Below are 115,343 nucleotides of genomic sequence, written 5' to 3'. Positions count from 1 at the left end.
TGTCATGGGCATGGGGCCGAATCGCATGAACAAGTACATGATCCGCAAGGCGACGAAGGGCTTTGCAGACTATCTTTTTGCGCACTGCACGGAGGAAGAGCGGGCGCGCGGTGTCGTGATCGCCTACGATTCGCGCCATCACTCGCAGGAGTTTGCGCGCGAGGCGGCGAGGGTGCTGACCTCGGCGGGCATCCCAGTCAAGATCTTCGCGGAGCTCGAGCCGACGCCGGTGCTGTCGTTTGCCGTGCGCCATCTCGGGGCCATCGCGGGCCTCGTGCTGACGGCGAGCCACAACCCGAAGGAGTACAACGGCTACAAGGTCTACGACCGCCACGGCGACCAGATCGTGCCGCGCATCGCGAACCGGTTGATTCAGTGCGTTAAAGCGGTGACGGATATCCCGGGCATTGAGGCGGCGGGCGATCCGAGTCTCGTGCAGGAGCTCGGCGAGGATGTCGTCAATGCGTTCGTCGAGGCCGTCTACCGAGAATCGGTCTGCAAGGGGGATGTGGGGCCGCTGCGCATCGTCTACACGCCGTTGCATGGTGCGGGCATGAAGCCCGTGCGCAAGGTGCTCGCACGCGCGGGCTTTGCCGATGTCCATGTTGTCCATGAGCAGGAAATGCCAGACGGGGATTTTTCGACGGTGAAGTCACCGAATCCGGAGGAGAAGAGCGCGCTGACGCTTGGCCTGCAGCTCGCGTCGGAAATCGGGGCGGACATCGTCATCGGCACGGATCCGGACAGCGACCGCATCGGCGTCGGCGTGCGTCAGGGGAACGAGTACGTCCTGCTGACGGGCAATCAACTTGGCGCCCTGCTCGCGGACTTCCTGCTCGAGGCGCACAAGGCGGAGCTGACGCCTGCGACGACGGTCATGAAGACGGTCGTGACGGGCGAACTCGGCGCGGCCATTGCGCGCGCCAGGGGCTGCCAGGTCGTCGAGACGCTGACGGGCTTCAAGTACATCGGCGACAAGATCACTGAGTATGAGCAGGATCCGGATCATGACTTCTTCTTCGGCTATGAGGAGAGCTACGGCTGCCTCGTCGGCACCTACGCGCAGGACAAGGATGCCGTTGGCGCGGCCCTGCTCGTCGCCGAGATGGCCGCCTGCTGCAAGAAGCAGGGCAAGACGCTCTGCGACCGCCTGCACGAGCTCTACGCAGAGTACGGCTACTACTACGACGCGCAGGCCTCGTACAAGCTCCAGGGCATCGCGGGCAAGGAGAAGATTCAGGCCATCATGGATACCCTGCGCGAGCAGAAGGCCGCCTTCATTCCCGAGCCCACAGAGGTACTCGATTTCGCCAAGGGCATCGCAGACCTGCCGCGGACGAACCTGCTCAAGTACCGCGTTGAGGACGACTCCTGGATTGCCATCCGCCCGTCCGGCACTGAGCCGAAGCTCAAGATGTACTGCTCGCTTGTCGAGAAAGACGAGGCGGCGGCAAAAAAGAAGTTTGCCGTTATCCGGAAGAATTTTGAGCATGTGTTTGATTTGTGACAATTACAAGTACAAGGGAATATCGTGTTTTAGAAGGTGAGGGAAATTTATTATGCAGAGGATTCGCAAGGCAGTTATACCGGCAGCTGGTTTTGGCACGCGATTTTTACCGGCGACGAAAGCGACGCCGAAGGAGATGCTGCCGATCGTGGACAAGCCGACGATTCAGTACATTGTGGAGGAGGCTCTGGCGAGCGGGATTGAGGAGATCCTGATCATCAGCGGCCATGCGAAGCGGGCCATCGAGGATCACTTCGATTCGGCACCGGCGCTGGAGATGGAGCTCGAGAAGAAGGGGAAAACCGAGCTCCTGAAGATGGTGCGCGAGACGGGGGCCATCGATATCCATTACATCCGTCAGCAGCATATGCGGGGCCTCGGCGATGCCGTTCTCTGTGCGCGCGCGTTCGTGCAGGATGAGCCGTTTGCCGTACTGCTCGGCGATGATGTCGTCTACAACGGCGAGGGCCGACCGGCGCTGAAGCAGCTCATCGATGTCTACAATGCGACAGGTTCATCCGTCCTTGGCTGCCAAACGGTGTCGGAGGACAAGGTGTCTTCATATGGCATCGTCAAGGGAGAGCCGACGGATGATGCGCGCACGATGCGCGTGCTCGACATGGTGGAGAAGCCGTCCCTCGAGGACGCTCCGAGCCGCATGGCTGTCCTGGGCCGCTACATCATCACACCGGCGATCTTTGACATCCTCGCGCATACGCTGCCGGGCAAGGGCAATGAAGTCCAGCTGACGGATGCGCTGCAGGTACTCGCACATCGTCAGCCGGTCTACGCCTATGATTTTGAGGGAATCCGCTATGACCTCGGCGACAAGCTGGGTTTCCTCAAAGCGACGGTGGAGTTTGCGCTACGTCGCCCGGATCTTGGCGGCAAGTTTGCGGCGTATCTGAAGGAGCTCGTACCACAGCTTTGATGTGTACTTTTGTCGACGCAATAACTATTGCAAGCTCGGCCAGCTCGAGTATCGCGGTCTGCGCTTCGAGACAGGAGAATATCATCTTCGGCGGGCGCCTGGCAGAGTACAAGTACTACGGGACGATCTCATCAAGAGCGCCCTGGAGCGCGTAAGGGTAGAGCTGAAGAAGTAAGAGGAGTGTGGCCGGAAAAGACAGATGGTATCAGCCAAGCCGCCCTGTAGCTGTTATAGTTGCAGGGCGGCTTTTTGGTAGGAGGTACAATCAGTAATAATATAGAATAATAAAAAATACTTGACATTTAAGCTCTATTCGTATATTATAAGACCATAGACATAAGACATCTGATGTCTGATGTATTAGAAGCTAGATGATAATGCGTATGAGGAGGATGTTATCATGAAAGTAGCTGTTGTGTATACGAGTACGACCCCTGAGCTGATTGCCGATCTTGAAAGGGAATTGAGAAGTGTAATGCCTGCTGACGTGACGATCGCTAACTATCAGGACCCCTCCATCTTGGCGGAAGTTCGTGAGCATGGTTATGTAACAGCTCCGCCAGCTGCTCGTTTGATCAGCATGTACATGAAAGCTGTTTCGGAAGGTGCAGATGCGATTCTGAATGTATGTTCATCTGTTGGTGAAGTTGCAGATGCAGCACAGGATATTGCGAAATATACAGGTATTCCTATTGTTCGAATTGATGAAGAAATGTGCCGCGAAGCTGTCCGTCTGGGAACACGCATCGGCGTCATGGCTACGCTGCAGACTACGTTGGAGCCGACAAAAAATACCGTACGGCGTGTCGCTCGTGAAATGAATAAACACGTCACATTAGTCGATGCTTTGGTTGAGGGCGGTTTCGGCTTGAATCCAGAAGAATTTAAGCAGTTGATGACAAAATATGCTGGAGAGATTCATGATCAGGTCGATGTGATTTTGTTTGCTCAGGGCTCTATGGCTTATTGCGAGGAATACATTCATGACAAATATCAGAAACCGGTGCTCTCGAGTGTACGATTCGGTGTTCGTGCTTTGCGTAAGGCTTTAGTCGCTAAAGGGCTGCTTCCGGAATAAACTAGGATACATTGAAAGAAAGAGGCGAAAAACATGTTGGGGAAGCTCGGTAAATTTGTTGCTTTCATGAACAAGTACTTCACATTATGGATTGTACTGGGTGCTGTAGCTGCATACTTTGATCCGGCGCCATTTAAGCCACTTTCCAAGTATGTGTCATACTGCATCATGGCGGTTATGCTGAGTATGGGACTGACGGTATCCGTCAAGGATTTCCAGCTGGTATTTTCCAGACCGAAAGATGTAGGCTGGGGAATCGTACTCCGTTACCTGATCATGCCGTTTGTCGCTCTGGCACTGACCAAGATCCTGGGCCTTCCACCCGTCTTGGCTGTCGGTATGATTTTGGTCGGATGCTGCCCGAGCGGCGTAGCCAGTAATGTCATGACATTCCTGGCTAAGGGCGATGTTGCTCTTTCGGTAACTGTATCTTCTGTCAATACACTGTTAGCTCCGTTGATTACGCCGTTTATGTTCACGCTTCTGGCTGGCTCAATCATCGAGATTGATACTTGGGGAATCCTGAAGGATATTTTGAAGATTGTCTTGATTCCAGTTGGCTTGGGCATTGCCATCCGCTATTTCTTCTCAACATTCGTGGATAAAATCACCCCGATTATCCCGATTGTATCGCTGATCGCTATTTTTGTTACGACGAGCTCCGGCTTTGCACTCAGCGCTGATTCGTTTGCAAGTGTTGCCTGGATTGCGTTTGTCGCAGTTATTCTGCACAACCTTACGGGATTAAGTGTAGGATATCTAGCTGCACGTGCTGTGGGAATGCCGAATTACAAGGCAAAAGCCATTTCCTTTGAAATTGGTATGGAAAACGGCGGACTTGCCATGGCTTTAGCTATTGCGCATTTGGCTCCACTGGCGTTTATCCCTGCAGCAATATTCAATTTGGTTCACAATATCACAGGACCAGCTGTAGCCACGTTTTGGCGTAGCCGTCTCGAAAAACAGCAGGCCGAAGCAGCGATGGTCGACCATACCAGCCTGAAAAAGGGCTAAAAACGTATTGTACATGTGCTCTTATGATTGAGAAGGGATTTTAATGGAAAACATGACTCTGGATTTTGCTAAATCCATCGCCGAATTTGCAGAAACTTTGGTGAAGAATGAATACGGTGACAATCCATTCAGTGTAGCTGTCGTCGATAAAGATGGTTTTACGATTCTTTATCAGAAAAAAGATGGTGCCAAACTATTGACAATTGCACTCACACCGGCTAAAGCCTACACGGCTGCCCGCATGGGACAATCTACAGCTGATTTTTTAGCACGATTGCAGCGTGAACATCTCGAGATTTGCTATTTCGCAGATGAGAAGTTTGTCGCTATGCCTGGTGGTGTACCAATCAAAAATCCAGCCGGTAAGTTGATCGGCGCGGTTGGTATTGGAGGGCTGAAAGAGGATGGCGATGTTGCCATGAAGGTCGCTGCACATGCTGAGGCGTTGATGGAGCAATAAAAGTTGGAGAAATTGGACTCTCCAGATTGTCCTATGGTTCTTAATAGTGGTATACTGTAGGAATCAGAGGAGGGTCCGATTTATGCATGATAACGCAATCAAGAAACTGAACAGTAAGCCCTTAGTTGAACAGATTATCGATACGTTCACAGAAGCCATTATCAAAGGAGAATTCAAACCAGGCGATAAAATTCCTAGTGAAATGGAGCTTTGTGAAAGACTACAGGTTGGGCGCAGCTCACTTCGTGAGGCAATAAAGATTTTGGTCGCCTATGGAGTCTTATCCATCCATCGGGGCGATGGAACGTATATACAGGATTCTTTTAGCGAAAAAATGCTATACCCGGTCATTTACGGGATCATCTTGCAAAATGATTCTTCGAAAAGCCTCTTAGATATGCGTCAGGTCATTGATGCAGGGAGTATACAGCTTTCGATGGATAAATGGAATGATGAAATGCTGCAGGAAATTGAAGACGGGCTAGCGCATCTTCGTAAAGTTGCGACAGGAAATCATGTTACACCAGAAGCTATTTTTGCGGCAGATATAGAATTCCATGATATTATCGTCAAATCTACGCACAATGAGATCTTGATTTCTTTATGTAAATATATGGATCGGATCACGGAGGTATCACGTATTCAAACAACGAAAAAAATCATTGAGATGCATTGCATTGATGAATTGATTCGTAAACACGAGGAACTCGTCGATGTCATTCGCCGTAAAGACCAAGCGAATATCGGTACTGTTGTTAGAAGTCATTATCAGTTCTGGAAAGATCAGCTGTAACAATCATCTGATTATCTTCCAGGCTGAGGAACTGGAGGATAAAAATGGATAAAGTTTTGATTTCAGTAGCTCCGGTCAGTGGAATAAACCACCAGATTATTCCAGAAGAAATTGCAGAAGATGTGATTGCCTGTTGGAAAGCTGGTGCAGCTATGGTACATCTGCACGTTCGTGATGGGCAGGGGAATCTGACTACGGATACTACTCTTTTTCAGAAAACCGTGGATTTAATCCGTCAGAATACCGATATGATTATTGAAGCATCAACGGGCGGTGTATCGAAACTGAATATTCAGGAACGGTGTGTACCGTTGTACTTAGATTCAGTAGAGGCTTGTTCTTTGAATGTTGGATCTACAAATCTTGGGCGCCAAGTTTATTGTAACCCACTTGATGATGTGGACTATTGCATTCGAGAAATATTAAAGAACAAGAAGACACCTGAAGTTGAAACGTTTGAAGTTGGCCATACCTACACAATGGAACGTTTTATGAAAAAATATGACTTTGTTGAACCCGTTCTTTTCAGTATTGTGTTAGGGCATGAAGGAGAAGCACCTGCCACCCCGCAGGCACTGGCGACCATGATCCAGATGATACCATCGAATGCACTGTGGGGCATCACACATGCAAACCGTCGCGATTTTTCAATCATTGCCGCAGCTGCTGGCATGGGCGCAAAAACGATCCGTATCGGTTTCGAAGACAGTGACTATCTGGATCCAGATACGAGAGTCTCGAGTAATCTTCCATTGGTCAAAAAGACGGTAGAACTCTTGCATGCCATGGATAAAATGCCGATGACACCGGAAGAGGGACGGGCGTATTTTCAGATAGTGAAGTGATGGATATGGAAAAATGCGAAGTGAGTCCCAGCTACGATATTTCTTTTCTCGATACATTTCCGTCTTTGAACTTTCCTGATTTACAAGAACGTTTAGCCGCAGTAAGCATGCACGATAACCATAAGATTGTCGTATTGGATGACGATCCAACTGGTGTACAGACTCTGCATGATGTGTCGGTTTTTACGGACTGGTCGGAGTCTGCTATCGAAGAAGGCTTTCGCGAGAAACAGAAGCTATTTTATATTCTGACGAATTCACGCAGCTTTTCTGCAATAAAAACCAAACAGGTTCATCAGGAAATCGCTGAGCGAATCCTGAAGGTAGCGCAACGTTTGCAGAAAGATTTTTTGATCATCAGCCGCAGTGATTCTACATTGCGGGGGCATTATCCGCTAGAGACACAGACTTTACGCGAAACATTGGAAGCTCATTCGACGAAACATGTGGACGGTGAAATTCTTTGTCCTTATTTCAAAGAAGGCGGCCGGTTCACTTTTGGTGATGTACACTATGTTTGTTATGGCCGGAAATTAGTGCCAGTTGGACAAACTGAATTTGCTGAGGACCAGACGTTCGGGTATCATGCTTCGAATCTGCGTGACTATGTTGAAGAAAAGACACAAGGCGCGTATAAGCGGGAAACCGTCATGTCTATCTCCATTGCAGAACTGCGGCAGGGCAATGTGGAAGCGATTGCCGCACGTTTATGCCAAGTTCATGATTTTGGCAAAGTAATTGTCAATGCCGTTACGCAAGACGATGTTCGCGTTTTCGTTCTGGCACTTTATGAAGCTCTGTCGCGTGGCAAGTATTTCCTGTTCCGCACGGCGGCTGCTTTCGTAAAGGAGATGGGGGCAATAGAAGACCGCCCTTTGCTCACACATGCAGAAATATTTCAGGAAAAAAGCATGGCAACACAGCAAAGCGGAGGAGTGATCGTGGTCGGATCTCATACGGAGAAGACCACAGCACAATTAAAAGCCTTACAAGGCTTGCCGGGACTTGAATTTCTGGAATTGGATTCGGATCTAGTACTGAAACCGAAGCTGTTTTCCCAGGAAGTAAACCGTATCCTGGAAAGGGAAGAAGCAATTATTCGAGCGGGAAAGACGGCGGTCATCTATACCAAACGCAAAGTTTTGACCTTGCCTGATGACACGAAGGAGTCCGCTCTAGCTCGTTCGGTGAAGATTTCTGATGCGGTACAGTCACTCGTAGGAAGATTATCGATTACACCTTCTTATGTGATTGCTAAAGGCGGAATTACGTCCAGCGATGTTGCTACAAAAGCCCTTCATGTGCACAAGGCTACGGTAATTGGTCAAATTTGTCCAGGTGTTCCAGTCTGGCGTACAGGTCGTGAGAGTAAATTCCCGCAGATTCCCTATATCATTTTTCCTGGGAATGTAGGTGATACAGATACATTACGTCAAGCTGTCCTGACCCTGCAGTCCGCAAGTTGATTCGCTCGATGGAGATCTATCACCAGAAGTTTGGCATGGTCTATCAGAGCCGCTACATTTCCGATGGCTATACGATAGGGGCAATGGCACTGTGGCGGCTCAGGACTGCGGATAAGCCGAGCGAGGTAGATCGACTGTGACCAGACTGAACGGAACCTTTCCTAATATATAGGCGCAATATATAAGTGCAAAAAGCCTCCCTGCAGATCGATGCTGCAGGGAGGCTTTTTATGGGGAGAGGGTCAGTGAATCATGTGGCGCTGCTGCTGGAGCTCTTTGACGAGCTCGCTGAGCTGGTCGGTGAAGCGGTCCATGGAGCGCTGGAAGCTGGTCAGCAGGTAGAGCGTCACGACGATGGGGAAGCCGACGCTGGAGATTGCGGTCAGCAGGTTCTGTTCCATGCGGGTCACCTTCTTTGGGGGGCGATTGCCGGGGGTGTAGCAAAGTGGGGCGATTGAGCCATGAGGCAAGGCTATGGCAGCCGGAGGAGGGGAGAGCGGCTGCTGTCAGCTGGGGGGATTGGGTCAGGCGAGCTCTTCTACGTCGACCTTGCGGATGCTGGCTCCCTTGTAGGCGACGGGGAAGGAGCCGCCAATCAGGAAGGCTTTCTTGGCGACGACGTTTTCGGCCCAGGTCTGGACGGCGGTGGCCGAGATGTCATCTTTCGGGTCGGTCAGGGAGAGCGTCTTCGTCTTGGCGTTGTCGAGCAGGAATTCGATTTCAAGCGTGCGTTTCATGGTGGTGACTCCTTTCGATGCGTGAGCGATGGTTCATCCGTTCATCCGGCCAGGGTCACGGCTGCTGCCGCGGCGGCCGGTGCAGGGGCGAGTGCGAGTCAGCTGTTCAGGCCGTGACAAGCGTTGCGTTCTCGGCGCGCTGGATGTCGCCGACGTCGTGCGACTGCAGGGCGGCGAGGCCCTGGCCGACGGCGAGCAGGTCCTCGTCGCTGATCTCCGGGTTGATGGAGCTGAACGTGCGCGTCGCGTACTTGACGGCACCGGCATCCGTCGTGCCGTTCTCCACCTTGATCTTGAGGGAAGTCGTGATGTTCGTGCGCTGCGTAGCCATGATAGTTCTCCTTTCAGGTGAGAGGGTGGGGGCCTCAGCAGGCAGCCGCGAGGCCGGGCGGCTGCCCGAGGCTCAGGAGCGTTTTCCCTTGCCTTGATTTTATTGTACGGGATTGACATGTCAAAAGCAAGGGGTATTTACAAGAAAGTTTTGACACTTAAATTGACACGTCATTGACGATTTCCTTCCTATTATATGATAGCGGGCACATACCGCCACATCGATGGTGCGGGCTCATCCTCTTCGAAAATGAGATCGCCCTCCGGCGTGATGTGGGCGCGCAGGAACTGGTCGATGGCGCTGGCGATGGCGTGGCCGAAGACGGCGGCGTGGCTGACGAGCAGCTGGAAGTCCTCCTCCGTGTCGAGGATGGCGGGCATGGCCGTGCGCCGTAGCACCGTGAAGTCGGGATTGACCTCGACGCCGCGGTTCGGGAAGCTCTTGTCGATGCGGCTGACGGCGCGCCAGAGCGTCTGTTGCACCGTCGTCGCGAGCGCGTGGCCCCACGAGTGCGTGCTGAACGCGTACGTCTCGCAGCCGCGGCCGCCGCCGGCATTGGCGTGGATCGAGACGAAGACATCGGCGGGCCAGCTGTTGGCGAGGCCCGTGACATTCGGGTAGCCCGGCGCCTCGCCGCGCAGGTTGTGGCTCTGCACGACCTTCGTCTCGTAGCCGCAGCGCTCGAGCGCGATGCGCGCATTCTCCGCGACGCGCGCGTTGATTGCCGCCTCTGTCACGCCGTGCTCGCAGTTGACCGCGCCGGGGTCCGGACGACCGCCGAGCGCGTGGCCTGGGTTGATGAAAATTCGCATGATAGACTCCTTTCTAGAGAGATGGTGGGGGATAGGGATAAAGAAAGGATGGACCTTGCACAAATTCCATCCCATCCCATCAACTATCGAATCTATGAATGCTAAAGTACCATGAGGCCGTCCGGCATCGGCCAGACCTCGTAGTGGTCCTCCCTGCGCCGCGCGGGCACATAGAGGATGTACGTCCGCGGCGTCTTGCCCTCGTCGAGGTCGAAGTCGCCGAACGCCTCCACGAGCGCCTCGTGCCAGTCCGCAAAATCCGCGAAATGGCCCGCGATGTGCGGCAGGCCATCCTCGAAGATCGCGATCGGCACGAGCTTCAGCGCCACGCCGTCCATCTTGTCTGTCGTATCGCGAGAATCCCGGGAATTTTCCGATACCTTCTTTGCCAGAGCAATCCGGACCGGGATCACCTTGCGCGGCGGCGGTGCCTCTGCCCGGGCGGCCGACTCTTTCGCCTTTGCCTCGAAGACGGCGACCTCGCCCTGCGCGTAGATGGCCTCCGACTCCGCGATGACCTTTGTCGCGCGCTCCGTGTCGATGAGGCGGTAGTGCGGTTTGCGCGCCGTGCGCTTGATGGCGAGGAAGCCCGCCTTGCAGAGCTCCTGCCGCGCCGCGATGAACGTCCCGTGCGAGATGCCGCCTGCCTTCGCGCGCAGCACCTGCTCGCGGATCACGCCGCCGCCGAGCGCCTCAATTCCCCGATACAGCTTCTGGGCATGATTCGTAAGCAACATGGTTTACCTCCTTCTGCGCTGGTGTTCCTGAGAGAAAATCCTGATAAGACTTCGTGCCCGCCAGCATCTCAGCCGGCGTCACGAGCATGTGCGGCCGCACATTGCTGACGAGGTAGTACTTGACCGTCCGCGTGCCCGGGTCATGCTCGTAGAGCAGATAGCCCGCGCTGCGGAGCTCCTCGCGCGAGCGCATGAACGCCGACCGCGAGATCCGCAGCGCCCCGGCAATTTCGTTGGCCTGGATCTTCAGGGGAAATTGCCAGAACGCGGCGTTTGCCCGGTAGAACAAGTAGTGCCAGAGCGCCTGCGCACAGGCCGAGACCGGCCGCACCGGCTGCATCTGGTGAAAGAAACGGAACTCCGTGATGAAGCCCGTCATCGCCTCTTTGGCCATCGAATCCCTCCTTCGAGTCCATGAAATGCTCCTCGCACAGACAAAAGAGCTTGCCGCCCCTCCGCAGACCGGCCTCAAGAACATAGAGCCGCCGATCTGCTACAGAGAGACAAGCAAGCTCATACGTCTTGATTGTGGTCGTGCAAAGGTGTGTTCCGCGTTTCCACGCGTTTTGTCGTGCTATGCTCCTAGTATACCGAGAGAGTGTGATTCTGTCAAGAGAAGATTGCCCACGAGACGTAGACAGGCGAAGTGTCAAACATGTGTCAACCCTTGCCAGACATGGTGCGACAGCCATTCGAGAAAAATTTTTGACACATGCGAAAAGACAGGGGGAATGGGCAGAATCGTGAGGAATCAAGAAGGAACAAGAAGGAAAGATGCCGCTGCCGAAGGACGGAAAGATGCGGGGCATGCGAGCGACGGGACCACGCGACAGTCACCATCGATTGCCAGGAGGGACGCCGTACTACGTTACTTTTCTTTCTCTTTGCTTGAGCTACGTCTTAGGAGCGCCCGGAAGCCAGCCGCGCCAACGCCTGACGGCTATCCACAGTGCCTGAGCAGAACACAGAGCGGACACAGAACGCGCACAACCTGACACATAAAGCGGAGCACTCCCTATATTTATCCACAGCCACATGGTAGATATCCACATGTTGTCCACAGGATATCCACAAGAGCCGACCTTTTTTATGGCGTCGGTTGTCATGCATCAGCGTTTGGCGTATAATAATTATATTATGTTTTAGAGTTACGATTAAATGAGATGGATTGTGTCTGTGGGGAGAAGTGAGAATGGGGATTTTATCGCAAAGTAGTTGGTATGGGGAAAATTCCAGCACAGGTCAGCATCAGCGAGAACTGCTGATTAGTGTCATCGTTCCCATCTACAAGGTGGAAGCGTATTTGGACCGATGTGTTCAATCCATCGTGGATCAAACCTATGCGAATCTTGAAATCCTGCTAGTGGATGATGGATCGCCGGACCGTTGCCCCGAAATTTGTGACGCATGGTCCCAGCGTGACCCAAGGATTCGCGTCATCCATAAGAAGAATGGCGGACTTTCAGATGCGCGGAATGTTGGCATTGACGCGGCAAAGGGAGACTGGCTGGCTTTTGTTGACAGCGATGATTATATCATGCCGCAGATGTATCAAAGGCTCTTGTCGGCTTGTCTTGAACATCAAGCGGACGTAGCGGTATCCTCGTATTTTCTTGATTATGGAACCCGAAAAGAATCACTGAAGTCGACGATGCTACACCATCCGCATGTATTTTCCCGTGACGATTTGATGACCTATTTTTTTCGGGTTCATCCAGTGGAACTGGTCGTGGCCTGGAATAAACTGTATCGGCGAAACCTGTTTTTTGATTGTCAGAAAATCCGTTATCCTGTAGGTCGCCTGCATGAAGATGAATTCACATCGTACAAGCTCTTTCATGCAGCAAATCGAATTGTATGGTTGCCGGATGAATTATACGCGTATGTCCAGCGCGACGGGAGCATCATGGCAAATTATAGCGTCCGCAATTTAAGAGATATAATCGCCTGCGCCAAGGATTCCTTTTCGTGGTCAGCAAACGTTGCTCCACAGTGGCGTAAAGCCGTAGAATGTGATGCATTCCGCATCTATCTAGGGACGGTTCAGGTCTGTCATCAAAAGCTGGAACGACAGGATTATGAGGAGCTTCTTCATGAGTGGGAGTCATTCTTACAGGCGCACATCCATGCGTACTTCAGGAACCCATATGTAACCACTAAGGATCGTATGAAGTATATCCTGTATCGGCTCCATTTTTTCTTTTTTATTCAGGCGTTCCGCCAGAAGTGTTTTCCACAGCAATGATGCGATAATACAGATATATCCGAATTCATGATGCATAGGAGTGGTTTAGATTATGATGTCTCGGGACGAAGTGGCTTCTGCCGCTTGGCGTGGGATGGTTTGGCGGTTCTTGGAGCGATGTTCGTCTCAGGTTGTCAGCTTTGTGGTATCGGTCATATTGGCAAGGCTGCTTCTGCCGGAAGAGTACGGCATTATCGCCATGACGATGATCTTTATCGCCTTGTCGGAGGTTTTTATCACCAGCGGATTGGGCTCTGCACTGATCCAGAAATCGAGTTACGATGAAGAGTCGTTCTCGACCATGTTCTGGGCCAGTGTCGTCTTCTCGCTTCTCTTGTACGGCCTTCTCTTCCTCTTGGCCCCGTACATCGCCTTTTTGATGCACACCCCTGAGCTCGTGCCCGTCTTGCGCGTCTTGGGCTTGCGCCTGCCGATTTCAGCCATGAATTCCATCCAACAGGCCTATGTCTCACAGCAGATGATTTTCAAGAAGTTCTTCTTCTCGACGCTGAGCGGCACGATATCATCCGGTGTTGTCGGCCTGGTGATGGCCTATTCCGGCTATGGTGTATGGGCCTTGGTCGGTCAGAACATTGTCATGGTTATCGTGAATACCGCAGCACTTCATTTCCTGATCCCCTGGCGGCCGACGCTCTTCTTCAGCAAGCGCGTGTTCCAATCCCTGTATGGATTCAGCTGGCGGATCATGTTGACAAGCTTTATTGGGACTTTTTTTGAGCAATTACGTAGCTTCTTGATTGGCCGGTATTACAAGACTGCTGATTTAGCTTTTGCTAATCGAGGAGAGCAGTTTCCTTTAGTCTTGGCAGGAAATATTTCAACAACAGTTCAGAGTGTGTTGTTTCCGGCTTTTTCTCATTTACAGCAGGATAAACATGCAGTACGTGAAGCTGTGCGAAAATCTTTGATGATAGGAAGTTTTCTGGTAGTTGGTATAATGGCGATTTTAGCTGGTTTAGCAGAAAATCTTATCATAGTTTTGTTAACAGATAAATGGATTTCTGCAGTTCCATATCTTCAATGGTCATGTCTTGGTCAATGCTTTGCTATTTTAGGAATGATTAATCTACAAACGATATCAGCACTAGGCCGTGCAGATATTTCCCTAAAGTTGGAATTCATCAAGAAACCATTCTGGTTCTTGATTTTGATGATTGGTGTCATGATTAGTCCTTTAGCTATTATTGCAGGAAATGCTTTGTATGGAATTATTGCGTTTTGTATTAATGCTTTTCCTAATAAAAGGTTATTGAATTATGGTGTTAAACAACAGGTTTTAGATGTTATTTATCCTTTCCTTTTAGCTGGAACTATATTCGTTTTGTTGCATTTTCTTCAGAATATGATACCATGCAGTTGGATTTCTTTGCTTTTGGAAGGCTTAATCAGTTTTGCCCTCTATTTAGGCTTAGCGAAGTTATTTCATATACAGGGTGCAGAATATTTACAGAGAACTGTATTGGCAAAACTAAAATCAAGATAATTGAAATTGATATCTTAATTGATAGGGGAGCGATGTTATAGTGATCAGCCTGATTACGACCGTGTACAACACGCCGATAGACGACTTGAAGCGATGTTTTCTTAGCATCCAGAATCAGACCTACCGTGACTTTGAAGTCATTGTCGTCGATGACGGGAGTGCCCGGGAAGTTGCTTCGTTCTTGGATGATATTTCTGCTGAGTCCAAAGAGCGTTTTTCCGTGTACCATATCGCTAATCATGGTGTTTCTTATGCGCGTAATCTCGGCATGGATCATGCGCAAGGTGATTATATCGCGTTCTGCGATGCAGATGATGAGCTCACCGCTAACTTCCTGGAGAGTAGCCTGGAATATGTAAAAACATATAATCTAGATATGATTTCGGGGGGGGTAGTCAAGTATCGAGATCATGAGGAAATCTGTGCTTGCAAACCGCCTGAGCATGCGATCTGGCTCTATACCGATACGCTGCCACTCTTGGATTACGCCTTGTCTGGCTACGCGCAGGCAGACCACCGAGAATTCGGGAATATCCTGATGGCGCGCGTCTATCCGAAACTCTATCGGGCAGAGATTGCCAAGCGCGTCCGCTTTCTTGAGGATATCCGCATGAGCGAGGACAACCTTTATTCCTTTGCCGTATTCTCAATCTGCAGCCGCGTAGGACTTACGAATGAGTGTTGGTATATCTACCACCAGAATGAGTATTCTCTGACGCATAACAATGACGGCATCTTGAGCCATCGCCAGGCTGAACAGCATGACTTCGCCATGCAAGTATTGAAGGAGAAACAGACAGCCGCTTCAGCGTTGGAGAATGCCTACAACGTGAGATTATTCCATATCTTCCTCAACTACCTCAGCACAATGCTTGACTCCCTGTCCAATCTCCCTGCTTTGTTCCATATGCGCCAGACACCGTGGGGCAGAGCAATCCAGCAAGCAGATTTCAGCCACTATCTTTGCGTCAGTAGCAGTGATAGAACGTATAGCCGCATCGTGAAAAGGCCGATTCTCTTCATGGGTTATTATCTCTATCGGTATTCACGCCATTGTCTCGGTACCTATAAACGCAAAGTTAAAAAGCACTTCAATAAGTAAATTGACGAATGATGGAGATGAGAACAGCAGATGCTTCACCTAGCAAAACAAACTGTAAAAAAGATATTGATGTATTTCTTTTCTAAATTCCCTGTGCAGAAAAAGGTCGTGTTTATAAATTTTAATGGCCGTGGATTTGGATGTAACCCCAAATATATTGCTCTCGAATTGATAAAACAGAATGAAGATGTTGAACTTGTATGGTTAGTTAAAGATATACATTCACCTATGCCAAATGAGATTCATAAGACACGCTGGATAAGTTTACGCGCCTTATATGACTTAGCAACAGCTAAGGTAATTATAACGAATGTAAAGAATAGCTTGCCGTTTTACAAGCGTAGTATGCAATATTTTATCCAGACATGGCACGGATCAAATGCCTATAAATCAGTTGAGGCAGAGACGGAAGAAACTCTTTCTAAAGAATATGTAGAAGCAAGTAAGTATAATTCATCAATTACAGATTTGTTTATCTCAGATGGGCCCAAAACCTCTGAATGGTATAGAAAATCTTTTTGGTGTACTTGTGATATTCTAGAGTCAGGAATGCCAAGAAATGATATTTTTCAAAATGGTACATCCAATCAAAAAGCAGAAATTCGTGCTAAGTTCCATTTAAGCTTAAAAGATAAAATCGTTTTATATGCACCTACATTCCGTGATGATGGGAGTATGGATGGATATAATATTGATTTCCATGGTGTTTTGCAAGCCTTAAAAAAATGTTTTAGAGGTGATTGGTATCTTTTATTGCGCTTACATCCGAATGTAATGACGCATGTAGAAATACCAAGTAACTTAGCAAATCAGATAAAAGATGCGTCTTCATATCCTGATGCACAAGAACTTCTTTTTGCAGCAGATGTTCTGATTACTGATTATTCTAGTGTATGCAATGATTTTCTTATGATGGATAAACCGGTATTCTTGTATACTTCTGATTTAGAAAAATATAATTCAAGTGATCGTAAGCTGAAAAAAACCTACTCTGATTTACCAATGAAAAAGAATAAAACAAACGAAGAATTAATAAATTCGATTGATTCTTTTCGTTATGATGCTTATAAAAATGCAATTGCTATATACAAGAAAGAATATTTTGGAATTGTTGACGGCCATGCTTCTGAGCGTGTGGTAAATAGAATTATTTCTATATTGAATAAATGATGTATTGACATAGTTTACATGATATGCTGGAGGAGATAAAATGAAACGTGTAATTACTTATGGAACCTTTGATTTATTGCATTATGGCCATATTAATTTACTCAGGAATGCTAAAGCGTTAGGAGATTATTTAATTGTAGCCTTATCTACTGATGAATTTAATTGGAATCAAAAGCATAAAAAAACATATTTTTCATATAAGCAGAGAAAACAGTTGTTAGAAGCAATCCGATATGTTGATTTAGTCATCCCTGAAGAGAATTGGGAACAAAAGAAAACCGATGCACATAAATATCAAATTGATATCTTTACAATCGGTGATGATTGGAAAGGAAAGTTTGACTTCTTAAAAAAAGAGGGTGTGGATGTTGTTTATCTTCCACGTACACCAGAAATCAGTTCTTCGCAGATAAAAGCTGATTTGAGCAAAAAAAGTATTTCTGGTAAAACATGCCTTTCTCATTCAGATATTGATACAAATCCTACTGACTAAATTATTGATTATGATTTACAAAAAGTAAATGTACTGTATTCGAAAGACAGTACATTTATAATGTTTAAGTCGCTTGCTCATTGTCCCAGGTTAACATCTGCAAGGCCTTGAGCAATGCGCCTGAATTTATGCTACTTTAGATTTTTGACACCAAAGTGGTGAAAAATACACCTTTGAGTGCCTGCTGTTTCAGCGCATGATACAGATTCTTACTACATCCACATAACATGATTTTCATGTGTGTATGCCCAGCATTCGTTCAACATGTGTCCAATGCTAGTATTTGTGTAAGTCTTGTAACATAAACATTTTGAACCTGAGATTATGAAACATTAAATTCTTTTTATCTGATAATCAAAATTCTTTCGCTTTGAATGTCGGTCTCTACGTGGCTGGTAGTGTCAAGATTCTTTCGCAAATTCATTTCATCCGCCAGTAAATATCGGCATCAAATGTATGGATTTTCCTCGTCAGCTGGCTGCTCAATTTTCATCTTGAATAGATGGTCCATGTCCATATAGCGCTTCGAGTCCCATTCTGAGGCGGCAACATGGCGAAGTCTGGCACAGACGAGCATCAGCGCACTGTTGCCGTCAGGAAATAGATCCTCGTTAAGTTGTATAATGTTACCAGACATGGTCTATTGCCTCCTTACGAATTTGGTGTGGTAACTTAATTGTACTAGCAGCAATAGACTATGTCTGTTTTTTATGAAATTGAATTTGCGAAATATATTTTACCTTATCAGGCACGGGTCAAGCAGTGGATCCGTAAAGTGCCAGGAACGGTTGCATTAGTCCATCTGATAGAAAGTAAACGGTAAATATGGTTCCTCCCTTACAAATGTCTTGCGGGGGGGGGACTTTTTTGCTATGATAGGAAGAGTTATTCAAGTTAAGATTGGAGGACTCTTCCTTGCTTTTTTCATCGACGGTATTTTTGTTTCTATTTTTGCCGCTCGTGGTACTGATCTACTACAATCCGTTCGTCAAGTCACGGCGATTCCGCAATTACTTTCTGCTTCTGGCCAGCTTGGGCTTCTACGCCTGGGGTGAGCCAGTGGCTGATGGTCCTGTCCATTGTTGTGGGCTGGTACATCGGCCTGCGTATCGAGAGGGCGGATACGGCTGCAGACAAGCGACGTGCACTGACGATTGGCGTTGTGTTCCATGTCGGTCTGCTCTTTGTATTCAAGTACTTGACCTTCGTGGCTTCCCAGCTCGGTCTCTTGCTGCATCATGACTTCTCGGTCATCTCCATCACTTTGCCAATCGGCATTTCGTTTTTCACCTTTCAGCTCTTATCGTATCTTTTCGATATCTACTACGGCAAGGCGCGGGCACAGCGCAGTGTGCTGGCGGTGGGACTCTACATCGCGCTATTTCCGCAGCTCATCGCGGGGCCAATCGTGCGGTATGATCTCATCGCGGAGCAGATTGCGCATCGCCGTGAGAACATGACAGACTTTGCGGCTGGCATGATGCGCTTCATCTATGGATTGGGCAAGAAGGTCCTGATCGCGAATTATGTCGCACAGGTGGCCGATGATATCTTCGATTCAGGGGTGCCGCTCTCGACGGCGACAGCCTGGCTCGGTGTGCTGGCCTATACCCTGCAGATTTACTTTGATTTCTCGGGTTACAGCGATATGGCCATCGGTCTGGGGCGGATGTTCGGCTTCCGCTTTGCAGAGAACTTTAATTATCCGTATATCTCGCGCAGTGCGACGGAATTCTGGCGACGTTGGCATATCTCGCTCGGTTCCTGGTTCCGCGATTATGTCTATATCCCATTGGGCGGCAACCGTGTCTCGAAACTGCGCTGGGTCGGCAATCTCTTTGTCGTCTGGGCGCTCACTGGCATCTGGCATGGTGCGAACTGGACGTTCCTTTGCTGGGGTCTGTTCTATTTTGTCCTGCTACTCGTGGAAAAGCTGACGCACTTCCCCGAAGAGCTCGGCCCCTTGGCGCATGTCTATGCGCTACTGGCAATAATGTGCGGCTGGACACTCTTTCGCGCGAAGGACCTGGCCTCGGCTGGCCAGTATCTCGCCGCGATGTTTGGTCAGGCTCCTGCGGGGCTCATCGATGCGACGTTCTGGATTTATCTGACGGGCAGCGTCTCGGTCCTTGTGCTCGGGTGTTTGCTGTCCGCGCCATTATGGCCAGCCGTGCAGCAACGTTTTGCGCAGGGAAGTATCTTCCAATACGGAGAGCCAATCTGGGCTGCTGGCGTGTTCCTGCTGGCGACGCTCGTCTGCATCAGTGCGAGCTATAATCCGTTCATCTACTTTAATTTTTAAGGAGGCAGGGACATGAACGCTGAAAAATGGAGACAGAAGGTCATGCTTACCTGCTTTGCGGTGCTGATCCTTGCGATGGGGACGGTGTTCATCCGCTTGGGCACAGCTCAGTTGCTCATCAAGCGCTTGCATCAGGACAACGTGGTCACGCGGCTGGTCTTCCAGGATGCCCCAGATATACGCTTGCGCGATCAGGCAAAGCCGGAGAAGAAAATCGATTGGGTAAAGGCATATCCTTTTGCAGAAGAGGGACACCAGTCTGTATTTTCGCGTGCGTTGGCCAAGTCACGCGTATTGGAGTCGCACGTGACGAAGGGGGCTGAGACGAAGGTTGAGGATTGGACGACAAAGCGTTTTTGGCAGTATCCTGCGCTTGTGGAGGGTGGTCGTCACTATGAGAATGCAATCGGCTGGCAGGTCGTGAATCCCTCGCAACAGATAGCGAAGCTGGACGATGGAAGCCTGACCTTTGCTTATCCGCGCTCTGCACAACAGGAGCGCATTGATGCGGTGGTGAAGCTGGCTGACTTTGCGACAGAGCAGGGAGTGCACTTACTCTTTGTCCAGGCACCATTCAAGGTCGATGCATACGGCGATGATGATGTGAATGGCAAGCTGGACTTTTCAAATCAGAATGCGGATGAATTGCTCAGTGGGCTGCGCCAGAATGGCATTGAGGTGATGGACCTGCGGGAGAACTTCCATGAAGTTGCGCCAACATCGGAAGCATATCATCGCTTCTTCTATCGAACTGATCATCACTGGCGTCCACAGGCGGCACTGCTTGCCACGGATCTTCTGGCCCAACGCCTGGAATCAGAAGGCATTCCGATGACGCGGGCGGCCTATGCACCTGAACGGTATCGGGTGGAAACGCATCCCGCCTTTTTCCTCGGTAGCCAGGGAAAGAAAGTGACACTGGTCAAAACAGAGCCAGATGACTTCGATGTCGTCACGCCAAACTTCCCTGTAAAGCTGCATGTAGAAATGCCTTCTCTCGATGTTAATGCGACGGGCGGTTTCGACTTATTGCTCGACCCGCGTCAGATTGAGCGTCAGGATTATTACAATCTGAATCCATATGCGTTCTATGGGCATGGAGATTTGCCGTTGCTTCGCATCGAGAACCAGAATCAGCCCGATAGTGGAAAGCGAATCCTGATTCTCCGCGATTCCTATTGCGATACACTTATCCCATATCTTGCCCTCGGCTGCCGCCAGATTACAGCCCTCGACCTGCGTCATTTCACCGGCAGCGTCGAGACATTTATCCGAGAAGAGAAGCCCGATATCATCGTGGTTATGTATACAGCAGCCTATTCAGGGAAGATTGATTGGGTGGGGCACAAGGATAAGTTTGACTTCCGTTGAAGCATCCTTGATCTATTGATTTTCACTTTATACCACTAACATACCGACGTATATTGTTTTGCCTGAGGAGGTAACTTGTTGAAGTGAGGAGACAGAATCAACTTTTCATTATAGGAAATGGCTTCGATCGTGCACATGGACTACCAACAGGGTATGAAGATTTTTATCGATATTTGACTAGAAAAGATGCATCTCCGGATGAACGGTCGTTACTTTATGATATTCGTGAGCATATTGGCGATGCATTCGACGAAAAGGGTAAGTTTCTATGGAATGAATTTGAGACACTTTTAGGAAAAGCTGATTTCCAACAAGATATAATGTCCTCTGATGAGTATGCTTATGATTGCAGCAATGAGGATACCGATAAAGATCCGGACTATTATTCTTATCAAAATATAGTGCCATTACAAGCCTTAAATAATTCGGAGAACATGTTGCTAGAGATATTTCACAGATGGATCAATACAATAGATGTTTATCAAGCAAAACCTATGTTATCTTTTCAACAATATATAAATCAGGGATATAGCCGTTTTTTCACTTTCAATTACACTGAAACATTAGAGAAATTATATGGCTGTTACAACGTGGAGCATATCCATGGAATAGCAGGTGATGGTACAGTATTAGTCGGTCATGGTGAGGATTTAAAACCAGAAGATGAAGAGCATGATATGTCAGAGTGCCCTTTTGTTAGTACTGGCACAATGGATGATATTGAAAAATATCTTAATCTTTTAAATGTGCCGAACAAGCTATACAATGCGTGGCGAAAAGATGTTACGGGAAATATAGCAAAACATCAGAAGTATTTTGAGTCACTGAACAACATAAATGTGATTTATTCATTTGGATTTTCATATAATAAAATAGACTCTCCATATATAGGAGAAATTATACGACATCTTGATTATAGTCGCAATGTTAGATGGCTATTAAACTCATTTGATAGAAGTAAATTTAACGATTATAGTAAATGCATACGGTCTTTTGGATTCAAAGGAAAAATCGGTGAATTTTGCTGTAAAGCCAATGCTTAGTTGCGTAGCTTGTAGGCATTGCAGATCCGCAGGATTTGACCGATTAGGTACTACTGATTATCAGATTTAAAAGGGGCGAATTGTCAAGCTAAGTGCAACACCTTTGAGAAATAGACCTCATATGGTGTTTTGTAGCCAAGGCACTTCCTGGGGCGCAGGTTCAACTCATGGTACTTTCGTTGGATGTAATCCTCTGGCATATCCGTGATGTCTTTGCCTTTCGGGAAGAACTCCCGTAAAAGGCCCATGCCTTTCCTTGCTTGCCCACCACAGTATCCGCTTCCCAGTGGCCACGGACGGAACGGTTCGCTGCACTCTAGGAGCTGTTGCACTTAGATTGTAAATCCATCAGTTAATCTTCTAGTAGTCTTTGCTCCAGTTCTATCTGGCAGAGATGGTCCATATGAAGATACTGTTTTGTACCCCATTCAGATGCAGCAACGTACTGCAATCTAGCGCAGACTAGCATCAATGCGCTGTCCCTCCAATTGCTCGGGTACGGCGCTTAATCGCGCGATTTACATGTTTGTTCAGATTGTTGGTGAGGATCCGTGTCTAGGCCGGACCGATATTTATTGTCTCCTTTTGATTTTGTGTGGCAACTTAATTCTACTAGTGGCAATAGAACATGTCTATATTTTTAGGAATTTGCGAAATATATTATACGTCATCTTTGAAGAGTAGTGAAGTTCTTGCCATCTATGCGATGATCTGCTATAATATACTTGTCTTAGACGATTAGGCCTAAGAGAACGAGATGTTTGTCAAGCGTTGTTTGACCGGTGTAGTAAGATCATGAAGCTTCATGCTCTCACTACACCTCAGAACTAGCAATACTGCTAGCACAGCAACGCACATCGAAAGATTCATTGTGATTACCATGGTGATATCAACGGTGTACATTTGGCTCACCTCTAGGATTATCATAGCATAATTCGGGATAGTTCTTTGGCAATTGCACTTTATGCACCAGAGGATAGTATACCCATCGGTTATAAGGATATTGCCACCTTGACCGATGGGTTTTATTATTTGTAAGGAGGGATGGTGTGTGGACAGAACACTGAATGATTTCCGGGGGAAGAGCGATGGTAAGGCATATGCACACTTTGGAAAGCGATGTACGCTGAAAGATGATTGGGTATGGGATTATGTAACTAATCCAAAGAATATTGCATCGCATAAGTTTTTCCCATTTATTTCATTTGAAAAGGATTACACAAAATATAGTAATCGAGAAAAGAGCCTTAAAGAAAAAACTCGTCTACTGTGTTATGCAACACATTTGGATCGATGTATCTACCAGTATTATTCCTTTTTTTTGAATGATTTATACAACAGACGCGTTAATTTGGATGGAATCAGTAATGTAGCTGTGGCATATCGAACGGATCTTCACAAGAATAATATCCATTTTGCAAAGTCAGCATTTGATTTTATAAAGAGCCATGATTCGTGTTGTATCATGGTAGGCGATTTTAAATCCTTTTTTGATTCTTTAGATCATAGGTATCTGAAAAATCGATTATGTGACGTATTAGGCGTGGACAAACTCCCTGATGATTGGTATGCTGTTTATAAGAGTATTACAAAATACGCAGAAAGTCGTATCGAAGATGTTGCTGCGTTCATTGGAAAATCGGGCTCATATGCAGGATATGAAGATATAAATAAGTTATCTCGATTAATGAGCATAAATGATTTTCATAAATTTAAGAAGTGCTCATTTCCGAACTTACGCAAAAGTGATGATGATAAGAATGCTCTTCATCCAGCAGTCGAAAAGAACAAGAAGGGTTATGGTATTCCTCAAGGATCCTCTATTAGTGCTGTTTTTGCCAATGTTTATATGCTGGAATTTGATAAAAATATACATGATTATATTCAAAAATATGATGGGTTTTATATGAGATATTGTGATGATTTTATTATCATTTTTCCCGAAACTGGAAAGGATTATTTTCTACAGAGATATACGGAAATTATGAAGTATATCGAAGGGGTTCAAAGCTTGATATTAGAAGTAAATAAAACGCAGGTTTATGAATATCGAAATCAATCTATTATGAATTGTAATCTCTATATCACTGATGAGGAAGGAGCTCAAATAAAGAAGCGGATTGATTACTTAGGATTCTCTTTTGATGGCAAGAAGATTTCGATACGTGATAAGACTCTATCAAAATATTATTATCGTATGTACCGAAAGGTAAAAGCTGCTCGATATTGGTCTATTAAGAAAAAACGTATTCAAACCAAGAGTTTGTACAATCTATATTCTGCTCATAGAAACAAGGATATATTGTCGCCGAAAGGATGTAGGGGAGATCAAAAGAATAAACATATAAGAGATAAAGGTAATTTTTTGACGTATGTAAGGCGTTCCGAAAAAGAGTTCGGTAAAAAAGAATCAATAAATCAAGGAACTTATCATCATATGACAAAGATTAAACGTGCTATCGATACCTGGAAGAATGACTAGACTTGAATCTAGTGTAGGATCTTTCTTATACATTTGGGAAGGATGTGCAGAAATACATCGCCCGGACAATCAAGACGGAACTCTTCAATGGTCTGAAGGCTATCATCCTCACGTTGCCGCATCGCTCGGATGAGGTGATCCGCTTGAATCCAGACCTGATTGGACGTACGACATTTATTGACATGCCTTGAATGTCGTGAACTCCATCAAGCATGTCGAGAAAATCATCAAGGCACAGGTCCCCAGTCTCGATACGATCGAATGGAAGGACAGCTGCCTGTTGACGCAAGAACCACCCTGCAGTGCAGTAGCTGCAGGGCGGTTCTTGGTATGGGGGACGATGTTTTGTGCTATGCGGTGAAGGGTATCCATGTTATAATGAGGGAGAATATCTGTGATTCAGGGGGAGGAGCGTATGAATCAGGAATGGACTTTGCATGTCGAGCGGATTGGGAAGATCGCGAAGGCGGATATCCGGATTGCACCACTGATTTTCTTCATTGGTGATAACAACAGCGGTAAATCCTATATGATGACAATCTTATGGGGGCTCTTGTTCTTGGGGAAGAACCTTTTCCCTGCTCGCCCTTCGGACAGCCGGGCGTATAAGCGCTGTGAGGACTGGTTGCGTGAGCATGTCGACAGGGAGAGTATGCTCGACGATGCTGTTGTCGCGCTTTATCTCGATTGGTTCAATGAGCTGCTGATCCAGCGGAAGAAGGATTTCTTGCACCATCTGTTCAACCATGTAATGGAATCTGGCAAGATGGAGGTCCGGGACTATCGGCAGAAGAAGCCGTTGAAGCTGCACTTCCGCGAGGGCAAGCGATATGCGTTCCATGCGGGGCGTGACATCAGTTTCCCGCAGAGTGAGACGTATACGCGCGAGGAACTGATGCGGATGAATACGTACATCTGCTGGAATCTGCTGATGGGGGACATCGCGGCGCCTCTTTACACGCCGGTGATGCGGGGGCGCCGGAATGGCGAGCCTGTGTATCTGCCGGCATCCAGGACGGGTTTCATGCTCACCTACAAGCAGCTCTTGGAACAGTCCATCCAGGCGAACTTCAGCCAGACGGCAGTGGGGGACAGAGGAGCACTGACTCTGCCGTATGTTGACTTCCTGCAGCTCATTACGAAGTTTGAGTCCCCTCGGGCGAATGCATTAGCAGATCATTTGATGCCGTTTTTGGAGACGTACATGACGGATGGTTCTTTCAAGATCAAGCGCACGATTCTCCCGGATTTCCAGTATACGCCTAAGGATGTGGGGGCGGATATGCCGCTCTACATCACGTCGTCGGTCATCACGGAGCTGGCGCCGCTGGCGCTGCTGCTTCAGTCCGGCATCAACTTCAAGACGATCATCATCGAGGAGCCTGAGGCACATCTCCATCCTGCACTGCAGAAGCGGATGGCGCAGTTCATTGTCCGCTTGGTGAACAACAGAAAATCGGTTTGGGTCACGACGCACAGCGATACGATCTTGCAGCATGTCAACAATATGCTGAAGCTAGCAAAGCGTCCCCCTGCCGAGCGCAAGCAGCTCATGGAGCGGTTTGACTATGACTCTGTGGACCTGCTGCAGGATCGTCAGGTCAGGATGTATCAGTTCTCAAGAGAATCGAAGGAATTGAGGGATCCTGTGGAGCAGGGCAGGACGTTTGTCCAGGAATTGAAGCCGCAGAAGTACGGCTTTGAAGTCCCGAGCTTTAACGATGCTTTAGAGCGCATCCTTGATGAAGTTTACGCGTTCCAGGGGGAGGATGACTGATGCATGATGCCAGACTGAATTTTGTGCTGCAGGAATTCATCGCTCCGGAGTATATAGAGGCTGAGTGCTCGGACTACCTGTTGACCGAGAATCAGGATTCCGGTTATACGGAACTGACACTACATGTCAAAGGTGAAAATATATGTATCGCCCAGTACGATAAGAAGAATCGTTGCGGTTTCTGGAATCGCGGCCAGCGGAAGGGATTGAGCAAATGTGTGGATCACGCTATTTTGCAGCGTGTGGGCGATAGTTGGATCCTGCATATGATTGAAATGAAGGGACGTATGGACAATCGGAAGTGGTTTGACGTTCGGTTGAAGAACCGAGCGAGCTATCTGGATATGCGGGTGCTATGTGCGGCCTTGGGGATTCGCATCAAGGCGGTGTATGCCTATACGACATATGCGGAAAATCGATTCAGTACGACGGAGCATCGCACGAATCCACGTATGATGGCAGCTCCCTTGGGAAAACGATACATCGATCCGGTCAAGGAATGGACTCAGGGGAAGATGCATGTGACTGTTGGGTTGAACGAGGAACTTGTGATCCTGCATCAAGCTGTCCAGATGAAGCGTCAGAACGGCGTGCTGAGAGGTGAACTTGCTATACCGGATTGACTGACACCCCTTCCAATCCTGCGGACCACCTTCCACTGAGGGACGGAAACCACATCCACCGCTCCGCGCGACCTTCTCCAGGGGAGAAGGTTTTGGGGGATTGACAGGGGGCGGGGAGTCTGGTATACTATTATCTGTTAACGATGCATGATGTGTCGTTTTGCCGGAGTGGCGGAATTGGCAGACGCAGCAGACTCAAAATCTGCCGTTGGCAACAACGTACCGGTTCAAGTCCGGTCTTCGGCACCACTTGCTATGTGAGGCTTCGCGGGGTTCTGCGGGGCCTTTTTTGGTGCCTGCCCGGCGGCGGGGATGGCGATGATGTGGAGGGACTGGGATGGAGAAGCAAGGTTGCTGGAATGATATGGGGCGGCGCGGCTGCATGGAGGCGGTGGCGGATCTCTTGCATGTGGAGCTGCGGGAGGTGTTTGCTGTCGAGGGCGTGGCGGAGTCGCTGTTCTTCCTGGCGGAGGACGGGCTCTACGCGATGGCGGTGCAGGCGGACCTGATCGGCACGCTGTCGGCGGAGGAGCTGGAGGCGGCCCGGGCGGCGGCTGTGCTCGACAAGGGATGCCTGGCGGACCTCCTGAGCGGGGCGGCGCGGATCCGCATGGAGCCTTTCGTGCCGGTGGAGCCGGATTTTTACTACTACATGGCGGACGACAATACGGTGCGCGGGTGCAACTGGCACGGCACGTTTGCGGACTTTGCGCATGCGGCGGCGGGCAACTGCTTCCGGACGGAGGCGGAGGTGCTGCGCTATCTGCCGCAGCTTATGGAACAGCTCAAGGCGCACTACCGGGCGGAGCGCGGCCTGGCGGCGCCGGAGGAGGCGGGGCCGGCGGATGAGCTCAGCCTCTTTGATGAGCCGCCGCATGACTGATGGCCGCTCCGTGGACACGAGGAAAGGAAAAGACCGCATCCGGCAGGGAACTGCTCGGATGCGGTCTTTTTGGCGTGCTTGTGGTCTTATTCGTCGTCGCCGGAGTTGTCGTGGTCGGCGCCGGAGTAGGAGCCGGTGTAGTCGGCGGGATAGATCGTGATGTCGTAGTGGTTGTTGTTCCACTCGTGGGAGAGGTGGTGCTTGAAGGGAGTGAGGGCCTCGAGGAGGATGCGGTAGGCCGTCGTGCCGGCGTAGATGCCGGAGTCGGAGATGTCGACTTTGTAGCCGTTCTCGTGGGAGTAGGTGCCGTGAGCGTGGTAACCGTATTCAGCGCCGCCCGTGAGGACGAAGGAGACGCCGGCTGACTGGGCGAGGGTGTTGAGCGTGTCGAGGAAGGCGACGGTCGAGCTCTTGAAGTGCTCGGTGTCGGTCACGTCGTTTGCATCCCACGGCGTGTCCATGCCGTAGACGCTGCTCCACTTGTGGAGGTTGCTCTTGCCGAAGTCGGTGCGGACGGCGTAGGCGTCAGCCGTGGAGCTGCTGCCCGGCGCGGGCTGCGAGGGGATGATGGACGGCAGGTCAATCGCGGGCGTGATGGGCGAAGTCGGCGTCACGGGCGAGAGCGGGGAGATCTTGGCTTCGACCTCGGCATTCTTGCTGTAGCCTGGCTCGGCGGGCAGATGGCGCTGCATGGCGGCCGGTGCGGTCATGGCGGCGTCGTGCTTGACCATGGCGGAGGCGCTGTCCGTCATGGCAGCCTCAGCACGATGCGAAGAGACGTGTGCGGTGACGGCTGGCGCGGCTGAGACGGCAGTGGTGCTGGCTGCGGCGCACGCGAGGAGCGCGGCGGCAAACAGGGTTCTCACGGTTCTTGTTTTACGACTCAATAAAAAGACCTCCTAGGCACTGGACACATATCACGATTTTGCGATTCTGACGACAAATCGAACGATTTGCCAATAGAATACGCTTACTAAAGCTCTTAATAGTTCTTTATTATACTACTTTTGTCGCAATCCGTAAAGGCGGGGGGCTTGACAGAGAACTTCCCGCCGCGCGTGCGGGCAAAAAAAGAAGCGGCTGACAAATGGGGGAGTCAGCCGCTGTGGCAGTTGAGGAAGTGAAAGGATATCAACTGCCACACCAAAGGGATCGGATAGTCTATCACCACTATCCACTTAATAGCACTTCGCCGCTCCGTCGCGGAATTCCTGCTGATTTCCGGATAAAATTCCGCAGATTGGTCCGTTTTCCAAATAGTGTACTTTGGTACGGCGGGGGGCGCGATGTGGTATAATGGGGTGATACGGTATTGAAGGAGGAAACAGGGGATGGCAGTATTTTGGGAACAGCTGCTCGCGCTCGTGGCGGTGGTCTTCATCGCGTTCGGCACGGTCTACGGCTACCGCAGCTGGCGCAAGAACAAAATGCGCTGAAACCTCTGCCCAGAAGCAGGTGCACTTGCTTTTGGCGGGGCAATCATGATAGAATTCTCATGTATTTTAAAATTTCTATGATAGTTGTGAGTGGGGGAATCCTGATGAAGAAGACTTTGCTGGCCGGTATGATGGCGGCTGCGGCATCGGTCATGGTGCCGGGACTGGCCGGGGCGGAAGCTGTGACGGCGGATGTGCCGACGGGGAGCGTCTATTACGACTATGTCGACAAGCTCAGCGGCATGGGCTACATCGATGCGCTGCCGGACGGCGCGCGCCCGTACAGCCGCATGCAGATGGCGAAGTGGGTGCTGCAGGCGGAGAAAAACGCCAAGGACAAGCCGATGCCTGCCTATCTCGCAGACGAGCTCGCCTCGATGCGTCAGGCCTTTGGCGCGGAGATCGAGGTGCTCGAGGGCAGGAGCGACCAGGAGGACGTCGCGCTGCGCGAGGCGTCGCTGCGGCTCGCGAGCTACAACAGCGACCAGTCGTCGTACAGACAGCGTCGCAACGGCAGTAGCGCTCAGCCACATGCGCATTGGCAGCCGTTTGGCCAGGGCACGAATGGCTACGACTATGCGGACGGCTTCAATGCCGTCGCCAAGGCGGAGGTCTCGGGCAACATCGGTCACAAGACGGCTGTCTCGCTGACGCCGCGTCTGAGCTGGAACGACGATGACGATGCGGAGCTCAAACTCGAAGAGGGCTATGTCAAGACGAAGACGGGCATTGTCGAGTACCTCGCGGGCCGTCAGGCGTTGAGCTACGGCCAGGGCAAGACGGGCAAGCTCGTGCTCGACAACACGATGAAGCCGATGACGATGGTCCAGGCGCATCTCGAGGACGACATGCCGGTGCGCGGCTTCTTCCGCTTCCTCGGCAAGCAGAACTACCATGTCTTCTACGGCCAGCTTGAGGGCGACCGTCGCGACCGCGCTGTAGATCACAAGGACTTCGACCATGCGGGTCTCTTGGGCGTGCGCGCCGACTTCACGCCGTCGGATGCCTTCACGTTCGGCCTGATGCGCGTCTCGATGCTCGGCGGTGAGCGCAACGGCCTCTCGAAGTCGGACTGGCGCCACTGGGTGACGGGGCGCAATGACGAGGCGGGCCAGGATCGCTGGAATGATATTGCGGGCGGCGACTTCCGCGTGCGCCTGCCGGGCGTCCAGTTCTACGGCGAGGTCTACGGCGAGGACGCGGGCGGCCTGCAGCCGACGGAGCGCGGCTACCGCTTCGGCACGTACCTGCCGCAGCTGACGCGCGATGGCTCGTGGGACATGACGCTCGAGTACGCCTCGACAAACCCAGCCTGGTACGTCCACCAGAAGTACCAGAATGGCTGGACGTACAGCGACGACATCATCGGCGACTCGATGGGCAACAACGCCAAGAAGTACTACCTCGGCGTCAACCACTACCTGCCGGGCGAGAACCAGATCGGCGCGTACTTCATGCGCACGCAGATGGACCGTGGTGCGATGAACCACCCGAACGTCTATGAGGCAGCTCTGACAGGCCGCCTCAAGCTGCAGGACCACTTCTTCCTCGACGGCTCGCTTGGCCTCGCGAAGATCGAGCATGCCGACTACACGGCGCGCAACGACAAGGACGTCTTTGCGACGGCCATGGCCCGCTGGCAGTATTGATGCAGAGAAAAGTCAAGGAAATCCCCTCGGATTCCCTTGGCTTTTTTCTTTGCGCCGGGGCGCGGGCGGTGCTATAATGAAGCTATGGGAGCGCCATGCTCTTGTAACAGTGTAAACCGCGTTTCAAAAAGGGATTGACAAGCCTTTTCCTTTATTGTAGACTAGTAACAATATATTTGAGGAAGGTCCTCAGGAGATTCAAGAAAGAAGGGGTTACGTTGGCATTCTATTTCAAGGAACCATCACACACGTTTGGAGAGTATCTTCTCGTCCCAGGTTATTCGTCGGATAAGTGTATCCCGAATAACGTCTCTCTCAAGACGCCGCTGGTGAAGTTCAAGAAAGGTGAAGAACCGAAGATCTCGATGAACATCCCGATGACGTCTGCCATCATGCAGGCGGTCTCGAACGACAAGATGGCAATCGCACTCGCGAAAGAGGGCGGTGTCTCGTTCATCTACGGCTCGCAGAGCATTGAAGCAGAAGCTGCCATGGTATCCCACGTCAAGAACTACAAATCCGGTTTTGTCAGCAGTGACTCCAACATCAAGCCGACGACGACGCTCGGCGAGATCCTGGATCTCCTGCAGAAGACGGGCCATTCGACGATGGCTGTCACGGAAGACGGCACGCCGACGGGCAAGCTCCTCGGCATCGTGACGAGCCGCGACTACCGCATCTCGCGCATGAGCCTCGACACGAAGGCGGAGACGTTCATGACGCCGTTCGAGAAGCTCGTCTACGCGGATGCGGACACGACGTCTTTGACGAAGGCGAACGACCTCATCTGGGAGAACAAGCTCAACATGCTGCCGCTCGTCGACAAGAACCAGCGCCTGCGCTACATGGTCTTCCGCAAGGACTACACGGACAACAAGGAGCACGAGCTCGAGCTCATCGACGAGAACAAGCGCTACATCGTCGGCGCCGGCATCAACACGCGCGACTACGCGGAGCGCGTCCCGGCACTCCTGAAGGCTGGTGCGGATGTGCTCTGCATCGACTCCTCGGAAGGCTTCTCGGAGTGGCAGCGCATCACGCTCAAGTACATCCACGAGCACTTCGGCAGCGATGTCAAGGTCGGCGCGGGCAATGTCGTCGATGCTGAGGGCTTCCGCTTCCTCGCTGAGGCGGGTGCGGACTTCATCAAGGTCGGCATCGGCGGCGGCTCCATCTGCATCACGCGCGAGACGAAGGGCATCGGCCGCGGCCAGGCCACGGCGCTCATCGATGTCTGCGCCGAGCGCGACCGCTACTACGAGGAGACGGGCGTCTACATCCCGGTCTGCTCCGACGGCGGTATCGTCCACGATTACCACATGACGCTGGCCCTCGCGATGGGCGCCGACTTCCTGATGCTCGGCCGCTACTTCTCGCGCTTCGACGAGAGCCCGACGGACAAGGTCAAGGTCAACGGCACGTACTACAAGGAGTATTGGGGCGAAGGCTCGAACCGCGCCCGCAACTGGCAGCGCTACGATCTCGGCGGCGCGCGCAAGCTCTCCTTCGAGGAAGGCGTTGACTCCTACGTCCCGTACGCCGGCCCGCTCAAGGACAACGTCAACATCACGCTGGCCAAGATCCGCTCGACGATGTGCAACTGCGGCGCACTGACGCTGCCGGAGCTGCGCGAGAAGGCGAAGATCACGCTCGTCTCGGCCACGAGCATTGTCGAGGGCGGCTCGCACGATGTCATCCTCAAGGACAAATTCGGCCGCAACTGACGGCTTCCTGTCATACGGCAGCCTGGAACTCGCTTCCGGGCTGTTTTTTTGTGGGGGAAGGCGAAAAAGCAGGAAGTGGCGGAGAAATTACCAGAAATTTACATGAAGTGGCAGGAAAATACAGGTGCTTGGACGAAAGAATCTATATTGATTTTGATTTGTTATAAGTCTGCGATGAGAAGACGAGAAATAGATGGTGTCCTGTACGGGAAGGCTATGAGGCGCTTGTATCAGACATGGTCAGAGGGGGAGATTGCGCATGACGCTGCAATTCAGTGAGAAGGAAGTGAAGGGGGAGATCGCGCGGTTGTCGGAGGAATACGACGTCGTGCGGCTCGTCGATCCGGAGGAGTGCCATTCCTTTGCGATCGGGGCGGACTGCTCTTATGAATACGGCCCGAGTTGCTACTCGGTCTGGCGTAGCACGAACCGCTGCCGCAATTGCACGAGCCTGCGCGCGCTCAAGACGGGCATGGAGCTGCACAAGACGGAGATCAAGGACGGCGATCTCTACTTCATCACGTCGCGCCCCATCGAGATCTTGCTCGCGGACGGCACGACGTTTTCCTGTGTCATGGAGCTGATTCGCATAGAGAGGGGCCGGGGCATGAAGAAGGACGGGCATCACGCGATGCTGCAGAAGGGATTTGACCGGAAGGTGTTTGAGGAGACGCTGCGCATGGCCATGCAGAACCTGCCGACGGGTGTCGTCTGGTTTGATATGAGCGGGCACTGCATCTATGCGAACAGCGAGGCGTTCCGCCTCTTCGATGTCCCGGACAGCCTGGCAAAGCTCGAGGTCATCCTCAAGGACTGGTTCCAGGAGGATGCGCTCGCGAGCCCGGAGGCTACGGTCTGGCTGCAGCAGTACGGGGAGAAGGAGAGCCCGCGGTCGCTGCAGATCTGCCGCTACCCGCTCAACGACGGCACGGGCAAGGATGTCGGCATGTACTTCCTCATCAGCGACTGCACGCAGGACCAGAAGAACCTCGATTTGGAGCACTTCGGCACGATGCACGACGCCCTGACGGGCATCTACAACAAGTACGGCTTCTACCGGCAGGCGCGCCACGTCATGGACGACAACCCGCATGTGGAATACCTCATGGTCTGCCTGAACTTCGGGGACTTCAAGCTATTGAACGGGCTCTACGGCATGACGAAGGGCAATGAGCTCCTGGTGCGCGTCGGCGGCATGCTGCGCCGGCGCTACGGCCAGAACCGGCGGACGGCCTACGGGCGCCTCCGCGCGGACCGCTTCGCCATGATGATCCCGGCGGAGGACTTCGTGCCGGAGAAATACCTCAAGACGGTCGAGACGGTCATGCACGAGCTTACCTCGATCCACTTCGACCTGCAGATCGCAATCGGCATCTGCCGCGTCACGGACCGGCGCATGCCGATCTCGGTGCTCTGCGACCGCGCGTTTTTGGCGGCGAGCGTCTTGAAGACGCAGGAGAGCAACGGCTTTGTCTGGTACTCGGATCACATGATGTCCGACAAGATACGCGACCGCGCGGTGCTGAGCCGCTTCTCGGATGCGCTGGGCCGCGGGGAGATCCAGCTCTACCTGCAGGCGCAGGTAGGGGCGGGGGACCGGCACGTGATCGGCGCAGAGGCGCTCTCGCGCTGGGTCTGCGAGGACGGCCGCGTGATCCCGCCCGCGGTATTCATCCCAATCCTCGAGGAGCACGGCAAGATCTGGCAGCTCGACTACCACATCTGGGAGATGGCCTGCCGCCTGCTGAAGTCGTGGAAGGATGACCCGGTCTTCGGCAGCTACAGGATCTCGGTCAACATCTCGGTCAAGGACATCTACTACCTCGACCTCTACGAGGTCTTCACGCATCTCGTCGAGGAGTACAAGATCGACCCAGAGCATCTCGAGCTCGAGATCACGGAGACGGTCTTCATGGACAAGCCGAAGGAGGCCATCGCTCTCATCCAGCGGCTCAAGGAGTACGGCTTCACGATCGCCATCGATGATTTCGGCAGCGGCTACTCGAGCCTGAGCTTCCTCAAGGACATCCAGGCGGACATCCTGAAGATCGACATGGAGTTCTTGCGCAAGACGGAGCATCAGGAGCGCAGCCGCATCATCCTGCGCTCGATCGTGGCGCTCGCGCGCGAGCTCGGCATGCCGACGGTCGTCGAGGGGGTCGAGACGAGCCAGCAGGTCCGCGATCTCACGCAGATCGGCTGCGACATCTTTCAGGGGTTCTACTACTCGCGGCCCGTCCCGGTCGCGGACTTTGAGGAGCGCTTCCCGGACGGCCTGGCCCGCCCGTGGAGCGAGCCGGTGCAGGCAGAGACGTAAGAGGCTGGAGCCTGCCGCATCCTGGCGGGCTTCAGTCTTTTTTCACGGAAGGCGTGTATATATATAGAAAGCATTTGATTTTTGAGGAGTGGTGACGATGCGGGTTTTGCTGGCAGAGGACGACAAGCGCCTGGGCAAGCTCATCCAGTACATGCTGGAGCAGAATGACATACAGGTCGAATGGGTGACGAACGGCAGTGATATCTACGAGTATGCGATGTACACGGACTACGACATCCTGATCCTCGACTGGATGATGCCGGGGGAGACGGGCGTGGAGGCGTGCAGCCGCCTGCGCAAGGACGGCTATGAGAAGGCCATCCTGATGCTGACGGCGCGCGACTCGGTCGAGGACCGCGTGACGGGGCTCGACGCGGGCGCGGACGACTACCTCGTCAAGCCGTTCGAGTTCGCGGAGCTCATGGCGCGCCTGCGCGCGCTCGGCCGCCGCAGCACGCAGAAGATCCAGCAGGATATCGTCGAGGTCGGCGAGTTCACGCTGAACCGCACGGCGAAGGTCCTCAAGAAGAAGGACAAGGTCATCCAGCTCTCGCCGCGCGAGTTCCAGATCTTCGACTTGCTCGCGCAGAACATCGGCATCGTCGTGCCGCGCGACATCATCCTCGACCGCATCTGGGGCCTCGAGTCGGACGTCAGCTCGAACAACATCGACTCCTACATGAAGATCCTGCGCAAGAAGCTTGACCTCGGCGACGGCGGCACGGTCATCAAGACGGTCCGCGGTGTCGGCTACAAGCTGGAGGCCAAGAGCTGATGGCGCAGAACATCTTTGGCAGCAGCCGCCGCAAGCTCACGCTGCTCTACTCGATCGTCATGATCATCTTCCTCGTCGTGCTGATCTTCGCGATGCACAAGACGATGGAGTGGTCGATCACGTCGGAGCAGGCGCGCGAGCTCATGGACACGGCGAGCAATGTGGCGGAGGCGCAGGAGTACTTCAACCAGCACCCGGAGATCGTGCTCGACGATACGATCGCCTACAAGAGCACGAATGACCGCCTGTTCTTCTATGTCTTCGACAACGAGGGGCGCCTCTTGAACTTCGCGCGCGCCTCGTTCCGCATCGAGCCCTTCATCCTCGACACGATCGCGCAGGAGAAGGTGGAGCCGGGCGGCGTGACGGTCTTCTCGAAGCCCGGCTCGGAGAACACGCGCAAGGCCCGCATCATGCTGACGGCCCAGCAGGTCCGCGACGATGAGGGCCATGCGACGCAGACGGTCTACGTCGGCAAGGATGTCACGGCGATGTACAACGGCATGGAGAAGGCGACGTACGCGCTGGCCTTCCTCGGCGCCATCGCGCTGGTCATCGCGACGATCGTCGGCCACATCCTCTCGGGCAAGGCGATGATCCCGTTGCGGCAGGCCTACGAGAAGCAGCGCCAGTTCGCGGCGGACGCCTCGCATGAGCTCCGGACGCCGCTCTCCGTCGTCATGGCCTCGGCGGAGCTCCTGCAGAACGACCCGTCGATTAAGTCGCCTTTCCTGCGGCAGGTCATCGACGATGTGCGCGACGAGGTCAAGAAGATGACGAAGCTCGTCAGCGACCTGCTCGTCGTCGCGCGCAGCGACAACAAGGCGCTGAAGCTCAAGCCGCAGAAGTTCAATCTCTCGGCGCTCATCGAGCAGACGGCGCGCCTCATGCAGCCGCTCGCCGAGCAGAAGAAGATCGACCTGCAGGCGGAGAACCTGCCGAAGGTCGAGATCCAGGCCGACGAGCAGAAGATTCGCCAGCTCGTGCTGATCCTCGTCGACAACGCCGTCAAGTACACGCCGGACGGCGGCCGCGTCTCCGTGCGCTACGAGAGCACGGAGAAGGGCAGGGTGCGCTTTGCCGTCAGCGACACGGGCATCGGCATCGCGAAGGAGGACCAGGCGAAGGTCTTTGACCGCTTTTACCGCGTCGACAAGGCGCGCTCGCGCGAGATGGGCGGCAACGGCCTCGGCCTCGCCATCGCGCAGGAGATCGTCCACCTGCACAAGGGCCGCATCTGGATCCAGAGCGAGCTCGGTCAGGGCACGACCTTCTTTGTCGAGCTGCGCACGAAGTTTAAATGAGTCTGAGCCTGCCGGATTATCGCGTCCGGCGGGCTTTTTTGCTGGAAATTGGCAGGAGAATAGGAGAAAAAATCATGGAGATGGAGAAAGCGAGACGGGAAGAGCGCATGGAGCGCCACGGCCTGCTGATCGTGCACACGGGGGATGGCAAGGGCAAGACGACGGCGGCCATGGGGCTCGCTGTGCGCGCCTGGGGCGACGGCCTGCGCGTGCTCATCCTGCAGTTCATCAAGGGCGGCTGGCAGACGGGCGAGCGCCATGCCATCGAGGTCCTCGCGCGTGCCGAGGGCCGCATTGAGCTCCGGCCGCTCGGCCTCGGCTTCACGAGAAAGGGCGAGAAGCCGAAGGAGGAGCACCGGCGGGCGGCGGAGGCGGCCCTGAAGATGGCCGCGGACGAGCTGCAGAGCGGCCGCTGGGACATGGTCATCCTCGACGAGGTCAATTACGCCGTCAGATTCGGCCTGATCACGGAGGAGGAGCTCGGCGCGCTGCTCGAACGACGCCCGCCAGAAGTGCACCTCGTCTGCACGGGGCGCGCGGCCTGCCCGCTGCTGATGGAGCGGGCCGACCTCATCACGGAGATGTGCAGCCTGCGCCATCCGTTCGCCGCGGGGATAAAAGCGCAAAAAGGCATTGAATTTTGATTCGTAATGTTGTAAACTAGGTATCACATGAATCTTTGCATCGGATTGTCTGCTGTGTGTAGACAGATTGCAGGCAGGCGATACAGAATAGATAGGAGAGTTGCTTTATGAGAAGTGATATTGTCAAAAAAGGCGCCACGCGCTGTGCGCACCGTTCCTTATTCCATGCCATGGGCTATGGTCCGGAGGACCTCCAGAAGCCGCTGATCGGCATCTGCAATTCCTTCAACGAGATCATCCCGGGCCACATCCACCTGCGCGAGATCGCACAGGCGGCCAAGCTCGGCGTCGCGGCAGCCGGCGGCACGCCAATCGAGTTCCCGGCCATCGGCGTCTGCGACGGCATCGCCATGGGCCACACGGGCATGAAGTACTCGCTCGCGAGCCGCGAGCTCATCGCGGACTCCATCGAGGCCGTCGCGATGGCCTCGGGCTTCGACGGCCTCGTCCTGATCCCGAACTGCGACAAGGTCGTCCCGGGCATGCTGATGGCAGCAGCCCGCCTCAACATCCCGGCCGTCGTCGTCTCGGGCGGCCCGATGCTGCCGGGCCGCTTCCACGGCCACGATGTCAGCGTCAGCCAGGCCTTCGAGGCAGCCGGCAAGTTCGCCGCCGGCCAGATGGACGCCGCTGAGATGGCAGACCTCGAGTCGAAGTGCTGCCCGGGCTGCGGCTCCTGCGCCGGCCTCTTCACGGCCAACACGATGAACTCCCTGACGGAAGTCCTCGGCATGGGCCTGCCGGGCAACGGCACGATCCCGGCTGCCTACACGGGCGCACGCCGCCTGCTCGCCAAGCGCGCCGGTGAAGCCGTCCTGGACCTCATCAAGAAGGACATCAAGCCGCGCGACATCATGACGCGCGAGGCCTTCGAGAACGCCATCACGGTCGACATGGGCATCGGCGGCTCCTCGAACACGGTCCTTCACCTGACGGCCATCGCGCACGAGGCCGGCATCGAGCTGCCGGCACCGCTCTTCGACGAGATCTCGCGCCGCACGCCGTACATCACGAAGCTCAGCCCGGCCGGCAAGCACCACATGACGGACCTCAACGAGGCCGGTGGCATCCCGGCTGTCATGCATGAGCTCGCCAAGAAGAACCTCATCCACCTCGACGCGCTGACGATCACGGGCACGGTCGGCGACCGCATCAAGAACGCCGAAGTCCTCGACCGCACGGTCATCCACAGCGTCGACGACCCGTACCGCAAGGAGGGCGGCATCGCCATCCTCAAGGGCAACCTCGCACCGGACTACGCCGTCGTCAAGGCATCGGCCGTCGCACCGGACATGCTGACGTACACGGGCAAGGCGAAGTGCTACAACTCCGAGACGGAGGCCTGCGACGCCATCATGGCCGGCGACATCCACGACGGCGACGTCGTCGTCATCCGCTATGAAGGCCCGAAGGGCGGCCCGGGCATGCAGGAGATGCTCAACCCGACGGCTGTCATCACGGGCCGCGGCCTCAAGGTCGGCCTGATCACCGACGGCCGCTTCAGCGGTGCCAGCCAGGGCGCCTGCGTCGGCCACATCTCGCCGGAGGCCATGGAAGGCGGCCCGATCGCCCTCATCGAGGACGGCGACGAGATCACGATCGACATCCCGAACCGCAGCCTCACCCTCGCCGTCAGCGACGAAGAGCTCGCCAAGCGCAAGGCAAACTGGAAGAAGCCCGAGCCGAAGATCAAGACGGGCTATCTCTCCCGCTATGCCAAGCTCACGACGTCCGCCAGCACGGGCGCTGTGCTCAAGTAATCCCATAAGCGACTCTACAGGAGAAGCAGCCGAGGCTGCTTCTCTTTTTGTCGTGGGGGAGATACCTTGTATTTTTGTTCGGGATTCGCTATAATGAATGAGTTATAAGAAATCAATGAGACTCCGCTTCCTGCGGGTTTTCTTCCAATTCCGAGGTGTTAGAACCATTGCATATCGTATTGATTGAACCAGAGATCCCGGGCAACACGGGAAACATCGCGCGGCTCTGCGCCGGCACGGGCATCGAGCTCCATCTCGTGCGGCCGCTCGGCTTCTCGACGGATGACAAGCACCTGAAGCGCGCCGGCCTCGACTACTGGCCGCTCGTCAAGGTCCACTACCACGACAGCTTCGAGGAAGTCCAGGAGCGCTACGCCGGCCACAACTTCTACTTTTTGTCGACGAAGGCACCGCGCTCCTATACGGAAGTCTCGTACACGATGGACGACATGCTCGTCTTCGGCAAGGAATCGGCCGGCATCCCCGAGCCCATCCTCAAGGCGAACTGGGATCACTGCGTGCGCATCCCGATGATCGCCGAGGCACGCTCGCTGAACCTCTCCAACTCCGTCGCCGTCGTGGCTTACGAGGCCATGCGGCAGATGGACTTCCAGAACCTCGCAGAAGCCGGCCCCGGCCTCCGCATGGACCACCGCTGACGCGCCGCGCGTCAAGACGACGAGAAGACCATAGTGAAGACCATAGTACAGATGGGAATGATGACTGATGATTGACAAAAGCTTTGTCCAGAAATGCCAGGCCTTCATCGAGCCGAACCGCTTCCGCCTCGATGAGCCGATGAAACTCCACACGACCTTCAAGATCGGCGGACCCGCCGACTGCCTGATCTTCCCCGCCTCCATGGAGGAGACCGAGAAGGTCCTCGCCCTCGTCAACGAGTACAAGCTGCCGCTGACCATCCTCGGCAACGGCTCCAACGTCCTCGTGCAGGACAAGGGCATCCGCGGCGTCGTCGTGAAATTCGCGCGCCCGATGGCCAAGATCCGCCATGAGGGCACGCGCATCATCGCCGGCGCCGGCGCCCTCCTCAAAGACGTCTCCGAAGCCGCCGCGCAAAGCAGCTTGACCGGCCTCGAATTCGCCTGCGGCATCCCCGGCAGCATCGGCGGCGCCATCTTCATGAACGCCGGCGCCTACGACGGCGAGATGAAGAACGTCGCCGACACCGTGCGCACCGTCGACCGCGAGGGGAGGATCCACACCTACAGCCGCGACGAACTCGACCTCGGCTACCGCCACAGCCGCTTCCAGGACAACGGCGAGGCCATCGTCGAAGTCGAGCTCTGCCTCGAGCCCGGCGACAGCAAAGCCATCCGCGCCAAGATGGACGACTTCACCCAGCGCCGCGAGAGCAAACAGCCCCTCGAGATGCCGAGCGCCGGCAGCACCTTCAAGCGCCCCAAAGGCTACTTCGCCGGCACCCTGATCCAGGAGACCGGCCTCAAAGGCCTCCAGGTCGGCGGCGCCCAGGTCTCCACCAAACACGCCGGCTTCGTCGTCAACGCCACCGGCAACGCCACCGCCGCCGACGTCCGCGGCCTCATCCACGAAGTCCAGCAGCGCGTCTACCAGAAACACGGCGTCATGCTCCACCCCGAAGTCCGCATCATCGGCGACGCATGATCCCTAAAAATCGAATCGAGCAAGGAAATAAACAATACAAAAAGACTGCCACAACAAAGTGACAGTCTTTTTTCGTCATAGAAGAAAAATCGTGCAAACTAGAGGGGCGCAGCGAAGCGACACCGCGCACATCTCGCCTGCACTTTAAACCGGACCAAGTCCATACGACAAAACGGGCAGGGCGCAGCGAAGCGACCGCCCGCAGCAGGGCCTGGCTAAGTCCCAAAACGCGAGCAACACCGGGCCGGGGCGCAGCTGTTTCGCCTGCAGGAGCGCAGTGACCGCCCGCAGGGCTGAGCCCCAATCCGCCGCGCCTAGACACAGCGATGTAAGAACGCCGCGGCAGGCGGCGAACCCCCTAGACACATACTCTGCCGCATGGGGCTCATTCAACGGAGCGACGAAGCCGAAACAGCTGCGCCCCGGCCACGCCACGATGTAAACCCAAACTCTTCCCACGCTCACTCACCCGAGGATCGTATCGAGCGCCATCATCAGCGTGAACCCGACCGAAAACGCGACCACCCCGATATTCGAGTGATGGCCCGCACTCATCTCCGGGATGAGCTCCTCCACGACGACGTAGAGCATCGCGCCCGCCGCGAACGCCAGCAGGTACGGCAGCACCGGCACGACGACGCTCGCCGCGACGATCGTCAGCGCCCCGCCGATCGGCTCCACGACGCCCGACAGCGTGCCGAGCACGAACGCCTTCGCGCGCCCCTCGCCGTTCGCCGCGAGCGGCAGCGAGATGATCGCCCCCTCCGGAAAGTTCTGGATCGCGATGCCGAGCGACAGTGCGAGCGCCGCGCCGAGCGACAGGTCCGCGCCGCCCGTGAGCCAGCCCGCGAGCACAACGCCGACCGCCATGCCTTCCGGGATGTTGTGCAGCGTCACCGCGAGCACGAGCTTGAGGTTCTTCGAGAGCGCGCTCTTCGGGCCCTCGGCCTCCTCGCTGTTCAGGTGGAGGTGCGGGATGATGTGGTCGAGCAGCAGCAAGAAGAGCGTGCCCGCCCAGAAGCCCGCGACGGCCGGCAGCGAGGCGTAGGCGCCGAGCGCGCTGCTCTCTTCCATCGAGGGGATCAGGAGACTCCAGACCGAAGCCGCGACCATGATGCCCGCCGCAAAGCCCGTGAACGCCTTCTGGATGCGGTGGTCGAGTTCCCCGCGCAGCAAAAAGACACAGGCCGCGCCGAGCGTCGTGCCAAGGAACGGGATGGCAAGTCCCTGCAGGATCTCAATCGGCATGAGAATCCCTCCTTTTCTTTCGTTTCTTTCTATTATACAGGAAAGATGCCCAAAAGGAAATGGTGGCCCGCGGCTGTCCGACATTGAGAAAGAAAACGGATCTGTGCTATAATAATGTATACGTATGGTTTGGAGCGGAGTGTGTTGGTATGGCAAACAGCAGAGAGAAGAAGACGCGCAATGTCTTCACCGAGAAGGCGGCACTCGAACAGGAGGTTACCGCTTTGCAGGCGAAGCTAGAGGAGCAGGCGGCAAAGCTCGCCGACTGCCGCCGGGAGATCGAGGACGCGATCGTCGCGCGCATCAAGCAGCGGGACGAGCTCGACGCCCTGCGCGAGGAGAACCGGCAGCTGCGCCGCCGGCTTGCATTGTATGAGCTTCCCGCACAGGATGAACCGCCTGCCGATGCGGCAGGCGTCTCAGTAGAAGATTCCCCAGCCGAACCGGCCCGGACGCGGGAGGAACAGGAATTCTTTGATTCTTTCCGCATCTACGTCGTCGGCGGCACGGAGAAGTGGCAGAAGAAGGCCGCAGAAGTCTTCCCGACGATGCACTTCCTCGGCAGCGAGAAGAACTTCGATCGCTCCGCGCTCGCGCAGGCCGACTACGTCATCATCAACACGAATGCCGTCTCGCACGCCTGCACCGAGAAGGCCAAGAATGCCGCGCCGAAGTCGGCATCCATCATCATGACCTCCAACAACAACCTCCATCTCCTGCAGCGAAAGCTGCTCGAGACGATACAGTGACAGAGAATAAATACGACAGAACGAAAGGAAGCATTTATTTTTATGGAAGTAAACGACAGAATCCACGGCTTTTTCCTGAAACATAAAGAGTACATCCCCGAAGTGGACTCGACGGCCTACACGTTCGAGCACGAGAAGAGCGGCGCGCGCCTGTTCTTCCTCGCCAACGATGACGACAATAAGGTCTTTTCCATCTCATTCCGCACGCCGCCTGTCGACGACACGGGCGTCGCGCACATCGTCGAGCACTCGACGCTCTGCGGCTCGCGCAAGTACCCGCTCAAGGAGCCGTTTGTCGAGCTCGTCAAGGGCTCCCTCAATACCTTCCTCAACGCGATGACGTACCCCGACAAGACGATGTACCCGGTGGCCAGCCGCAACGACAAGGATTTCCAGAACCTCATGGACGTCTACCTCGACGCCGTCTTCTACCCGAACATGCGCGAGAACCCGCAGGTGCTCATGCAGGAGGGCTGGCACTATGAGATCGAGAAGAAGGAAGACCCGCTCGCGTACAGCGGCGTCGTCTACAATGAGATGAAGGGCGCGCTGTCCTCGCCGGATGACCTGCTCGAGAGCCGCATCATGCACGCGCTCTACCCGGAGACGACGTACGGCCACGAGTCGGGCGGCGACCCGGAGGCCATCCCGGACCTCACGCAGGAGAAGTTCATCGCCTTCCACGCGAAGTACTACCACCCGTCGAACAGCTACATCTACCTCTACGGCGCAATGGACATCGAGGAGAAACTGCGCTACCTCGACGAGGAATACCTCTCGTATTTCGACCGCATCCCCGTGCCGTCGAAGATCGACCTGCAGCCGGCGTTCTCGCACCTCAAGCGTGAGACGGTGCCGTATCCCGTCAGCGAAGAGGAGGGGACCGATGAGAAGACGTTCCTCGCGCTGAGCTGGACGACGGGCCAGTCGCTCGACCACAAGGCGATGATGGGCCTCGAGATCCTCGAGCACGCGCTCCTGCGCACGCCGGCCGCACCGCTGCGCAAGGCGCTCATCGACGCGAAGCTCGGCCGCGACGTCGACTCCATCTTCGAGACGGATATGCTGCAGCCGTTCTTCAGCATCATCGTCAACAACGCGGAGCCGGAGCGCCTCGACAAGTTCTACCACCTGACGATGACGAAGCTCCAGCAGCTCGCCGAAAACGGCATCGACCGCGAGCTGCTCGAGGCGTCCATCAACCTCATGGAGTTCCGCCTGCGCGAAGCCGACTTCGGCTCGGCGCCGAAGGGGCTCATCTACGGCATCCGCATCATGAAGAGCTGGCTCTACGGCGGCGCTCCCGAGACGTACCTGCGCTATGAGGACCTGCTGCAAGAGATGAAGGACGGGCTCTCGGGGCGCTACTTCGAGTCGCTCGTCGAGACGTACTTCCTCGCGAACCCGCACCGCAGCCTGCTCGCGATGGTGCCGGACACGCAGATGGCCGCGCGCCGCGAGAAGGAGCAGCAGGAGAAGCTCGCCGAGAAGAAGGCGGCGATGAGCGACGCGGAGATCGAGGCGACCATCGCGGCGACGCAGGCGCTCAAGCTGCGCCAGCAGAGCCCGGAGACGGAGGAGGCCCTGCGCACGATCCCGGTGCTGAAGCTCTCGGACATCCGCAAGGAGTCGTACCCGCTGCCGCTCGAGGTCCGCGATCTTGGCGGCACGAAGGTGCTCTTCAGCGATGTCCACACGAACGGCATCGCCTATCTGAATCTCTACTTCGACGCGAGCGCCGTGACGGAGGAGGAGCTGCCGTACCTCTACCTCTTGAGTGAGCTCCTCGGCATGGTCGATACGGAGAAGCACACGTACGCGGAGCTCGCGAACCTGCGCAACCTGCACACGGGCGGCATCGCGTCGGATGTCGTCGTCTACACGCGAAACGGCGAGCCAGACTCGTTGCTGCCGAAGCTGCGCGTCCGCGCGAAGGCGCTCGTCAAGAGATTGCCGGAGCTTATGGCGCTCCTGCAGGAGATCCTGACCGAGAGCCGCTTTACGGACGAGAAGCGCATCCGCGAGCTCATCGAGCAGGAGGAGACCTCCATCGAGCTCAATCTGCAGCGCGCCGCCAACCAGATCATCGTCTCGCGCCTCGCTGCCTACCTTTCGCGCGCGGGCCGCTACGCCGACGAGGGCGGCCTGCCGTTCTACCCGTTCCTCAAGGCGTTTGAGGCGGACTTTGCGGGAAGTCTCGCCAAGATGCAGCAGGTGTTCAAGACGCTGCTGCCGAAGCTCTTCAACCGCAACGGCCTCATCGTCAGCGTCACGCTCAGGGAAGAGGAGTATCCTGCATTTGAAGAGGCGTTTGGAGCCCTGCAGCAGAGCTTCTCGCAGGAAGTGTTCCCGGCGGCTTCGTTTGACTGGAAGGTCGAGCCGGAGAACGAGGGCCTGACGTCCTCGAGCCGCGTGCAGTACGTCGGTAAGGGCGCGAACTTCCTGCGCCTCGGCTACCGCTACACGGGCAGCATGGCCGTTTTAGAGACGCTTTTGCGCTACGACTACTTCTGGACGAAGATCCGCGTGCAGGGCGGTGCCTACGGCGCCTTCACGGGCTTCAACCGCAACGGCTTCATGTACTTCGGCTCCTACCGCGACCCGAACCTCCGCGAGACGCTCGCCGTCTTTGACGGCACGGCCGACTATGCGGCGCACTTTACGGCATCGGAGCGCGAGATGGACAAGTTCATCATCGGCACGATGAGCGGCGTCGACACGCCGCTGACGCCGATGATGAAGGGCGATGCGGCCGCGACGTGCTACCTGCGCGGCATCACGGAGGCGGACCGCCAGCAGCGCCGCGCGGAGATCCTCGCGACGCGCCAGGAGGACATCCGCGCGCTCGCACCGCTCATCGCGGACTGCATGAAGGAGAACGTCCTCTGCGTCTTCGGCAACGACGAGAAGATCGCCGCAGCGAAGGACGCCTTCGGCTCCATCAAGCCGGCGCTCTGAGATGCGACATTTGTCCTCTGGAGAAGGCGTTGACTTTCCTCTGTGGACATGGGATAATGAAGGAGATATCATAATATGAGTCGATGTCCTGCTGCCGCGGGCGGCATAGCAGGACAGGAGTATGGGAGGCTTTCTGGATGAAGAAGACAATTTTCAAAGGTGCAGGTGTCGCCATCATCACGCCGTTCACGGAGGATGGTGTCAACTTCGAAGAACTCAGCCGCATCATCGAGGACCAGATCAAGGGCGGTACGGATGCCATCGTCATCACGGGCACGAGCGGTGAGTCGGCCACGATGACGGACGAGGAGCACAGAGCGGCCATCAAGTGCGCCGTCGACACGGTCAAGGGCCGCATCCCGGTCATCGCCGGCACGGGCTCGAACGAGACGTCTTACGCCATCGAACTCTCGAAGTACGCGGAAAGCGTCGGCGCGGATGCCGTCCTCGTCGTCACGCCGTACTACAACAAGTGCACGCAGAAGGGCCTGATCGCGCACTACAAGGCCATCGCGGAGAGCATCAACATCCCAATCGTCCTCTACGATGTGCCGTCGCGCACGGGTGTCGGCATCCAGATCCCGACGTACGTCGAGCTCGCCAAGATCCCGAACATCGTCGCAGTCAAGGAGGCCAACGGCGACCTCTCGAAGATCCTGCGCCTGCGCGCTGCCTGCGGCGACAGCCTCGATGTCTACTCGGGCAACGACGACCAGATCGTCCCGATCCTCTCGCTCGGCGGCAAGGGCGTCATCTCCGTCCTCTCGAATGTCGCGCCGAAGGAGACGCACGACATGTGCCAGCTCTACTTCGACGGCAAGGCCGAGGAAGCCGGCAAGATGCAGATTGCCTATGCTGACCTCATCGACGCGCTCTTCTGCGAGGTCAACCCGATCCCTGTCAAGGTCGCGATGCGCAAGCTCGGCTATGCAGCCGGTCCGCTGCGCATGCCGCTCTCCGAGATGGAGCCGGAGCACGAGAAGCAGCTTGAGACGGCCCTGCGCAACCACGGCCTGATCAAGTGAGCTGCGGATAGCCGCTGATTTTAGAAGAAAAGCCTTCAAGAACCCGAAACGATGCAGTCGAGGTCTTGAAGGCTTTCTGTATTTCTATATTTCTGTATGTATCTGCATGAAGCAGAGAAAGAGAGAGCATATGCACGGTGTATTTGACATAGTCGGGCCGGTCATGATCGGCCCGTCGAGCTCGCACACGGCGGGTGCGGTGCGGCTCGGCCTCATGGCCCGCAAGGTCCTCGGCGAGCCGGCCGTACGCGCGGACATCAACCTGCACGGGTCGTTCGCGCAGACGTACCGCGGCCACGGCACGGACAAGGCGCTGATCGCGGGCATCCTGGGCTTTGCGCCCGATGACGAGCGCATCCGCGAGGCGCTGGCCATCGCCGAGGAGCAGGGGCTCGTCTTCTCGTTCCAGAAGGTCAATCTGGAGCAGGCGCATCCTAACACGGCGGTCATCCACCTGACGGGGGCTTCGGGGCGCACGGTGCGCGTGCGCGGCGCGTCTGTGGGCGGCGGCAACATCCGCATCACGAACATCGACGGCTACGAGGTCGAGCTCACGGGCATCTACCCGGCGCTCATCACGATCCACCACGACAAGCCCGGCATCATCACGAAGGTCACGCAGATCCTCGCGCGCTACGAGTACAACATCGCTTTCATGCGCGTCTCGCGCCAGAGCCGCGGCGAGATGGCCATGATGATCCTCGAGCTCGACGAGCCACTCTCCGGCGATGTCGTCGCGGAGTGCTGCGCGGTCTACGAGGTCGAGACGGCCTTTGCCATTCCGGCCATCTAGCGAAAGGAGTACGAGATGATACAGGTGAATTTCAATACGGTCGCGGAGCTCGTGGCGCTTGCCGAAGCGCAGCATGTGCCGGTCCACGAGATCGTGCTCGCGCGCGAGATGCACGACAGGGAGCGCTCGCGCGGCGAGGTCCTGCAGGCGATGCTGAAGAACTGGCAGGTCATGCAGGAGTCGATCGTGCGCGGCATCCAGAATACGGAGCGGTCGCTCTCGGGCATGACGGGCGGCGACGCGAAGAAGCTCTACGCGTACCGCACGAGCGGGTACATGGGGGAGGCGGCCATCGAGGCGGCGGCCTGTGCGGTGGGCATCAGTGAGGTCAACGCTGTCATGGGGCGCATTGTCGCGTGTCCGACGGCCGGCTCGTGCGGCATCGTGCCGGCGGCGCTCTACGCGGCCAAGAAGCAGCGCCATCTTGCGGATGCGGATGTGGTGCTGGCGCTACTGACGGCGGCGGGGATCGGCATGGTCGTCGACCAGAATGCCTCGATCGCGGGCGCAGCGGGCGGCTGCCAGGCGGAGTGCGGCACGGCGGCCGGCATGGCGGCGGCAGCGCTCGTCGAGCTCGCGGGCGGCACGCCGGCGATGATCGGCAATGGCACGGCGCTCGCCATCAAGAATCTCATGGGGCTCGTCTGCGATCCCGTCGCCGGCCTCGTCGAGGTGCCGTGTGTCAAGCGCAACGGCTTTGCGACGGTGGTGGCCATGACGGCGGCTGATATGACGATGGCGGGCATCCGGTCGGTCATCCCTGTCGATGAGGTCATTGCCGCGATGAACGAGGTCGGCCATCTCCTGCCGAAGTCGCTGCGCGAGACGAGCGAAGCGGGCCTCGCCGTCACGCCGACGGCCAAGGCCATCGAGAAGCGCGTCTATCCCGACTGAGGGGCAGGAGAGGGGTTAGCCGGGCCGCAGGAGAAGGGTTAGCCTGGCGAGGCGGAGAGGGCTGCCCATAAGCGGAGCTTTGGCCGCCTGCGTCAAGAACGCAGGTTTTGCCAACCAGATCCCTTGCCGGGAAGTGTCGTTCAAGCGAAGCGCGTTTCGCTTCCCGGCAAGGATGCATTTCAGGGCAAAACATGCGTTTAGCAGTCGGCCACGCGCAGCGTTGGGCAGCCCTCTCCGCCCGCTGCGAACTTCGCCCTGATGGCGGGTCTGTGCTTTTTTCCTTGCGTATCTTTGCCAGGCAGTGTAAAATGAGAATAACAATGCGAGATGATTCGCAAAATATAGTGCAAGGAGAGATTATTATATGAAGAAAATCATCCAGATGCTGCTCATCGCCTGCATGGTCGTGCTCGGCACGCAGGTTGCTTTTGCAAATGCCGACAAGGTCACGGTTCAGGAGGGCGCGGACCTTACGGCCATCCACCGTCTGGCCATCGGCTCGCCGCTCTACATGCAGGTCGACCCGAAATCCCCGAATAAGGACATGCTCACGCAGATCGTCTATGAGTCGAGCCGCGTGGCGCGCTGCTACGTCATCTCGTATGACACGGTCGCGCAGAACATCAAGGCGGACCAGAACATCGACATCAAGGCGCTCGACCGCCGCACGGCTGCCAAGGACTTCAAGCAGTATGTCGCGAATTACGCGGATGCCTACGTCATCCTGACAGTCGCCAATGACAGCCGCACGACGTTCTTCTTCGACGTCTACAAGGCCGGCACGAACGAGCTCCTCTACACCTATCAGATCCAGGCCAACCGCAGCGAAGGCGACACGGTTGCCACTTACACGAACATGGCAGAGCAGTTCTACAAGCATTTCGAGCGCTCCGCTGTCGAGCAGCAGAAAGAAAGCAGCAAAAAGAAATGATGCATAAAAAAGACAAGGCACAATGCCTTGTCTTTTTTGATTGGCCGACGGGTTGTCGGTGGGATGGGCTCAGTGCGCGAGGTAGAGCGGCTTGATCTTGGCGTCTTCGGCCATCGTCTTGTCGATGTAGCCGCAGCTGACCATCGCGTCGAGCACGATGAACTGGCGTTTCTTGGCCATCATGAAGTCGACGTAGGGGGAGTAGAGCGAGGGGGCGTTCGGCAGGCCGGCGAGCATGGCCGATTCGGGCAGGGCGAGATCGCGCGGCCGCTTGCCGAAGTAGCCCTCGGAGGCGGCGCCGATGCCGTAGTAGTTCGAGCCGTAGTAGATGGTGTTGAGGTACATCTCGAGGATCTCGTCCTTCGAGTAGTTCCACTCCATGTCGAGCGCCAGCACGAACTCCTCGGCCTTGCGGCCGAAGGACTGCTCGTGCGAGAGGAAGAGATTCTTGACGAGTTGCTGCGTGATGGTGCTCGCACCCTCCTCGATCTCGCCGGACTGCAGGTTGACGAGCGTGGCGCGCGCGATGCCCTCGAAGTCGAAGCCGTGGTGGCTGTAGAAGCGCCGGTCCTCGACGGCGACGATGGCCTGCTGCAGGGAGTCGGGCGTGTCCTGCAGCTTGACGTAGTGCGGGTCGCGCACATTGACGCGGCTCTCGACGGCGCGCCGCAGGAAGATGACGCGGCTCAGCCGGTCGGAAAAGCCCGGATGGTGCACCTCGTCCGTCATCTCGTTGGCGGGCACGCTCTGCGTCGGCCGCGGCAGGAAGCCGCCTGCGCTCTGCCACGTCTTTGCGGAGAAGACGGCCAGGCCGCCCGATACGAAGAAGGCGGCGAGGAACAGGATCAAGAGGAAAAAAAGAAAGCGGATCAGCCGTTTCGGTGACCGCCGTCGTCTTGTTGCCATGAAATAAACACTCCTTTGTCCTCATTATAACACGCACGGTTTATTTCGTCAGCAACCGCATCGCCAAATGCGATGAGAGGGATCGTAAAAAAATCTGTAAAATTGTAAAGAAAAGGCTTGCAATATTATACAGCATAGATGTATAATTATAAACATCAATTCAAGGGGCCGAGCCCCGGAGGAGGAACTAGTATGAAAGTCAGTGTCCTGGGAGCAACGGGATACGCGGGAGCGGAGCTCCTGCGCATCCTCTACAATCATCCGCAGGCAGAAGTCGTGCATGTCACATCCGAGAGCCGCACGGGCGAGAAGATCGCGGATCTCTACCCGCACCTGCGAGGCTGCTACGACATGGTGCTCGAGAGCATGAAGGACATCGAGACCATCGGCAAGGACAGCGATTTCGTCTTCATCGGCCTGCCGCACGGCCATGCGATGAAGGTCGGCCGCGCGCTCCGGGACCTGCCGGTGCGCATCATCGATCTCGGCGCTGACTACCGCTTCCGCGATACGAGTGTCTACGAGGCGTGGTACCACGTGCCGCACACGGATCCTGAAGCCGAGCGCGTCTACGGCCTCGCGGAGCTCTACCGCGACGAGATCCGCGATGCCAAGATCATCGGCAACGCCGGCTGCTTCACGACGGCCAGCATCCTCGCGCTCGCGCCGCTCGCGCGCGCGCATCTCATCGATGTCAATACGATCATCGTCGATGCGAAGTCAGGCGTCTCGGGCGCGGGCCGCTCGCCGAAGCAGGCCAACCACTTCCCGGAGCTCTACGACAATTTCCGCGCCTACAATGTCGCGCATCACCGCCACACGCCGGAGATCGAGCAGGCCATCACGGACCTCTCGGGGGAGGCGACGGTCATCAACTTCACGCCGCACCTCGTGCCGATGTCGCGCGGCATCCTCGCGACGTGCTACGCGACGCTCAAGGAGGGCGTGACGCCGGAGCTCGTCGACGCCGCCTTCGAGAAGGCCTACAGCAAGGAGTTCTTCATCCGGCTGCTCGGCCGCGGCGGCTATCCGTCGACGAAGGAGGTCCGCGGCTCGAACTTCTGCGACATCGCCTGGCACATCGACGAGCGCACGCACCGCGTAATCGTGCTCTCTGCCATCGACAACCTCGTCAAGGGCGCGGCTGGCCAGGCCGTCCAGAACTTCAACATCGCCTGCGGCTTCGACGAGAAGACGGGCCTTGACTTCGTGCCGATGTACCCCTGAGCACCGCGAGGCGCATACGAAATCGAAACCATTTACATTTAGGAGGAATCCCATATGATCAACGCATTCCACAATGAGGCGGGCGTCACGTTCCCGCAGGGCTTCAAGGCCGCCGGCGTCAAGGCCGGCATCAAGAAGAGCGGCAACCTCGATGTCGCCGTCATCTACACGGAGAAGGAAGCCGCTGTCGCCGGCACCTTCACGCAGAACGCGGTAGCGGCAGCGCCGGTCTTTGCCTCGAAGGCCGTTGTCGCCACGGGCACGGCGCACGCCATCGTCGCCAATGCCGGCTGCGCCAATGCCTGCACGGGCGAGCAGGGCGAAAAAGACGCCGCGGCCACCCAGAAGATCGCAGCCGAGGCGCTCGGCTGCACGCCAAAGGATGTCATCGTCGCTTCGACGGGCGTCATCGGCGTGCCGTTGCCGATGGACAAGCTGGAAGCGGGCGTCAAGGACGCCGTCAGCAAGCTGGCGGCGGACGGCAGCAGCGCGGCGAGCCAGGCCATCATGACGACGGACACGCATCCGAAGACGGCGGCGCTCGAGATTGAGCTCGGCGGCAAGAAGGTGCACTTCGGCGTCATCGCCAAGGGCTCGGGCATGATCCAGCCGAACATGGCCACGATGCTCTGCTTCATCACGACGGATGCCGCCATCGACAGCAAGCTCCTGCAGAAGGCGCTCTCCAAGGTCGTCGCGACGTCCTTCAACATGATCTCGATCGACGGCGACATGAGCACGAACGACATGGCCATCGTCATGGCCAACGGCGCGGCCGGCAATGCGCCGATCGCGGAGGGAAGCGAGGACTACGCCAAGTTCGTCGAGGCGCTCGACAAGCTCTGCAAGGAACTCGCCAAGGAGATCGCCGATGACGGCGAGGGCGCGACGAAGTTCCTGACGGTCCACGTCACGGGCACGAAGACGTTCGCCGACGCCAAGACAATCGCCATGAGCGTTGCCAAGAGCCCGCTCGTCAAGACGGCCTTCTTCGGCGCTGATCCGAACTGGGGCCGCGTCATCTGCGCCGTCGGCTATGCCGGCGTGCCGATGAACCCCGAAGACGTCGTCGTCAAGTTCGGCGATATCCCCGTCTACGCACACGGTGTCGGCGCAGAATACGACGCTGAGGCGCTCGCCAAGGTCATGGAGCAGCACGACATCACCATCTCCATCGACATGGGCCAGGGCGAGGAAGAGGCGACCGTCTGGACCTGCGACTTCTCCTACGAGTACGTCAAGATCAACGGCGAGTATCACACCTGATAGACTGGCGCAAGAGATAGGGGAAGGATAGTATGACATTCACAGCCAAGGATAAGGCAGCCATCCTCGTCGAGGCGCTGCCCTACATCCAGGAATTTTACGGCAAGACCATCGTCATCAAGTACGGCGGCAATGCGATGATCAATGAGGACCTCAAAGAGAAGGTCATGCAGGATGTCGCGCTGATGAAGTACGTCGGCATCCGCCCGGTCATCGTGCACGGCGGCGGCCCGGAGATCACGGGCTTCCTCAAGAAGGTCGGCAAGAAGTCATCATTCGTCGCCGGCCTGCGCGTGACGGACGCGGAGACGGTCGAGATCGCGGAGATGGTCCTCGACGGCAAGGTCAACTCCGAGATCGTCAACCTGCTCAATCACCGCGGCGTGCGCGCCGTTGGCCTCTCGGGCAAGGATGCGAATCTCATCTGCGCCCAGAAGAAGCTCGCGACGGTCTACGAGGGCGATGAAAAGAAGAAGGTCGACATCGGCTACGTCGGCGCCGTCCAGAAGGTCAACGTGGCCCTCATCGAGGACCTCCTCGACCAGGACTACGTGCCCGTCATCGCGCCGATCGGCGTCGGCGCGAACGGCGAGAGCTACAACATCAATGCCGACTACGTCGCGGCGGAGATCGCCGGGGCGCTGCACGCGGAGAAGCTGCTCTTACTGACGGACGTCGAGGGCATCTACAAGGACTTTTCCGACAAGTCCTCGTTCCTCTCGACGCTTCACATGCAGGAAGCGCGCGACTACATCAAGTCGGGCGTCATCCAGGGCGGCATGATCCCGAAGGTGGAGGCCTGCCTGACCTCCCTCGAGAAGGGCACGGGCAAGACGCACATCATCGACGGAAGGCTCGACCACTCGATCATCCTCGAGATCTTCACCTCGCAGGGCATCGGCACGCAGGTCGTGCGCTGACAATCACGATAAAAGAGAAGGATGCGATTTCATGCAGGAAACGGATAAAGATATATTTGCAAAAGATGCACAGGACTACCTGCCGGTCTTCAACCGCTACAAGATCGTGCTCGACCACGGCGAGGGCGCTTATCTCTGGGACATCAACGGCAAGAAGTACCTCGACTTTTTAGGCGGCATCGCCGTGAACGTGCTCGGCCACGACTACGGGCCGCTCGTCACGGCCATCTCCGAGCAGGCGAAGAAGCTCATCCACTGCTCGAACCTCTACTACACGCAGCCGCAGGCCGACGCCGCGGCGAAGCTCGTCGCGCTCTCGGGACTCGACAAGGCGTTCTTCGGCAACTCGGGCGCCGAGGCCAACGAGGGCGCCATCAAGATCGCGCGCAAGTACGCGCACCAGATCGACCCCGAGAAATCCCAGATCATCACGGCCTGGGACAGCTTCCACGGCCGCACGATCGCGACGCTGACGGCGACGGGCCAGCCGAAGTACCACGAGGGCTTCGGCCCGCTGCCCGACGGCTTCGACTACGTCCACTACAACGACATCGAGGAGCTCGAGTCGATGATGAGCGAGAAGACGGCTGCCGTCATGCTCGAGACGATCCAGGGCGAGGGCGGCGTCTACACGCCGGAGGGCGACTACCTCAAGAAGGTCCGCGCGCTCTGCGACAAGTACCACGCGCTCCTGATCTTCGACGAGATCCAGGCCGGCATCGGCCGCAGCGGCAAGTTCTTCGCCTACGAGAAGTACGGCGTTAAGCCGGACATCGTCACGCTGGCAAAAGGTCTCGCGGGCGGCGTGCCCATCGGCGCCTTCATCGTGACGGATGCGGTCGCCAAGGCCTTCCATGCCGGCGACCACGGCACGACGTTCGGCGGCAACCCGCTCGCCTGCGCGGCGGCCAACGTCGTTTTGGACACGGTGCCGAAGCCGGAGTTCCTCGCGCACGTCGAGGCGGTCGGCAGCTACTTCAAGCAGCAGCTCGAGCATCTCAAGGCCAAGCACCCCGCGCTGATCACGGATGTCCGCGGCACGGGCCTGATCCTCGGCGCCGAGCTCGCCTCCGCTGAGCACGGCCGTGACATCGTCAACGACTGCCTCGCCGAGGGCGCGATCATCAACTGCACGGCCGGCAAGGTGCTGCGCTTCATCCCGCCGCTCATCATCACGAAGGAGCAGGTCGACACGGTCATCCTGACGCTCGACGATGTGCTCGCAAAATACGATAAATAAGTACGACAAATAAAAAAATTCAGCCGTTCGGGGTGATATGTATAGAAATACAAAAAAAATGCATATCTACACTTTTCAAGCGGCTGGATTTGATGTATAATATGCAATAGTTACGGAAGTTACAAGACTACAGATGTTCTAGTGATTCCAGCAGGGAGGTCATCATATGTTGAAAGGGAAAGACATGCTATCCATCCACGACTTATCCGTGGATGAGGTACAGGAGATCCTGGCACTCGCCAAGGAGCTCAAGGCAAAGCAGAAAGCGGGTGTGCCGCACAAGATCCTCGAGGGCAAGACGCTCGGCATGATTTTCGAGAAGTCTTCGACGCGAACGCGAGTATCCTTTGAGACGGGCATGTACCAGCTCGGCGGCCAGGCGCTTTTCCTCTCGAACCGTGACCTCCAGCTCGGGCGAGGTGAACCCATCCGCGACACGGCGCGCGTGCTCTCGCGCTACCTCGACGGCATCATGATCCGCACGTTCGGCCATGACCGCGCCCTCGAGCTCGCGAAGTGGGCCGACATCCCCGTCATCAACGCGTTGACGGACCTCTTGCATCCTTGCCAGGTGCTCACCGACCTCTTGACGATCGAGGAGTACAAGGGCAAGAACCTCAAGGGGCTCAAGATGGCCTACGTCGGCGACGGCAACAACATGACGAACTCCTTCCTCTACGGATGCGCCAAGGTCGGCATGACGTTCGTCGCGGCGACGCCGGAGGATTACCGCCCCGATGCGACGGTCTTCAAGAACGCCCTCGAGGACGCGAAGGAGACGGGCGCTTCGCTCAGCCTCGTCACGGACCCGCACGAGGCCGTCAAAGATGCCGACATCGTCGTCACCGACACCTGGGCCAGCATGGGCCAGGAGGCCGAGCACGAGGCGCGCAAGAAGATCTTTGCACCGTATCAGGTCAACAAGGAGCTCCTCGAGGGCGCCGACAAGCGCGTCATCGTCATGCACTGCCTGCCGGCCTACCGCGGCGAGGAGATCACGGAGGAGGTCCTCGAGGCCAACGCCGATGTCATCTTCGACGAGGCGGAGAACCGCCTGCACACGCAGAAGGCCATCATGGCTCTGACGATGGCAGACTGAACGCGCATTCTGTAATCGGTGACTTGTAATTTTATGACTGTGCATTATCCCTTCCAGATGCCCATGGCAAGCATGAACGCGTGATGGGCGGGGAGGAGTATAGGAAGAGAGGTTTTTACCATGGCTAAGATCAAGAAAGTCGTACTCGCATACTCGGGCGGTCTCGATACCTCCGTCATCATCCCGTGGCTCAAGGAGCATTACGATGGCTGCGAAGTCATCGCCTGCTGCGCCGATGTCGGACAGGGTGACGAGCTCGACGCCGTACACGACAAGGCCCTGAAGTCCGGTGCTTCCAAGGTCTACATCGCAGACCTCAAGGAGGAGTTCCTCAAGGAATACGTCTGGCCGACGCTCAAGGCCGGTGCTGTCTACGAGGACAAGTACCTGCTCGGCACGTCTTTTGCGCGCCCGATCATCGCGAAGAAGCTCGTCGAGATCGCCAAGCAGGAAGGCGCTGACGCCATCGCGCACGGCGCTACGGGCAAGGGCAACGACCAGGTCCGCTTCGAGCTGACGGTCAAGGCACTCGCACCGAACATCACGCTGATCGCTCCGTGGCGCGAGTGGGACCTCGATTCCCGTTCCGCTGAGATCGAGTATGCCAAGAAGCACGGCATCCCCATCGCGACGGAGAACAAGACGTACTCCATGGACCGCAACATCTGGCACCTCTCCCATGAGGGCTCCGACCTCGAGGACCCGGCCAACGAGCCGCACAACAGCATGTTCCTGATTTCCAAGGCGCCGGAAGACGCGAAGGATGAGCCGGAATACGTCACGGTCGACTTCGAGAAGGGCGAGCCGGTCGCTGTCAACGGCAAGAAGATGGATCCTGTCGCTCTCCTGACGGAGCTCAACGAGATCGGTGCGCGCAACGGCGTCGGCATCGTCGACATCTGCGAGAACCGCCTCGTCGGCATGAAGTCCCGCGGTGTCTATGAGAACCCGGGCGGATCGATCCTCTACTACGCACACCGCGAGCTCGAGTACCTCTGCCTCGACCGCATGACGTACCACTTCAAGCAGCACGTCGCTGTCCGCTTCGGCGAGCTCGTCTACGATGGCATGTGGTTCTGCCAGCTGCGCGAGGCGCTGTCCGCTTTCGTCGACAGCACGCAGCAGACGGTCACGGGTACGGTCAAGCTCAAGCTCTACAAGGGCAACATCATCTCCGCCGGCTCCACGAGCCCGTATTCCCTCTACAGCAAGGAATACGTCACGTTCGAGCACGATGATGTCTACAACCAGGCTGACGCCACGGGCTTCATCAACCTCTTCGGCCTGCCGCTCAAGGTACGCGCCCTGATGCAGGAGAAGAACAGTAAATGAGCAAGGCTATGTGGGGAGGCCGTTTCTCCAAGTCGACCGATGAGATGATCAACGAGTTCCAGGCCTCCATCAATTTCGACAAGCGCATGTACCACGAGGACATCGCGGGTTCCATCGCGCACGCCACGATGCTCGCGAAATGCGGCATCATCACAGAGGAGGACCGCGACAAGATCATCGCAGGCCTCAAGGACATCCTCCAGAAGATCGAGCAGGGCAACTTCGAGTTCTCCGTCGACCTCGAGGACATCCACATGAACATCGAGAAGCGCCTGACCGACGCCATCGGCGAGGCCGGCGGCCGCCTGCACACGGCGCGCAGCCGCAACGACCAGGTCGCGCTCGACACGCACATGTACGTGCGCCGCGAGGTCGTGGCTGTGCAGAAGGAGATCGAGAACCTGCAGCGCGCGCTCGTCGAGACGGCGGAGAAGTACAGCGACGTCATCATGCCGGGCTACACGCATCTGCAGCGCGCACAGCCAATCCTGTTCTCGCATCACCTGCTCGCGTACTTCGGGATGCTCTCGCGTGACTTCGCCCGCTTCGAGGGCGTCTACAAGCGCGCGGACATCATGCCGCTCGGCGCCGGCGCGCTCGCCGGCACGACCTTCCCGATCGACCGCGAGTTCGTGCAGAAGCAGCTCAACTTCGAGAGCATCTACACGAACAGCCTCGACGCCGTCAGCGACCGCGACTACATCATGGAGTTCCTCGCGGCGGCCTCGATCCTCATGGTCCATCTCTCGCGCCTCTCGGAGGAGACGATCCTCTGGTGCAGCCGCGAGTTCCACTTCGTCGAGCTCGACGATGCGCACTGCACGGGCTCCTCGATGATGCCGCAGAAGAAGAACCCGGATGTCTCCGAGCTCGTCCGCGGCAAGACGGGCCGCGTCATCGGTCACCTCATGGCCATGCTGACGACCGTCAAGGGCCTGCCTCTTGCCTACAACAAGGACCTGCAGGAGGACAAGGAGGGCATCTTCGACGCGATCGACACCGTGAAGTTCAGCCTCGCCGTCTACGCGCAGCTGATCCGCGGCATGAAGGTCCGCAAGGACGTCATGAAGAAGGCCGTGACGGAGGATTTCTCCAATGCGACCGACCTCGCCGACTACCTCGTCAAGAAGGGCATGCCGTTCCGCAAGGCGCATGCCGTCTCGGGCCAGGCCGTCCACGACTGCATCGAGAAGGGCATCTACCTCGAGGACATGAGCCTCGAGGACTTCCAGAAGCTTTCGCCGCTCTTCGGCGCCGACATCAAGGAGGCCATCAGCCCCGAGACGTGCGTCAAGAACCGCAACTCGCTCGGTGGCACGTCCTACAAGCAGGTAGAGCTCCAGCTCCACGCCGCCAAGGACCTGCTCGCAGCCGAGGAGAAGGTCTCCGACAGGGCAGCCGACCAGCAGATCCAGGTCAAGTAAATAAAAAGACAAGAAACGAGAAGCCCGCTTCTCTCATCGCTCTTGTGCGATGGGGAAGAGGGCTTCTCGTCTTTGTGTCTATGTAGAATGGAACGGCTGGCCGTTGTCGAGGTAATACGTCTCGTGGACGACGGCGACGGCCTGGTCCTGTCAATGATGGGGCAGGAAGGGCGCGAGGCGCGGGGCGAGGTATCGGGCGAGGCGGGCTGAGCCTGACTTCGTCGGGTGCGTGCCGTCGCCGACGAAGTCCCCGGGGGCGAGCAGCGGGCCGTCCTCGTTGAGCGCGATGTAGTGGGCCGGGATGCTTTCTCGCTGCGCGCGCTGGCAGGCCTCCTCAATCCAGAGACCCGCGAGCGGCGAGACGGCGGCGGGCAGCGGCTCGAGGCAGATGATGGGTGCCTCTGGGTTCATCGCATGCACGCGGCGCATGAGGCTCGTCCAGACCTGCACGTATTCCTCGTGATAGGGGCGGCGTTCCTTGTCGCTGAAGTCGTTCGTGCCGAGTGCGAGGATGACGGCGGAGACGGGCAGCTTCTCACTCTGCCAGATGGTGTTGCCGGGCGCCTTATGCGCGCCGTAGAGGGTCCAGCGGTAGCGCTCCTCGGTGTGGAGGCCGCGGTCAGGCCAGGGGGCGCCCCAGTTGTGGACGACGCCTTCGCCCGACTTGGCGACGACGCTGTAGTCGGCGCCGAGAAGGCGCGCGAGCTGCGGCGCAAACGCCATTGAGCCGTCCTCGATGGCAGCGTCGTTGTGGCCGTGCTTTTTGCCGTCGTTGCGGAAGCCCGCCGTGATGGAGTCGCCGACGAATTCCAGGCGCAGGCGCTCTGCCTGTCTTGCGGGAGCTTCGAGTGAGTCAGCCTCGAGTCCGCGGAAGTGGCTGATGCCGTACGAGCCCTCCGTCGCGCGCTCGAGCCTGAGCGTGTGGCGGCCATTGGTCAGGCCCTCGGCGAGCACGGTCGGACCGTCTGCTGCGGCGCGCACTTTGCGCGAAGGGCCGCCGTCAATGGAGACGAGCCAGCGGTTCTCGTGGTCTTGGAGATCGGCGGCGATGCGCGTGCCCGTGAAATCCGTCTCAAGGTAGACGGCCCCCTGCGCGGCTTCATAGCAGCCGCCGTTCTCCTGCCAGCGCCCCTCATAGTGGATGGCGGGGGCTGTGGCGGGGAAGGAGGCGGCAAGGGCGGTGCCCGGCAGGCAGGCGAGGGCGAGGCTCACGGTGAGCAGCTTCTGTCGTATTGTTTTCTTTCCATTCATTCTCATTTGAGTTATTCTCATTCGAGTCGTTTGAGTCGTGTGTGCAGTCAAATCGGTTCCATCCTTTCTCCATGCATCTCTTTCTATCGGTTTTCGCTTTTGGGCTTGCTTTTTCCTTCTCTGCACTCTATATTATAAGTTATGATATCATGGTTTAGGAGTTGATCATTTTGTCGTTATTTGGACGTGAAGTGGCGGGCAGGCGGCACATCGACGGGCTCGATGTGCTGCGCACGCTGGCGATTGTCGGCGTCACACTCTTCCACATGTTCCCCGAGCGGCTGCCGGGCGGCTATCTCGGCGTCTCGCTCTTCTTCGTGCTCACGGGCTTTTTGCTCGCCTACACGAGCAAGCGCAGCTGGCTCGAGCACCGCTTCCGCGTGAAGGCGTACTACTGGAAGCGCATCAAGCGCATCTACCCGTCGCTCTTCATCGTGCTGCTGACGACGATCGGCGTCTTTTCCTTCGTGCTGCCAAAGGCCGTCGCGGCCATCCGGCCGGAGTTCCTCTCAATCGTCCTCGGCTACAACAACTGGTGGCAGATCGCGCAGAATGCCGACTACTTCACGCGCCTGACGAATGCCTCGCCGTTCACGCACCTCTGGTTCATGGGCATCGAGATGCAGTACTACCTCGTCTGGCCGCTGCTCTTCGCGCTCTACGCCTTTCTCGACATCCTCGCCGGGCGCCGCGCGGGCCTCGCGGTGCTCGCCTTGCTCGCGCTCGGCTCGGCGGCCGTCATGCCGATGATGTACGAGCCGGACATGGATGTCACGCGCCTCTACTACGGCACGGACACGCGCGTCTACGCGCTGCTCTTCGGCGCCGTGCTCGGCCTCTGGTGGGTCGATCACCCGCGCGCTCGCCTCGGCAAATACAGGATGCTGCTCGGCTATCTCGCCTGGCCCGTACTCGTCGGCGCATCGATTGCCGCCTACTTCCTCTTTGACGGCCAGTCTGCCTACGTCTACGAGTGGGGCATGCTCGCGATGACCGCGCTCTTCTGTGTGCTCCTGCTGCTGACGGCCGACGACCGCTTCTTCGTCGGCGCCGCGCTCGAGAGCCCGGGGCTCCGCTGGCTCGGCTGGCTCGGCAAGCGCAGCTTCGGCATCTACCTCTGGCAGTACCCGGTCATCTACCTCTTCGCCAAGCTCGGCTGGACGCAGCTGCCGTACTATGCGGCGCTCGAGATCGCAGCCATCCTCGTCTTGACCATCTGGTCGGACGCACTCGCGCATGTCATCACGAGCCGCCGCCTGCCGGCCATCCGCGGCCGCCACGTCGTCACGGCCTGCATCTTCCTGATGGCCTTCACGCTGCCGGGCCTCGCGCTCATGGGCTTCGGCGGCCACGCGATCGCCGTCTCGGCCGACCAGAAGGTCAGCGACACGGGCGAGTTGCAGGAGAGGCTCGCCGCCAATGCCGCGGAGCAGCAGGCGGCCAATGACCAGGCGGCAGCAGAGGCCGCCGAGCAGAAGGCAGCGGAGGATGAAGCCGCGGTCGACCTCTCGGGCGTCGCCTGTATCGGCGACTCCGTGATGCTCGGCTCTTCGGGCGAGCTTCGCAAGGTGCTGCCGGGCTGCATCATTGATGCGGAAGTCTCGCGCTACGTCGGCGGCGGCCTCGACGCGGCGAAAGAGATGGCGGCACAGGGACGCCTCGGCAAGAACGTCGTCATCGCGCTCGGCACGAACGGCCCGATTGCCGGCTACGAGAAGTACGAGGTCCAGACGCGCGCGCTCCTCGAGTATCTCGGTCCCGACCGCCACATCTTCTGGGTCAATGTCTATTGCCCGGAGCTCTCGTGGCAGCAGACGAACAACGACTACCTCGCGAATATGGCCAAAGACCATCCGAACGTGACGATCGTCGACTGGTACGGCCTCGTCTCCAAGCATCCGGAATGGCTCGGCGGCGACGGCATCCACCCGAACGACGAGGGCACGGCCGCTTATGCCAAGCTCATCCACGACACGATGGCAGAGACGCTCGCGCATCCCGCGGCCGACTGATGACGCTTCTATGGATTTTCTATCGTTTTCCGTTACTTTTCAGAATACCCGCTTATACTGGTATCCAGATTGAAAAGGAGTGATAATCATGCTGATGCTTGTTCTTGTCTTAGGGCTCAACCTCGTCATCAGTTTCCTCAACGCCCGCAACGTCGGGCGCGTCTGGGCGGAGTCGAAGGCCGTCGGTGGCTGGATCCGCCTGCTGGCCTGGTGCGGCGCCATCCAGTCGGCCGCCGGCTTCACCTTCGTCTACGCCGTCGTCGTCGGCTACATCGCCGTGAGCACGGGCTACCTGCCGCCCGCGATGCTCGGCGTCATGATGAACCTCATCTACATCATGATCATCGTGCCGCTCATCGGCTCGGGCATCTTCATCACGATCCAGTCGTGGATCGCCTTCGCGCGCGACAAGTCGCTCTCGAACCTTGGCGTCGCCGGCTGGAACACGTTCGCGCAGGCCTACAACACCTACAACGCGATCCAGAGCTTCGGCCCGGCGCTCGACAGCGTGCAGCAGGGGCTCGGCGGCCTGTTCTCGGATGACGGCGACAGCGACAACTCGACGGCGCGCGTCATCCTGCTCGTCGCCATCGTACTGCTCGCCGGCGTGCTGACGACGTCCGTCATCGTGCGCCGCTACGAGGCGAGCCTGCCCGTGTCGGAGGAAATCCGCCGCGGCACGCGCGACCTCGAGTACCGCTGACAACTGCAAAAAAATGTACCATCGAGGTTCTGAAATAACTTGAATCTGACTCCAATCCCGAGTAGTATAAAAGCAAGAATACACGAGATTGGAGTCTTTACTTTGCGTAAACCGTATCAGAACAATAAGACGGACAGAACGAAAATGGAGCGGGAGGGGCAGGAGAGCTGGCTCTCTGCAGCGGTCAAACCGATGGACGGCGTGATCGCCATCGCAGCGATCTGCATCTTCTCGGTGATGGACTTCTCGAAGATGGAGACGGTCGACTGGATCTTTACGGTGACGTTCGCCATCTGGTTCGTGCTGACCATCGTCCGCTGCTGCATCTACTACCGCAAGTCGCGTTGAATACCGGTCAATCGGTCTATGGGGGAATGCATGTGAAACAAGAGAGAAAAGCCGTCTTCTTCGACATCGACGGCACATTGATCAACATCATGGAAGGGCAGACGCAGATTGCGCCGGCCGTCAAGGAGGCCATCCGCGCACTGCGCGCGGCGGGCCACTGCACGTTCATCGCGAGCGGCAGGCCGTATGCCTACCTCGACCCGGAGCTCGTGCAGCAGGATCTGTTCGACGGCTACGTGCTCATGAACGGCGCCGTCGTGCTGCTCGGCGACAAGACCATCTACAAGAAGATGCTGCCGCAGGCGACGGTCGAAGAGATCGCGCGCCTTGCAGAAGCACACGGCGTCGAGTACATCCTCGAGGGGCCGCATAGCGTCTACCTCAAGCCGGAGTACAAGCTGACGGAGGCGTTCTACCGCAGCATCGATGTCGATGTCACGCAGTTCGTGCGCGACTACGACCTCGAGAAGGTGCCTGTCGCGAAGATGGAATTTGCCTCGGAGGACCCGGGCGGCCACGGCCTCTTTGCGAAGCTGCTTTCCTGGCCGGGGCTCGCGGGCCTCATGGACCCGTACCACAAGAAGAACATGGAGCTCTACGCGGCAGACGTCACGAAGGGCTCGGGCATCCTGCACGCGCTCTCGTATCTCGACATTCCCGTCTCGAGGAGCTTCGCCTTCGGCGACGGGCTCAATGACATCGAGATGATGCAGACGGTCGGCACGAGCCTCGTCATGGACAATGCGCGGCCGCAGCTCAAGGCGCTGGCCGACCACATCGTGCCGTCCGTCGACGAGGACGGCGTGGCTGCGGGCATCGCAGAGTACCTGCTCTGAGGCAGGCGCAGATATAAAGATAGGAATTGATTGTATCAGGGGGAAAAAACGTGAGAAAGAAAATCGGTATGATACTCGGCATCATCATGCTGGCCATCGCCGTGCTGACGGGCTGCGGCGGCAGCCAGGGCACGAGTTCTTCGAGTGCCTCTTCGGGCGCTGCAAAGTCCTCGGCGACGGCCACGGCCGGCAAGGATGTCACGATCAAGATGCTCAACGTCGGCCAGGGTGACTCCATCCTCATCCAGACGGCGGAGCAGACGGTGCTCATCGACACGAGCGATGTCGACGAGCGCGACAAGTTCAAGCGCGAGCTCGACAAGGCGGGCGTCAAGAAGATCGACAAGGTCATCCTGACGCATCCGCATGCCGACCACATCGGCGGCATGGACGTCCTCCTCAAGGACTACCAAGTCGGCACGGTCTACGACAACGGCATGCCGTCGACGTCGAAGCTCTACATCGGCTACATGAAGCAGCTCAAGGCGAAAGGCATCAAGCACCAGGCGCTCAAGGCCGGCGATGTGCTCGACTTCGGCAGCGGCGTCTCGTTCAAGGTCTTCTACCCGACGAAGGAACTCGTCGAGAAGGGCACGCAGAAGGGCTATAAGCACGATCCGAACAATGAGTCGGTCGTCGGCAAGCTCACCTACGGCGACTTCTCGATGCTCTTTACGGGCGATGCCGAGCAGCCGGTCGAGGAGCAGCTCCTGAAGGCGGATGTCAAGGACCTCAAGAGCACCATCCTCAAGAGCCCGCATCACGGCAGCAGCACGGGCTCGTCCGTGGCGTACCTCAAGGCCGTCTGGCCGGAAGCCGTGCTGATCTCGTGCGGCCAGGGCAATGATTACGGCCACCCGCACACGGATGTGCTCGCACGCTATCTCGGCCAAAGCACCTATAAGGACCGCCGCGACGGCTCGCAGAAGAAGACGAAGCTCGTCAAGAACGACAAGGGCGAAATCTACAAGGGCAAGGTCTATGAGACCGACAAGAACGGCACGATCACCATCACGACGGATGGCAAGGACTACAGCATCAAGGCAGAGGAGGGGAAGGCACAATGATCTCAGCCTATCTCGACCGCTTTGAGGGCGACCTCGCCGTGCTTTTGCTCGGCGAGGAGATGAAGAAAGTCAACTTCCCGAAGCGCTTCCTGCCAGAGGGCGTCGGCGAGGGCGATTACCTCAAGATCGACATCGCCTACGACAGGGAAGCGACGGAGAAGGCCGAGCAGGAAGCGCTCGACCTCCTCAAAGACGATTAAAGACGATTGATGGATCAAGATGAGAATGAAGAAGGAGGAACTCTTTTTGTTCAGCAAGATATGCCGTGGAGCCGCCATGCTCTTGATGCTGCTCGCCTGTGCGGCGGCCATCCTGCCGCAGAATGGTGAGGCGGCAAGGCGCGAAGCGGTGCACAGACTCAATTACTTCCAGTCGTATGAGACGGAGGTCGACGGTCGCCAGGCCCTGCGCATCGAGGTCGGCATGGACCGGGACAATGTGACGTACGATGTCACGACGCGCCCCTACCTCGAGAAGCAGCTCATCATCGACCTCTCGAACACGGAGCCCGGCAAGCTCAAGTCCGACTATAGCTTCAGCGGCAAGTACGCCAAGCACCTGCACATCCGTGAGCTCGAGGCGCGCCACACGCAGATCCGCATCGACTGCAAGAACCCTGTCGTCGACGGCAGCTACGCCGTGCACGCAGAGCCGGCGGACCGCAAGGCCAAGAAGCCGTACCGCCTCGTCATCGACATCTTCGCGACGAGCGGCACGGGGAGCTCCTCGCGCGTCGCGGGCGTCAGCGGCCACTCCATCGTCATCGACCCGGGCCACGGCGGCAGCGACACAGGTGCTGTCGGCCCGACGGGTGTGACGGAAGCCTCCGTGACGCTCGCCGTCTCGAAGGACCTGCAGTCCATCCTCGAGAACTCGGGCGCGCGCGTCACGATGACGCGCAACAAGGACGTCGACGTCTACGGCCCGAACGCATCGGACCGCCAGGAACTCCAGGCGCGCGTCAACGTCGGCGAGTACACGCCGGGGGCGGAGCTCTTCGTCTCGATCCACTGCAACGCCTTCTCGAATCCGGCCTCGCACGGTATGGAGACGTATTACTACGCGGGCTCGCCGAGGGGCGAGCGCATCGCGACCCTGGTCAATGAGGAGCTCGAGAAGGCCGGCGGCCTCTTCAACCGCGGCGTCAAGACGGCGAACTTCTATGTCATCAAGCACTCGAGCATGCCGGCGACGCTCGCCGAGCTCGCCTTCATCACGAATACGCGCGAAGAGCAGCTGCTCAACAACGCCCAGTACCAGATGAAGCTCGCCGAGGCCATCGCGCGCGCCATCGGCCGCTATTTCAGCGGCAACTGAGGCAGGGAATCGCAGGGCGAATCTCGAATCTAGACGTGTAGAAGCAAGGATATGCATGAAAACATGAATGACATGAAGCAGACGGAATAGACGGAACAGGAGATGAAGGATCATGAAGAAATACGTCCGTTACGCAATGCTGGGGCTCGCAATCTTCGCGCTCGCCCTTCTCGCCGGCTGCGGCTCAGAGACGGCTGGCAAGGGCACGGCAGACGGCAGCTCGTCATCTGCCATCCAGGCGGAGAGCGCACCGGCAGCCACGTCCTCGAGCCAGGGCACCGAGAAGAAGCCGCAGAAGCTCACGATCAAGGTCTACTACCCCGATGAGCAGGGCATGAAGCTCATTGCCGACAAGCGCACGGTCACGCTCGACGGGCAGGAGAAGTACACGGCGGCGATGGAGTCGCTCCTCGAAGGCACGAAGGAGAAGGGCCAGACGAACATCATCCCGAAGCAGACCAAGCTCCGCAGTGTCAAGGTCGAGAACGGCACGGCGACGGTCGACTTCACGGGCGACCTGCGCAAGGACTTCGTCGGCGGCTCGACGGGCGAGACGATGCTCGTCGGCTCCGTCGTCGACACCTTGACGGAATTCCCGGAGGTCAAGAAGGTCCAGATCCTCATCGACGGCAAGAAAGTCGAATCGCTCAGCGGCCACATGGACCTCTCGCAGCCGATGGGACGCATGGCAGACCTCCTGAAGTGATTCGGGGCTTCTCCGTGCCAGACAACTTGATATTTTGACTTTTTAGTCCAGCAATGCGCAGAAATCCTTGTATTCCTGCGCATTTTATGTTATGATAAAATCCATATGGCATGTTTTTGAGGCTGACAAGCCGGAACTGGCCAATCATGATGCAATAAGATGATACAGGAGGTCATTTCACACAATGAAAGTTACGGTAGAAAATGGAGAGAACCAGCAGGTCACTCTGACGATTGAGGTCGAAGCAGCAGAAGTCAACAAGGCAGTCGATCAGGCATGCAAGCGTCTCGCAAACCGCGTGAGCATCCCGGGTTTCCGCAAGGGCAAGGCTCCGCGCATGATCGTCGAGCGCCACGTCGGCAAGGACGCTGTTCTGCAGGAAGCTTTCGATATCGTCGCTCCGAAGGCACTGAGCAAGGCTTTCGACGAGCAGAAGATCGACCCGGTGACGCGCCCGAGCGTCGACATCGAGACGCTCGAAGAGGGCAAGGACCTCGTCTTCAAGGCTACGGTCACGCCGCGTCCTGAGGTGAAGCTCGGCGACTACAAGGGCCTCAATGTCCCGAAGAACGAAGTCAGCATCACGGACGAGGATGTCGAGAAGCAGCTCAAGACGTTCCAGGACCGCCAGGGCAAACTCGTCGACGCTCCGGAAGGCGCTGAGGTAAAAGACGGCGACTTCACGACGCTCGACTTCAAGGGCTTTGTCGACGGTGAGGCATTCGACGGCGGCGAGGGCAAGGACTACCCGCTGCAGATCGGCTCCAACAGCTTCATCCCGGGCTTCGAGGACCAGCTCGTCGGCGCGAAGATCGGCGAGGAGCGCGACGTCAACGTCAAGTTCCCGGAAGAGTATCATGCCAAGGAGCTCGCTGGCAAGGACGCTACGTTCAAGTGCACGATCCGCAGCATCAAGACGAAAGAGTTGCCGGCCATCGACGATGAACTCGCCAAGAAGGTCAGCAAGTTCGAGACGCTCGATGAGCTCAAGGCTGACATCCGCAAGAACCTCGAGGAGAACGCTGAGCGCACGGCTGAGAACGACCAGAAGAGCGCTGCCATCGAGATGGCTACGAACAACATCACGGTCGACATCCCGGCTGTCATGATCGACAACCGCGTCACGGCCATGATCCAGGAGATGGCGATGCGCCTCGAGCAGCAGGGCATGAAGCTCGAGCAGTACCTGCAGTACGCTGGCACGGACATCGCGAAGCTCCGCGAGCAGTATCGCGAGACGGCTGAGAAGAACGTCAAGACGGACCTCATGCTCGAGGAAGTCGCCAAGGCAGAGAACATCAAAGTAGAAGCCAAGGACCTCGACGAAGAAGTCGCTGCTATGGCAGCTGCTTACGGCGCTACGCCGCAGCAGGTCCAGAAGATCATCAAGGAGCAGGGTCGTATTGGCGATCTGGCTGCATCCGTACTCCGCAAGAAGACGGCTCAGTTCATCATCGATAACATCGCCAAATAAGATCCCTGATATGGGGGTATACCTATGAGTTATGTACCAATGGTAGTGGAGCGTTCCAATACGGGCGAGCGCGCGTATGATATCTACTCGCGCCTCCTCAAGGACCGCATCATCTTCCTGGGCGGCCCGATTGACGACGCTGTCGCCAATACGGTTGTTGCGCAGCTCTTGTTCCTCGAGTCGGAAGACCCGGACAAGGACATCCATCTGTACATCAACAGCCCGGGCGGCGTCGTCACGGCAGGCCTTGCCATCTACGACACCATGCAGTATATCAAGCCGGATGTGTCGACAATCTGTATCGGCCAGGCAGCGAGCATGGGCGCGCTGCTCCTGACGGCAGGTGCCAAGGGCAAGCGCTACGCGCTGCCGAATGCCCGCATCATGATCCATCAGCCGCTCGGCGGTGCACAGGGTCAGTCGACGGACATCCAGATCCAGGCGCGCGAGATCCAGCGCATCCGCGAGGTCATCAATGACATCCTCGTGGAGTCGACGGGCAAGGACCGCGAGACGGTCGTGCAGGATACGGAGCGCGATAACTTCATGACGGCAGAGGAAGCCAAGGCGTACGGCCTGGTCGACGAGGTGATCACTCGTCCGGTCAAGAAGGGCAAGAAATCGGAGACCAAGGCATAAGAGGTGATGTCATGTTGAAGTTTGGGGATGAGAAAGGCCAGCTCAAGTGCTCGTTCTGCGGCAAGACGCAGGATCAGGTGCGCAAGCTGGTAGCTGGTCCAGGTGTCTACATCTGTGATGAATGCATCGAGCTCTGCAATGAGATCATCGAAGAGGAATTCAGCGACGATGTCGAAGTCGAGCTCAAGGACGTCCCAAAACCGAAGGACATCCGCGCAATCCTCGACCAGTACGTCATCGGCCAGGACGAAGCCAAGAAGACCTTGTCCGTGGCTGTCTACAACCACTATAAGCGCATCAACATGGGGCAGGGGAAGAACAATGAGGATGTGGAACTCGCAAAGTCGAACATCCTCATGATCGGCCCGACGGGCAGCGGCAAGACGCTGCTCGCGCAGTCGCTCGCACGCATCCTCAATGTGCCGTTTGCCATCGCCGATGCGACGGCCCTGACGGAAGCCGGCTACGTCGGCGAAGACGTTGAGAACATCCTGTTGAAGCTCATCCAGGCGGCGGACTACGACGTCGAGAAGGCTGAGCGCGGCATCATCTACATCGACGAGATCGATAAGATTGCGCGCAAGTCCGAGAACCCGTCCATCACGCGCGATGTGTCGGGCGAGGGTGTCCAGCAGGCGCTCTTGAAGATTCTCGAGGGTACGACGGCTTCCGTGCCGCCGCAGGGCGGCCGCAAGCACCCGCACCAGGAGCTCATCCAGATCGATACGACGAATATCCTCTTTATCTGCGGCGGTGCCTTCGACGGCATCGAGAAGATCATCGAGTCGCGTCTCGGTCAGAAGCAGATGGGCTTTGGCGCGCCGATCAAGTCGAAGCGCCAGAGGAACATTGGCGACACGCTGCGCAAGGTCCTGCCGGAAGACCTCTTGAAGAGCGGTCTTATCCCGGAATTCATCGGCCGACTGCCCGTCGTCGTGACGCTCGACGCACTCGACGAGGACGCACTCGTCAACATCCTGACGCAGCCGAAGAACGCGCTCGTCAAGCAGTACCAGAAGCTCCTCGAGCTCGACGGTGTCACACTGACGTTCGACGACGACGCCCTGCGCCAGATCGCCAAGGAGGCGCTCAAGCGCAAGACAGGGGCGCGCGGCCTGCGCTCGATCATCGAGGGCATCATGCGCAATGTCATGTACGATGTGCCGTCGATTGAGGGCGTGACCGCCTGCCGCGTGACGAAGGACGTCATCACATCCAAGAAAGAACCCATCCTGACCGTCGACAAGGACGCAAAGTCCGCCGACAAAGCAGATAAAGCCAAGGATGGCAACAAGGAAGCATCGGCCTGATACGATGCAAGACAGGGCGCTGCAGCTTGCAGCGCCTTGTCTTTTTATCCACAAGATAACGACAAGGGGAGGGATATATATGTCAGAAGCACCAGAAAGGAACGAGAACAAAACGGCACCTGCCGCCTCGAAGAAACGCACACCGCCAGAGATGAAGACGCTGCCGATGCTGCCGCTGCGCGGCATGGTGGTCTTTCCCTACATGATCATCCACCTCGACGTCGGCCGCGAGCGCTCGCTGGCGGCTCTCGAGAAGGCGATGATGGAGGACCACCGCATCCTGCTCGTCTGCCAGATTGATGCCGACAAGGACGACCCGAGGCGCGAGGATCTCTACAACTACGGCACAGTCGCCGTGATCAACCAGATCCTCAAGCTGCCAGGCGGCACGGTCCGCGTGCTCGTCGAGGGCGAGAAGCGCGCGCGCATCAGCGACTATCACCGGCTCGAGAATTACGACGAGGTCGAGGCCAAGGTCTACACCGACCCGATCTACACCTCGACGGATGTGGAAGTCGCGACGCGCTCCCTCATCCACCGCTTTGAGGACTGGGTCAAGCTCTCGAAGCGCATCCCGGCCGACACGCTCGTCTCCGTCGCCATCATCGACGATGCCGGGCGCCTGGCCGACCTCATCGCGAGCCACCTGAACCTCAAGGTCCACATGCGCCAGGACTTGCTCGAGTGCATCAACATCCGGGACCGCCTCGAGCTGCTCTCGTATGACCTCTCGCACGAGATCGAGCTCCTGCGCATGGAGCGGAACATCGACGGCAAGGTCCGCCAGCAGATGGACAAGGCCCAGCGCGACTACTACCTGCGCGAGCAGATCAAGGTCATCCGCAAGGAGCTCGGCTACAAGGACGACATCGTCTCCGACATCGCCGAGTACCGCACGAAGCTCGCCGTCGGCGGCTACCCCGAGCGCGTGCAGGAGGTCGTGAACCGCGAGCTCCACCGCCTCGAGGGCATGAACAACATGAACACCGAGACGAGCGTCATCCGCAACTACGTCGAATGGCTGCTCGCCCTGCCGTGGAACAAGGAGTCGAAGGACACGGTCGACGTCAAGAAGGCGGCCAAGATCCTCGACCACGACCACTACGGCCTGCAGAAGGTCAAGGAACGCATCCTCGACTTCCTCGCCGTGCACCAGCTCGCACCCGACAAGAATGCGCCGATCCTCTGCCTCGTCGGACCGCCGGGCGTCGGCAAGACGTCGCTCGCAGCATCCGTCGCGCGCGCGACAGGGCGCCAGTTCATCCGCGCCTCGCTCGGCGGCGTGCGCGATGAGGCCGAGATCCGCGGCCACCGCCGCACCTACGTCGGCGCGATGCCGGGCCGCATCATCGAGGGCATCCGCAACGCCGGCACGCGCAACCCCGTCTTCCTGCTCGACGAGGTCGACAAGCTCGCGGCCGACTACCGCGGCGACCCGTCGTCGGCACTCCTCGAGGTGCTCGACCCCGCGCAGAACAAGGCGTTCAGCGACCACTACATCGATATCCCGTTCGACCTCTCGAAGGTCTTCTGGATCGTCACGGCCAACAACCTCGGTACCATCCCGCGCCCGCTGCGCGACCGCATGGAGATCATCGAGCTCTCGAGCTACACCGAGTACGAGAAGCTCGAGATCGCAAAGCGCTACCTCGTCGGCCGTCAGCGTGAACAGAACGGCCTCTCCGGCAAGGACATCCGCTTCGGCGCAGGCGTGCTACAGGACATCGTCGAGCACTACACGCGCGAGTCGGGCGTGCGCGAGCTCGAGCGCCTCATCGGCCAGGTCTGCCGCAAGGCCGCACGCAAGATCGTCGAGGGCGAAGAGCCGCCCATCCGCGTGACGCGCCGCAACCTGACGGACTTCCTCGGCCGCGTGAAGTTCCTGGAGACGAAGTCGGAGAAGAAGCCGCAGGTCGGCGTCGCGACGGGCATGGCCTGGACCGAAGTCGGCGGTGCGATCCTGCCGACTGAAGTCACCGTGCTCAAGGGCAAGGGCAAGCTCATCCTGACGGGCCAGCTCGGCGACGTCATGCAGGAGTCGGCGCAGGCCGCGCTCTCCTACATCCGCAGCCGCGCCGATGCCCTCGGCCTGCCGGAGGATTTCTACGAGAAGGACGACATCCACATCCACCTGCCAGAAGGCGCCGTGCCCAAAGACGGACCGTCCGCCGGCATCACGATGGCCACGGCCATGATCTCGGCCCTGACGGGGCGCAAGGTCCACAGCGACGTCGCCATGACCGGCGAGATCACGCTGCGCGGCAACGTCCTGCCGATCGGCGGCCTCAAGGAGAAGGTGCTCGCCGCCTACCGCGAGGGCATGAAGACCATCGTCCTGCCGAAGAAGAACGCGCGCGACATCGAGGAGATCCCCGAGAGCGTGCGCGAGAAGCTGACCTTCGTGCCTGCCTCGCACATGGACGAGGTCTTGAAGACCGCCCTGCTGCCGGCAGACAGACCGGCGAAACAAGAGACGGAAGTGCCAGATGAGAAGGCGCCTGCGAAGAAAGACGAGACGGGCGCGAACGCATCCAGTACAGAAAGCGGTCAGGGGGGTGACAATGATGCCTGAAGCAAATGACAAGAACAGTGATCAGGCGATGCAGGCTGCAGCGGAGCAGAAGCCCGCAGCCGTAGAGCCCGTCGTCATCACGCAGGGCAGGTACATCGCCTCGGCCGTCAGGAAAGACCAGTACCCCGAGCGCGAGCTGCCGGAGATCGTCTTCATCGGCCGCTCGAATGTCGGCAAGTCATCCCTCATCAACTCGCTGACGCGCATCCGCGGCCTTGCGCGCGTCTCTGCGCAGCCGGGCAAGACGCAGACGATCAACTTCTTCGAGCTGACGGCCAAGCTGCGCGACGAGAAGACCGGCGAAGAAGAGGGCCGCAAGGACTTCTACCTCGTCGACCTGCCGGGCTACGGCTACGCCAAGACGGGCAAGGAGCGCCGCAAGATCTGGAAGAAGTTCATCGACGAGTACCTGCTGACCTCGCCGAATCTGCAGTTCGTCTGCCAGCTCATCGACATCCGCCACGAGCCCATGGCCTCGGACGTCGAGATGTTCCAGTGGCTCGTCGAGCACCATGTCCCCGTGCTGATCGTCGCGACGAAGGCCGACAAGATCGGCAAGAACGCGCGCCAGAAGAACATCGCGGCCATCCGCCGCGCCCTCGGCGTCAAGGAGATCTCCATCCTGCCGTATTCCTCCGTAAAAAATGAAGGACGTTCAGATTTACTTGACGTCATCCGTGAAACTCTAGTATAATAGAGATAACGAAAGATGAATTGGATTCACGTTTCGCGTGAATCCAATTTTTTTAGGAACATATACGAGCATAAGGGAATCTGTAGAGAAGAATCTTGGGGGAATCATCATGGAGCTGACAACGTTTGACAAAGACTTACTGAACCTGCTGCAGGGCAGCCTGCCCGTCTGCAGCCGCCCGTTCGCAGCCTTGGCAGAAAAGCTCGGCACAACGGAAGAAGCCGTCATCGACCGCCTGCAGGTCCTCAAAGAGGAGGGCTACCTGCGCCGCATCGGCACCTTCTTCAATTCGGGCCGCCTCGGCTACAAGGGCACGCTCGTCGCCCTGCGCGTCGACCCCGAGAAGATGGAGGCCGTCGCCAAGGCCATCAACCGCTACCCCGGTGCCACCCACAACTATGAGCGCGAGGGCCGCTACAACCTCTGGTTCACCCTGCTGACGCCGGGCCTCGACAAGGAGCACGAGATCCTCACGGAGATCCGCGCCCTGCCCGGCGTCGAGAGCATGCTCAACCTCAAATCGCAGAAGAAATACAAGATCAACGTCCAGTTCAAGCTGGCCTGATGAGACAAGCAATGCAAGCAAAGGGGACCCCGCCAATGTCAGAACATCGCACAAGTACCGGTAATCCTACAATCGACGAATTAGACAAGAAGATCATCTGCGCCTTGCAGGGCGATTTCCCGCTCGTCGCCGAGCCCTACAAGGCAATGGCCGAGCAGATCGGCGTCAGCGAGGAGCTCTTCCTCGCGCGCGTCAAGGCCATGGCCGATTCGAAGAAGATCCGCAAGATGGGCGCCGTCCTGCGACACCGCGAGGTCGGCTTCTCGTCAAACGTCCTCGTCGCCTGGCAGGTCGAGCCCGAGCGCCTCGACGAAGTCGCCCGCAAGATGGCCGAGTCGCCGTCCGTCTCGCACTGCTACGACCGCACGACCGCACCCGACTGGCCCTACAACCTCTACACGATGGTCCACGGCCACAGCCGCGAGGAGTGCGAGCAGATCGTCGCCGGCCTCGCCGCCGAGACAGGCGTCAAAGAGCGCGCCATGCTCTACACCAAACGTGAGTGGAAGAAGATTTCCATGAAATACTTCCAGGAATGACCACAAAGACAAAAGACCTCAGAAAGCCAATGATATCAATGGTTCTGGCTTATCTGGGGTCTTTTTCTATACGTCTCGTTCTGCTCGTTATTTGCACGGATAAGCACCAAGAATCACTTGTTAGCACGTTCTGTCCGGCATCTTTTTTCGTGCATTTCGCCGATCGTTGTGGTAAAATGTTAATTGCGTTCTGGACTGAAAGAACTATGTCCATGGTGTCCGTGACATGTGGCATCGTAAAAGAACATTATGACAAGAACATGATAAAGGGTGGTTATCATATGATTTCAAAGAAGATGTATGAACTCGGTACAAAGAAGTCGACGATCCGCACGATCTTTGAGTTTGGCCGCAAGCGCGCGGCGGAGGTCGGTGAGGAGAATATCTATGATTTCAGCCTCGGCAATCCGAATGTGCCGACGCCGGAGTTCGTCAAGCAGGCGGCCATCGACATCCTGCAGACGATGCCGCCGGAGGCTGTCCACGGCTACACGATCGCGCCGGGCAATCCGCAGGTTCGCGAGGCGCTGGCCAAGAGCATCAACGACCGCTTCGGCACGCATTTTGCGGGCAAGAACCTCTTCATGACGGCCGGCGCTGCCGCTGCCATCACGATCTGCTTCAAGGCGCTCTGCGAGGAAGGCGATGAGTTCATTGCGTTTGCGCCGTTCTTCCCCGAGTACCGCTGCTTCGTCGAGTCGGTCGGCGGCAAGCTCGTCGTCGTGCCGGCGCGCGTCGAGGACTTCCAGATTGACTTTGCGGCCTTTGAGGCGCGCCTGACGCCGCACACGAAGGCCGTCATCGTCAATTCGCCGAACAACCCGAGCGGTGCCATCTACTCGGAAGAGACGATCGAGGAGCTCGCTGCCATTCTCCGCCGCAAGGAGGCGGAGTACGGCCACCCGATCTACATCATCTCCGATGAGCCGTACCGCGAGATCGCCTACGAGGGCAACACGGTGCCGTACATCCCGTGCTATTACCGCGACACGCTCGTCTGCTACTCCTACAGCAAGTCCTTCTCGCTGCCGGGCGAACGCATTGGCTACATCGTCGTGCCGGACGAGCTCGAGGGCGCAGCCGAGGTCTACGGCGCCATCGCCGGTGCTGCGCGCGTGCTCACGCACGTCAACGCGCCGTCGCTCTGGCAGCTCGTCGTCGCACGCTGCGCCGGCAAGCCGTCCGACATCTCGACGTACCGCAAGAACGGCCAGCTGCTCTACGACGGCCTCATCGAGGCGGGCTTCACCTGCGTCAAGCCGCAGGGCGCGTTCTACCTCTTCCCGAAGGCGCTCGAGGACGATGACTACGCGTTCTGCGAGCGCGCCAAGAAGTACGACCTGTTGCTCGTGCCGGGCACGGATTTCGGCTGCCCGGGCTACTTCCGCGCGGCTTACTGCATCAAGACGGAGACGATTGAACGTTCGCTTCCGCTTTTCAAGAAGCTGGCAGAAGAATACAGGAAATAAAGCGCACACTCTTGTCTACCCGGTTCTTCTGTGCAAAGCAGGAGAACCGTTTCTTTTTTAGTGAAATCGAGGGCATGATGTGTTAGAATACAAGTTATACTAAGATAAATCATATTGAAAGTATGATATGCTGAAGGGGATTATAGCATGAATGTGATAAGGAACGTGATAGGGAAGAAGGATGGTGTCATATGGAGATAGAACGTCAGTTTCTCGTTGATATCATTCCATCCCTGCCGAGTGGATACGACTCCATCCTGCAGGGCTATGTCTCGCTGCTGCCGGAGATCCGCATCCGCGCGGTCCGGCCGATGCAGGGGGAGGAGAAGTTCTACCTGACAGTGAAGCGCGGCGCAGGGCTTGTCCGCGAGGAGTGGGAGACTGCAATCAGCTCGCGCGAGTTCTCACATCTCGTCGAATGCCTGGAGAAGAACACCTTCTTCATCGAGAAACGCCGCTACTACTTGCCGCTTGCGGATGGCCACGTTGCAGAGTACAACCGGCACAGCGGCCATCTCAGGGGCTTTGATTACGTCGAAGTGGAGTTCGACAACGAAGAAGAAGCGCGAGCCTTTGAGATCCCGTACTGGTTCGGCCGCGAGGTCACGGATGATCCGCGCTTCACATACGGGAAACTCGCGCGCGTCAACGGCTTCCAGCTGGCCAAGATGATCATGAGCCAGCCGCCGGAGCAGTGGGCGCCGTATGCCATGGTGATGCCGGACGAGAACGCGGCGCCGAAGGCGGAGGAGATTCGTGAACAGACGGCCTCTGCCGAAAGTGCAGCGGAAACAGAGGAAGCAGAGATGATTGAGGCTGGCGATTCCGCTGACAATGCAGATGATGCAAAGGATGTAAAGGATGTAAGGGATGCAGAGGATACACAGGATGTCCAGACTGCGCCTGATGAGCAGCAAGAACAGCTGTCCGGTGCAGAGCGGGGCAGAGAGGACGGCCATGAGATGACTCGCTGATTTTTTTGCCATTTCGTGCACGTTCCTGTACGTTTATGGTATTTTTTGTGCAATTTCGGGATAACCCTGTCGGATATGACAGGGTTATCCCGTTTTATTTTTGGTAGAATAGAGCTAGTAGAAGAAGAGGTGATGACAATGGTCGAACAAAATGCATTCTTAGACAAAGCAAAAGAGATCGCGCATGATTTCGTCTGGGATTTCTACCAGAAGCGCAAGAGCATCTGGAAAATCATGGAACAGATGGACGAGAAGAACTTCAGCTGGATCGGCGCGGGCCCGGAGGAATACCTGCGCAGCTATGACGAGGCGCTTCATTACTTTGCGGAGCAGCGCCAGTCAGGAGCCGTGCCGCTCATCGCCATCTCCGAGGAACGCTACGATGCGCAGCCCATCGGCAGCCGCGCCTGTGTCGTGCTCTGCGAATACCTGCTGACTGTCCAGCTCGAGGAGAAGAAGAACGTCATGCAGGAGCGCCAGCGCTCGACCGTCACGATCCGCTGGGAGCGCGGCAAATTCAAGATCTGCCAGGTCCATACCTCGAACCCCTGGCATGCGATGAAGGGCGATGAGCGCTGGCCCGAAGAATTCGGGCGGCAGACCTACACCTACTTCCTCAATCTGCTCTCCGAGCTCGAGCTCAAGGAAATCCCGCACCTGAGCTCCCAGCAGCGCAAGGTGCTCGTGCTCATGATGCACGGCAAGACGTATCAGGAGATCTCCGCCGCAATCGGCATCACCTACCGCACCGTGCAGTACCACGTGCGCATGATCTTCAACAAGTTCAACGTCGACTGTCGGGAGATGCTCTTCGCCAAGCTCATCCGCACACTCTGCACGACAGGCCCCCTGCTCGACAGTGAGGGCGATACCAGCCATGATGTCCTGAAAGTCCTGGACCGCGTGGCAAAGAAATGCGAGGCGGGGCAGGCGGAGAGGGCTCCGCATGACAAAGAACGGAAGAAAAAATAAACGAATACCAGAAGGAATACCAATGGACACGACGATGCAGGATAGAAGGGGGAACCTCTGATGATACATCTTTCCCATAAAGATGCGGCGATGCGCGCACGCGGCAGATGCGCACTGGTGCTCGCCGTGCTGCTGGCCCTGCCGATGGCGGCCGAGGCGGCGCCGGATGGCACGGAGCCGCCGGCCGCCCGCCCGGCGGGCTACAACGATTCGGGCGCACAGCTGAGCCGCACGCGCCAGTATCTCGAAGAACAGCAGGCGCGCGAGCGCCTAGCCAAGGAGAACAATACAGCAGGCGTCGAGGGCGCCGATGTGCCGGAAGCGCAGCAGGGCGGCAATATTTCGTTTCCGCTCAAGAAGATCGAGTGGAGCGCCTCGTCCGTGCTGACGGATGACGAGCTGCAGCAGCTCGCCGCGCCGTACGTCGGCCATGAGGTCAAGCTAGCGGACCTCTATACCTTGATAAATCAGATAAATGCGCTTTATCAGAAAAGAGGCTATATGACCTGCCGGGCCTTCCTCGGGCCGCAGACGATCCACGACGGCGTCGTCAAGATTGAGCTCATCGAGGGGCGGACGGGGCAGGTCAGTCTGACGGACAACCGCACGACGCGCGAGGATTACGTCCGCCACCGACTCTCGCTGAAGAAGGGCGAAGTCGCGAACATCCATGACCTCAACGAAGAGCTGCTGCGCTTCAACGCGACGAACGACGCTCAGCTGCACATCGTGATGAAGGCGGGCGCCGAGGTCGGCACGACGGACTACGTCATCGCCGTCCGCGAGCCGCAGTTGTACCAGTTCGGCATCGTTGCCGACAATGCCGGCAATAAGTCGAGCGGCCTCTACCGCGGCGGCTTCTTCTGGCAGGACCGCAGCCTGACGGGCAACCGCGATGTGCTGTTCCTGAGCACAATGGCTTCGCAGGGTACAAAGTCGTTTGCCGCGGGCTACACGGCGCCGCTCGACCGCATGGGCAGCAAGATCGGGGTCAACTACACGACGAACAGCGTCCACATCACGGATGGAGCGCTCGAGCCGCTCGAAGTCCGCGGCCATTCGTATGCCTACGACCTTTTCGTGACGAATCCCGTCGTCACGAGCGAGACGGTGCGCTCCGAGATTGGCCTCGACTACGGCTACCAGCACTCGCGCACGGACTTCCTCGGCATGCCCTGGGTCGACGACACGGTGCAGACGCTGCAGGCGTTCTACGACCAGCTCGACTACGGCCGCTCGACCATCTGGTACCAGAAGCACGCCTACGCCATCGGCAAGGCACAGACGATGCAGGGCGACCGCAATTTCGGCAAATACAACATGAATGGGCTCTTTGGCAAGCACTTTGCGCACGGCCAGTCGTGGACCATGCGCGTCGACGGCCAGCTCTCGAGCACGCAGTATCTGCCATCCGCCGAGATGTTCTACATCGGCGGCATGTACAGCGTGCGCGGCTACACCGAGAGCCTGCTCGGCGGTGACGGCGGCCTCTCGATGGGCCTTGAATACAGCGTGCCCGTCACCAAAGGACTCGAGGCCTATCTCTTCCTCGACGGCGGCCGCGTCTGGGGCAGCAGCGCCTTCGACGACCGCAGCCTCGCCGGCACAGGCTTCGGCCTCAAGGGCAGCCTCGGCGCCCACGCCTACCTCAACGTCGGCCTCGGCTTCCCGCTGATCCGCACGGTCAATGAAGTGGAGCAGAGCAGAGCCCGCGTCCACTTCTCGTTCAACAGCCAGTTCTGACTGCTAGACCATCAAGAAGGAGGCAATCATCATGAGTTATACACGTTATACGAATCGAAAGAATGAGCGTGCAAGCACCAAGGATGCGGCCCGCATGACCCGCACCGAAGCGAATCGGCTGACCGATAAGGTCCTCTCGGCCCTGATGGCAGCAGGACTCGTGATGAGCCCCACGGCGGTGGATGCTTCGGAGATCAAAGACGTCAATAACCAGCCGGTATCTGCGGAGAGTGGCGTCTACAACATCTATGCCCAGAAACGCCACGGCGATATTGCCATCAATGAATTCGCGAAATTCCAGCTGGATGCCAATCATATCGCCAATCTGTACTTCCACAAGCAAGGCGAGACAATCAATGCCGGGAATCTCCTGAACTTCGTCAACACGCGCATCGACATCAACGGCACGGTCAATGCCATCAGGAACGGCACGATCGGCGGCAATCTCTTCTTCCTGAGCCCCGAGGGCATGGCCGTCGGCAAGAGCGGCGTCATCAATACGGGGGCCCTCTATGTCATGGCACCGGCTACGACATCCCTGCCCGGCGAATCGAATTATGGATCGCTGAAAGGCGTTTTTGATAAAGGAGCGGCCACTGAGGATCATCTCAATGCCATCAAGAATGGCAGTCCGCTCATCCCGCTCAATCCCAGCGGCACCATCAGCGTGCTGGGCAAGATCAACGCGGCAGACGATGTGAAGCTCTACGCTGCGCAGATTGCCGTGGGCAGGAATCTGACAGGGCAAGCGATTGACGGCACAGCAGCGGGCGGCGTCGAGAAGGCAGCGGCCATCGAGACGGGCGTGACGGATTTTGCCTCGCTGGTCAATCTGACCGATGACCAGAAAACGGCAGCCGGTCTTGGCAATCTGCAGGCCACGCAAACGGGCAATGGCGACATCGTGCTGGCAGCCAAGGCGGCATACGCCAATGCCTATGACAAGGCGTTCAATGACCTTGGCAAACTGGCAGGCCTTCTCGGGACCACGGAGCCCCCGGAAATCAATGTGCCCAAGACCATCACGGCCAGCGTGGAGAACTACGGCACCATCAAGACGAGCACGGCGACTGGAGATGTTGTGCTCAAGGCAGAAGCCACCAACGGCAATAAGGACTCAGCCTCTGGTGCCAGCGCCTTTGCCCAGACCGTGGCTGACGTCAAAGTCCAGGGGGATGTCAAGGCAGCGGGCCAGGTAGAACTGACAGCAAAGGCTGACAACACCTATGTGGACAGTGGCAATTCCGTTACGGATAATCTGGGGGATACTCTCAGCTATGTGGTGCCTGTCGGTGCCAATGTCATGATCCTCGACAACAAGGCCAGTGTGACGGTGGAAAAAGAGGCCCAGGTGGAAGGCAGCCAGGTGGCTGCTTCGGCCGAGGCCAATCTCGATGGCACTGCCGGCGTGACGGCTGCGGGGCGCAAGCTGGTCAGCAAGGTCCCCAGCGCCATTCCGGCTGTGGGGATGGGCTATGCCAAGGCCACGAATGAGGCGACGGTGCAGATTGACGGCAAAGTCAAGGCCACTGGGGCCGATACCGTGGATGACAAGGGCAATGTCAAGGATAAAGCCCTCCAGATCAAGGCAGATGCCCAGTCAGCTGTGGATCATTCCGCCAGCACGACGGTCAAGAGCGGGGTACTTGGGGCAGGTTCGTCTTCTCTGGCAGCTGCTGTGGCCATTACGGACCACAAGAATGATGCCAAGGTTGCCATCAACGGGACGGCAGAGGCGGAGCAGGGCTCGACTTCTGTCACGGCGGACACGGTCCATCAGCTCAACACCTCGGCCACGGCCAAAGCTGCCGATGAGACAGTGGGCACGGCTGCCGTGGATGTAGTGGTCCACGCGAGCACGAGTGCCGTAGATGTGCAGGGGACGGTCAACGCAAAAAACGATGTCACGATCCAGGCGACAAATACTACGGATGAGAACACCCATGTGAGCAACAACAACTTGGGTATGGGGAAACTGCAAGCGGAAGCCATGAAGGCGGCAGACCTCACGGGCATCAGCAATAAAGTCAAGGAGAACAAGGTCGTCTCCGGCATCTTGAGCAAGCTTCAGAAGGACGGCGGAAATACCGACGTTCCCTTGAGCACAACGCTTGGTCAGACGCTCTCGGCCGGTGCTGCCGTGACGGTGGCGGATGAAACCAACACGGCCAAAGTGAATATCGGCAGCAAGGCTTCCGTCCAGGCCGGGCAGGAATTGACGGCCAAGGCGGAATCGAAGGTCTACGACACGATGATGGCGGCTTCGGGAGCTACGAGCTCGTTCAAGAACAGCGACAATAGCTCGGATACCGTGACCATCGCAACAGGCGTCGTCTACGCCGGCATGGACAATCAGGCCGATGTCACGGTGGCAGACGGAACGGCTGCTCAGCACGCCACGCTGAAGGCCGACGGCAACTTGAACCTCCAGAGCAGCAATACCATGGAATACCACCGCCCGGAGCGCATGAAGCGCGAGCTCGACCGCAGCATCGAGAAGCTCGATACGGCGATTGCTGCCATTGAGAACATGCCGGAAGCCAAGCAAGAACAGGCCAAGGAAATCCTGGAGCAGCTGGAGAAGCTGAAGACATCCATGACGAGAATGGCTGCAGCCTTTACGGCGGACTATCTGCAGGATACATCCAATGTCAAGAACCTGACGGCAGAGGGCACGCTGAACAAGATCAGCAACGTCGCGGGGACAGGATGGGAAATCCTCAATGCTGTCACGAAAATCCAGCAGTCTGTGGGGCAGCTGCAGGATGTGACCTCGCCTTTTGGTGAAGTGGTCACGAATGCTCTGGCCGTCGTCACGAATGCCGTGGCTTTCACGGAGCCGAATCAGTATGCCAATGTCTCGGCAGCTGCTGTCTCGAGAGGCGGCAGTGACACCAAGGCATCCCTGGCCGCGGCGGTCACGGCGACCGACTTCGACTACGGCAGCCATGTGACGGTCGGCAAGCATGCGTCGTTGACGGCGGGGAATGCGCTGAACCTGAAGGCCGAAGAAGCCGTCAAGGATGTCAACATCACCGGCAAGAATAAAGTCTGGAAGAATGATGCGGAAGCAGCCGGCGGCGTCGGCATCGGCGGCAGCGTGAATTATCAGAATTTCGATACGGATACACTTGTCAAGGTCGATAAGGGCGCAGCCCTGACGGCCGGTGACATGGAGCTTGCGAGCAGCTCGGACATCTTCCATACGGGCGTCATGCTCTCGGCGGGCAAGGCGGAGGGCAGCGCCATCAGCGGCATGCTGGCCATGACCGATTCGGACAGCAAGAATCAGACCCTCGTGGACAAAGACGCTGTCCTGAAGGCCGTTAAAGATGCGGACAAGAAGGGCAGCATTGCCATTACTGGCTATAACGATACGAATGTGAACAATGCCATCCTGTCGCTCTCGGCAGGAAGTGGTGCGGCTGCTGCCGGCATCGCGGCGGCCATCAACAAGGTGGATGTGGTCAACCGGGCGGCAGTGGAGAACATCGATGCAGCCGATGATGATGAAAAAAGCGGCAGCATCCAGGCTTCCAAGCTGGGCGTGAGCGCGGAGACCACCGGCCTTATCAACACCATCAGTGTGGCCGGTGGCGTGACGACCAGCGGCAAGGACCCCGAAAAACCAGAAGCTGACAAAGGGCCTCTTGACAAGCTCGGCGACGGCTTTGGCAAGCTGGCGGGCCTCACGGATACCGTCAACGGGAAGATCAATGACGTCTCGAAAAAGGTACAGAATGTCATCAGCACCGTCAATGGGGCCGGAGCATCCCAGGGCGGGACGCAGAGTGCTGTGCCAACAAAATCCGAGACGGCTCCGTCCTTTGCCTTTGCCGGGGCAGGCAGTGTGTCGCTGAACCTCGTCAGCGATACGACGAAGGCCGTCATCGACGGGGCACATGTCAATCTGAACAATGACGGCGTCCTGCAGGCAGGTGCCCGGGATACTGCTTTTGTCGGTGCCTTCAGCGGCGGTGCGGCCATCTCGGCGCGCAAGGGTCAGAGCAGCGGGACGAGTGCGGCCTTCAGCGGGGCCGTGGGCGTCAACAAGATTGAAAACACCATCGAATCTGCCGTAAAGAACAGCACGGTCGAGGGCCTCAAGAGCATGGACGTCACGGCCCTTTCCGGCGGCACTTCCGTGGCAGTGGGGACCGGTCTGTCCCTGACCAAGAACAGCCAGCCCGGCAACAACTTCGCGGGCGGCGCATCTGTTTCCGTCAACCTCATCGACAAGGATGTGAAGGCTCTCGCCGAGAAGAATACCGTTTCCGGCGTTTCGGCTAACGAGAAGGCCGCTGTCAAGCTGACGGCCTATGAGAGCGACCTCCAGGTCACGGGCGGCGTCAATGCCAATGTGGCCACCGGCGGCGGTACAGCCGTGGGCGGCAGCATCACCGTGGCGGATATCAAGAACGACCTGGATGCCCGCATCAGCGGCGGGATGTATACGAATATCGAAAAGGCTGATGCCGAGAGCCTCCTGGCCACCAAGCAGATCACGGCGGCCATCTCCACAGGCGTCGCCGTGGGCGGCAGTGGGACGAACAACGCCTTTACCGGGGCCATGGTCTACAACGGGCTGCACAATACGGTGCAGGCCGGCATCGATGGCCGTGCCAAGGTGACGGCGGATTCCATCGCGGTCCGCGCGCACGATACCACCAGCGGTTCGGCAGAAGCCAAGCCGTATCAGGACCTTTTGGGGAACTACAAGGAGCATCAGCAGTTTGCCGAAGATGCCGGCGTGGATACGGACGGTTCTTCCTATTACAAGACCTCCGACAGCAGCAACGGCCTGGATACGGCCGGTGAAACAGTGGACTATGACGCCAACAAGGGCAGCCTGAGCGTGGGCGCCGCCTTTGTCGTGGCCGGCTCCAGCGGCAATGCGGCCGGAGCGGCGGTCAACGTGGCCAATGTCGACAATGATTTCACGGCAGCCATCGCCGACGCCACCCTTGTAGGCGATTCCGTCTCGGCCGAGGCGGATGCGGATTCCCTGGCCGTCAACGTGTCGGCCGGTGTGGCCGCCGGTTCCAAGGACTTCGGCGGCATGGGCAGCGTGACCTGGCAGGATATGGACAACACGGTCCTTGCCAAGGCCAGTGATTCGGCCATCACGGCAGACTCCCTGGCGGTCAAAGCGGCCAGCAATTCACAGGCTGTGAACGTGGCCGGTTCCGTGGCCTACGGCAAGACAGCAGGCGTTGGGGCCGCCCTGGCCTACAATGGCCTGGACAACCACATCGGTGCCTACCTGGCCGGAGGCAGCGTGACAGCGAAAACGCCGTCCACCGGTGTGAGCGTGGACGTGGAAGGCAAGAATACGGGCAAGATCTACGGCATCGGGGCTGCTGTGGCCGCCAGCCAGAATGCAGCCGTGAACGGTACCGTGGTGGTGAACCATGGCGGCAGTGACACGGAAGCCGTAGTAGGGGAAGTGCGCCCTGAAGACGGGACCAATACGGTAAAAGATACTGCAGTGGCCAATGCCAAAGCTGTGAAAGTGAAAGCGGAAAGCGACGATGTGCGGGTGGCCGCTGCAGGCAATGTCAGTGCCAGCGGCAAAGTGGCCCTGGGCGGCGCCGTAGCCTACAACGATGTGGGCGGCGCTTCCACCAGCACGGCAAAAGCCAGCCAGAAGACCCGGGCGGCCCTGAACAAGACCACCCTGACCCATGTGAAAAACGGGTCCACGTCCGTTGAGGCGGTGGACGGTTCCACCCTGACCACGGCTGCTGTAGGCGTCGGCGGTGCCGGCAAAGTGGCCGTCCAGGGCGCAGCTGCCACGGCTCTTGTCAACAAGGCTGTGACGGCGGAAATGAAGGACAGCACCGTCGACCAGGCTGCGGACAAAGGAGCCGATGTGACGGTCAAGTCGGACAGCAAGAGCACCATCAACAGCCTGGCTGCTGTGGGTGCCGGCGGCAGTGACTTTGCCGGCGGCGCCGGCGTAGCCGTCAACCGCATCAATCAGGATACTGCGGCCACCATGAGCGGCAGCACGGTCAAAGACAAGCATACCACCGTGCAGGCAGACGGGAATTCCACCATTACGTCCATTGGTGTAGGCGCAGCTTTGGCCGGCAAGGTAGCTCTTGCGGGGAACATCGCCGTGAACCAGATTGGCAACAACGTGAAGGCTGCTGTGACGGGCAGCACCCTGACCAGCAGCGGCAACATCGGCGTACTGGCCAGCGGGAAGGAAAATCTGACCAACTTTGCCGGAACGGTGAGCGGTGCGGCCGGCAATGCCGGGCTCGGCATGGGCGTCAGCTACAATGCCATCACGGGCAATGTGGAAAGCACTGTGGAAGAAAGTTCCCTGGAGGCCCGGGGCAAGGAGACCGAGACGGTGGGCGATGCGCAGAAGGGCGTGGCTGTGACCGCGTCCGGTCAGCATAACCTGAAGAGCGTGGCCTTGACAGCCGGCCTGGCCGGTTCTGACACGGTGGCCGTGGGTGCCGCCGGCACGGTGACGGTGAACAACATCGGCGGGGCCACCCGGGCGGCGGTGACCGGCACGGACATCAATGCCGAGCTGGATAACAGCATGGCCGGTGATGTGGCCGTGAAAGCCCATGATGTGACTAAGAGCGAAAGCCATGTGGGCTCCCTGTCTGTGGGCATCGGCGCCGATGGCGGGGCCGGTGTGAGCGCGGCATCGGATACCCTGCTCCTTGACCGGGAGACGGCTGCGGAACTGAGCGGCACGGATGCGGCGAAAAAGACGGTCAAAGGCCGGAACTTGGCCGTAACGGCAGACCAGAAGTCCACAGTCGTCACCAATGTGGACGGCGTGGCCGGTGCCGGCGGGATCTACGGGTCAGGCGCAGTAGCGGCAACAGCAGCCGCCACCAAACTGGACGGCTCCGTGACCGCCACCATGAAGAACATCATCAGCAACAACAAGGGCCTGGACATCTCGGCCAAACACGACCATGAGACCACTCTGGTCAGCGCTTCGGCAGCAATGTCGGCGGCTATGGTTTCCGGCGCCGTGGGAGCTGGTGTGGGCGTGGTCAACGATGACTTCGCCACGAAGGCAGAACTAGTGGGCAGCGAGGTTACGGCGAAGAAAGACAGCAGCCGGAGCGATTCCGGTTCCGTGAACGTGGCGGCGGACAGCAGCACCGGTGTGACCACGGTGGTGGCCGGTGTGGCTGGTTCCATGGGTGCGGCGGCTTCGACGATCTCCGTCAACAACCTGAATAGCCAGACTTCGGCGGTGGTGGATGATAGCACCGTGACGGCCGATCAGGACTTCACCGTGGATGCCCATAACAAGGTGAACACGACGTTCAATGCGGCCATTCACGGCGCAGGCGGTGCCGCCATTGCTACGGGGGTGGGCGTCAACACCATCGGCACGTCCACCCTGGCCAAAGTGGACATGAGTACTGTCACGGCCCAAAAAGCGGCCATCACCTCCCGGGAAGAGATGGATGTGGATCAGAACCTGGTGGGAGCTACGGCGGGCGGCCTCGGCATCAATGCCAACGTAATGGTGACCTCCATCGGCACCGAACTGGCGGATACCTACGGCAGCAGCGATAATAACGGGGCTTCTTTTGATACGACCGCTGCGTTGAAGAGGTCCAATACGGCCCTGGATTCCCAGAAGACGGCTACCACCGATGACGGGGATGAGAGCAGCAAGGTGGTCAAGGACACCCTCCACAATGCGGATACGGGCGTCGCGGCCACCGATGCCTCTGGCGTGACCGCTTCTTCCGGCAAGAGCGACGCCAAGGGGACCCAGGTGGCAGTGACGAACTCTGATATCACCACGACAGATACGATGGCCCTCCGAGCTGATCGCAAGACCGATGCCAAGATTACGGCGGCTTCGGCCAGCGTTTCGGGTTCGCTGGGGCTCAGTGCGACGGTTGCTGTCCTCGATGCGAAGAAAGATGCCGGCGTCAGCATCCGTGGCAGTAAACTGCAGGCGGGCAAGGCCCTTTCTGTGGCAGCTGCGCAGAGTGGCGAGACGGGCATCGATGCGTATCAGGCGAATATCGCCGGTGTGGCTGCTGTCAGCGCGGCCTATGCCCAGAGCAGCTCCAGCGGTGAGACTAAAATCGAAGCTGTGGATTCCACGCTGACTTCCGACAAGGAAGGTATCACAATGAAGGCAGAGGACAAGTCCCAGACGGCGTCGTCGGTCTACGGCGCGACGGCAGGTCTCGTGACGGCCGGAGCCCTTGTCTCCAAGGCAGACAATACCAGTGATGTAAATCTTGCAATCAAGGGAAGTGCGCTGCATACGGCCCAGGGAACGGCCAGCCTGCAGGCCGATAAGGCCAATGTGGTCACGGCCAAAACGTACGGCGGTGCCTTTGGCCTGGTCGGTGCCAACGGCGTCGTTGCCCTGGCAAGTGACGAGGGTGCATCTAAGATTCTCGTCGCGCAGAGCGACAGCAAGAAAAACAGCGTCTTCCGTGGTCAGACGGCAAGCCTGCAGGCCACGACCCGTCCGGCTGTCACGGCGGAAACGGGCAGTCTCTCTGTTGCCCTTCTCGGCAGTGCCAGTGCGTCTGTGGCAACGGCCTCTGCCAAAGGCGAAGCCGGCGTCCAGATAGCTGACGGCACGACTCTCGATGTTGACAAGGCAGAAATCACAGCCAGCGCCGAAAGCCAGAATGGAGAAAACAACAGTGAAGCCAAGGTCAAGGGCTTTGCAGCGGCCGGCCGCGGTACGGCCGTCGTCAATACGGCAACAGCCAATACGGACATCGATACAGAGGTGACACTGGGCAAGGCTTCCTTCAAGAAAAATCAGGGAACGGCTCTCAGCGTAACCTCGGCCAATACGACGCAGACTGCGGCTGATGCCCGCGGCATTACCGTCGGCGGCCTTTTCGCCAGCGGCACGAATCTGGCCTATACGGGAAGCGGCACGGAAAAAGATGCCAATACTGCGACGATTACGCTGCAGGGCAATAAGACGCAGCTGAAATCGCTGTCCGCCAATGCCAGCGGCACGACGCACAATCTGACGACAGCCGACGGCAGCGGCGGCGGCATGATCAGCGGCGACCTGGCCGGTGCTGTAGACAACAAGACGTATACGGGCAGCAAGGTTACCCTCAATGGCAGCTGGGATGTGAACGGTGACGTAGCCATCCAGTCGGCCCAGACGGATCATATGGACCTGAACGCCGATGCCACCAAGGCAGCTGTCGTCGGTACCAGTGCCACTAAGGCCGATAATACGGCCAGCGGTGCTGCTGATGTCGTATTGACGGACAGCCGGATTACCAGCGGCGGCATGTTCACGGCCAAGGCGGACAGCAAGGCAAATCTCGGTCAGAACAAGACGTATGCCGTAGAAGGCAGCGGTTATGGTGGTGTAGCGGTACAGGGCACTAAGCTCAATAATACGGTGAACCGCACGGCCAATGTGGATGCCGGCAATGCGTCCCTTACGAGCAGCGGCAGCCAGATCCTGGCAGCTGAATCGGGCGGCAAGATCAACGCGGCCGGCTATATCAAGGCGGCTGGCGCCGGTGCGGCAACCTGGGTGGATGTAGACAATCACCTGACCAGCAAGAATACCATCCGCACCGATAAGACGACCTCGCTGCGCACGGATACGGCGGACAGCGATATCACCCTCGCGGCTTCGGACGACTGGAATGTAACGGCCAAAGGTGTGGCCGATACCCAGGGCGGCGCCGTCGGCGGTGCTTCGTCGAATGTGAAGAACACCCTGCAGCGGACGAACAAAGTCGATGTCCAGGGCAGCGTCTACAGCCTCAATGACGTCAATCTCTATGCGGGCAAAGACGCGAATGGAGCTATGGACAACCTGGATCTCCAGGTCGATTCGGAAGCCTACAACAAGACGGCTCTTTCCGTTGCTGTCCCGAAATTCAAGGATACGCTGACCCAGTCCAATCAGGTCGTCGTCGGCAAGGACGCAGACGTCTCCAGTGTACGCCATGTCCATGCGTATGCAGATGAAGCCGGTAAATACCTGCGTGAACAGTCCGTGAAGTATACCTGGTATCACAGCGATGCCAATGAAAACTTCACCAGCACGTCGGTAGGCAAGAAGTCCGACAACATCAACGATACGACGGATAACTATGTACAGATTGACGGCAAGGTGACGGCCGGCGCGCAGAACAAGCAAAAAGTCGTCATCGGCGGGTCGGGCCAGATTGTCGTTCTCGACCAAGATGAACTGGCTGCTGTCAAAGCCGTCAAAGGGCAGGAAAATGCTGTCCAGCATCCGACAATCGACGCTTCGAGCGGCATCGATACGGCAAACATCACCTATGCACGCATCGATTACGCCAATGCCCTGATGACACGCTACTATGAACTGGCCAAATTGATCAGCCAGTACAGTGACAGCAAGGACCTGACGGCGCTGAAAGGCTATCAGGATGAGCAGACGCGCATCTACAACGAACTCAACGACCTGGGCCTTCTGTCCAAGGCAATCGGAGAAGATGGCAGGGAATATCTGGTGCCTGTCAGCGGCCTTACGGTGGATACCATCACGCTGCCGGATATCGTCGCTTCGGGCGGCAATATCACGGTGGAAGCAGGCAGCCTGAAAGGCGCAGGTACCTTGAAAGCCCAGGGCAGTCCGGAAGCCACTGTGGAAAACCATACCAATCTTTATCTGAAAGTGGGAGATGTGCGAGCCGTCAATCCGGGCGGTGAAATCCACTACAATGGCCAATCTCTGGCCAAAGATGCCGTTGCGATCATCAAGAGTGCCAATCAGGATGAGGCGGCTGCCGTCAATCTGACGGTCAGCACCGACGCTGCCACCAGTACCGGCGGCACGGTCACCATCAAGAGCGACTACGGCACGGCTGCCATCAAGGCAAAAATCGATGAAGTCGATGCGTACGAAAATAAGACTGGCAGAAAGGTCGATGCCGAACTCGTCCCGAAGGCCGATATTGAAATCAATGGCAATGTGGAGGCGGAAAATGGCGTCGTTACGGTAGAAGACAAGAACTACAACATCCTCCTGCAGGGTGCAGGCAGCCGCACGGCGGAAGTCAACGGCAAGGAAATCCACCTGACCGCCGGCAAGAGCATCAGCCAGGGCTTTACCCAGGGCATCGTCAACATCGGCGGCAACCCGGAAGAGCTGTACAAAAAACAGTTCAACAGCGATGTAAATGCATTCAACGAAACCTATGGTTATGAACACACCTCCCGTGTCCATCAGGAAGTCCATCAGGAAGACCGGACGCAGGATACTGTGCTCAATGGCAGCGGTTCGCGCATTGCCGGTGACAACATCTACATCAATGCGTCGGACATCAATGTCAATGGCCTGATCCAGAGCGGCTACGGCAAATACGAAGTCACCGTTTCCGATGCAGTAATGCCGAAAGTCCAGAAACTGGACCGCAGCTGGGCGCGCATGGGCAAACAGAATCTGTCCGATGCGGTCATCACCACAGGAACGTATTATCTTGTACAGGAAGGCGGCAAAGTCCTGCAGGCGGACGGTACCTACAAATACCAGCCTGATGTCTACTACAATCCGTCGACGCAGAAACTGGTCATCCCCGATATCGATGCCCACGGCGGCAAGATTTATCTGAGCGGCCGCATTTCCAGCACGGGCAATGGCAAAATTGTGGCCCTCGACGGTGCCTATGACATCAGCGTGACTAACAATACGAACACGGCTCTGCAGGTGGGCAAACTTATCAGCAACAAGAATGTTGGCCTGATCAGCATTGCCGACTCTTCCAACAACCGGCTCACGGAATACACCCGCAGCCGTACAGTGGTCAAGGACCTGACAAACTGGGACAAAGCTGCCGGCGACTGGAAAGTCCTCAGCACCAGCGGTGCTTCTTCCGTGTACAATCCACAGAAAGACCTGCGCTACAACTGGACCAGCGGCCAGAAAGTCACGACGAAGAAACATTATGAGCATGACCATAAAGCTGGCCTCTGGGGAGCTGTCACGACGCTGAATGAAACGGAACTGACGAAGTATGAACAGGAAATTACGCCGCAGGATATGGGTCATAAGACTTTTACCAATGATAACGGCGTCTATATCGATACGAGCAGCCTTACGAACAAGGACAAGCAGTATGTCTTTGTCTACGACAATGTGGTCCTGAATAATTCCCGGACGCAGCCAGTGGTCACCAAGCGCTGGAAGACAGGCTTCCTGGGCTGGTTCCATTGGGAACGCACCGAATGGGATACCAACACGGGTACGGCCCAGCAGTATGTGGGCAGTGTCAAAGCGGACCATGGCATCGATATTGGTTTCCTCGGCAATCAGAATGGCAATTCGGCCATCAATGTGACGAGTAAGGCCGATGTCGCCCTGACCGGTAAAATCCAGTCCAGCCAGAGCGGGGCGGGCTCGACCATCGCCATCACATCGCAGGAAGGTGCCATCAATCAGAATGGCGGCCTGCTCAAAGGCGATAATGTAAGGCTCAGTGCCAAAAAGGGCCTGACGAATATTGCCATCGAGTCCCTTGGCGATACGTTGAAGCTCGACGCGGCCAATACCGGCAGAGGCAATATGAACATCACCGTTGACGGTGCCTATGGCAAAGCGGGCCATGTCAATCTGGTACAAGCGAAGAACACGAATGGCGATGTCAGCCTGACTGTTTTGGGCAATCTGACCCAGAGCACGGCTGAGGCTGTCAAAGGCAATCGCATCGACATCGTCAGCCGGCAGGGAGGCGTTGGTACGGCCGCGACGGCTTTGAAGGTGGAAACACCGGATCACGCTGTCGACGTGCTGAACCCGCTTTCCAGCAGTGTCAACGTCACGGCCAAAGGCAATATCCATCTGGCAGAAGACAGCGATATGCGCGTCGGTACCATCAAATCGACGGGCGGCAATGTGACGCTGACCACTGCAGGCAGCCTCATCGATGCCCTGCCCAGCGGCGAGACCATCGACCGCGGCAATACGGCAACCCTTGTTCAGGGCTGGAAAGACCTGGGCCTGATTGATGGCGATGGCCAGTACAAGCAGAAACAGGCAGAAGACGTGGCCGCATACAAGGACGGTGTCCAGTCTGAATTTGCGCAGTACCTAAATTTGAAGACTGCTTATGCAAACAAGGAAGAAGCAGCTGAAAATGACGTCAATTATCAGACCCTGAAAGACCGCTACGGCGATTATACGAGTGCTGACGACTATCTGGCTAAAAGCGATACAGCCAAAAATCATCTGGCCAATCTGCAGAAGGCCGGTGCCGGCTGGACGGAAAATGAGCTGCTCTATGCCATCAGCGATGCCATCGTCAACAAGGCTCAGGGCTGTACGGATACAGAACTGAAGGAAGCGAACATTTCCGGTCAGAATATCACGCTCCACGCGAAGAACATTGGCTCGGACAAGGCGGCCGAAGATGTGCTGGTCAAGGATATCACCACGGATGCACGTCTCGATGACCTGAAGAAAGTCGTCAATGCCAACGTTTCCGATGTGGGCTATACCAAGAATGACAAGGGTGAGAATGTGTTCCGCATCTACGGCAAGGTGCCTGTGGGCATCGAAGCCAGAGGTGAGCTGAATGTTCAGTCCGACGGCAATATCTATGTGGCCGGCCGCACATCCGGCGAAAACAAGGATACGGTTCTGAAGCTGGGCAAAGTAACGACCAGCACGGGCGATATTCGCGTCCTGGGCAAAGCCGGCGTGACCAACTCCCTGAAGGATGGCAGTGCCAACCTGAAGGGCAAGGACCTCATCCTCGAAGGCGGCAGTTCCGACATCGGGGCAACGGACAAACCCATTGACGTCGACCTCACGGGCAGCCTGTCTGCTCTGACGGACGGTAGCATGTATATCAGCAGTGTGGGCAATCACAATCTGCAGCTTTCCGGGCTCTATGCCGGCAAGGATATGGTGCTGGCCTCCAGGAAGGATATCGCCATGAGTCCTGACGCATCGGCACAGGCTTACCTCAATGCTGGCAGACTACTTGATTTGAAGGCAGAGGGCGGCATCGGTGCAAAGGACAGCGGCGTACGCATCCTGGGAAATGGCGCGACCATCAATGCTGAAGCAAAAGATGGCAATATTTACCTAGCCGGCAAGAGGAAGGCCGGGGAACAGGACGGTCTTCTCCTGCTCGGCACGGTGAAGACGAATCCGGGCCATACGATTGATGTGGCGGCTGAAACCAGCCTGGGCCTTGGGCGCAATGAAAGCGCGTCGACGCTTGTGAGCCAGGTGCAGGCAGATACGGTGAACCTGTCAAGTGACAGGGAAATCGACCTGAAAAACGGCACGCTCACTGCTGTTACGCTGAACCTGAAGGCCGGCGGTTCCATCAACCAGACGGCAGCTCATGCCATCACGGCTTCGGATGTTTCTGTGGACGCAGCGGCAGGCATCAGCCTGAACAGCGGAGCAGAGGCAGAATCCAAGATGTTCAATGCGTTCAAGGAGGTGACGCTGAATAACGCCAACGAGGCGACGGACATCGTGCTCGGCAACGGCGGCGATGAGGACCTGAAAGTCATCTTCGCCGACGGCAGCAAGGCCAAGGATGTCACCGTCCGCAATTATGCGAACGGCGAGGCCAACGACCTCGATATCCACGGCCCGATTGCAGCCGCAGCAGGCATTGCGCTCATAAACGACGAAGGTTCGCTGGTCACGACGGGCGGCTTGGATGCCAAAGCGGATATCCGCGAAACGGCAAAGGGCAGCCTCAATAACAGCGATGCACTTCACGCCGAGCAGGATATCGTCCTGACGGCAACAGATGGTAGCATCATCAACGACGCAGCCATCACAGCAAAGCGCAATGTGACCATGAAGGCTGGCGATTCCATCGAGAACCGTGCCGCAACAACGGCCTATACCGGTGCGATTTCCCTGAACGCTTATCATGACATCAAACAGAAGGGCGATGCCAAGGCTGGTACCGACATTACAGCTGAGTCTGCGGATGGCAGTGTCACGGTCGAAGGCAGCCTGACAAGCGGCAAGGCGACGCTTGCCAAAGCGACTGACGGCGATGTCTCGATCCACGGCGATGTCCAGAGCGGTACCTCTGCTGCGGTACAGGCCGATAATGGCAGCGTCACGGTCACGGGTGATATCACAAGCGGCACGTCGGCAGACCTGTCGGCAGCCGGCGGCGATGTCTCTGTGACGGGCAATGTGACAGGCGACACGTCGGTCACGGCGCAGGCGACGGAAGGCAATGTCACAGTTGGCGGTTCGCTGATTTCGCAGAACGGCGACACGGTGCTCTCGGCATCGGACAGCCAGAAACTTGAAGACAAGGGCAACATCCGCGTGACGGGCTCTGTCGATTCCGCACATGACATCGAGATGACGACGGACAATGGCGCGATTGAGGTCGGCGGCACGACGCAGGCAGCGCAGGATATCCGCGCGGCGGCAGAGAAGACGGGGCAGATTCGCTTCGTCGGCGATGCCAAGGCTGTGGTGGGCAGACTGCAAGCCAAGACGGATGTCGGCGATATCTCGTTCGAGGGCAAGGCGGCGAGTGGCACGGACCTCACGGCCGAGACGACCGATGGCTCGATCTCGTTCGAGGAACAGACCACGAGCGGCAGGGACCTCTCGGCTGCGACGAAGCGCAGGGGCGACATCACCTTTGCAGGCCTCATCAATGCCGGCCGCGATGCAATCGCAGATGCGGCTCAGTCGGGCACGATCACGCTGCGTCGGGACGTCACGGCAAATCGGGATATCAAGATGCACACGCACGATGGCAGCATGGTCTTTGACGGCCGTGATGCGGGCAAGGCCGAGGACATCCGCCTGACCGCAGTCAGCGGCAATGTCGAGCTGCGCACGACGGGCACGGGCGATATCAAGGACAGCCACCGCCAGGAAAATGGCGACCGGGCCTTTGTTAATGCGACGAATGGCAATGTCACGATCCGCCATGAGGGAACGGGCAATGTCGACCTCTACGGCCTCTATGCCAAGAAAGAGGCGGCGACCGAGCTCAAGAACGGCAGCCTCTACCTCGACACGATGGACGGCGACCTCGTGGCCATGTTTGTTCGCAACCCGGACAAGGTCATGAATGTCAAGCACATCACGGCGGGGCAGGAGATCGCGGTCGCCGGTGCCGACATCGGCATCGACGACATCCTGCAGCGCGAAGGTGCCGAGGGGCTGCTGACGATCACGCCGAAAGGTGCGTCGGACGATGCGCTCATCAAGAACCTCCACATCGGCGACATCCGCACGAATGAGGGCAGCGGCGTCCGCTTCAAGCACCTCTGGCTGGAGAACGGCGACGTCTCGGTCAGCAAGGGACAGCTCCTGCTCGACAAGCTCTACGTCCTCGACAAGGCGCGGTTCAGCAATGGCGTCATGACGACAAATGTCTTCGGCACGGCGCCGATCTATGAGGAAGGCGTGACGAGCGCATACTGGAACGACACGGCCATCAACGACCCGAAGGAGGCACTCTCGTCCTGGCTCAATGGTGAGCCGGACGAGAAGCGCTGGATGTTCCTGCACTTCTACGGCCAGGTCAATGCGCAGCACAGCAATGGCAACCTCCTGGACCTCGCCGATCACTACCGGGTCAACCGCGAGCGCTACACGGAGGCAGACTGGATGCGCATGATGAAGGACAAGGACCGCTACGATTTCTATCGTACGTACTACCATCCGGCACTCTCGCTCCACGACCGCTTCGGCCTCGTCGATGCGTCGGACTACCTCGGCGCATCCAAGGCAAAGCCAGGAGTGACGGACGTTGATGAAGCAGAAAGCGAAAAGGCATGACGTCATGACAGGAAAGCCGGGACGCTCAACGGGCTTCCCGGCCGACTGTCAGATCATTCCAGAAGATACAGATGAAGATACAGATAAGGAAAGGTGAGCATCATGAACAAGAAAGCAGAAGAATTCAAAGCATACGTTGAAAAGACGCGGCCGCTGGCCTTCACGATCGAGGAGATCCCCGATGACAACTACGAGACGGTGGCCTTCCGGTCGTTTGCGGAGGTCCGCGGCAACCGGCTGCCGCTCGTCGTCATCCTCGACACGAGCATCTACGCGATGATCCGCATCCTCGTCGTGCCGCGCGCCGTGCGTAGCCAGAACCGCGAGGAACTGCTCGAGACGCTCAACCGCTACAACAAGAAGTACAAGACATGCAAGTACTACATCGACGACGAAGAGAACGTCGTGCTCGACACCTGCATCCTCTGCGGCGAAGAGAAGATTGACGGCGACCTCGTCTACGCCATGTTCCGCGTCCTCCTGCAGGAGCTCGAGGACCATTATCCAGAGCTGATGAAGATCGTCTGGGACTGACAGAAAACCGCTTCGCAGCGATCTTGCTGCGAAGCGGTTTTTGTGTGCGGGAAAGACTCAGCGCACGAGTCCCTGGACGCCGGGGGCCAGGGAGATGGCGTCGATTTCCTGCCGCTCTTCAGCGGTGAAGTGGGTGTTTTCGATGGCCTTGATGTTGTCGAGGATCTGCTCGGGCTTGGAGGCGCCGATGAGGACGGTGGTGACATCCGCGTCCTTGAGGTCCCAGGCGAGGGCCATCTCGGCGAGCGTCTGGCCGCGCTCTTCGGCGAGCTTGCTCAGCGCGCGGATGGCCTGCAGCTTCTCGGGCGTCAGGGACTTCTCCTTGAGGAAGCGGCCGTCGCGGCGGATGCGGCTGTCCTCGGGAATGCCGCTCAGGTAGCGGTCGGTCAGGAGGCCCTGGCAGAGCGGGCTGAAGGCGACGATGCCGAGGCCGAGGTCGGCCGACGTGTTCTTGAGGCCGTTCTTCTCGATCGTGCGGTCGAAGATGGAGTAGCGGTTCTGGTTGACGATGAGCGGCACGTGCATCTCGTGCAGGATGGTCGCAGCGCGCAGGAGCGTCGGGCCGTCGTAATTCGAGAGGCCGACGTAGAGCGCCTTGCCGCTCCTGACAATCTGCGCGAGCGCGCCCATCGTCTCTTCGAGCGGCGTCTCGGGATCCATGCGGTGGTGGTAGAAGATGTCGACGTAGTCGAGGTGCATGCGCCTGAGGCTCTGGTCGAGGCTCGCGATCAGGTACTTGCGGCTGCCCCAGTTACCGTAGGGGCCGGGCCACATGTCGTAGCCGGCCTTCGTCGCGATGACGAGTTCATCGCGGTAGGGGCGGAAGAGGTCGTCCATGAGGCGGCCGAAGTTCCGCTCGGCACTGCCGTAGGTCGGCCCGTAGTTGTTGGCGAGGTCAAAGTACGTGATGCCGTGGTCAAACGCCGTGCAGCAGAGCGACTTCATCGTAGTGTAGTCTGCTGTGTCGCCGAAGTTGTGCCAGAGTCCCAGCGCAACGCGCGGCAGGCGCAGCCCGCTCCTGCCGCAGTGCGGATAAGCCATCGCCTCGTAACGCGATGCGGCGGCCGTGTATGTCTTGCAGATATCCATTGTATCATCCTCCAGTCTGCTTCTATTATATACAAAAATCGATCGGTTTGACAGGGCGAGGGCGCTCTGTTTGACAATTGTACGAGGCCGTACTATAATAGGCGGAATGTAAGAGAACGAGAAAGGAAGGATATGGCATGATTTTGGACAATACGATCGGGTACATGATCAGCCGCGTGGCGCGCAAGATTCACTATGCGGTCGACGAGGTGTTCAAGGCGTATGGCATCACGGTGGAGCAGTGGGTGGCGCTCAAGACGATTGCAGAATATGAACCGTTATGCCAGAAGGCGCTCGCCGAGAAGATCGAGAAGAACCAGAACACGGTCAAGGCGCTCGTCACGCATCTCGATGACAAGGGCTTCATCGACCGCACGCCCAATCCGGATGACATGCGCCACATGATGCTGCGGACGACGGAGCGGGGCAGAGCGCTCGTCGCGCGGCTCACCGAGCTCGACGAGCACAAGAACTTCGATTTCCTCGGGGCGCTCAGCGAGGCGGAGCAGGAGGACCTGCGCCGCATGCTGCGCAAGATCGAGGCAAGGCTCTGACCGCGGCGCAAAGCTGCCGCTGCACATTGTATGGCATGATTTCGGAAAGGAAGATCATATGCAGAGAGAGAAGTTATGGACGCCGGAGTTCCTGGGGATGGGGGGAAGCAATCTCTTCCTGTTCATGTCCCAGTACATCATGGTGGCGTCGCTGCCGATATTCATCATGGAGACCCTGGGCGGCGGCGACATGGAGGCGGGCCTCGCGATGACGGCCTTCCAGATCGGTGCGGTGAGCTGCCGCCCGCTGGCCGGGCGCATCATCGACGCGGTCAACAAGCAGCGCCTGATGCGCGCCGCAACGATCGCGTTCTTCCTCGTCATGCTCGCCTTCAACTGGCTGCACTCCGAGCAGGCCATCTATGCGCTGCGCTTCCTGCACGGCTGCATCTTCGCGCTCGCGACGACGGCTGCGGCGGCGATGGCTGCGCTCGTGCTGCCGGCCTCGCGCAAGGGCGAGGGCATCGGCTACTTCGCGCTCTCGACGAACCTCGCGATGGTCGTCGGCCCGCTCATCGGCCTCGTGCTCATCGGCAATTTCGGCAGCATAGCGCTGTTTGCCTTTTTGACGGCGCTCGCGGCGCTGACCTTCCTCGCGGCCAATGCGCGCCGGCTGCCTGATGAGGTCGTCCGCCCGGCCAGGCGCCAGAAGAAGGGCTTCCATCTCTCGGACTTCATCGAGCGGCGCTCGCTCGCGCCGGCACTTCTAGGCGGCATGGTCTTCTTCGCCTACGGCGGCATCCTGACCTTCATCCCGCTCTACGCCAAGAGCCTCGGCCTTCAGGCTGAGACGAGCCTGTTCTTCGTCGTCTTTGCCTTCGTCATCATCCTGACGCGCCCCGTCATCGGCCGCCTCTTCGACGAGAAGGGCCCCGACTGGACGGTCTATCCGGGTTTTGCCTGCTTCGCCGCCGGCATGCTGCTCTTCAGCCAGGTCGGGACGACGGCGGGCCTGCTCGTCTCGGCCGCCGTGCTCGGCATCGGCTTCGGCGCGCTCTCGCCGGCCTTCCAGACGCTCGCCGTCGAGAGTGCGCCCGCCGCGCGCGCCGGCGTCGCGACGGCCACCTACTTTTGGTCGCTCGACATCAGCGTCGGCCTCGCCGCCGTTCTCCTGAGCTTCGTCGCCGCCCAGTTTGGCTACGCTTTCATGTACGGCATCTGCTGCACGGCCATCATCTTCTTCAACGCCGTGCTCTATTTCATCTGGCGCCGCACGCATCGGAAGAAGCAGAGCACAACAATGCCGTGACTTTTTTTCAGATACCATTTACAAGCCTTGTCTTTTGTGTTAAGATGAAATAGTTAATTTAAGGTTGTTTAGTGAAGAGTGGGTGCGAGCCCACTCTTTAATCTTATGCGAGAAAGACACGGATGACAGGGTCACCGTGAAGCACAAGCAGAAATCTGGAGGTGGATGTATGGCAAAGCAGCAGGTTGAAGATGCCGTGGAGGCAATCGTGCAGGAGCTCCTGAAGGATCAGGACGTCATTGAGCTCGTCGATGTCGAGTATGTCAAGGAGCACGATTGGTATCTGCGCGTCTACATCGATAAGGAAGGCGGCATCGATATCGAGGATTGTCAGGCCCTGAGCGAGAAACTCGAAGCGGAGCTTGACAAGGGCGATGTTGTGCCGGATTCGTACATTCTGGAGGTGTCCTCGCCGGGTATCGACCGCGTCCTGCGCAAGCCGCGCGACTTCGTGCGCGAGCAGGGCAAGAAAGTCGACGTGACGCTCTACGCGCCGCGCGAGGGCAAGAAGCTCCTCGTGGGCGAGCTCACGGGCTTTGACGGCGATGCCATCGAGCTCGACGGCGCGGCGAAGATTGCGCTAGCGGATATCGCACAGGTCCGCCTGCATATCGACTTCTGACGGCGCAAGCATCTGATACAGCAAAAAAAGGGGGCATTCCCCCGTTCATTTGGGAGGATATCATTTTGGCAAGAAAAACGACGAAAGCGAAGGACAATGGTCAGGAATTCCTGATGACGCTCAAAGAGCTCGGCAAGGAGAAAGGCATCGATGAAGAGGTCCTCTTCGAGGCCATCGAGGCTGCCCTGATCTCGGCTTACAAGCGCAACTTTGGCTCGGCGCAGAATGTCCGCGTCACGCTTTCCAGAGAGACGGGTCACTATCATGTCTACGCGATCAAGACGGTCGTCGAGGACCCGGAGGACGAGATCACGGAGATCTCGCTGGCTCAGGCCCGCACGATCAAGCCGGACTACGAGGTAGGCGACGTCATCGAGATCGAGGTGACGCCGGCGAACTTCGGCCGCATCGCCGCTCAGACGGCGAAGCAGGTCGTCGTCCAGCGCATCCGCGAGGCAGAGCGCGGCATCATCTACGAGGAGTTCATGAGCCGCGAGGGTGACATCCTGACGGGCCTCGTCGAGCGCGTCGAGAACCACAACGTCTACATCGACCTCGGCAAGACGGAAGCCGTGCTGACGCCGGCTGAGCAGATCCCGACGGAGACGTACGCGCACGGCGACCGCATCAAGGCATACGTCGTCGAGGTCAAGAAGACGAACAAGGGACCGCAGATCGTCGTTTCGCGCACGCATCCGGGCCTCCTCAAACGCCTCTTCGAACTCGAGGTGCCGGAGATCCAGGAGGGCATCGTCGAGATCAAGTCGGTCGCCCGCGAGCCGGGCAACCGCTCGAAGATCGCTGTCTACTCGAAGGACGAGAACGTCGACCCGGTCGGCTCCTGCGTCGGCCACCGCGGCCTGCGCGTCCAGTCGATCGTCGATGAGCTCGGCAGCGAGAAGATTGATATCGTCAAGTGGAGCGAGAATCCGGCCAAGTTCATCGCCAATGCGCTGAGCCCGGCCAAGGTCGTCTCCGTCGCTGTCAATGAGACGGAGAAAGTCTCGCGCGTCGTCGTGCCGGACTACCAGCTCTCTCTCGCAATCGGCAAGGAAGGGCAGAACGCCCGCCTCGCCGCTAAGCTCACGGGCTGGAAGATCGATATCAAGAGCGAGTCGCAGGCTGCTGACGAAGAGCTCGATGCCAACATGAATGAAGTCGAAGTCACGGGGGACGAGTCCTTCACGGCTGAGGTTGAATGATTGCATGATGAAGATCAAGAAGATACCGCAGCGGATGTGCCTGGGCTGCCAGGAAAGCCGTCCCAAAAAGGAAATGGTGCGGATCGTGCGCAGCCCCGAGGGCGAATTCTCCGTGGATTTCACGGGCAAGAAGCCTGGGCGCGGCGCCTACATCTGCCACAAGCGCGAATGCTTCGACAAGGCCAAGAAGAGTCATGGCCTCGAGCGTTCCTTCAAGTCGCCGATTGACGCGGCCGTCTACGATCTCCTCGAGCGCGAATTGTTCGAGGATGAGGCTGAGGGCTGAGTCATGGCGCATACCAGAGAAGAGCGTATCACGAATCTTTTGAGCATGGCCCAGCGGGCGCGCCGGATCGTATCCGGCGCCTTCGCTGTGGAGCAGGCTCTCAAGAGCCGCGAGGCCGTACTCGTCCTCGTGGCCGCGGATGCCTCAGATGAAACAAAGAAAGATTACGCGATCCTAGCGGATCGATACAAGGTTCCCTGCCTTGAGGGGCTTGACCGGGAGACGCTCGGCCACTGCCTCGGCAAGGAGTACCGCGCTGTCGCAGCCTTGACGGACCAAGGCTTTGCGAAGAAGCTGCGCGAGTTGATGAAGGAGCCATGAGTATGAAATAATAACCGGGGGTGGATCAATGTCCAAATACAGAGTTTACGAGCTCGCCAAAGAGTTCAACACGGATAGCAAAGTCATTCTGGATATCCTCAAGCGCAACAAGTTCAAGGCTGCCAATAATTTCTCGAGCGTCGGCGAAGAAGAGCGCACGGCCATCAAGAATTCGCTGAACAATAAGGGCGCCAAGCCGCAGGCAAAGGCACCGGCCTCTCAGCCTGCTCAGAAGCCGGCCGCAAAGCCGGCGGAGAAGCGCGCCGAGAAGCCGCAGGCCGCCAAGCCGAACCACGGCGGCAGTAATAGCAACAGCGGCAATAACGGCAATAACAGCCGCCATGACCGCCGCAGCGATGCCGGCCGCAACAATAGCAACAGCGGCAACGCGGGCAGCCATGGCAACAGCCGCGCGGCAGCGTCGAGCAGCAACCGCTCGAGCCACACGAATGGCGGCAATAGCAATAACGGCGGCAACCGCAACGGCAATGGCGGCGGCAGCAATAACCGCGGCGGCAACCGCAACGACCGCCGCAACGGCGGCAGCCGCAATGAGCGCGGCGGCCGTAACGACCGCACGAACCGCTTCGGCGGCAATCGCAACGACCGCAATAACCGCCGCGGCCGCAACAACAAGCGCGGCGGCCAGCAGGCGCCGAAGGTCGAGATCGCGCATCCGAAGCACATCAAGCTGCCGGAGACGATCGCCGTCAAGGACCTCGCGTCCAAGATGAGCTACACGGCCGCTGAAGTCGTCAAGAAGCTCTTCATGATGGGCGTCATGGCGACGATCAACCAGGAAATCGACTTTGATACGGCCGCCCTCGTGGCTTCCGAATTCGGCGTGACGTGCGAAGAGCTGCCGCCAGAGGTAGACCCGACGGAGATCCCGGAAATCGAGGATGATCCGAAGTCGCTGAAGCTCCGCCCGCCTGTCGTCACGGTCATGGGCCATGTCGACCACGGTAAGACGTCGCTGCTCGACTGCATCCGCAATACGCATGTCCAGACGCACGAGGCCGGCGGCATCACGCAGCACATCGGTGCCTACCAGGTCAACTGCAAGGGCAAGAAGATCGTCTTCCTCGACACGCCGGGCCATGAGGCCTTCACGGCCATGCGTGCGCGCGGCGCCCAGATTACGGATATCGCCATCCTCGTCGTCGCTGCTGACGACGGCGTCATGCCGCAGACGATCGAGGCCATCCACCACGCGAAATCGGCAGGCGTGCCGATCATCGTCGCCATCAACAAGATCGATAAACCGGGTGCCAATCCGGACCGCGTCAAGCAGGAGCTCATGGAGCAGGGCCTCGTGCCGGAGGAATACGGCGGAGACACGATCATGGTCCCTGTCTCGGCCAAGAAGCAGATCGGCATCGATGACCTCCTGGAGATGGTCCTGCTCGTCGCAGAGGTCAAGGAGCTCAAGGCCAACCCGAACCGCGATGCGCGCGGCGTCATCGTCGAGGCCAAGCTCGACAAGGGCCGCGGCCCGGTCGCAACCGTCCTCGTCCAGAACGGCACGCTGCGCATCGGCGACTCTGTCGTCTGCGGCACGACGTACGGCAAGGTCCGCGCCATGGTCAACGACCGCGGCGAGAACGTCAAGAAGGCCGGCCCGTCCGTACCAGTCGAGATCCTCGGCCTCAACGATGTGCCGGAAGCCGGCGACATCCTCGCCGTGCTCGAGGAGAAGCAGGCCCGCTCCATTGCCGAGGCCCGCATCGAGCGCCAGCGCAACAACCTCATCAAGAGCAAGAAAGTCTCGCTCGACGACCTCTTCCACCAGATCCAGGAAGGCGATATCAAGGACCTCAACATCGTCATCAAGGCCGATGTACAGGGTTCTGTCGAGGCGCTCTCGAGCTCGCTCCTCAAGCTCAACAAGAACGATGAGGTCCGCGTCTCCATCGTCCATTCGGGCGTCGGCGCCGTCAACGAGTCGGATGTCATGCTGGCATCGGCTTCGAACGCGCTGATCATCGCCTTCAACGTCCGCCCGGATGCCAACGCGCGCAAGCTCGCCGACACGGAGAACATCGATATCCGCACGTACCGCGTCATCTACGACGCCATCAACGACGTCAAGGATGCGATGAGCGGCATGCTCAAGCCGAAGTACAAGGAAGTCGTCCAGGGCCGCGTCGAGATCCGCCAGGTCATGAAGTTCTCGAAGGCGCTCGTCGCCGGTTCCTACGTGCTCGAAGGCAAGATCTGCAACAACTCCAAGATCCGCATCATCCGCGACAACATCGAGATCTTCGATGGCGAGATCGACTCGCTGCGCCGCTTCAAGGATGAGGTCAAGGAAGTCAACGCAGGCTACGAGTGCGGCATCTCCATTGTCGACTTCCGCGACTTCAAGGAAGGCGACATCATCGAGGCCTACACGATGGAAGAGATCGCGACGACGATCGCCGATGCCAACAAGGCTGCTGCCAAGAAGCGCGAAGAGCAGGCCAAGGCTGCTGCCGCCAAGGCAAAAGACGCCGAGAAGGACTGAGCTTCACGAAGCACATCGCGAGGCGCGACAAGCGATAACGACCAACAATCAACATACGCAACAGACATAGACATACTAGACATAAAGGAGGGAATGCCATGAGCCAGCTCCGGGTAGAGAAGGTCCAGGAGCTCATGAAGCAGGAGATCTCAAAGATCATCCTGCGCGAGCTCAAGGACCCGCGCATCGGGTTCGTGACGGTCACATCCGTCGAGTGTACGGGCGATTTGCGCGAGGCCAAGGTCTACGTGAGCCTCATGGGCAGTGAACAGCAGGTCAAGGACTGCTGGGCAGGACTGCAGAGTTCGCTCGGCTTCATCCGCCGCGAGATCGGCAAGCGTATCCGCCTGCGCTTCACGCCTGAGCTTTCCTTCGTCGTGGACAAGTCCCTCGATTACAGCGCGCACATCCAAGAGCTGCTGCTGAAGATCGAGGCCGAGGACAAGGCGAAGAACGATTCGACAGAGTCGACAGAGATCGAAGACGACAAGAAAGAAGAACATTGACATGATAGTGACATTGAGTGAAACAGCAGCCATCCTGGCCAGCGCTCAGCGGATTGTCATCACGGCCCACCAGAACCCCGACGGCGACGCCATCGGGTCCTCGCTCGGCCTCATGCACATCCTGCGCTCGCTCGGCAAGGAAGCTCTCGTTCTGCTCGATGATGATATCCCGGCCATCTTTTCGGTGCTGCCGGGATATGATATTATTGGCAGGCCGGAGGTGGAGAGACCCGTAGAGGCCGACCTCCTCGTCGTGCTCGACACGGCCACGGACCGCACGGGCGATGTGCTCAAGGCAGTCCATGCGGAGCACCTCCTCAATATCGATCATCATCAGACGAACGACGGCTCGGCAGAATACAGTTACATCGCGCCGACGCGCGCGGCGACGGCGGAGATCATCTACGACCTCATGCACGAGCTCCCCGTCCACCTCGACAAGGCGATGGCCATGTGCATCTACACGGGCCTCGCGACGGACTCGGGCTTCTTCCGTTTCTCGAACACGACATCGCACACGATGCGCGCGGCGGCGGAGCTCTTAGACCACGGCGTCGAGCCGAACGTCATCTCAGAGGCGCTCGAGCAGAAGCCATACCAGACTGTCCGCGACATCGGCGAGGCCATCGAGCGCGCCGAGCTCTTCGCCGACGGCCATGCGGCCGGCATCTTCCTCAACGCCGAGACGACGGCGCGCATGAAGTCGACAGAGTCCTTCATCGGCATGATCCGCGTCATTGAAGGCGTCGACATCGCCGTCGTGCTCAAGACGAAGGAGGAGGGCATCTGCCGCGTCAGCATGCGCTCCAAGGGGCTCGACGTCAGCGCCATTGCCGTGCAGTTCGGCGGCGGCGGCCACACGCGCGCGGCCGGCTGCACGCTCCTGATGAGCTTTGAGGAAGCCAAGCGCACGATCTGCGAGGCCATCTCGCAGGCCATCCGCGCTTACCACTGCCAGGGGGCGAAATGATGGACGGATTCCTCAACATCCTCAAGCCGCCCGGCATGTCCTCGCACGACGTCATCGGCGCCGTGCGCAAGGTGCTCCGCATGAAGCGCGTCGGCCATGCCGGCACGCTCGACCCCGCCGCGGCGGGCGTCCTGCCGGTTGCGGTAGGGCAGGCCGCCCGGCTCATCGAATACCTCGAGCTCGCCGATAAGACGTATCGCGCCGAGCTGACCTTCGGCTTTGCGACGGACAGCGGCGACGATACGGGGAAAATCACGGAGGAGGTCACGGACTTCATGATGCCCTCGCAGGAAGCCATCGAGCATGTCCTCGCAGGCTTCACGGGCCGCATCCGCCAGACGCCCCCGGCACACTCCGCCATCAAGATCGGCGGCAAGCGCGCCTGTGACCTGCTGCGCGAGGGCAAGGAGGTCGAGGTCCCCTCGCGCGAGGTCATGATCCATTCGCTTGACCTCGTCGCCTATCAGCCGGAGGCGCACAAGGTGCTCCTCGATGTCCAGTGCTCGAAGGGCACCTACATCAGGAGCCTCTGCCTCGACATCGGGGCGGCGCTCGGCCTGCCGGCGACGATGAGCTTCCTCGTGCGCAGCCGCGTCGGCGACTTTGCGCTCGCTGATGCGCTGACGCTCGAAGAGCTCGCCGGGGCGGGGGAGTGCGCCGTCCTGGAGCCCGCGCACTTTTTGAGTCACCTCGAGCGCTACGACCTCGACCCGCGCCGCGAGAAGGCCTTCTGCAACGGCCTCGGCACGGGCGAGCGGCAGCGCGTGCCGGAGACCGACACGCTGCGCGTCTACTGCGGGGGCCGCTTCCTCGGCATCGGCCGCTACGACCGGGCGAGCCAGGAGGTCATCCCGGCCAAGGTCATCCACCGCGAGTCGGCGGCAAAACCATGAGAGGGGAACAAGCGATGCAATTCTATTCCAGACTCACCACGCTGCGACAGGACCACCCGCGCCTCGTCATCGCGCTCGGCATGTTTGACGGCGTCCACCGCGGCCACCGCAGCATCATAAAGCGCGCGGTCGACCTCGCGCATGAGATTGGCGGCGAGAGCATGGTCTTCACCTTCAGCAACCATCCGCTTGCCGTCCTCGCGCCGCAGGCCGTGCCGCCGCAGATCAGCAACAATGCACTGCGCCGCCAGCTCATCGAGGAACTCGGCGTCGACATCCTCATGGCCATCCCGTTCACGAAGGACCTCGCGCGCCGCACGCCGGAGGACTTTCTCGCGCTCCTGCGCGACTCCTTTGCGCCGCACATCCTCGTGACGGGGCCGAATTACACCTTCGGCAGCCGCGGCAAGGGCACGCACCGCATGCTGCAGCGCGTGGCGGGCGACTACGGCTTCCGCGCCGAGATTTGCCCGGCCGTCCAGCTCGGCGGCCGCCCCGTCAGCAGCACGCGCATCCGCGGCCTGATTGCGGGCGGTGACCTCGCGGCGGCAGAGGAGTGCCTCGGCCGGCCCTTCACTGTGCTCGACCGCGTCATCCACGGCGACAAGCGCGGCCGCACGCTGGGCTTTCCGACGGCGAACCTCGCCATCCCCGACGCCCAAGTCATGTTGCCCAACGGCGTCTATGCCGCGACAGCCCACTACGGCGACTGCGACTACGCTGCACTCGCCAACATCGGCAACAACCCGACCTTCCCGGGCTGCAACCGCCGCATCGAGGTCAACATCCAGGACTTTTCCAAGGACATCTACGACAAGCTGCTCGAAGTGCGCTTCCTGCAGAAGATACGCGATGAAGAGAAGTTCGATTCAGTCGCGACTCTTGTCGCGCAGATGCACAGGGACCGCGAGCGGGCCAAAGAAATCTGGCGTCATTGCTTTACAAGCGCTTGATGGCTGTGATATACTATTGAAAGTGCCAAATGGCAGACCTCAGCCCAGATTGCGAAGAACTCCGACGTATTCTTGGCTGATGGAGATTGTTACATGATACAGGAGGAATTACCAACATGCTGACTCAGGAAGCAAAACAGGAAATCATGCAGAAGTATGCCGTTCACGAGGGTGATACGGGTTCGCCGGAAGTACAGATCGCTGTCCTCTCCGCACGTATCGACTATCTGACGGAGCACCTCAAGCAGCACAAGAAGGATCATCATTCCCGTCGCGGTCTGCTGAAGATGGTCGGCCATCGCCGTCGTCTGCTCAGCTACCTCTACAAGACGGATATTGAGCGTTATCGTTTGATTATCGCAAAGCTTGGTCTGCGTTCCACGGTTGAGCGCTGATTGCTGGCGAGCGATCCTGAAGCGGAAAGCGGGAGCAATCCCGCTTTTTTTTCTGGAAAAATAAGCATAGAACAAGAGATACGAATGAAGTAGAGATACAAGGAGGTTTTTATGAATCGCTTTGAGATGGAACTCGCAGGCCGCCCGCTCGTCATCGAGAACGGACAGCTCGCGAAGCAGGCCAACGGCGCCGTGCTCGTGCGCTACGGCGACACGGTCGTGCTCGTCACGGCCACGGCATCGGCTGAGCCGCGCGAAGGCGTGGACTTCTTCCCGCTGACGGTCGACTACGAAGAGAAGATGTATGCAGCCGGCAAGATCCCGGGGGGCTTCATCAAGCGTGAGGGCCGCCCGTCGAGCGATGCCATCCTCTGCGCTCGCCTGATTGACCGCCCGATCCGCCCGCTGTTCCCGAAGGGCTTCCGCAACGACGTCCAGATTGTCGCGACTGTCCTCTCCGTCGAGCAGGACAACGCACCGGAACTCGCCGCCATGATCGGCGCATCGTGCGCCCTGACTGTCTCCGACATCCCGTTCATGGGACCGATTGCGGGCGTGCGCGTCGGCCGCGTCAACGATGAATTCGTCATCAACCCGACGGAAGAGCAGCGCAAGGTATCGACGCTGAACCTCACCGTCGCCGGCTCCCACGACGCCGTCATGATGGTCGAGGCCGGCGCCAACGAGCTGCCGGAGGACGTCATCCTCGACGCCATCCTGTTCGGCCATGAGGAGATCAAGCGCCTCGTCGAATTCCAGCAGGGCATCCAGGCCGACTGCGGCAAAGAGAAGAGCGAGCCGAAGCTCTTCCTCGTCCCGCAGGAGATGGAGGAGGCCATCCGCGACTACGCGAAGGACAGCCTCGACGCCGCTGTCCGCAACCCGGACAAGCTCGACCGCGACGCCCATATCGCCGAGGTCACGACCGACACGATGGAGCACTTCCTCGAGCTCTACCCGGAGATGGATAAAGAGATTGCCATCGCCATCCACGACCTCGAGAAGTCCGTCGTGCGTCACATGATCACCCACGAGAAGATCCGCCCGGACGGCCGCGAAGTCGAAGAAGTGCGCCCCGTCTCGTGCGAAGTCGGACTGCTGCCGCGCACGCATGGCTCCGGCCTCTTCACGCGTGGCCAGACCCAGATCCTCACGGTCACGACGCTCGGCTCTCTCGGCGACGAGCAGATCATCGACGGCCTCGGACCTGAGACGACGAAGCACTACATCCATCACTACAACTTCCCGGGCTACAGCGTCGGCGAAGCCCGCCCGATGCGCAGCCCCGGCCGCCGCGAGATCGGCCACGGCGCCCTTGCCGAGCGCGCCCTCGTGCCCGTCATCCCCTCCATCGAGGAGTTCCCGTACACCATCCGCCTCGTCTCCGAGGTCCTCGAGTCCAACGGCTCGAGCTCCATGGGCTCCGTCTGCGGCAGCACGCTCTCGCTGATGAACGCCGGCGTGCCCATCAAGCGCCCCGTCTCCGGTGTCGCCATGGGCCTCGTCAAAGAAGGGGATAAGTACACGATCCTGACCGATATCCAGGGCATGGAAGACGCCCTCGGCGACATGGACTTCAAGGTGGCTGGTACGACGGAAGGCATCACCGCCATCCAGATGGACATCAAAGTCGACGGCCTCTCCCGCGAGGTCCTGTCCTCCGCCCTCCAGCAGGCCAAGCGCGGCCGCGCCTTCATCCTCGGCAAGATGCTCGAGTGCATCGACAAGCCGGCCGCCGAGCTCTCCCCGTACGCACCGCGCGTCGAGACGATCAAGATCAAGGTCGACAAGATCCGCGACGTCATCGGCACCGGCGGCAAAGTCGTCAAGAAGATCATTGACGAGACCGGCGTCGACATCGACATCCACGAAGACGGCAACATCTTCATCACCTCCAGCGACGCCGAAGGCATGAAGAAAGCCAAGAAGATGATCGAAGACATCGTCCGCGAAGTCGAAGTCGGAGAAGTCTACACCGGCCGCGTCACCCGCCTGATGAAATTCGGCGCCTTCGTCGAAGTCCTGCCAGGCAAAGAAGGCCTCTGCCACATCTCCCAGCTCGCCAACCACCGCGTCGAGAAAGTCGAAGACGTCGTCCAGGTCGGCGACCAGCTCCAGGTCAAAGTCGTCGAGATCGATGACAAAGGCCGCATCAACCTCAGCCACAAAGCCGTGCTCTAAGCGCGCAATAAAAAGGCTTCCCATCTCAAATGAGAGGGGAAGCCTTTTTTGTACAAGCAACAATCCCAAAACCTAAGGCCGGAGCGAAGCAATCGGCCGCGCCACGCAGAAGCTCAGTCCGCAGACATCCGCTTCGGGGCGAGGGCATGCATTCCGCCTGCAGGAGCGAAGTGACCGCCGCAGGCTGAGCCCCGAGCCGGCGCACCTAGAAACAGCGATGCCAGAACGCCGCGTCAGGCGGCGAAATACCCAGATACGTCATCTGCGGCATGGGGCTCATTTAACAGAGCGACGAAGCCGGATCTCATTTGCAGACATAAACTTTGGGCGAGGGCATGCATTCCGCCTGCAGGAGCGAAGTGACCGCCGCAGGCTGAGCCCCGAGCTGTCATACCTAGAAACAGCGATGCCAGAACGCCGCGTCAGGCGGCGAAATACCTAGATACGTCATCCGTCGCATGGGGCTCATTTAACAGAGCGACGAAGCCGGATCTCATTTGCAGGCATAAACTTTGGGCGAGGGCATGCATTCCGCCTGCAGGAGCGAAGTGACCGCCGCAGGCTGAGCCCCGAGCCGCCGCACCTAGAAACAGCGATGCCAGAACGCCGCGTCAGGCGGCGAAATACCTAGATACGTCATCCGTCGCATGGGGCTCATTCAACGGAGCGACGAAGCCGGAATGCATGCCTTCGCCCTTTACCAAGCCCCGCACTCACTTCTTGTACATCTTGTTGAGCGGATTCTCCTTGAAGATATTGCCCTGCTCAATATACCGGTGCACCATCTTCTCCGAATGATGCCGCGTCTGCCGCATGATCGTCAGCGCATCCACATCGTGCTGCGCCGCACTCGTCGCGAAGCCCCGGCGCAGGCTGTGCCCCGCAAAGCTCGCCGGGTTGAACCCCGCAAGCGCTGCGTACTTCTTCACGATCAGCGCCACCGACTTGTCCGTCAGCTGCGAGTCCCTGAGCGTATGGCTGCGCGTGAACGGCCGGAAGAGGGGACCCGTGTGGATGTCCGCCGCCTGCAGCCAGGCCCGCACCGCCCGCACGGCGCAGACCTCCGGGTCGGGCGCATATGGCACCGCGATCTCCGTGCCGCGCCCGAGCTGGTCGCTCTTCGACTGCGGCACGAGGATCACGAGCCCCTGCGTCGTGAACGTCAGATGCTCCACCTGTATCGCCACGAGCTCCGAGCGGCGGAACGCCCCCGCAAAGCCGAGGAAGATCAGCGCCCTGTCGCGCAGCGAGACGATGTCGTCGCCGAAGCAGTCCGCCAGCACGTAGAGCGTCTCCATCAGGATCGGCGCCTTGCCCTGCTGGAACGTGCCCTTCTCGCGCCGGATCGCCTCCATCGCCGTCCGCACGAGCGCGTCCTTTGCCGGATTGTTCTTGCCCGTGTAACCTGCCGCCATGTGGTTCTCCGAGATAGCCGTCACGCGCCGCGCCACCGTGTTCGCCTTCGCATCATCCGCGAGGTCGTTGAGGTAGTTGACGATCGTCTCCGGCCGCGCCGGCAGATCGCGCTCGCCGTGATAGCGGCACCAGTCCGAGAAGTCACTCCAGTCCGCACAGTACGCCTTGAGCGTATTGTCCGCCTTCGACTTCCCAAGGCGCGCCTTCGCCTTCTCCGAGAGGCGCTCGTTTTGCTCGATGCGCTGATTCTTGACCAGCAGGAAATTCTTCTTTGCTCGCATACTTCATCCTCATCCTGATGTACATTCATGTATACCGTGAATTTTCTTCTATTATAGGACAATTCTATGCTATAATGCAATCTGTGATGCAACAGTTACCACAAGAAAGGGGGGAGCTCTCATGAAGAATCTCCATCACCATAGCCGCCGCCATCTCTTCGCGGCCATCCTCGGCTTTTCGTGCCTTGTCATCGTGCTCACGGCGCTCCTCTTGACGCCGCGCCATGAGGCGTCCTCGCATCTCCTGACGCCGCCGCCCGCGGGTCTCAGTATGACGACGCCCGAGACGCCGCTCTCGTACTCGCCGATACTGACCTGGGACACGGACGATGAGGCCGTCATGTACGAGATCGAATTCTTTACCAAGAAACCCGGGCATCTGTCGCCCGCCAAGAACTCCGATGAATCCGTCTTCCGCACGCGCAGCATCTACCAGAACGCCTACAACGCGCCATTGCGCGAATTTGCGGCAGACCAGCTCGGCTCCAAGACCGAGCCCGTCTACTGGCGCGTGCGCGCCCTCGACTTCAACGGCACGCCCTACACGCCGTACAGCGACCTTGCCGTGCTCTACACCTCGCCGGACCTGCCGCCGATGGATGCGCCCGTGCTGACGGCAGAGTATGGCGGCAGGCGAGGGGAGACGCTTCTTTACCCCGTCTACACCTGGATCGGCCAGACCACGGCCGCAAGCTACGAAGTCGCCATCTACGCGGTGAACCCCGAAGCGGAACCCGATGCCGTGCCGATTGAGACGCTCACGAGCGACATGGCCGAGATCTACGACCCGCAGGCCCATTACGGGCCCGCGCCCTTTTACTGGCGCGTGCGCTCGTTTGACGGCGAGGGCAATCCCATGGGGCAGTGGTCGCGCGTGCGTTCCTTCCGCACGGATCCCGCCGACGACTGGCAGGTCGCCGTACTCGGGGACAGCATCAGCCACGGCGGCGGCCACTTCTCCTACAGCCCGGCCGTCTTCTCGTTCAGCTGGCTCCACTACCTCGACTTTCCCGCCATCAATCTCTCGCAGAGCGGCGACACGAGCGGCATGACCGTGGAGCGCTTTGACCGCGATGTCCTGCCCTTTCACCCGCGCTATCTCATCATCATGACGGGCAGCAACAGCCTGCGGGCAGGGGAGGACACGGACGCCGTCATCGCCGACCTCGAGGCCATGCGCCAGCGCTGCCTGGAAAACGGCATCTGCCCGATCCTCGTGACACTGCCGGCCATCAATCCCGAGAACATCGACCACGTCTTTGAGGAGCCGACGGCCGACGACTGGCAGGAGCGCTTCGACGCGGTCAACGCCTACATCCGCACGCACACCTACATCGACATGGCGGCCGCCATCCCGACCCAGGACGGCCTGCTGCCGACCCAGTACGCCCTCGACGGCCTTCACCCCGATGCCAATGGCAAGGCCCTGATGGGCGCCTACGTCAACAGCGTCTGGCCTGGAGTCAGAGCGGCCGCGGACCAGGAAATGCAGGAATACGAGAATGCGCTACCGCAGGATGAACCGTGATGCGCCGCCGATTTCTGGCTTCCGTTCGGTGCAACTGGATTTGTAGCGCTATCTGTATTATAATGAGATGAGGGAAAGACGTGTGCCTTTCCCTCATTTCTTGACTCCAGACACCCGACTTCATGACATGGGAGGAATTTTCATGCATCTTCATCATAATCTCATGGCGCTGGCTGCTGCCGGTGCCATTTTCCTCGCTCCCGCCACGAGCTTTGCCGATGCCGCGAGCGAAGCCGCGCAGATGGCCGCCACGCCGGTGCAGGCCACAGACGACAGTGCGGCCGCGCAGTCAGCCGTCGGCATGCCCAACCCGATGGTCCCCGCCGCAAGCTACGGCGAGCTGACCGAGGCTCTCGGCGTCCATCCGCTCTACTTCCCGCTGAGCTCCGGCCTCGAATTGCAGCAGCGCTTCCTCATCGGCGGCACGGTCGCAGACCTCCGCTATACCTCGCGCTACGGTGCGCCCGAGAAGCGCGCCCAGTTCACCGTGCGCACGGCCGTGGCTGCCCCGTCCGAGATGACGGCCGAGACCCTGAGCGGCGTCTACGGCGCCGACTGGCAGACGATGACCATCGGGAGCACCGAAGTCCAGCTGGCCGAAGTCAGCGAATCCGCCTTCGTCGCCTACTGGACGAAGGACGGCGTCTGCTTCTCCGTCGGCGCGGAGAACGTCAACCGCTGGGACTTCCTGCGCCAGGTCCGCGACAACCTCATCGACCTGACCGAGCATTTTTACTGAGCAGATGCGGCAGCATCCCCGAAGAGGGGACTGCCGCTTTTTTGACAGCTGCCTCCCAGAAAAGACCCGACTACCCGAATGAACCAGAAATGAACTAGAAAGGATGATACCATGCAGATCCTCGTCGTAGACGATGAAGCCTCCATCCGTGAACTCCTGAGCTTCAACCTCAAGAAGAACGGCTACAGCGTCGAGAC

General features: G+C 58.0%; 95 protein-coding genes, 1 tRNA gene and 2 pseudogenes (2 of these 98 cut by a window edge). 83 read left to right on the top strand and 15 right to left on the bottom strand.

Going from position 1 to position 115,343, the window contains the following annotated elements; genetic code table 11:
* The 8 genes from B2X55_RS08280 to B2X55_RS08245 form a co-directional block, all read left to right on the top strand.
* Positions 1-1,507, top strand: the 3' portion of a protein-coding gene (locus B2X55_RS08280; RefSeq protein WP_286821692.1) for a phospho-sugar mutase. 134 nt of this gene lie to the left of the window's left edge; the window shows 1,507 of its 1,641 coding nt (coding positions 135-1,641); its start codon lies off the left edge, out of view; the stop codon is at positions 1,505-1,507.
* Between the two features lie 52 nt (positions 1,508-1,559).
* Positions 1,560-2,438, top strand: a complete 879-nt coding sequence (gene galU / locus B2X55_RS08275; protein WP_286821691.1) for a UTP--glucose-1-phosphate uridylyltransferase GalU — start codon at positions 1,560-1,562, stop codon at positions 2,436-2,438.
* Between the two features lie 400 nt (positions 2,439-2,838).
* Positions 2,839-3,516, top strand: a complete 678-nt coding sequence (locus B2X55_RS08270) for an aspartate/glutamate racemase family protein (RefSeq protein ID WP_286821690.1) — start codon at positions 2,839-2,841, stop codon at positions 3,514-3,516.
* Positions 3,517-3,549: 33 nt separating this feature from the next.
* Positions 3,550-4,530 (top strand): bile acid:sodium symporter family protein, encoded by a 981-nt coding sequence (locus B2X55_RS08265; RefSeq protein WP_286821688.1) that lies wholly within the window; start codon positions 3,550-3,552, stop codon positions 4,528-4,530.
* A 43-nt stretch (positions 4,531-4,573) separates the two neighbouring features.
* Positions 4,574-4,990: a GlcG/HbpS family heme-binding protein gene (locus B2X55_RS08260; protein WP_286821687.1), complete on the top strand. Its 417-nt coding sequence runs from the start codon at positions 4,574-4,576 to the stop codon at positions 4,988-4,990.
* Positions 4,991-5,072: 82 nt separating this feature from the next.
* Entirely contained in the window at positions 5,073-5,783 is a 711-nt protein-coding gene (locus B2X55_RS08255) for a FadR/GntR family transcriptional regulator (protein WP_286821686.1), read from the top strand.
* Positions 5,784-5,827: 44 nt separating this feature from the next.
* Complete coding sequence (locus B2X55_RS08250) at positions 5,828-6,628, top strand: 3-keto-5-aminohexanoate cleavage protein (RefSeq protein WP_286821684.1); 801 nt, start codon at positions 5,828-5,830, stop codon at positions 6,626-6,628.
* Positions 6,628-8,094, top strand: a complete 1,467-nt coding sequence (locus B2X55_RS08245) for a four-carbon acid sugar kinase family protein (protein WP_286821683.1) — start codon at positions 6,628-6,630, stop codon at positions 8,092-8,094. The genes B2X55_RS08250 and B2X55_RS08245 overlap by 1 nt, the downstream gene beginning before the upstream one ends.
* 242 nt (positions 8,095-8,336) lie before the next feature.
* On the opposite strand, the gene B2X55_RS08240 is transcribed toward B2X55_RS08245, so the two are convergent.
* The 6 genes from B2X55_RS08240 to B2X55_RS08215 form a co-directional block, all read right to left on the bottom strand.
* On the bottom strand, positions 8,337-8,495 hold the full coding sequence (locus tag B2X55_RS08240; protein WP_286821682.1) for a YvrJ family protein: 159 nt from the start codon (positions 8,493-8,495) through the stop codon (positions 8,337-8,339).
* Positions 8,496-8,618: 123 nt separating this feature from the next.
* Positions 8,619-8,831, bottom strand: coding sequence for a DUF2922 domain-containing protein (locus tag B2X55_RS08235; protein ID WP_286821681.1), 213 nt, complete (start codon positions 8,829-8,831; stop codon positions 8,619-8,621).
* 106 nt (positions 8,832-8,937) lie between these two features.
* Complete coding sequence (locus B2X55_RS08230) at positions 8,938-9,162, bottom strand: DUF1659 domain-containing protein (protein ID WP_036376625.1); 225 nt, start codon at positions 9,160-9,162, stop codon at positions 8,938-8,940.
* A gap of 191 nt (positions 9,163-9,353) precedes the next feature.
* Entirely contained in the window at positions 9,354-9,974 is a 621-nt protein-coding gene (locus B2X55_RS08225) for an N-acetylmuramoyl-L-alanine amidase family protein (protein ID WP_286821680.1), read from the bottom strand.
* A gap of 101 nt (positions 9,975-10,075) precedes the next feature.
* Positions 10,076-10,711, bottom strand: a complete 636-nt coding sequence (locus tag B2X55_RS08220) for a hypothetical protein (protein WP_286821678.1) — start codon at positions 10,709-10,711, stop codon at positions 10,076-10,078.
* Complete coding sequence (locus B2X55_RS08215; RefSeq protein ID WP_055160604.1) at positions 10,668-11,105, bottom strand: hypothetical protein; 438 nt, start codon at positions 11,103-11,105, stop codon at positions 10,668-10,670. Before B2X55_RS08215 ends, B2X55_RS08220 begins: the two co-directional genes overlap by 44 nt.
* A 798-nt stretch (positions 11,106-11,903) precedes the next feature.
* Between B2X55_RS08215 and B2X55_RS08210 the strand changes: the two genes are divergently transcribed.
* From B2X55_RS08210 to tagD, 5 genes are read left to right on the top strand one after another with little or no spacing between them, the layout of a single operon-like run.
* On the top strand, positions 11,904-12,956 hold the full coding sequence (locus tag B2X55_RS08210; protein WP_286821676.1) for a glycosyltransferase family 2 protein: 1,053 nt from the start codon (positions 11,904-11,906) through the stop codon (positions 12,954-12,956).
* A gap of 52 nt (positions 12,957-13,008) precedes the next feature.
* Complete coding sequence (locus B2X55_RS08205) at positions 13,009-14,460, top strand: lipopolysaccharide biosynthesis protein (RefSeq protein ID WP_286821675.1); 1,452 nt, start codon at positions 13,009-13,011, stop codon at positions 14,458-14,460.
* A gap of 40 nt (positions 14,461-14,500) precedes the next feature.
* A complete protein-coding gene (locus B2X55_RS08200; RefSeq protein ID WP_286821673.1) occupies positions 14,501-15,562 on the top strand; it encodes a glycosyltransferase family 2 protein in 1,062 nt (353 codons plus the stop codon).
* Positions 15,563-15,592: 30 nt separating this feature from the next.
* Complete coding sequence (locus B2X55_RS08195; protein WP_286821672.1) at positions 15,593-16,732, top strand: CDP-glycerol glycerophosphotransferase family protein; 1,140 nt, start codon at positions 15,593-15,595, stop codon at positions 16,730-16,732.
* A 40-nt stretch (positions 16,733-16,772) separates the two neighbouring features.
* Positions 16,773-17,225: a glycerol-3-phosphate cytidylyltransferase gene (gene tagD / locus B2X55_RS08190; RefSeq protein ID WP_286821671.1), complete on the top strand. Its 453-nt coding sequence runs from the start codon at positions 16,773-16,775 to the stop codon at positions 17,223-17,225.
* A 448-nt stretch (positions 17,226-17,673) separates the two neighbouring features.
* On the opposite strand, the gene B2X55_RS08185 is transcribed toward tagD, so the two are convergent.
* Positions 17,674-17,862, bottom strand: coding sequence for a hypothetical protein (locus B2X55_RS08185; RefSeq protein WP_286821804.1), 189 nt, complete (start codon positions 17,860-17,862; stop codon positions 17,674-17,676).
* A gap of 235 nt (positions 17,863-18,097) precedes the next feature.
* Between B2X55_RS08185 and B2X55_RS08180 the strand changes: the two genes are divergently transcribed.
* From B2X55_RS08180 to B2X55_RS08165, 4 genes are all read left to right on the top strand, one after another.
* A complete protein-coding gene (locus tag B2X55_RS08180; RefSeq protein ID WP_286821670.1) occupies positions 18,098-18,280 on the top strand; it encodes a hypothetical protein in 183 nt (60 codons plus the stop codon).
* Positions 18,277-19,527 carry an MBOAT family O-acyltransferase gene (locus B2X55_RS08175; protein WP_286821669.1) on the top strand — a complete coding sequence of 417 codons (1,251 nt, stop codon included), beginning with the start codon at positions 18,277-18,279 and terminating at the stop codon, positions 19,525-19,527. Before B2X55_RS08180 ends, B2X55_RS08175 begins: the two co-directional genes overlap by 4 nt.
* A 12-nt stretch (positions 19,528-19,539) precedes the next feature.
* On the top strand, positions 19,540-20,898 hold the full coding sequence (locus B2X55_RS08170; RefSeq protein ID WP_286821668.1) for an alginate O-acetyltransferase AlgX-related protein: 1,359 nt from the start codon (positions 19,540-19,542) through the stop codon (positions 20,896-20,898).
* A gap of 83 nt (positions 20,899-20,981) precedes the next feature.
* Positions 20,982-21,941 carry a bacteriophage abortive infection AbiH family protein gene (locus B2X55_RS08165; RefSeq protein WP_286821667.1) on the top strand — a complete coding sequence of 320 codons (960 nt, stop codon included), beginning with the start codon at positions 20,982-20,984 and terminating at the stop codon, positions 21,939-21,941.
* An 83-nt stretch (positions 21,942-22,024) separates the two neighbouring features.
* Here the strand turns inward: B2X55_RS08165 and B2X55_RS08160 are convergent.
* A pseudogene (locus B2X55_RS08160) lies at positions 22,025-22,186 on the bottom strand (IS30 family transposase); the annotation flags it as partial.
* 107 nt (positions 22,187-22,293) lie between these two features.
* A pseudogene (locus B2X55_RS10920) lies at positions 22,294-22,496 on the bottom strand (IS256 family transposase); the annotation flags it as partial.
* Positions 22,497-22,992: 496 nt separating this feature from the next.
* Between B2X55_RS10920 and B2X55_RS08155 the strand changes: the two are divergent.
* The 6 genes from B2X55_RS08155 (at position 22,993) to B2X55_RS08130 (ending at position 27,706) form a co-directional block, all read left to right on the top strand.
* Complete coding sequence (locus tag B2X55_RS08155; RefSeq protein WP_286821666.1) at positions 22,993-24,423, top strand: reverse transcriptase domain-containing protein; 1,431 nt, start codon at positions 22,993-22,995, stop codon at positions 24,421-24,423.
* A gap of 44 nt (positions 24,424-24,467) precedes the next feature.
* Entirely contained in the window at positions 24,468-24,614 is a 147-nt protein-coding gene (locus B2X55_RS08150) for a hypothetical protein (RefSeq protein WP_286821665.1), read from the top strand.
* 224 nt (positions 24,615-24,838) lie between these two features.
* Positions 24,839-26,200, top strand: coding sequence for an AAA family ATPase (locus tag B2X55_RS08145; RefSeq protein WP_286821664.1), 1,362 nt, complete (start codon positions 24,839-24,841; stop codon positions 26,198-26,200).
* A complete protein-coding gene (locus tag B2X55_RS08140) occupies positions 26,200-26,823 on the top strand; it encodes a hypothetical protein (RefSeq protein ID WP_286821663.1) in 624 nt (207 codons plus the stop codon). Before B2X55_RS08145 ends, B2X55_RS08140 begins: the two co-directional genes overlap by 1 nt.
* A gap of 162 nt (positions 26,824-26,985) precedes the next feature.
* A tRNA-Leu gene (locus B2X55_RS08135) sits at positions 26,986-27,072 on the top strand.
* Between the two features lie 88 nt (positions 27,073-27,160).
* A complete protein-coding gene (locus B2X55_RS08130; protein WP_286821662.1) occupies positions 27,161-27,706 on the top strand; it encodes a hypothetical protein in 546 nt (181 codons plus the stop codon).
* 86 nt (positions 27,707-27,792) lie between these two features.
* On the opposite strand, the gene B2X55_RS08125 is transcribed toward B2X55_RS08130, so the two are convergent.
* Complete coding sequence (locus tag B2X55_RS08125; RefSeq protein WP_286821661.1) at positions 27,793-28,593, bottom strand: hypothetical protein; 801 nt, start codon at positions 28,591-28,593, stop codon at positions 27,793-27,795.
* A 653-nt stretch (positions 28,594-29,246) separates the two neighbouring features.
* On the opposite strand from B2X55_RS08125, the gene B2X55_RS08120 reads away from it, so the two are divergent.
* The 9 genes from B2X55_RS08120 (at position 29,247) to murB (ending at position 40,959) form a co-directional block, all read left to right on the top strand.
* The gene (locus B2X55_RS08120; RefSeq protein ID WP_286821660.1) at positions 29,247-30,791 is read left to right on the top strand and encodes a capsule assembly Wzi family protein; all 1,545 of its coding nucleotides are present in this window, start codon (positions 29,247-29,249) and stop codon (positions 30,789-30,791) included.
* Between the two features lie 218 nt (positions 30,792-31,009).
* Positions 31,010-32,515: an IMP dehydrogenase gene (locus B2X55_RS08115; protein WP_036378587.1), complete on the top strand. Its 1,506-nt coding sequence runs from the start codon at positions 31,010-31,012 to the stop codon at positions 32,513-32,515.
* A gap of 259 nt (positions 32,516-32,774) precedes the next feature.
* Positions 32,775-34,832, top strand: a complete 2,058-nt coding sequence (locus tag B2X55_RS08110; RefSeq protein ID WP_286821659.1) for an EAL domain-containing protein — start codon at positions 32,775-32,777, stop codon at positions 34,830-34,832.
* Positions 34,833-34,929: 97 nt separating this feature from the next.
* Complete coding sequence (locus B2X55_RS08105) at positions 34,930-35,607, top strand: response regulator transcription factor (RefSeq protein ID WP_036376419.1); 678 nt, start codon at positions 34,930-34,932, stop codon at positions 35,605-35,607.
* Positions 35,607-36,911 carry a sensor histidine kinase gene (locus B2X55_RS08100; protein WP_286821657.1) on the top strand — a complete coding sequence of 435 codons (1,305 nt, stop codon included), beginning with the start codon at positions 35,607-35,609 and terminating at the stop codon, positions 36,909-36,911. Before B2X55_RS08105 ends, B2X55_RS08100 begins: the two co-directional genes overlap by 1 nt.
* Before the next feature lie 74 nt (positions 36,912-36,985).
* Positions 36,986-37,555: a cob(I)yrinic acid a,c-diamide adenosyltransferase gene (gene cobO, locus B2X55_RS08095; RefSeq protein WP_286821656.1), complete on the top strand. Its 570-nt coding sequence runs from the start codon at positions 36,986-36,988 to the stop codon at positions 37,553-37,555.
* A gap of 107 nt (positions 37,556-37,662) precedes the next feature.
* Positions 37,663-39,315 carry a dihydroxy-acid dehydratase gene (ilvD, locus tag B2X55_RS08090; protein ID WP_286821655.1) on the top strand — a complete coding sequence of 551 codons (1,653 nt, stop codon included), beginning with the start codon at positions 37,663-37,665 and terminating at the stop codon, positions 39,313-39,315.
* Between the two features lie 167 nt (positions 39,316-39,482).
* Positions 39,483-39,974 carry a tRNA (uridine(34)/cytosine(34)/5-carboxymethylaminomethyluridine(34)-2'-O)-methyltransferase TrmL gene (trmL, locus tag B2X55_RS08085; protein ID WP_036376428.1) on the top strand — a complete coding sequence of 164 codons (492 nt, stop codon included), beginning with the start codon at positions 39,483-39,485 and terminating at the stop codon, positions 39,972-39,974.
* Positions 39,975-40,041: 67 nt separating this feature from the next.
* A complete protein-coding gene (gene murB, locus B2X55_RS08080; RefSeq protein WP_286821654.1) occupies positions 40,042-40,959 on the top strand; it encodes a UDP-N-acetylmuramate dehydrogenase in 918 nt (305 codons plus the stop codon).
* A gap of 465 nt (positions 40,960-41,424) precedes the next feature.
* Here murB and B2X55_RS08075 read toward each other — a convergent pair whose 3' ends face one another.
* Positions 41,425-42,207: a ZIP family metal transporter gene (locus B2X55_RS08075; RefSeq protein WP_226867108.1), complete on the bottom strand. Its 783-nt coding sequence runs from the start codon at positions 42,205-42,207 to the stop codon at positions 41,425-41,427.
* Between the two features lie 149 nt (positions 42,208-42,356).
* Here B2X55_RS08075 and B2X55_RS08070 point away from each other — a divergent pair, with 149 nt between their 5' ends.
* The 6 genes from B2X55_RS08070 to B2X55_RS08045 all read left to right on the top strand — a co-directional run bounded on the left by B2X55_RS08070 (position 42,357) and on the right by B2X55_RS08045 (position 49,557).
* Positions 42,357-42,956, top strand: a complete 600-nt coding sequence (locus B2X55_RS08070) for a hypothetical protein (RefSeq protein WP_286821651.1) — start codon at positions 42,357-42,359, stop codon at positions 42,954-42,956.
* 42 nt (positions 42,957-42,998) lie between these two features.
* Complete coding sequence (locus B2X55_RS08065) at positions 42,999-45,914, top strand: insulinase family protein (RefSeq protein WP_286821650.1); 2,916 nt, start codon at positions 42,999-43,001, stop codon at positions 45,912-45,914.
* A 137-nt stretch (positions 45,915-46,051) separates the two neighbouring features.
* Complete coding sequence (gene dapA / locus B2X55_RS08060; protein ID WP_055160680.1) at positions 46,052-46,939, top strand: 4-hydroxy-tetrahydrodipicolinate synthase; 888 nt, start codon at positions 46,052-46,054, stop codon at positions 46,937-46,939.
* 130 nt (positions 46,940-47,069) lie between these two features.
* Positions 47,070-47,732: an L-serine ammonia-lyase, iron-sulfur-dependent subunit beta gene (gene sdaAB, locus B2X55_RS08055; protein WP_036376447.1), complete on the top strand. Its 663-nt coding sequence runs from the start codon at positions 47,070-47,072 to the stop codon at positions 47,730-47,732.
* Positions 47,733-47,747: 15 nt separating this feature from the next.
* Entirely contained in the window at positions 47,748-48,626 is an 879-nt protein-coding gene (gene sdaAA, locus B2X55_RS08050; RefSeq protein ID WP_081828429.1) for an L-serine ammonia-lyase, iron-sulfur-dependent, subunit alpha, read from the top strand.
* A gap of 364 nt (positions 48,627-48,990) precedes the next feature.
* Positions 48,991-49,557 carry a coenzyme F(420) biosynthesis enzyme gene (locus B2X55_RS08045; RefSeq protein ID WP_286821648.1) on the top strand — a complete coding sequence of 189 codons (567 nt, stop codon included), beginning with the start codon at positions 48,991-48,993 and terminating at the stop codon, positions 49,555-49,557.
* Positions 49,558-49,626: 69 nt separating this feature from the next.
* Here the strand turns inward: B2X55_RS08045 and B2X55_RS08040 are convergent, their stop codons facing one another.
* On the bottom strand, positions 49,627-50,463 hold the full coding sequence (locus tag B2X55_RS08040; RefSeq protein WP_036376452.1) for a transglycosylase domain-containing protein: 837 nt from the start codon (positions 50,461-50,463) through the stop codon (positions 49,627-49,629).
* 192 nt (positions 50,464-50,655) lie between these two features.
* Here B2X55_RS08040 and argC point away from each other — a divergent pair, with 192 nt between their 5' ends.
* The 7 genes from argC (at position 50,656) to argH (ending at position 58,971) form a co-directional block, all read left to right on the top strand.
* Positions 50,656-51,690, top strand: coding sequence for an N-acetyl-gamma-glutamyl-phosphate reductase (gene argC, locus B2X55_RS08035; RefSeq protein ID WP_286821647.1), 1,035 nt, complete (start codon positions 50,656-50,658; stop codon positions 51,688-51,690).
* Between the two features lie 54 nt (positions 51,691-51,744).
* Positions 51,745-52,956, top strand: coding sequence for a bifunctional glutamate N-acetyltransferase/amino-acid acetyltransferase ArgJ (argJ, locus tag B2X55_RS08030; protein ID WP_286821646.1), 1,212 nt, complete (start codon positions 51,745-51,747; stop codon positions 52,954-52,956).
* A gap of 32 nt (positions 52,957-52,988) precedes the next feature.
* Entirely contained in the window at positions 52,989-53,876 is an 888-nt protein-coding gene (gene argB / locus B2X55_RS08025; protein ID WP_055160697.1) for an acetylglutamate kinase, read from the top strand.
* 31 nt (positions 53,877-53,907) lie between these two features.
* Positions 53,908-55,116 carry an acetylornithine transaminase gene (locus tag B2X55_RS08020; protein ID WP_286821644.1) on the top strand — a complete coding sequence of 403 codons (1,209 nt, stop codon included), beginning with the start codon at positions 53,908-53,910 and terminating at the stop codon, positions 55,114-55,116.
* Between the two features lie 166 nt (positions 55,117-55,282).
* Positions 55,283-56,215: an ornithine carbamoyltransferase gene (gene argF, locus B2X55_RS08015; protein ID WP_286821643.1), complete on the top strand. Its 933-nt coding sequence runs from the start codon at positions 55,283-55,285 to the stop codon at positions 56,213-56,215.
* 120 nt (positions 56,216-56,335) lie between these two features.
* On the top strand, positions 56,336-57,547 hold the full coding sequence (locus B2X55_RS08010; RefSeq protein ID WP_036376470.1) for an argininosuccinate synthase: 1,212 nt from the start codon (positions 56,336-56,338) through the stop codon (positions 57,545-57,547).
* A complete protein-coding gene (gene argH, locus B2X55_RS08005; RefSeq protein WP_279181909.1) occupies positions 57,544-58,971 on the top strand; it encodes an argininosuccinate lyase in 1,428 nt (475 codons plus the stop codon). The genes B2X55_RS08010 and argH overlap by 4 nt, the downstream gene beginning before the upstream one ends.
* A gap of 150 nt (positions 58,972-59,121) precedes the next feature.
* Here argH and B2X55_RS08000 read toward each other — a convergent pair whose 3' ends face one another.
* Positions 59,122-60,222, bottom strand: coding sequence for an SGNH/GDSL hydrolase family protein (locus B2X55_RS08000; protein ID WP_286821641.1), 1,101 nt, complete (start codon positions 60,220-60,222; stop codon positions 59,122-59,124).
* Between the two features lie 170 nt (positions 60,223-60,392).
* Here B2X55_RS08000 and B2X55_RS07995 point away from each other — a divergent pair, with 170 nt between their 5' ends.
* From B2X55_RS07995 to B2X55_RS07890, 22 genes are all read left to right on the top strand, one after another.
* On the top strand, positions 60,393-62,234 hold the full coding sequence (locus tag B2X55_RS07995; RefSeq protein ID WP_286821640.1) for an acyltransferase family protein: 1,842 nt from the start codon (positions 60,393-60,395) through the stop codon (positions 62,232-62,234).
* 88 nt (positions 62,235-62,322) lie between these two features.
* On the top strand, positions 62,323-62,937 hold the full coding sequence (locus B2X55_RS07990; protein WP_055160706.1) for a hypothetical protein: 615 nt from the start codon (positions 62,323-62,325) through the stop codon (positions 62,935-62,937).
* Positions 62,938-63,039: 102 nt separating this feature from the next.
* Entirely contained in the window at positions 63,040-63,285 is a 246-nt protein-coding gene (locus tag B2X55_RS07985; protein ID WP_286821639.1) for a hypothetical protein, read from the top strand.
* A gap of 32 nt (positions 63,286-63,317) precedes the next feature.
* Positions 63,318-64,121: an HAD family hydrolase gene (locus tag B2X55_RS07980; RefSeq protein WP_286821638.1), complete on the top strand. Its 804-nt coding sequence runs from the start codon at positions 63,318-63,320 to the stop codon at positions 64,119-64,121.
* A 50-nt stretch (positions 64,122-64,171) separates the two neighbouring features.
* Positions 64,172-65,188 (top strand): ComEC/Rec2 family competence protein, encoded by a 1,017-nt coding sequence (locus tag B2X55_RS07975; protein WP_414683494.1) that lies wholly within the window; start codon positions 64,172-64,174, stop codon positions 65,186-65,188.
* On the top strand, positions 65,185-65,388 hold the full coding sequence (locus B2X55_RS07970) for a DUF3006 domain-containing protein (RefSeq protein ID WP_036376485.1): 204 nt from the start codon (positions 65,185-65,187) through the stop codon (positions 65,386-65,388). The genes B2X55_RS07975 and B2X55_RS07970 overlap by 4 nt, the downstream gene beginning before the upstream one ends.
* 46 nt (positions 65,389-65,434) lie before the next feature.
* On the top strand, positions 65,435-66,505 hold the full coding sequence (locus tag B2X55_RS07965) for an N-acetylmuramoyl-L-alanine amidase family protein (protein WP_286821637.1): 1,071 nt from the start codon (positions 65,435-65,437) through the stop codon (positions 66,503-66,505).
* A 112-nt stretch (positions 66,506-66,617) separates the two neighbouring features.
* Complete coding sequence (locus tag B2X55_RS07960; RefSeq protein WP_055160718.1) at positions 66,618-67,211, top strand: GerMN domain-containing protein; 594 nt, start codon at positions 66,618-66,620, stop codon at positions 67,209-67,211.
* A 184-nt stretch (positions 67,212-67,395) separates the two neighbouring features.
* Complete coding sequence (tig, locus tag B2X55_RS07955; RefSeq protein WP_286821636.1) at positions 67,396-68,685, top strand: trigger factor; 1,290 nt, start codon at positions 67,396-67,398, stop codon at positions 68,683-68,685.
* Between the two features lie 24 nt (positions 68,686-68,709).
* The gene (gene clpP / locus B2X55_RS07950) at positions 68,710-69,324 is read left to right on the top strand and encodes an ATP-dependent Clp endopeptidase proteolytic subunit ClpP (RefSeq protein WP_036376497.1); all 615 of its coding nucleotides are present in this window, start codon (positions 68,710-68,712) and stop codon (positions 69,322-69,324) included.
* Between the two features lie 11 nt (positions 69,325-69,335).
* Positions 69,336-70,634, top strand: coding sequence for an ATP-dependent Clp protease ATP-binding subunit ClpX (gene clpX / locus B2X55_RS07945; RefSeq protein ID WP_055160724.1), 1,299 nt, complete (start codon positions 69,336-69,338; stop codon positions 70,632-70,634).
* 151 nt (positions 70,635-70,785) lie between these two features.
* A complete protein-coding gene (lon, locus tag B2X55_RS07940) occupies positions 70,786-73,206 on the top strand; it encodes an endopeptidase La (protein ID WP_270528383.1) in 2,421 nt (806 codons plus the stop codon).
* 28 nt (positions 73,207-73,234) lie between these two features.
* Entirely contained in the window at positions 73,235-73,900 is a 666-nt protein-coding gene (gene yihA / locus B2X55_RS07935) for a ribosome biogenesis GTP-binding protein YihA/YsxC (protein WP_055160788.1), read from the top strand.
* A 109-nt stretch (positions 73,901-74,009) separates the two neighbouring features.
* Positions 74,010-74,465: an AsnC family transcriptional regulator gene (locus B2X55_RS07930; RefSeq protein ID WP_036376503.1), complete on the top strand. Its 456-nt coding sequence runs from the start codon at positions 74,010-74,012 to the stop codon at positions 74,463-74,465.
* A gap of 35 nt (positions 74,466-74,500) precedes the next feature.
* Positions 74,501-75,004 (top strand): AsnC family transcriptional regulator, encoded by a 504-nt coding sequence (locus tag B2X55_RS07925; RefSeq protein ID WP_286821634.1) that lies wholly within the window; start codon positions 74,501-74,503, stop codon positions 75,002-75,004.
* 281 nt (positions 75,005-75,285) lie between these two features.
* Positions 75,286-76,473, top strand: a complete 1,188-nt coding sequence (locus B2X55_RS07920) for a pyridoxal phosphate-dependent aminotransferase (RefSeq protein WP_286821633.1) — start codon at positions 75,286-75,288, stop codon at positions 76,471-76,473.
* A gap of 191 nt (positions 76,474-76,664) precedes the next feature.
* Positions 76,665-77,447 (top strand): CYTH domain-containing protein, encoded by a 783-nt coding sequence (locus B2X55_RS07915; RefSeq protein ID WP_286821632.1) that lies wholly within the window; start codon positions 76,665-76,667, stop codon positions 77,445-77,447.
* A 138-nt stretch (positions 77,448-77,585) separates the two neighbouring features.
* A complete protein-coding gene (locus B2X55_RS07910) occupies positions 77,586-78,419 on the top strand; it encodes a LuxR C-terminal-related transcriptional regulator (protein ID WP_286821631.1) in 834 nt (277 codons plus the stop codon).
* Between the two features lie 60 nt (positions 78,420-78,479).
* Positions 78,480-80,162 (top strand): ShlB/FhaC/HecB family hemolysin secretion/activation protein, encoded by a 1,683-nt coding sequence (locus B2X55_RS07905; protein ID WP_286821630.1) that lies wholly within the window; start codon positions 78,480-78,482, stop codon positions 80,160-80,162.
* Positions 80,163-80,193: 31 nt separating this feature from the next.
* Positions 80,194-96,921 (top strand): leukotoxin LktA family filamentous adhesin, encoded by a 16,728-nt coding sequence (locus B2X55_RS07900; protein ID WP_286821629.1) that lies wholly within the window; start codon positions 80,194-80,196, stop codon positions 96,919-96,921.
* A complete protein-coding gene (locus tag B2X55_RS07895; protein WP_286821628.1) occupies positions 96,893-97,018 on the top strand; it encodes a hypothetical protein in 126 nt (41 codons plus the stop codon). Before B2X55_RS07900 ends, B2X55_RS07895 begins: the two co-directional genes overlap by 29 nt.
* A 5-nt stretch (positions 97,019-97,023) precedes the next feature.
* Positions 97,024-97,455, top strand: a complete 432-nt coding sequence (locus B2X55_RS07890; protein ID WP_036376517.1) for a YbjN domain-containing protein — start codon at positions 97,024-97,026, stop codon at positions 97,453-97,455.
* A 57-nt stretch (positions 97,456-97,512) separates the two neighbouring features.
* On the opposite strand, the gene B2X55_RS07885 is transcribed toward B2X55_RS07890, so the two are convergent.
* Positions 97,513-98,544, bottom strand: coding sequence for an aldo/keto reductase (locus B2X55_RS07885; RefSeq protein ID WP_286821627.1), 1,032 nt, complete (start codon positions 98,542-98,544; stop codon positions 97,513-97,515).
* Positions 98,545-98,681: 137 nt separating this feature from the next.
* Here B2X55_RS07885 and B2X55_RS07880 point away from each other — a divergent pair, with 137 nt between their 5' ends.
* The 13 genes from B2X55_RS07880 (at position 98,682) to B2X55_RS07820 (ending at position 111,182) form a co-directional block, all read left to right on the top strand.
* The gene (locus B2X55_RS07880) at positions 98,682-99,098 is read left to right on the top strand and encodes a MarR family winged helix-turn-helix transcriptional regulator (protein WP_055160748.1); all 417 of its coding nucleotides are present in this window, start codon (positions 98,682-98,684) and stop codon (positions 99,096-99,098) included.
* 58 nt (positions 99,099-99,156) lie between these two features.
* On the top strand, positions 99,157-100,347 hold the full coding sequence (locus B2X55_RS07875; RefSeq protein ID WP_286821625.1) for an MFS transporter: 1,191 nt from the start codon (positions 99,157-99,159) through the stop codon (positions 100,345-100,347).
* Positions 100,348-100,516: 169 nt separating this feature from the next.
* Positions 100,517-100,969: a ribosome maturation factor RimP gene (rimP, locus tag B2X55_RS07870; protein ID WP_286821623.1), complete on the top strand. Its 453-nt coding sequence runs from the start codon at positions 100,517-100,519 to the stop codon at positions 100,967-100,969.
* A gap of 65 nt (positions 100,970-101,034) precedes the next feature.
* On the top strand, positions 101,035-102,171 hold the full coding sequence (gene nusA, locus B2X55_RS07865) for a transcription termination factor NusA (protein WP_036376531.1): 1,137 nt from the start codon (positions 101,035-101,037) through the stop codon (positions 102,169-102,171).
* A 4-nt stretch (positions 102,172-102,175) separates the two neighbouring features.
* Entirely contained in the window at positions 102,176-102,457 is a 282-nt protein-coding gene (rnpM, locus tag B2X55_RS07860) for an RNase P modulator RnpM (protein WP_036376534.1), read from the top strand.
* A gap of 3 nt (positions 102,458-102,460) precedes the next feature.
* On the top strand, positions 102,461-102,778 hold the full coding sequence (locus tag B2X55_RS07855) for a L7Ae/L30e/S12e/Gadd45 family ribosomal protein (RefSeq protein ID WP_036376537.1): 318 nt from the start codon (positions 102,461-102,463) through the stop codon (positions 102,776-102,778).
* 28 nt (positions 102,779-102,806) lie between these two features.
* Positions 102,807-105,284: a translation initiation factor IF-2 gene (gene infB / locus B2X55_RS07850; RefSeq protein WP_286821621.1), complete on the top strand. Its 2,478-nt coding sequence runs from the start codon at positions 102,807-102,809 to the stop codon at positions 105,282-105,284.
* A 98-nt stretch (positions 105,285-105,382) separates the two neighbouring features.
* Complete coding sequence (gene rbfA / locus B2X55_RS07845; RefSeq protein ID WP_036376543.1) at positions 105,383-105,790, top strand: 30S ribosome-binding factor RbfA; 408 nt, start codon at positions 105,383-105,385, stop codon at positions 105,788-105,790.
* 1 nt (position 105,791) lies between these two features.
* Positions 105,792-106,760: a DHH family phosphoesterase gene (locus B2X55_RS07840; protein WP_036376545.1), complete on the top strand. Its 969-nt coding sequence runs from the start codon at positions 105,792-105,794 to the stop codon at positions 106,758-106,760.
* Positions 106,760-107,653 carry a tRNA pseudouridine(55) synthase TruB gene (truB, locus tag B2X55_RS07835; RefSeq protein WP_286821620.1) on the top strand — a complete coding sequence of 298 codons (894 nt, stop codon included), beginning with the start codon at positions 106,760-106,762 and terminating at the stop codon, positions 107,651-107,653. The genes B2X55_RS07840 and truB overlap by 1 nt, the downstream gene beginning before the upstream one ends.
* A gap of 14 nt (positions 107,654-107,667) precedes the next feature.
* Positions 107,668-108,606: a bifunctional riboflavin kinase/FAD synthetase gene (locus B2X55_RS07830; RefSeq protein WP_286821619.1), complete on the top strand. Its 939-nt coding sequence runs from the start codon at positions 107,668-107,670 to the stop codon at positions 108,604-108,606.
* A 116-nt stretch (positions 108,607-108,722) separates the two neighbouring features.
* The gene (gene rpsO, locus B2X55_RS07825) at positions 108,723-109,001 is read left to right on the top strand and encodes a 30S ribosomal protein S15 (RefSeq protein WP_286821618.1); all 279 of its coding nucleotides are present in this window, start codon (positions 108,723-108,725) and stop codon (positions 108,999-109,001) included.
* Between the two features lie 111 nt (positions 109,002-109,112).
* Positions 109,113-111,182, top strand: a complete 2,070-nt coding sequence (locus B2X55_RS07820) for a polyribonucleotide nucleotidyltransferase (protein ID WP_286821617.1) — start codon at positions 109,113-109,115, stop codon at positions 111,180-111,182.
* A gap of 713 nt (positions 111,183-111,895) precedes the next feature.
* On the opposite strand, the gene B2X55_RS07815 is transcribed toward B2X55_RS07820, so the two are convergent.
* Positions 111,896-112,879: a site-specific integrase gene (locus B2X55_RS07815; RefSeq protein WP_286821616.1), complete on the bottom strand. Its 984-nt coding sequence runs from the start codon at positions 112,877-112,879 to the stop codon at positions 111,896-111,898.
* Positions 112,880-113,000: 121 nt separating this feature from the next.
* Between B2X55_RS07815 and B2X55_RS07810 the strand changes: the two genes are divergently transcribed.
* The 3 genes from B2X55_RS07810 to B2X55_RS07800 all read left to right on the top strand — a co-directional run.
* Positions 113,001-114,407 (top strand): GDSL-type esterase/lipase family protein, encoded by a 1,407-nt coding sequence (locus B2X55_RS07810; protein WP_286821615.1) that lies wholly within the window; start codon positions 113,001-113,003, stop codon positions 114,405-114,407.
* A 142-nt stretch (positions 114,408-114,549) separates the two neighbouring features.
* On the top strand, positions 114,550-115,146 hold the full coding sequence (locus B2X55_RS07805; protein WP_286821614.1) for a hypothetical protein: 597 nt from the start codon (positions 114,550-114,552) through the stop codon (positions 115,144-115,146).
* Between the two features lie 111 nt (positions 115,147-115,257).
* Positions 115,258-115,343, top strand: the 5' end (the start) of a protein-coding gene (locus B2X55_RS07800) for a winged helix-turn-helix domain-containing protein (protein WP_286821613.1). Its footprint extends 613 nt past the window's final position; 86 of the gene's 699 nt are visible here — the first part of the coding sequence; its start codon is at positions 115,258-115,260; the stop codon falls past the right edge of the window.

Origin of the sequence: Mitsuokella sp. UBA4253 (assembly GCF_002395285.1) — a bacterium.
GTDB classification, from domain to species: domain Bacteria; phylum Bacillota; class Negativicutes; order Selenomonadales; family Selenomonadaceae; genus Mitsuokella; species Mitsuokella jalaludinii.
This window is presented reverse-complemented; position numbering and strand designations above follow the sequence as displayed.

Coding starts and splice junctions, on each gene's coding strand:
- B2X55_RS08010 (WP_036376470.1), top strand. CDS start 56,336: ATGGCTAAGATCAAGAAAGTCGTACTCGCATACTCGGGCGGTCTCGAT.
- B2X55_RS08235 (WP_286821681.1), bottom strand. CDS start 8,831: ATGAAACGCACGCTTGAAATCGAATTCCTGCTCGACAACGCCAAGACG.
- lon (WP_270528383.1), top strand. CDS start 70,786: ATGAAGACGCTGCCGATGCTGCCGCTGCGCGGCATGGTGGTCTTTCCC.
- yihA (WP_055160788.1), top strand. CDS start 73,235: ATGCAGGCTGCAGCGGAGCAGAAGCCCGCAGCCGTAGAGCCCGTCGTC.
- B2X55_RS07820 (WP_286821617.1), top strand. CDS start 109,113: ATGAATCGCTTTGAGATGGAACTCGCAGGCCGCCCGCTCGTCATCGAG.
- B2X55_RS08195 (WP_286821672.1), top strand. CDS start 15,593: ATGCTTCACCTAGCAAAACAAACTGTAAAAAAGATATTGATGTATTTC.
- B2X55_RS07910 (WP_286821631.1), top strand. CDS start 77,586: ATGGTCGAACAAAATGCATTCTTAGACAAAGCAAAAGAGATCGCGCAT.
- B2X55_RS08170 (WP_286821668.1), top strand. CDS start 19,540: ATGAACGCTGAAAAATGGAGACAGAAGGTCATGCTTACCTGCTTTGCG.
- B2X55_RS08045 (WP_286821648.1), top strand. CDS start 48,991: ATGAAGAAAATCATCCAGATGCTGCTCATCGCCTGCATGGTCGTGCTC.
- B2X55_RS08020 (WP_286821644.1), top strand. CDS start 53,908: ATGCAGGAAACGGATAAAGATATATTTGCAAAAGATGCACAGGACTAC.
- B2X55_RS07875 (WP_286821625.1), top strand. CDS start 99,157: ATGCAGAGAGAGAAGTTATGGACGCCGGAGTTCCTGGGGATGGGGGGA.
- B2X55_RS08225 (WP_286821680.1), bottom strand. CDS start 9,974: ATGCGAATTTTCATCAACCCAGGCCACGCGCTCGGCGGTCGTCCGGAC.
- B2X55_RS07900 (WP_286821629.1), top strand. CDS start 80,194: ATGAGTTATACACGTTATACGAATCGAAAGAATGAGCGTGCAAGCACC.
- B2X55_RS08270 (WP_286821690.1), top strand. CDS start 2,839: ATGAAAGTAGCTGTTGTGTATACGAGTACGACCCCTGAGCTGATTGCC.
- B2X55_RS07885 (WP_286821627.1), bottom strand. CDS start 98,544: ATGGATATCTGCAAGACATACACGGCCGCCGCATCGCGTTACGAGGCG.
- B2X55_RS07990 (WP_055160706.1), top strand. CDS start 62,323: ATGCTGATGCTTGTTCTTGTCTTAGGGCTCAACCTCGTCATCAGTTTC.
- rimP (WP_286821623.1), top strand. CDS start 100,517: ATGGCAAAGCAGCAGGTTGAAGATGCCGTGGAGGCAATCGTGCAGGAG.
- B2X55_RS07815 (WP_286821616.1), bottom strand. CDS start 112,879: ATGCGAGCAAAGAAGAATTTCCTGCTGGTCAAGAATCAGCGCATCGAG.
- B2X55_RS07805 (WP_286821614.1), top strand. CDS start 114,550: ATGCATCTTCATCATAATCTCATGGCGCTGGCTGCTGCCGGTGCCATT.
- B2X55_RS08140 (WP_286821663.1), top strand. CDS start 26,200: ATGCATGATGCCAGACTGAATTTTGTGCTGCAGGAATTCATCGCTCCG.
- B2X55_RS07920 (WP_286821633.1), top strand. CDS start 75,286: ATGATTTCAAAGAAGATGTATGAACTCGGTACAAAGAAGTCGACGATC.
- B2X55_RS08260 (WP_286821687.1), top strand. CDS start 4,574: ATGGAAAACATGACTCTGGATTTTGCTAAATCCATCGCCGAATTTGCA.
- infB (WP_286821621.1), top strand. CDS start 102,807: ATGTCCAAATACAGAGTTTACGAGCTCGCCAAAGAGTTCAACACGGAT.
- B2X55_RS08245 (WP_286821683.1), top strand. CDS start 6,628: ATGGATATGGAAAAATGCGAAGTGAGTCCCAGCTACGATATTTCTTTT.
- B2X55_RS07830 (WP_286821619.1), top strand. CDS start 107,668: ATGCAATTCTATTCCAGACTCACCACGCTGCGACAGGACCACCCGCGC.
- B2X55_RS07890 (WP_036376517.1), top strand. CDS start 97,024: ATGAACAAGAAAGCAGAAGAATTCAAAGCATACGTTGAAAAGACGCGG.
- B2X55_RS07930 (WP_036376503.1), top strand. CDS start 74,010: ATGGAGCTGACAACGTTTGACAAAGACTTACTGAACCTGCTGCAGGGC.
- clpX (WP_055160724.1), top strand. CDS start 69,336: ATGTTGAAGTTTGGGGATGAGAAAGGCCAGCTCAAGTGCTCGTTCTGC.
- B2X55_RS08180 (WP_286821670.1), top strand. CDS start 18,098: ATGATAGGAAGAGTTATTCAAGTTAAGATTGGAGGACTCTTCCTTGCT.
- tagD (WP_286821671.1), top strand. CDS start 16,773: ATGAAACGTGTAATTACTTATGGAACCTTTGATTTATTGCATTATGGC.
- clpP (WP_036376497.1), top strand. CDS start 68,710: ATGAGTTATGTACCAATGGTAGTGGAGCGTTCCAATACGGGCGAGCGC.
- B2X55_RS08265 (WP_286821688.1), top strand. CDS start 3,550: ATGTTGGGGAAGCTCGGTAAATTTGTTGCTTTCATGAACAAGTACTTC.
- cobO (WP_286821656.1), top strand. CDS start 36,986: ATGGAGATGGAGAAAGCGAGACGGGAAGAGCGCATGGAGCGCCACGGC.
- murB (WP_286821654.1), top strand. CDS start 40,042: ATGATTGACAAAAGCTTTGTCCAGAAATGCCAGGCCTTCATCGAGCCG.
- B2X55_RS08185 (WP_286821804.1), bottom strand. CDS start 17,862: ATGTCTGGTAACATTATACAACTTAACGAGGATCTATTTCCTGACGGC.
- B2X55_RS08220 (WP_286821678.1), bottom strand. CDS start 10,711: ATGTTGCTTACGAATCATGCCCAGAAGCTGTATCGGGGAATTGAGGCG.
- rpsO (WP_286821618.1), top strand. CDS start 108,723: ATGCTGACTCAGGAAGCAAAACAGGAAATCATGCAGAAGTATGCCGTT.
- B2X55_RS07855 (WP_036376537.1), top strand. CDS start 102,461: ATGGCGCATACCAGAGAAGAGCGTATCACGAATCTTTTGAGCATGGCC.
- tig (WP_286821636.1), top strand. CDS start 67,396: ATGAAAGTTACGGTAGAAAATGGAGAGAACCAGCAGGTCACTCTGACG.
- argJ (WP_286821646.1), top strand. CDS start 51,745: ATGATCAACGCATTCCACAATGAGGCGGGCGTCACGTTCCCGCAGGGC.
- B2X55_RS08105 (WP_036376419.1), top strand. CDS start 34,930: ATGCGGGTTTTGCTGGCAGAGGACGACAAGCGCCTGGGCAAGCTCATC.
- B2X55_RS07880 (WP_055160748.1), top strand. CDS start 98,682: ATGATTTTGGACAATACGATCGGGTACATGATCAGCCGCGTGGCGCGC.
- argB (WP_055160697.1), top strand. CDS start 52,989: ATGACATTCACAGCCAAGGATAAGGCAGCCATCCTCGTCGAGGCGCTG.
- B2X55_RS07960 (WP_055160718.1), top strand. CDS start 66,618: ATGAAGAAATACGTCCGTTACGCAATGCTGGGGCTCGCAATCTTCGCG.
- B2X55_RS07915 (WP_286821632.1), top strand. CDS start 76,665: ATGGAGATAGAACGTCAGTTTCTCGTTGATATCATTCCATCCCTGCCG.
- argC (WP_286821647.1), top strand. CDS start 50,656: ATGAAAGTCAGTGTCCTGGGAGCAACGGGATACGCGGGAGCGGAGCTC.
- truB (WP_286821620.1), top strand. CDS start 106,760: ATGGACGGATTCCTCAACATCCTCAAGCCGCCCGGCATGTCCTCGCAC.
- B2X55_RS08255 (WP_286821686.1), top strand. CDS start 5,073: ATGCATGATAACGCAATCAAGAAACTGAACAGTAAGCCCTTAGTTGAA.
- argH (WP_279181909.1), top strand. CDS start 57,544: ATGAGCAAGGCTATGTGGGGAGGCCGTTTCTCCAAGTCGACCGATGAG.
- B2X55_RS07905 (WP_286821630.1), top strand. CDS start 78,480: ATGATACATCTTTCCCATAAAGATGCGGCGATGCGCGCACGCGGCAGA.
- sdaAB (WP_036376447.1), top strand. CDS start 47,070: ATGCACGGTGTATTTGACATAGTCGGGCCGGTCATGATCGGCCCGTCG.
- rbfA (WP_036376543.1), top strand. CDS start 105,383: ATGAGCCAGCTCCGGGTAGAGAAGGTCCAGGAGCTCATGAAGCAGGAG.
- dapA (WP_055160680.1), top strand. CDS start 46,052: ATGAAGAAGACAATTTTCAAAGGTGCAGGTGTCGCCATCATCACGCCG.
- B2X55_RS08130 (WP_286821662.1), top strand. CDS start 27,161: ATGGAGAAGCAAGGTTGCTGGAATGATATGGGGCGGCGCGGCTGCATG.
- B2X55_RS08040 (WP_036376452.1), bottom strand. CDS start 50,463: ATGGCAACAAGACGACGGCGGTCACCGAAACGGCTGATCCGCTTTCTT.
- B2X55_RS08230 (WP_036376625.1), bottom strand. CDS start 9,162: ATGGCTACGCAGCGCACGAACATCACGACTTCCCTCAAGATCAAGGTG.
- B2X55_RS08205 (WP_286821675.1), top strand. CDS start 13,009: ATGATGTCTCGGGACGAAGTGGCTTCTGCCGCTTGGCGTGGGATGGTT.
- B2X55_RS07970 (WP_036376485.1), top strand. CDS start 65,185: ATGATCTCAGCCTATCTCGACCGCTTTGAGGGCGACCTCGCCGTGCTT.
- B2X55_RS08215 (WP_055160604.1), bottom strand. CDS start 11,105: ATGGCCAAAGAGGCGATGACGGGCTTCATCACGGAGTTCCGTTTCTTT.
- B2X55_RS08110 (WP_286821659.1), top strand. CDS start 32,775: ATGACGCTGCAATTCAGTGAGAAGGAAGTGAAGGGGGAGATCGCGCGG.
- B2X55_RS08065 (WP_286821650.1), top strand. CDS start 42,999: ATGGAAGTAAACGACAGAATCCACGGCTTTTTCCTGAAACATAAAGAG.
- B2X55_RS08000 (WP_286821641.1), bottom strand. CDS start 60,222: ATGAATGGAAAGAAAACAATACGACAGAAGCTGCTCACCGTGAGCCTC.
- galU (WP_286821691.1), top strand. CDS start 1,560: ATGCAGAGGATTCGCAAGGCAGTTATACCGGCAGCTGGTTTTGGCACG.
- B2X55_RS08145 (WP_286821664.1), top strand. CDS start 24,839: ATGAATCAGGAATGGACTTTGCATGTCGAGCGGATTGGGAAGATCGCG.
- B2X55_RS08250 (WP_286821684.1), top strand. CDS start 5,828: ATGGATAAAGTTTTGATTTCAGTAGCTCCGGTCAGTGGAATAAACCAC.
- B2X55_RS07810 (WP_286821615.1), top strand. CDS start 113,001: ATGAAGAATCTCCATCACCATAGCCGCCGCCATCTCTTCGCGGCCATC.
- sdaAA (WP_081828429.1), top strand. CDS start 47,748: ATGATACAGGTGAATTTCAATACGGTCGCGGAGCTCGTGGCGCTTGCC.
- B2X55_RS07840 (WP_036376545.1), top strand. CDS start 105,792: ATGATAGTGACATTGAGTGAAACAGCAGCCATCCTGGCCAGCGCTCAG.
- B2X55_RS08070 (WP_286821651.1), top strand. CDS start 42,357: ATGGCAAACAGCAGAGAGAAGAAGACGCGCAATGTCTTCACCGAGAAG.
- ilvD (WP_286821655.1), top strand. CDS start 37,663: ATGAGAAGTGATATTGTCAAAAAAGGCGCCACGCGCTGTGCGCACCGT.
- B2X55_RS08100 (WP_286821657.1), top strand. CDS start 35,607: ATGGCGCAGAACATCTTTGGCAGCAGCCGCCGCAAGCTCACGCTGCTC.
- B2X55_RS08120 (WP_286821660.1), top strand. CDS start 29,247: ATGAAGAAGACTTTGCTGGCCGGTATGATGGCGGCTGCGGCATCGGTC.
- rnpM (WP_036376534.1), top strand. CDS start 102,176: ATGATGAAGATCAAGAAGATACCGCAGCGGATGTGCCTGGGCTGCCAG.
- B2X55_RS08075 (WP_226867108.1), bottom strand. CDS start 42,207: ATGCCGATTGAGATCCTGCAGGGACTTGCCATCCCGTTCCTTGGCACG.
- B2X55_RS08240 (WP_286821682.1), bottom strand. CDS start 8,495: ATGGAACAGAACCTGCTGACCGCAATCTCCAGCGTCGGCTTCCCCATC.
- B2X55_RS07925 (WP_286821634.1), top strand. CDS start 74,501: ATGTCAGAACATCGCACAAGTACCGGTAATCCTACAATCGACGAATTA.
- argF (WP_286821643.1), top strand. CDS start 55,283: ATGTTGAAAGGGAAAGACATGCTATCCATCCACGACTTATCCGTGGAT.
- B2X55_RS08210 (WP_286821676.1), top strand. CDS start 11,904: ATGGGGATTTTATCGCAAAGTAGTTGGTATGGGGAAAATTCCAGCACA.